Consider the following 115,343-nt stretch of genomic DNA (forward strand, 5'->3'; position numbering starts at 1 on the left):
TGTGGCATTGGCCCACAATCTACTGAAAGTGGCCGGCATCCGCGAGCTACTTTCAGTATTGAATGAGAAAAATACAAGAACAGGTGGCGAAAAACGATTCGTTTTCGCCACCTGTTCTATTTTAGGGACTTATTGGACAGCCCCTTTTCTTTTTATATTCATATCTATTTTTTGCATCGCAAAAGAATATTTTCTTTGATTGTAGGTAGTAAAATGCTGCGATACCAAGGGTTAAGGTGTGATGAGCATCCACTAAGCTTTACTTTATTCAATAGCTGTTTGTTGAAGCAAGTATAGGGACAGTAGTTTATTCGTAAGAAGCATTTTATTGGAATGGTATCTCTCTGTTTTGTCATTTGTCAATGTTCGTTCATTGTGTTACGACTTTGTTCGTTCTATAATGGAGAAAGAATTCACTAAAGGAGCGATGGCAATGATGCCTTTCAGCATATTTGGATTTCGTGCGTTATGGAGTCCTTATTTCTTCGTTACAATTGTTTTACTTACCATTCTTTATTTCCTATTAACGAAAAAATGGAGACATCTTTTCGAAGGCACTGAGCCGGTAACCCGTAAGCAGATGCAATCGTTCGTAGCGTCCATGATCCTTTTATATATCGTCAAAGGGTCGCCGGTAGATTTAATTGGACATATTCTATTCTCTGTCCATATGACGCAAATGGCATTACTGTTATTAGGTGTTGCGCCGTTAATGATCATGGGTATTCCGAATTTTATTTGGAAAAAGGTTTTTAGTGTAAAAATCATTGATAAGGTTGTAAGGCTGCTAACAAAACCGATCATTAGCTTACTAATCTTTACACTTGCATTTTCATTGTATCATTACCCAATGATCTTGGATTACATTAAATTAAGTGCGGTTTTACATGCTATTTTTACAATTACAGTATTTATGGCTGCATTGGTTTTATGGTGGCCGGTAGTGAATACAATGGACGACCATCCGCAATTGCATGGATTGAAAAAGATTGGTTATGTCATTTTGAGTGCTCTTTTAGTGACGCCTGCATGTGCTTTAATCATATTTGTAGATGTCCCTGTATATGAAACCTATAGCAGTGGAGAGGCATGGCTACAAGCGATGGCATTATGTGTGCCTGCCGGTACATTATCAGGTCTGTCCATCTCAGGCCCTGAGTTGTTTACGAATATGCCGACAGTATATGATCAGCAATTGGGCGGAATTATTATGAAGGTTGTGCAAGAATTGATTTACGTTGTAGTCATCGCAAAAATCTTTATTAATTGGTATCGGGAAGAACAATTAAATGCTGATGAAATTACTCAAAAAGATTTGTTAGAGAGACAAAAATTTGAAATGAACCGATGATCAAATTTTAGATTGAAGGGGTATTTATCAATGAGTGTTCCTATATTGCCTACAATAAGTACACTATTCATCGTTTTATCTGCGATACTTGTTGCCATCGGATGGAAACTGATCCGTGAAAAGAAAATAGAGGCTCATAAGAAAACAATGATTGCTGCTGCTTTTTCAGCATTGTTCTTCTTTATTATTTATGTTTCGCGAACAGCTTTTATTGGGAACACATCGTTTGGCGGACCAGAACATTTAAAAATTTATTATACTGTTTTCCTTATTTTCCATATAATATTGGCAACGGTCGGCGCAATTTTAGGTGTTGTGACGCTCTATGCTGGATTGAAAGACAAGCTTGATCGTCATCGAAAAATAGCACCAATGACGAGCATCATTTGGTTTTTCACTGCGATTACAGGTGTTGCTGTCTATTTATTGCTCTACGTGTTTTATAAAGGCGGAGAAACAACTTCCGTCATACGAGCAATTTTAGGCTATTAGTGTTCATTGTTTGTAATGGATAAATTATTGAATACAAAGGGATGAACAGCAAAGTCTGTTCATCCCTTTAATCATATTTTAAAATCCATTTTAATAATGCCTGCTTCACGTGCTGTATTGAACAGGATTACAATTAATGGGCCAATGAAAAAACCTAATACTCCAAATAGCTTTAACCCGATAAACATGCCGATAAGTGTAGGCAAAGGGGACAGACCAATTTGGTTGCCCATTACTTTCGGTTCTACTGTTCGGCGAATAATTAAAAGAATTGCTGCTAAAATGGCTAATTTTGTTCCCATAGCAATGTCGCCGCTAATAAATTGGTAAAGAGACCATGGAGCTAAAATGATGATGGACCCTAAAATTGGTATAACGTCTATAACCCATATGACAAATGACATGATGACTGCGTATTTCGGTGCGATAAACAGCAATCCAACGAAAGAGACAGCTAAAATAATGAAGCTGACTAACAATTGTGCTTTCATGAAACCGAAAAGGACAGAGTTCAATCTCGTCGTCATAAAGCGTACTCTTTCGGCTGTTTTCTCCGTCAAATGTCTATAGGCCATTTTTTTGAGCTCTGGCAGTTCTAACATAAATAAAAATAGTGCAATTAAAAAAACGATTAAACTAACTAAAAAATTTGGAATTTCAGCAGCTAACGATAGTATTTTATTATAATCCAATAGATCAATTAACGATTCTTTCAAGGAATTTAATACGCCATCGATTTCTTTTTTTATCGTTTTTTCAACGTCTTCCGGCATGCCTGATGTGAAATGAAACATTTTACTTTGTATATCAATCCAAACGCCTGATAGCTTGTTTAAATAGTTTGGAGCATCTTTCGTAAATTGGATTAGTTTACCGATCAGTGATGTCGTTATATAGTATATTGAAACCGCCACGACGGCAAGCACAAAAATGAAGACCACAATGACGGAAAGTTTGCGCTTCCATTTGAATTTCGTTTCTGTCAATTTAACAAGAGGTTCAATTAGCATTGCAGTCAATAAAGCTAAAATGATAGGGATGGAAACTGGCAATATGAAGATCAGAATGAATAGAATAATGAGGATGCTAATAAAGATTAAAAAATTCCGTTTTGTAAGCCATCTTGACAAGATAAATTCCTCCAATATTTTCATTAATTTCATTATAACCAAATTAGGAAGAATTGAATAGAAAAACCGGAAAGCGTTTCGCTCTCCGGCCTTCTCCTCTACATGAATCATAGGCAGTAAGGAAATATTTAGCTGCCTACCATTGGTCAATCGTATTTATTGGTTTGAAAGATATGGTTTCAGATCTTCCATGACAGCTTGAAGCGTCTTTTCGCAATCTTTTACAAGGCTTTCTGGGAAGTTTTCATCTTCACCATACTCAACGCCGTGCGGATAATAATGTTTGCCGATTACAGGTTTTTTAAGATGGATAATTGCATCTCGTGCACCTACATCTCCATCCGGAGTGTATCCGAATACACGCAAGTAGTATGTACCATCCTTGATAACGTATTTCTTATCAAATGTTACTCTTTCGTAATCCCATTGTCCGGCAAGTATGAGATCATGTTTTGACATGATTTCTTTTAGCAAAGACAAGTCAGCGACTACTTCTTCAATGCCTGTATTCTCAATATACATAAGACAACGTCCTCCTTCATGTTTCATCCAGTCGTGTGGCTATACTTCCTTATAATAGAACAAATTGAGGATAGTTGCAATGACAACATTGTGTCAACAATTTCGTGATCTTTAGGGTTCGCTATTTAAAAATGGAATATATAGACGAAGTAAGTATAAAAGATGACTTTTTGTCTTTACTTTATGTAAGGTGGATATGTAGATTTAAGAGGGGAAGGTGGTCAGGACATTATGAAAGTATTATGGAAAATCGTTGTCTTAGTAGTGATCCTTCTATTTTTGTTTTATTTGATGGATAGTAGGGTGAAGGAAAATGAGCCGCTTGAATCTCCAGTCAAACAGGGGACAGCAATTCCTTCAGAACTTAAAGACGATTTTCAAACAACAGCTCCTGTGCGGCCTGAAAAAGGACTCTCGACATATGTAGGGAAAAAATCTGAGTCGGTCATTGCAGATTTAGGAGAGCCTGATCGGATTGAGCCTTCCGCTTATGGATACGATTGGTGGCAATATTCAAGTAATGGTTATCTATTAATCGGAGTTCAGGACGGAATAATCAATCAAGTATATAGCTCAAGTGAACATTCTGATATGTCTCCCTTTAAAATAGGACAAAACGTTGAGGAGATTTTCCGCTTTTCAATTATTGAATCGGAAGTGAATGTCCCAATCGGAGAAAATAGTTATTCATTCAGTTTGAATAGTGAAGATATGATGAATCGGATATTAATTAAGTACGAAGATCTATATGCCCAAATATATGTTGATGGCAAAGATCAGATCATTGAGGGCATACGGTTTTTAGACGCTGAAACACTTGTAGTCCATCAGCCGTATGCAATGGAGTATACAGGAGAAATGATTCCTATACAGCAGCCTTCGTCTACATTGCAAATGGAAGTAGATCGAAGTATGGAAAGACAAATTGTTGAGCTGACAAATGAGTATCGCGAACATCATGAAATCAGCAAGCTGCAAACGGATTATTGGCTTACATCAGTTGCACAAAACCATAGTAAAGACATGGCTCTTGAAAACTATTTTTCCCATGAATCACCATCCGCAGGAAATTTGTCTGAGCGATTGAAAGAGGCGAAAATTGAGCATAAGAAAGCGGGGGAAAATATAGCGTCCGAGTATGTCGATGCAATTGAAGCAGTACATGGATGGCTAAATTCCCCGGCTCACCGAGATGTATTATTAGAAGAAAGTTTTACTCATATCGGAACAGGTGCATACGGAAAGTTTTATACACAAGTGCTCATACGTGCCAATAAAGAAGAGCAAAATCAGTTTAATCAAGAAAGTTGAAGATAAAACATCTTTACCTATACGTATTAATGGATTGAATTCTTGTTACTTTTGCGATCTGTTACTGCTGGATAAATCCAAGTACCCTCTTCAAGTGTTGCGATTCCTCTTATATAAAGGGGAATCGCTTTTTGCATCGCATACAAAGCTGCTCTTTTTTGAATGATCGGTCGATCTGTTTCAAGTAGAGGCAGCAGTTCATTGATAGCCATGTCAGATAATTTAGTTGTATTCTCATTTGTTCGGGGGTCTCCCGTCATGACACCAGGAACATCTTTGAAAAACTCAACATGAGAAACCCGCAAAGCGGCACCAAGAGCAATAGCGGTCAAATCGCTGCCTCCTCGACCGATTGTCATCACTTGGCCATTTTCATTAATTCCTTGAAAGCCAGGAATGACAACGCATCCGGTTTGGGACAGTGAATCGGTAATCATTGCTGGATCGATATCGACGATCGTACCGTCTCCGAAATTCCCAGCTGTCCAAATGCCTGCTTGGATACCGTGCAAAACACGATTCGGTACACCCTCTTGCTCCAACTCCGCGGAAATCACAGCGGCTGCAATCAATTCTCCACATGATGCAGCAAGATCGCTCGCTGCTTTTGACGAAGAAAAAGCATCGGTCAATTGTAACAGGCTGTCAGTGGAGTAAGGATCACTGCCCCTCCCAATTGCAGAAACGACAACGATAACATTTTGATGTTCTTTCAAACCGTTTTTAATGTGTTCAATGCATAATTTTCTGCTTTGTTTATCTTTCATGGCCACGCCACCAAATTTTTGAACAATCATCATAACTCCCAACTTTCTTCGTGACGTTCGTTTCATCCTTTTCATACGATAAAGTATGGTTCGCTCTCAATATATTCGCATTTTGTGAAAATTGTTCGGGAAGGAGATGGGGCATCTGTTATTGGCAGAGATCGTTAAAGACTGGCCCTGTACGGTGAATGGGAATATCGGGGTTTCGATCAAAGGGATTACGGAGCACTCTTCGAACGTCAAGGAAGGATATTTATTTGTTGCGAGAAAAGGGAAAAAAGATGATGGTTTATTGCATATACAAGAAGCGCTTGAAAGAGGTGCTGCTGCGATTGTTACAGATCGATATGCGTATTGTGCAGGTCAGCGGGAGGAAGTTCCATTCGTCTTAGTGCCTGATAGTAGAAGGTTTTTATCCTATGCTTGTGCAAAAATGGCAGGCAATCCTTCAAAGCGGTTGACTGTCATTGCAGTGACAGGCACGAATGGCAAGACGACTGTAACGCATTTTATTGGTCAATTATTATTAGCATTAGGAGTGAGAGTAGCAGTTCTCGGCACTACAGGTATTTTCGTTAATGGTGTAAAGTGGAAAATAGATGTGCCAGAAATGACGACATTGCCGCCTGAGTATCTCCATCCTTTATTGAAAAGATGTGAAGATGAGGGAATAACTCATATTGTAATGGAAGCATCTTCATTGGGGCTTTCGACATTACGTTTAGAGCATTGCGACATCGATATTGGAGTGTTTTTAAATTTAGGAATCGATCATTACGAAGAGCATGGTGGGAAATTGGCTTATTTTATGGCAAAGAAAAAATTATCCACCATGGCTGATCAATTAGTCGTCAATATGGACGATAGCAATTGTATAGCGATGGTAAATGATGCAACTGCGGAAATATACTACTTTAATGAGTTTATGGTGGCAAATGAGTGGGTTCCAGATATTCAGTTTTCAGGGGCTGTATTAGGTCGGCATAATAAGATGAATGCGATGGCGGCTATTAGTGTTGTGCGGTTAATGGGCTATTCATTATCCGAATTACTACCTTTCTGTCAAACGCTCGTTTTGCCGGCTGGACGGCTTCAAAGAATGGAAATTGGAGGGATCGCAGTTTATATTGATTATGCTCATACGCCAGACGCTCTTGAAGCTGTGCTTGAAGCATTGCGGACAGAATGGAAAGGAGGGCTGATCACTGTATTTGGATGCGGAGGAGATCGAGATCGGGGGAAAAGGCCGAAAATGGGGCAAATAGCTGGAAAGTATTCTTCATCGGTCATTATTACCTCCGATAACCCACGATCAGAAGATCCTCTTGACATAATGGATGAAATACAATTAGGCATTGATTCGGCCCGTGGAGTACAAATTGAAATGGAACCTGACCGGAAAGAGGCGATTCGGAAGGCGATTTTTCAGGCTCGAGAAGGAGATGTTATTCTAATAGCGGGGAAAGGTCATGAGGAGACGCAGCAAACTGCATTTGGAATTACTTCTTTTTCGGATTATAGAGTTGCAATGGATGCTTTGCTTGACAAAAATAAAATTCAACCAATTGAATGATACAGAATGGGTGCGCACCTTCCGATTTATTTGTTATGATAAGAATGAATGGAGGGAAAGCCCTATGATGATGACGGATGAATGGATATCCATCATTGAGGAAGCGGAAGCGCTCTCCGATATGTTACTTTCTTCGGAAATTGTGGCCGATTATAGAAGGGCGAATCATGCTGTCTATGCCGATAAAGAATTGGCAAACAAAATCTCCGAATTTAATAACATGAAAGAGCGCTATGAGGAAGTACAACGCTTCGGGAGATATCATCCCGATTATAATACAGTTATGAAATCGATCCGACTTCTAAAAAGGGAGATCGATATGATCGAACAAGTGGCCGCATTGCGGTTAGCGGAAAATGATGTGCAAGATTTACTTACGGAAATCAGTGCCATTATTGCCCGTTCCGTTTCGGAATCCGTAAAAGTCCCGAATAGCAATGGTTTCTTCGCAGATTCATCTTGTGGTGGCGGCTGTGGATCCGGGGGCAGCTGTTCTTGTTCTGCTTAAGCGTTATACTTCTATAACGTACAAAAACCGATTGAAGGCATCTCCTTTCAATCGGTTTTCTTTTGGCTATGCATCCCGCAACAATATGTATGCGGGGCGGTATTCAATTTTCTGCTTGATGCTGAATAATCGTTAAGGCTACTGATGGTGTTTCGGAAATAAAACCTGCTGCCCCGGCCTTTAACAGTTTTTCTATTTTGTCTTCCTGATTGACATCCTCATAATAAATTGGAATATTGACGTTATGGAGGAAGTTAATGAATCCTTCCGTATTAAGAGGGAATATCCCCATCTTTTCAGACACATTGAAAACGTCTGCCTTTGGATTGTACAAATGTCCAAACTTGCTTGTAAAAGCGGCATAAGCTTTTTTTACTTCATCGTTCCCGGCACCGATCGCTACTTTGTTTTGTGCGTATAAATTAAAGCGATCCGTCTGCTCATCGAATGTGCTCATGACGATGACACGATCTTGTGTGTTCGTTTCTTCGATCAATCGCCATAATTTGGAAGGCATTAAACTTCCTTCATACGTATCCGGTGAATCTCTCAAGTTTACTGCGATTAACAGCTGAGGGAAAGCGTTGACTAATTCTATCAATGTCAATATCTTTTCCCCTTTTCCACGAAATGGATACTGTCCTTCTTCATCCATATACATGTAGCCCGCGTCCGCTTTTTTTAGCTCATCCAATGTGTAATCTGATATTTTACCCGAGAAATCGGTCGTACGATCCGCCGTTTCATCGTGGAAAATTATAATCTCTTCATCTTTTGTCAATCGTATATCTACTACAAAACCATGCACGCCTAATTCAGCGGATTTTTTGAAAGCTGCCATTGTGTGTTCGGGCGCTCCTTCTGTTCCTCCGCGCTTCGCCAAAATAATTGGCTGGCTAAATTGCAAGGCGGTTTTATCGGGTCGCGGTTTCGGCTTTGCGACAACTTTGGATGCGGCCCATGCGGCAACACCAGCTGCGCCTACCGTAAGAGCCACCTTTGTTTTCCTTCCCATTTCCGGATCCTCCTATTCTATCATTCGTTCGAATCTAACCTCATTATAGGTGAAAAAGATAGCGCTGTCAGCAATGTTCGGTTGCGACTCTTTTCCTACCTATGGTATTGTATGGGGTAGGAAAAGAGGCGAAGAACATGATTGATCGACAAGGGATAATCGTTTATCTCCATCATTTAAAGCAGGCCAAATCATTACGTAAATTTGGGCATGTCCACTATATTTCAAGAAAGATGAAATATGTAGTCCTTTATTGCGATCAGGCAGAAGTGGAAGAAGTGATGCGTAAAATCGAGCGTCTGCCTTCTGTAAAAAAAGTTGTGCCTTCATACCGTCCATTTGTGAAAACGGAATATGAGAATGCTAAGCCGGATAAAGCGAAAGAATACGACTATAAAATCGGTCTGTAAATTATTCAGCGATCATTGCAGCGGAGGGAGCAAATGATTCAGGCGAAGTATGCCGATGATGTATTGATAAAATAATTTAACATCCGCAAACTCTGTTGAGTGTTTCAATGGGATGATAACCGGGTTTGATCCGCAATGAAGAGCGGCTTCTTCAAACAGCCGTCTCCGAGCCGGCACAGCATCCCCTTTTTGTTGGATGCCTTCTCTGCAAATATAAATGGGCATAAATTTACTTTCTCCAGCGGGACGGAAAGCGGCTGCCAATGAGAGGAACTGCCCGCTTTCGTTTTCATGAGTGAAGATGAACGTGCGATGTAAACGCGGTTGATTTGTAGTAATTAGTTCAATTAATTCATAGACGTCTCCATATCCTCCGCCTAATTCAATAAAAGTTTGCTGTAGCATGGATACACTGCCTTTCGTATTTTTAAAAGTTGAATGCGATAACGCAATCATCACGCTTTTTGTTCAATAGAAAGCGTTTGTTATAGGAATCATACCATTGTACATAATAACTATCATCTATCAAAGCGCATCGAGGTGCAGAAAATGAAATTTGCAATAAGGACAATCGTCCTTTTATTAGTAATCAATGTCGTATTAGTATATATGCAATATATCCAAATGGCAGATGCGTGGGATGCTCAGGAGAGTAAGGAGCATGAAGTATATAGCCAAGAGATAGAAGTAATCAATCGAGAACACTCTTTGGTCGTTCGGCATACATTTGAAAATTTAGGCCCGGAGCGGGCAGAAATCATTTGGCCAAAAGATAGTGTGAACCGTAAATGCGATACAGAGAATGATGCTTCCTGTTCAAGGCTGAATGAAAGTTTAATCGCTTTTTCCAAAGGGGAAGAGGAGACTCAATCTATTACATACGAAATCCCGAAAAAAGCAGCGAACAAGGATACGATGTTTTTTCAAGAGCCATTTGCAGCGATTCGGAATGCACTGCCTGAAACGACAACAATGCACTTGACAGATGAAACAAACTCTGGCGGCATTTGGATTAGCGGATTAAATTGGATCGGCACTAAGCAGATGGAAATGATTGAGTACTCATTATACAAGGGAGATGGACAAATAACCGATCTTTATTGGCAAAAAGAAGTATTGCCAATTGCTTATAAAGGCAATGCGTTAACTGTCTATGGACAAAACCTTGACGGAGAAAGTTATGAAGGCATCGACCAACTGCTCACTTCTTTCAACGTCCCGAATTTAACTGTTGTTCAAAGAAATAGAGCAAAGGATTTGCACTCGGATCGATTTGTTATTACAGGACAGCCACCTCAGGAGAATGAAACACCTTTGCTGAAAAAAGCGATCCGTTTCCGCTATACAATACCTGAAAATGAAATACTTACTGGGGAAATCGCTGCTTCCATTCTTAACGGTTCTCCTGTAGGCACTGAAAAAACAAAGAAACTGTTTACCGATTTAACTGCCGGAATGACGGATGAAGAAATGGTCTCGTTACGTGAGTCATTGCAAAGCAAACCGATGGGCGCTCGCTTACATGCCGCAATGTTAGATGAAGCAATCGGTAAAGTAGCTGATATGAACACATCTTTTATCCGCAACAATTTACAAGGGTCATTTCCATTTCTATTTGAAGATCCTCGCCAGATAATTGTCGGCGGAGAGCCGAAAGATAATATTGCTTCCATTCTAAAAGATGGAAAGAAATACTATCCAGCGAAGGAGCTCTTTGCACAATTCGGATATGACGTAACGTCCAATGACAGGTCATTATACGTGCAAAACGACGATGAAATGTATCGGTTTTCATTACGAGACCCATTTTATGTTCATGAAGATAAAAAACATACAGTCACTTCAATGCCTTACGAAAAAATCGGCGGACGCTATTATTTTGAAGAAAATGCTTTAAGGCGCATATTCCATTTAATCGTGCAAGAAAAACAGGATTCGATCGTCATTGAACAAACAGTGATCTAAGGAGTGGGAATTTTTGAGAGTTGTTTCAGGAAGCCGGAAAGGTACACAGTTAAAATCGTTGACAGGCAATTCGACGAGACCTACATCGGATAAAGTGAAAGAATCGATTTTCAATATGATCGGCCCTTATTTCGATGGGGGAGTTGTCGTAGAATTATTTGGCGGTAGCGGCTCCCTCTCAATCGAAGCTTTATCTCGTGGTATGGATACTGCTTATATTTTTGAAAAAAACAATAAGGCATGTGCCATTATTAAAGAAAACATCGAGAAATGCAGATTTACAGAATTTGTACATATTTTTCGGAATGACGCAAAGCATGCCGTGAAAACATTGCAAGCATCGTCCGTTGCGATTGATTTGCTTTTCGTTGATCCGCCATATGCAAAAACGGAATACTACAACTTTGTTATGGAAATGTACGAAGCCGGATTGTTGAATGACAATGCAATCATTGTCTGTGAGCATGATAAGCAATTAACCTTGCCGGAAAGTTATGGACCGTTCATAAAAGAAAAGAACCCAGTTTACGGGAGCAGTGCAATATCCATCTATATGAAATGAGGTTGCAATATGTCTAAAATTGCAGTAGTACCAGGAAGTTTTGATCCAATTACGAATGGCCATCTCGATATTATCGAAAGGGCGGCTAAAGTGTTTACTGAAGTTCGTGTGGCGGTTATGAACAATTCATCCAAGAATCCATTATTTACTGTAGAAGAGCGAATTGAGCTAATCCGAGAGGTGACCGCAAAGTTCGGAAATGTGCAAGTTGAATCATCATCCGGTTTGTTAATGGATTATGCCCATAAAGTAGGTGCGTCAGCTATTGTTCGTGGGCTAAGGGCTGTTTCTGATTTTGAATATGAGATGCAAATCACATCAATGAACCGTATGTTAGACGAGAGCATTGAAACATTTTTCGTCATGACGAACAATCAATATTCTTTTTTAAGTTCAAGCATTGTAAAAGAAGTTGCTCAATACGGAGGAGATATTTCAGCGCTTGTTCCTCCTGTCGTACAGCATGCTTTAAATGACAAATTCAACAAAAAATAAAAAGTAGAAGGCTGTCCGGAAAAGCTGTAATATTCCTGATAGCCTTTTTACATGAACAGATAAAGAATAGCAGGAACGGCGACTACGCTCCATATCCGGCTGAAGACATAAGGCATGAGCGGCGTATTTACGGATTTAGCAATAACAAATACTTGCAAATGAATACTTAATCCGTTCAGAGAGATAATAGAAGCGATAAGATAAGGGAATATCGGGTAATTGTAAAAATGATCCGTTGCCGATTGGACTCCTGAAGTCATTTCGAAAATGGAGAGAACAATTGTTTTTGCGATTCCTAAGTCGACGGTGAATGCAGTTGAAGCAGCGGTTGTTAGTACATTTCCTAAGGATGAAAAAAATATGACAGTCGTAGCTACTAAAATAATGACGCCGGAACTTTCTTTAATTGCTTCTAACAAAGGGGCACTTTTCGTTTTCTTTTCCAAGTCAATGTTTTTTTGATCGCGTTTTCCTTTATTGTTTTTTAATAACAATAGAGTGAGGCAAAAGAATAGCAAGTTTGCAATATGGATGGCGAGTAGCAATTTCCAGCCTGATAACGGATTGTCAAACAATTCAGTACCGACGAATCCTAAGATAAACATAGGCCCGGGAGCATGACAAGCCGCTAATAGAAGGCCGCTTTCCCGGCGAGATAATTCACCGTTTTTCACCATTTCCGTAATGGTAACTGCTCCGACTGGAAAACCGCCGAAAGAGCCCAATACATAGGCTTTTGAATAGCGTTTCCATCTTTTTGCCGTTGGATTCCTTACAGGCATTTTCAATAGCCATTGGGTCAGAATGATATATGGTAGCAAATATGGCAATAACGCATGTAAAAATAAATAGGCACCAGCTTCAGCTCCATCATGTGCAACGCCAGGCTGTAATATGAATAATATGATCATGCCCCAAATAATGATTAAATTGACCATGGAACTTTCACAAGCATGAAGGCTGCTAAGGTATTCATGCATAGACTCCCTTCAACAATTGTTTCGATAACAGGAAAATCCTTTATTACATTTTTTTCTGATGGTACACTATTAAAAAGTGATTAGGTTAATTGTGGAAAAGCACATATTTGGCACATCAATGGTATGCTGCGATCGGTCAATCGATCTTTACGCCTCCGCTTTTCTATTGCCCACTTATATATATGTTCAGACAGTACAGGCTATTAATGGAGGTGTATGAAAATGAAAATGAAAAGGCTTGGACTCATTGTTGCTATGCTTGTCATCGCATCTTTTTTATTTCTTTATCCGCTAAATTACTACATATCAAAACCTGGCGGAGCATACGATTTAGCGCCAATTGTAGAAGTTGTTGGTGGAGATCAAGACGATGAAGGAACATTCAGCTTAATGACGATAGCGATTACAAAAGCAACACCTTTCTCTTATGCGCTATCCAAATTTTCCGATCGGATGAAAGTTTTACCGATCAATAAAGTGCGGAGGGAAGGTGAGAATGAGAAAGAATATAATATCCGTCAATTAAAGATGATGTCCGATTCTCAATTCAACGCGATTACAGTCGCTTTTGAAAAAGCGGGCATTCCAGTAGATGTTCGATATGATGGAGTATTTGTCGTAAGAGTGCTTCCAGAAGGAGCGGCAGATGGAAAGTTGGAAGCGGGCGATAAAATTAGGAAGATAGACGGGTCGCCCCTCAATGAGCAAGGGCAATTCGCTTCACTCATTGCAACCAAAAAAATTGGCGATATCGTTGATTTAACAGTTGAAAGAGAAGGAGACACGATTGAAGTCCCTATTCAATTAGCTGAACTGCCGAACTCAAATGGCAGGCCAGGGTTAGGTATTGAATTTCAGGAAGATCGCGAGTTAAAGACCGACCCGGAAGTGAAATTCCAAACTGCCGAAATCGGAGGTCCTTCTGCGGGACTCATGTTTACGCTTGAAATTATGGATCAGCTTTTAGATGAAGATTTGACGAGAGGCTATAACATAGCTGGTACTGGTGAAATGTTGCCAGACGGAACGGTTGGTCGTATCGGTGGAGCGGATTTCAAAGTGATGGCTGCTGATAAGCAAGGGATTGAAATCTTTTTCGCGCCGGATGATGAATTAACAGATGAAATTAAAAAATTGAATCCAGGCATTATGAGCAACTATGAAGAAGCGGTAAAGGCGGGAGAGAAAATAGGCACGAAGATGAAAATCGTGCCAGTGAAGACAGTGGATGATGCGCTGAATTATTTACGTCAATTGGAAGAAAAATAATTTATTTACCTATGATCGGAGGGGATGAATAGTCCTTTCCGATTTCTATATGACCTTTGTTGTTAGCTGTGCCAATTGCATAAATATCAGAAGCAGTGCAGTCCATTTGAAGAGAAGGGTCTTTTATAGCTGCGACTTTACTAACGACTGGCAAAGAAAAATTCTTTTTTTGCTCATGTAAATAAGAACGCCCTTTTTGGCTCATACCTAAAAGGCGTAAATAAGATGGCATCTCCATTTGCTCTCTCATTTCATATGTGAATCCGTTTAAAATGTGGACCAGCATTCGTTGTATGCGTGTCCACGTATATCGTTTTGATTTTACTGTTGACATGAAATCCTCAAACGTATCGCTTTTTTGTGCAGCCTTAAAAAACAAGTTTTCAATTCCTTCGGTCACATCTGCGATTGAACGCAAACGTTCAGGGCCATCTCTTAGAATGATGAAGCGCAGCTGCGGATAGAAGGTTTGCCAGCTACCAAATGATTTTCCTGTCGTTTGCCAACGCTCCAATAGGTTATTTGTAATGGGGGGGATGAAGCCTGTAACCTTACTTAGTGCTGCTGTTTCAAAAAATGATTTCCGGATGCCAGTTGCGCTTGCGATGCGTTTGCCTTCTTCAGCGTCATCGTGGTAATTGGCTCCCATTCTTTTAATTGTCACAGCTTTCATATTAGAACGAATGTCTTCGGCAGCTTTCATGTAGTGAAAGCCTAAAATATTATTCGGCTTCGATAAATCGGCAAGTTTCACATTCGCTTTTGTATCATTGCTCACAGCTGCATAAGCTTCGTTTAAGGCTTTTGGATAGCTTATGCCTGCAGCTACCGCTTGTTTTACTGCTGCTTCGTATTGTTCTTCGGTTTCTGATAGCAACGTCAGGCTGTTCGTAAATGCATCGATGCTTCCTTCTTCGCTGCCGAAGCAAAATGCATCGCAACCCGCAGCTTGCAGCAATTGGACAGCTCCTTTGGCGAATAAAGGGGCATGAGCTGTCGCAAACCGATAAGGCAATTCAAAAACGATATCGACATTTGAAGACAATGCCATTTGCGCCCTTGCCCATTTATCGACAAATGCAGGTTCTCCCCTTTGCAGGAAATTGCCGCTCATTACGGCGATGACAAGATCGGCTTCGGTTGTAATTTTTGCCTGTTCAGCATGATATACGTGGCCGTTATGTAAAGGGTTATATTCGACAATGATCCCTGTAGCTTTCAATTTCATCACCCCTTCGTTATAATGTAGTTTAATTATAAGTTAGCACCGTTTGGGTGACAAGAAAATATCTTGACATCCCTTTTTAACCATTATATAATCAACAGTGTTGTCTTGAGGTGATGTAGACATGAAATGGTCCATTCATCAATTACAGAAATACAGACAAGGTGCGATGCCGCTTGACGAAGTGGTCGACCTTGCAGCCGTTAAAAAACGGAATCCGGAAATCCGGGATATTCAGCCTGTTCATGTTACTGGCAGTTGTGTCATTGGCTCCAAAAAATTGACTTGTCATTTTCGATTGGAAGGGAAGATGGTATTACCGTGTTCAAGGACATGGGAAGACGTCGATTATCCTTTTGTAATTGAAACCGATGAGCAATTCAGTTGGGACGAGACAATCCTATCGGCGGATGATACGATTCATCCTGTCATTGGGGAAGTCGTAGATCCAACGCCTGTTTTTGAAGAACTTATTCTTTTAGAAGTGCCTTTGCAAGTTTTTAGCGAAAAAGCGAAAGAAATGACTAAGGCAGAAGGTAAGGGCTGGTCCTACACGACTGATGAGGAATATAATGCACAGCAGCAAGAGAAGGGTCAGAAAGTGGATCCGCGGCTTTCAAAGTTAGCGAACTTTTTTGATTCTGACAAGGAATAGGTAATTATAAGGAGGTGCCCCAAATGGCAGTACCAAAAAGAAGAACTTCTAAAACATCAAAAAGACTTCGCCGTACGCATTTTAAATTACAAGTACCTGGTATGACAACTTGTGAAAACTGCGGCGAAATGAAATTGGCACACCGCGTTTGCAAATCTTGCGGTCATTACAAAGGAAAAGACGTTGTAGGCGAATAATCAAGATTCGGCTATAAATGAAGACCACTTAGAGACCATGGCTCTGGTGGTCTTTTTTACATACAATCCGTTGGGGAGGGGTTATTATGGTATATAAAATTGAAATTAAACACCAGATTGCTATTTTCACAATTGATCGGCCAGAAATGAGAAATGCGATTAATAATGAGGTCATGGAAGGCTTAGAGTCATTTTTGGATCAAATCGAACATGACAAAGAAGTTGCGTTTGCTGTCATTACTGGAACAGGGAATAAAGCATTTTGTTCTGGCGGAGATTTATCGGAGTTTCATAGTTTCATGACTGCTCAAGAGGCATTGCCGATGCTAAGTAGGATGACGGGTCTTTTATATCGTATTGCAACGCTTCCAATGCCTGTTATCGCTCTTTTGAACGGGACAGCAGTCGGAGGGGGCTGTGAAATTGCAACAGCTTGTGATTACCGTGTCGTTTCTTCTACCGCTCGTGCAGGTTTCATTCAAGGAACGTTGAATATTACGAGTGGTTGGGGTGGTAGTACACTGCTATTAGAGAAAATGGGCAGACAAGATGTTTTCATGCGATTTTTATCTGAGGCGAAAATATATAATGCTCAAGAGCTTGAGTTGATCGGTTGGGCGACGCACATCTATGAAGGGGATATACAAGACGGGCTGCAGCATTTCCTTGCCGACATGAAGCACATTCATCCATCGGTTCATAGGGCATATAAAAAAGTTGCGATCCGGAGCTATGAAATCACGGATTTAAAAAGCAGAATGATGGAGGAAGCTGAACAATGCGCGATTCTTTGGGAGAGCGAAGCGCATCATCAAGCTGTCGCTTCATTTCTATCTAAAAAAAATAGATAGTACTACAACGACTATTAAAGTAATTCAGATAAATAGTTGAAAACGGTTTCATATATCGTATACACTATAAGTGGGTGGGAGTTCACTTTAAACAGCTTGGGGGTATTGATATGCAAAAAGTCTTGATAGCGAATCGTGGGGAAATCGCTCTCAGAATCATTAGAACTTGCAAACGGCTCGGAGTTGCTACGGTCGCTGTCCATTCGGAAGCTGACAGGCAACTCCCTTTCGTTAAGGAAGCTGACGAAGCGTATGAGATTGGGCCAAGTCCTGTTCAACAATCTTATTTACAAGTCGACAAGATTATTGAAATTGCGAAAAAAACGAATGCGGATGCCATTCATCCGGGGTACGGCTTATTATCTGAGAATGCGGATTTTGCACGTAAAACTACAGATGCAGGAATCGTATTCATCGGACCAGATGCAGACACGATTGAAATGATGGGCGATAAAATTGCATCACGCAAGGCAATGCAGCAGGCAAATGTCCCTGTTGTGCCTGGAACGGATGAAGGTGTAGCATCTCTGGAAGAAGCAATGGCTGCTGCAAAAGACACCGGCTATCCCATTATGTTGAAGGCGAGTGCAGGCGGCGGAGGCATTGGTATGGTTCGCTGTGAAAATGAGCAAGCGCTCAGTCAACAATTTCAAACGGTTAAAAATCGTGCTAAAGCATACTTCGGCGATGATGTCGTATTTCTTGAGAAGTTTATACAAGATGCCCGTCATATCGAGATTCAAATTTTTGGTGATGCGTATGGAAATGTCGTTCATTTATTTGAACGGAACTGTTCAGTCCAAAGAAGAAATCAAAAGGTGATCGAAGAATCTCCATCACCACAGTTGAGTGAAATGACCCGAAACAATATATTTGCAGCTGCGATTGATGCCGCAAAAGCGATAGGCTATAAAAACGCAGGAACAGTCGAATTCATTTTAACGGGAAATGACGATTTTTATTTCCTTGAAATGAATACTAGATTGCAAGTAGAGCATCCAGTGACAGAGAAAGTGACTGGTTTAGATTTAGTGGAATGGCAAATCGAGGTGGCTCGCGGAAAGGAATTGCCTATTAAAGATCAAGAAGCATTAAAGAGTTCAGGACATGCGATTGAATATCGAATTTACGCAGAAAATCCTGAAACATTCATGCCTTCTCCAGGGAAAATTGAAAAAATTACTTGGGAAGAAGGAGATGGTATCCGGATTGACGAAGGATATGAAGAAAGCCAAATGGTAACGCCGTATTATGATCCGATGATTGCTAAGGTAATCATTCATGCGGCTAATCGAGAAGAGGCGCTTCGCAAATCCTCCGAATTTTTTAAAGATGCTTCTATTGACGGATTGCGAACAAATCTTCCATTCTTTAAAGAATTTTTAAACGCCGAAGATTTTATTTCAGGAAAATATAATACAAATGTTGTTTCGGAGTGGTTGGCAGACAAAAAGGAGGAAGTTCAAAATGGGTGAATTGAAAGCTGCAATGGCTGGTACAGTATTTACGGTGAATGTCGCGGTAGGAGAAGAGGTTCAAGCCGGCCAAACGGTAATCGTCCTCGAATCTATGAAGATGGAAATCCCGGTCGAAGCTGAAAGTGCCGGAAAAGTTTCCGCCATAAATGTCCAAGTGGGAGACTTCGTCAATGAAGGAGATGTTTTAGCGGTAATTGAGGCATAAAAAAAGTCTGAATAGTTGCCGATAGATGTTCGATCAGGAGGGGTAGTGTGATGACGAATATGAAAGAGCAAACAAGTTATAATGAGCAATTGGAAAAAAGGGTAAGAGAAATAGAATCTGGAGGACATCCGAAATATCATGAGAAGCTGAAAGAACAGAATAAGTTGTTTGTAAGAGAACGGTTACGGCTGTTATTTGATGATGGCACATATTTTGAAGATGGTAAATTTGCAAATTGTGAAGCGAATGATTTGCCGGCTGACGGTGTTGTCACAGCAATGGGGAAAGTGAACGGCCAAACTGTATGCGTCATGGCGAATGATTCGACTGTCAAAGCGGGGTCGTGGGGAGCCCGGACTGTCGAAAAGATAATTCGAATTCAAGAAGTGGCGGAAAAGAATAAAGTGCCGCTGTTATACCTTGTCGATTCTGCTGGGGCACGTATTACGGATCAGCTTGATATGTTCCCGAATCGGCGTGGTGCGGGCAGGATTTTTCATAATCAAGTGAGGCTATCAGGTTTCATCCCACAAATATGTTTGCTGTTTGGTCCATCGGCGGCAGGTGGGGCGTATATACCTGCATTTTGTGACCTTGTCATAATGGTGGAAGGCAATGCATCTATGTATTTAGGATCTCCGCGAATGGCGGAAAAAGTAATCGGTGAAAAAGTGACATTGGAAGAAATGGGCGGCGCTAAAATGCATTGTTCCGTTAGTGGCTGTGGTGATGTCTTGTGCACGAGTGAGGAACAGGCCATCGAAGAGGCACGCCGTTATCTTGATTTCTTCCCTTCTAATTTTACTGCAATGCCTCCCGTTCGAGGGTCGATTTCTGCGAAAGAAGGCCGTTCATTGGAAGAGATTATCCCTGAAAACCAAAACGCGCCTTTTGATATGTACGAAGCGATTGATGCGATTATTGATGAAAATAGTTTTTTCGAAGTGAAGAAATTGTTTGCCCCTGAAATTATTACAGGGCTTGCACGCATTGATGGCCAGCCAGTCGGCATTATCGCTAACCAGCCCAAAGTAAAGGGTGGTGTATTATTTGTCGATTCTGCAGACAAAGCGGCGAAATTCATAAACCTTTGCGATGCATTTTCGGTTCCGTTGCTTTTCTTAGCTGATGTACCGGGCTTCATGATTGGAACGAAAGTGGAGCGGGACGGCATCATTCGCCATGGAGCTAAGTTAATTATGGCAATGAGTTCTGCGACTGTGCCGAAAATCTCTGTCATAGTACGCAAAGCGTATGGTGCTGGCCTATATGCGATGGCGGGTCCTGCATTCGAGCCAGACGTTTGCATCGCGCTGCCAACCGCTCAAATAGCTGTCATGGGTCCAGAGGCCGCAGTCAATGCTGTTTATTCGAATAAAATCGAAGCAATCGAAGATCCGAAAGAGCGGATAGCCTTCGTACAAGAAAAGCATAAAGAATATAAAGCTGAAATTGATATATATAAGATGGCTTCGGAACTCATCGTTGACGAGATTATCGCGCCATCGGATTTACGCTCTGTCCTATCGGATCGATTCAGATTTTATTCTTCAAAAGATATTCCGTTACCACCTAAAAAACATCCGGTTTATCCTGTATAATTGAATTAAGCAAAATGAGAGGGCTTCCGTTATGGAGGCCCTCAGACTGTAGATAAGTATATTTTCACTTTAGCTACAGGCGTTTTAGGGTTTTCGTTATAAGGAAGGGATGTTCTCAGCTTAGCTTCATAACGCTTGCCATGTAGAAGGCAGCTTAAATTCGTAATGTCGGGAGTTCGTTTATTTCTGCAAAGGGCTTAGAAATACGGCATATTGAACGCTACGTTGTTCGATTTCCAGTATGTGAGCGTTTGTTAAACGAGTTGAGAGTTTCCGCTTTGGAAGCCCTGTTGAAAAGGGGGAAAGAGGATGGATATTGTCATAGCCGGTGCAGGGGCGATCGGCATGCTGATTGGGAGTTATTTATGTGAGGCTGGCATGAAGGTCGGTTTTCTTGTTAGAAAAGAAGAAGCTGCGAGGCAAATTCGTGAAAATGGAATACAGCGCATCGTAAATGGGAAAACGGGGACTTTCAATGTTGAAGCCTTTTCTGACCCGAATAAGTTGCCGTATAATGTTCCTTGGATTGTCGCTGTCAAATATGCGGGCATTAAACCGATTTTGAAATTGCTGATGGAAAAAGAAATGGTGCATCCTATTCTGTTCGTGCAAAATGGCATGGCGCATGTCGAAGATGCAAGAAAAAGCGGTTTGCCTGAATTGTACTTTGCGACTGTTGAACATGGAGCGGAGCGGCTCGATGTGAGGACGTGCTCGCATAACGGAGTTGGGCAGCTGAAAATAGCAGCATCAAAAAATGGTGGTATAGGCTTTGATTTTATGGAACAGGCGGCTTCTCCAAATTTCCCCATTGATTATCACCATAGCGCCGATGAAATTATTTTGCGCAAGACACTGATCAATTGCATGATTAATCCCCTAACTGCTATGTTGCAAGTGAGAAACGGTGAGTTGCTTGAAAATCCACATTGCAAAACTATTTTATTGCAATTGTATGAGGAAATGAACAATGGAATCGCTGAAATGCCGGATATTTTGCCTTTGGAAGATTTGTTGACAGTTTGCGAAAAAACAAGGATGAACCATTCCTCAATGCTTAAAGATCGAATGAATGGCAATGTGATGGAAATTGATACGATCGTCACTCCGATCTTAAGATTAGCGAAAAACAATGGCAAGACGCTTCCGACACTCGCTTTATTAGAGCAAATGCTTCATGCTATAAATGGAAGAGGGTGACGGATTTTGGGCTCTATACTTTCGTTCTTTGCAGGAATTCTCGTACTTTGTCCATTTCTTATTGCACTCGTATTCTTAATTGTCGTGAGGAAGTTCGGAAGAGCGCCTGCTACATATATTGGACGAGCTGCTGACGTGACGACTCCCTTTCTTTTTTTATCGGTATACGCTTTATCCGTGGCCGTTTTTGGACGGGGAACAGGAATATATTTAGCTGGGATTGCAATGTTAATTGGGATGATTTACGCGATATTAGAACGTTTTCGCGTCAAAGAATATAAGATACTACGTTTGCTCCAAAAAACATGGAGGCTTTATTTTCTTTTGCTCACAGCGGCTTATGTCGTATTAATGGCTGCTGGTGTAATTCTGAATGTCATTTCTTATACGAAATAACGTCAATTTTTAAAAGAATAAAGTTAGTAAGCGTATGTTTTCATTCAAGTGAGATTGAATGCTATACTCTGTTCATACAGAAGGAAAAAGGGGCTTGAATGATGGAAATCGAATCAATTGCTTTGAAAGGTAATAAAGTTTTACAGTCATATTTTGAGGATCAGCAATTCATACATACTTTTTTTGATTATGAAAACAATGAAACGTCTTATAAAGAACGGTTGAAAGAACTAAAAATGAGGTCATTTCAACGGGAGAAACTCTCAGCGACTATCCGATCGTTCATGGAACCGTTTGGGATTTCTGAGCAAGCGGAGGTCCATCTCACTGAAATGAAGGAAAACGGTGTTGTTGTTATAGGCGGTCAACAAGCCGGGATTTTGACCGGTCCACTTTATTCCGTCCACAAGGCGATTACAGTTATTTTATTGGCTAAACAGAAAAGAAAAGAATTAGGTGTTCCTGTTATCCCTGTCTTTTGGGTTGCTGGTGAAGACCATGATTTAGCTGAGATTAACCACGTCTATACCGAATTAAATGGAAAAGCGATTAAGCAGCAATACGAAGAAAAATTTGTGTTGAAATGGATGGCTTCTGATGCGGAGTACGATCAACAACAGATGACCACCTATTTGCAAGAGGTGTTTAAAAAATTCGGTGAGACTGAATATACGAAGGACTTATTGCAAGACGTGTTATTTGCTGCGCAACAAGAAAAGACATTCACTCAATTTTTTGTCCGGCTAATGAACGGATTTTTCCAAGAAGAAGGGCTGTTATTCATTGACTCTGCCTATAAGACGCTGCGTCAAATGGAGTCGCCATACTTCCGGCAGATGATCGAAGGTGCTGCTGCGATCTCAAGTTCAATCGTTCAGAAGGAAGAGGAATATTGCAACTTTGGATTTAGTCAACCTCTTTATGCTGAAGAAGCGGCAGCTAATTTATTTTACGTCCATGAAACGGGTAGAGTTCTCTTGTCGATAAAAGACGGAAAGTTTGTCAATGAACAGATAGGCTTCCGAAAGACGGAAAAGGAAATGCTTGAGATTGCACAAAATGAACCGTGGCTGTTAAGTAATAATGTGGCAACACGTCCGATTATGCAAGACTTGATTTTCCCTGTCCTTTCGTTTGTAGGAGGGCCTGGAGAAATCGCTTATTGGGCTTTGCTAAAAGAAGCATTTCATCATTTTGACATAAAAATGCCAATCATTACTCCAAGAATGTCGATTACTCTAATAACTTCCAAAGCAACTCAGGCTTTGTCAGATGTTTCATTGACAGTGGAGGATGTATTGCAAGGGCGAGTGGCGGAAGAGCGAGATCGTTTTATTGAAACATTGAAAAACGAGCGGTTCGATAAGATGGTTCAAAAAATGGAAAAAGATTTAGAAGAACAATATAAAATATTGACGAGTGAAGTGAGCGATGGCTTGCTGCCGATTGTTGAAAAGAATCTTGATTATCATAAAAAACAGTTCGAGTTTTTACGGAATAAGGCAGAAGATGAACTGCTCCGTAAGCATGAAACAGCGCTTCGCAAATATCAGCTTTTAGATGGGCAATTATATGTCGACGGTTCATTGCAAGAACGAATTTACACTCCATACTCATTCATGAATACGTATGGGCCAGATTTAATAAAAAATTTATTGCAACTGCCGTTTGAAATGAATGGCAAGCATCAAATCGTTTATTTATAATTTTGAAAAACACCTTTCCGGATGATCTGGAAAGGTGTTTTTGTGTGTGAAAACACTTTTACGCACAAATCTATGCTATGAGTGCACAAGCTCTATAATATTTAGGATGTATTCGTGCCACGTTTCCTCAGGCCGAGGCATATTTAGACTGCCTTTACTTCAAAAGGCAAAAAGCTCCATTATTTCTAGTCTTCCGAAGTACAAGGTCGTACAAGTTCCGACATTTCCGCTCGACATGAGTATTTAGTCTTCCAACGCCTATCACAGTTAGCCGTCTCCTGCCACTTTTGATACTATTGACATATTTTTATTGTTCATATGAAAATGAGTGGAGGAATGTGGGGGGATGTGGTACATTTAATTTATATAGTGGGGTGAAGAGTATGTTCATGGGTGAATATCAGCATACTGTCGATACTAAAGGCCGTTTGATCGTCCCTTCGAAATTTAGGGAGCATCTTTCGGATGGTTTTGTGCTGACCCGTGGACTAGATCAATGCCTCTTCGGTTACCCTATGGAGGAATGGAAACGGTTGGAGGAGAAGCTGAAGGCGCTCCCAGTTACGAAGAAAGATGCCCGTGCGTTTGCGCGTTTCTTCTTTTCCGGTGCAACTGAAGTAGAGCTGGACAAGCAAGGCCGTGTAAACATTCCATCACAGCTCCTTGATTATGCGAAAGTGGAAAAAGATTGCGTCATCATCGGAGTTTCAAGTCGGATCGAAATATGGTCGAAAACTTCTTGGGATGCGTATTATGATGAATCTGAGCAATCATTCAATGAAATCGCAGAGAATATTATCGACTTTGATTTTTAATTACACTTATTTACTTTTGGAAAGAAGGCGGTTTCAATTTTTCAACATACAACAGTTTTACTGCATGAAGCCGTCGAAGGGCTTGCAATAAAAAAAGATGGTATTTACGTTGATTGCACACTTGGTGGTGCGGGGCATAGCTTGGAAATTGTGAAACAATTGTCTTCCGACGGCAGGCTAATTTGTTTCGATCAAGATATGACTGCCATCCATGCTGCAAAGGAAACATTAAAAGAACATTTATCAAAAGTGACGTTCATCCATTCGAATTTCAGAAATTTAAAAGGTGAGCTTGAACGAATTGGCATTTCATCAGTCGATGGCATCCTTTATGATTTGGGTGTATCTTCGCCACAACTTGATACTGCGGAGAGAGGATTCAGCTATCACCAGGACGCAAGGTTAGATATGCGAATGGATATGGATGCTCCATTATCGGCATTTGAAGTAGTCAATGAATGGTCATATGAAGATTTGGTTCGAATTTTCTTCCGCTACGGAGAAGAGAAATTCTCAAAAAGCATAGCGAGGAGAATCGAAGAAGCACGTAAGGCATCTCCGATTGAAACAACAGGGGAGCTTGTGGAACTCATTAAGGAAGGTATACCAGCAGCTGCTCGGCGCACAGGTGGGCATCCTGCTAAAAGAGTGTTCCAAGCGATCAGGATTGCTGTGAATGATGAATTGGGTGCGGCAGAGGAATCGATAGAAGATGCCTTGACGCTGCTTAACCCAAAAGGGCGCATTTGTGTTATTACGTTCCACTCATTAGAGGACAGACTTTGCAAAACGATTTTTAAGGAAGCGTCATCATTGCCTGAATTACCTCCCAATTTGCCTGTCATTCCTCCGGAGTTGGAGCCGACGATGAAACTTGTGACAAGAAAGCCGATTATGCCTAGTGAAGAAGAAATTGAACAGAATAAGAGATCGAGATCCGCAAAACTAAGAATTGCAGAGAAAAGATAAAAGGGGGAAGTTGTTAGATGGCATTGGAACAAAGAAAGTTTCAGACAGATACTATTCATGATATTGAAACACCTGTTAGTCCGAAAACAACCGAGAAACATTCGCCGAATCGTCGAACCCGGAAAATCTTTTCCACAGGGGAAAAATTCTTGTTCGCGCTATTTGCAACGGCCCTTGTTGTTTTTTCGACGATGATTTTGCATACGCAGGCACAAATTAATGATACCAATAAGGAAGTGCAGCTCCTTACAAACAAAATTGATGAGACTGAAAAACAGAATACGGAACTGTCCATCCAAGTGAGCGAAAAATCTACATACGAAGTGATCTGGAATAAAGCGAAGGAGCTCGGCTTGAATCTTAACGAGAAAAACGTAAAGGTCGTGCCTGGACGATGAAAAAGAAGTTTCGATTTCAATGGGGAGCCTTTCTGATGTTCATTTTTTTCGGAGGGCTCTTTTTTCTTTTGTTTGGAAGATTATTGAGCATTCAAATTACTGGTCAAGCGGAAGGACGTCAAATGGCTGCAATGGCGGAGGCAAGATATGCGAAGGAAGCAGTATTGAGAGCCGACCGGGGAAAGATCGTTGACCGTGATGGTGAGCTGATCGCTTCGGATACATTGAGCTATCGATTGATCGCTATTTTGAGTGAAAAGGCGACTGAAAAAGGCGCCAAAGAGCCAAGGCATGTTGTAGACTTCGAGAAAGCAGCGGATTTGCTTAGCCGATATATTCCAATGGAAAAAGAAGAAATGATCCGAATACAGCAATCTGCATTAGAGCGGAAGCCAGATACTTACCAAATCGAGTTCGGAAAAGCAGGCAGGGATATTAGCTATGAAACGATGGAAGCGATCAAGAAAGCTGCTAAGGAAGAAGGAGTTACGGGTATCCAGTTCATTGAGGATAAGAAACGATTTTATCCGAATGGAGATTTCGCCTCTTATCTTATCGGTTTTGCGATGAGGGAGGAAGACGAAAATGGAAATGTTAAAACGGTCGGTAAAATGGGGTTGGAAAAAACCTATAATGAAGAACTGACAGGAACAAATGGAAAAGTAGATTACAAGACAGATAGATGGGGATTTGTCCTTCCGAAAACGGAAAAGAATATTGTCGCTGCAAAAGACGGGTTAACGATCCAGCTGACAATCGACAAAGCGATTCAAAACTTTGTTGAAGATGCAATGAATGTAGTGAATGAAAAGTATTCCCCTAAAAAGATGCTAGTCATAGTAGCGAACCCTAAAACAGGCGAAATTTATGCGATGAGCCAACGGCCTTCATTCCATCCAGGAACACGGGAAGGTCTGACCGAAAACTGGTTGAACGATGCCGTCGAAAATACAATTGAACCTGGATCAACGATGAAAATGTTCACTTTGGCTGCCGCTATTGAGGAAGGAAAATGGGATCCGTTAGCTGAATATCAATCCGGACAATATACGATTTATGACCGGGTTATCCGGGATGTAAATAAAACTGGGTGGGGACGTATCAGCTTTTTGGAAGGATTCCAACTCTCTTCCAATGTATCTATGGCCTATTTATTAGAACGTATGGGAGATCGTACGTTTATCGAGTATTTGAAAGGATTTGGATTCGGTGAAAGAGTGGGCATCGATCTTCCTCATGAAGCGCCCGGTATTATTTTGGATGTAAACCCAAGTGAAAGGCTGACAACATCCTATGGACAAGGTTCTACCGTAACTCCTGTGCAAATGATACAAGCTGCAACTGCAATTGCCAATGATGGAAAGATGATGAAGCCATATGTGATCGATAAAATTATCGATCCGAATACTGATGAAGTGATTGAGGACCATCAACCAGAAGAAAGAAAGTCGCCGATATCAGCAGAAACGGCTAAAGAAGTCCGCAAAATTCTTGAATCTACCGTTACATCTGAAAGGGGTACGGGAAGGAAGTTTGCGTTATCCGGCTATTCAGTCGGAGGGAAGACTGGTACTGCAGAAATTCCAAAGCCTTCAGGCGGTGGATATTTGTCAGGCGATGGAAATTATCTTTACTCATTTTTAGGGATGGCACCTATTGAAGATCCGCAATTGTTGACCTATGTTATTGTTCAACAGCCGAAGCTGAAATTAGGGCAGTATGGTTCGGATCCTGTCGCGGAATTGTATACATCTATTATGGAAAGTAGTTTGAAATACTTAAATATCGCCCCAGAAAACGCTGGTGAAGTTACTACCGTTACATTACCGGACTTTACAGGAAAGGATTCCGGAGAGGCAATGTCGGAGCTCATGGAAATGGGATATGATCCAGTTCTTATTGGGGAAGGAGGAAATATCGACCATCAGTATCCTCAAAAAGGAATTAAGCTCAATAAAGGAGCTGTTGTATTTTTAGAAACTAAAGGCGATACAGTCCTTCCAAATTTTTCCGGGTGGTCGAAAAAAATGGCGATATCATTTAAAATGTTATCAGGTCTTGATATTCGATTGAACGGAGACGGCTTTGTTACCGAACAAAGTTTATCGGCAGGTACCATTGTTAATCCTTCAGAGCCTATCGTGCTTCAGCTTCAAGTCCCGTCGGAACGCTATAAAGTGATGGAAGAGGATGAAAATGAGGAAGAAGAAGAGGCGATAATCGGAGGATGACGAATAGCGAGCCTTTTGTATTCATAGGTTGGTAGAAAAACGAAAGGTGTGGACTGCTGCGTAACTATGTAAATTTGCAATCCAAAAAGAGATTGCGTGCAGTATTCGTTATTTTCCTCATATGCATTTTGGCAGTCGTTGGAAAGCTCTTTCATGTTCAAATTATTAAGCATGAATGGCTGAAAGCGCGTGCAGAAGAGAACTGGGATAGGGAAATTCCTTTCGGTGCTGTTCGTGGAGAGATACATGACAGAAACGGAAATTTGATTGTTGGGAATCGCTTGGCTCCCACTCTATATTATATGCCTTCGCAAAATAAAGAGCCCGAAAAGGTAGCCGCCGCCCTTTCTCCAATTTTAGGTGTTGAGCAGGAGAAACTGTTAGAGAAAATGAGCAAGAAAGGGTATATGGTAAAGTTGGCGCCCGAGGGGAAAAATATTTCGAAAGAGCAAGCGGATGAAATAACGAAGCTGCAAATCGAAGGATTGTATACTGGCGTAGATTTTATGAGGAATTATCCGCAAGGTGAACTATTATCAAGGCTTATCGGATTTACGGGATACGACAATCAAGGATTGGCAGGGATCGAATATGCTTATGATGAAATCCTTAAAGGAACCGGCGATAAAATTAGATTATATACCGATGCGAAGACGATTCCGTTGCCTCATGTCGATGACGGTTTCCAATCAGGTGAAAATGGGTCGACTGTTGAACTGACAATCGATATTGAAATGCAAAAAATAATGGAGCGCGAGCTATCACAGGCGATGGAAAAATATGATGCAACGCAAGCGCTTGGCATTATCATGAATCCAAAAACGGGAGAAATTCTCTCGCTTGCGTCGATGCCAACATTTCATCCAGCGGATTATCAAAGCATTGATTCTAAAGTGTATAATCGCAATTTGCCGGTTTGGATGACATTTGAGCCAGGATCCACATTTAAAATTGTAACATTAGCAGCAGGTTTAGAGGAAAAAGTAATTGATTTGCATAATGATTATTTTAATGATCCCGGCTACGCAATGGTTGCCAATGCTCGGCTTCGTTGCTGGAAAAGGGAAGGACATGGCCATCAATCATTTCTTGAGGTTGTAGAGAATTCCTGTAACCCAGGATTTATTGAAATCGGACAAAGATTAGGTGCTGAGAGGCTGGACGATTATATCCGAAAATTTGGTTTTGGCGAATCAACTGGATCGGGAATTGCTGGAGAAGCAAAAGGTATTTTATTTTCAAAAGAAGCATTCGGCCCTGTTGAACAGGCTACAACTTCTTTTGGCCAAGGTATTTCTGTAACACCGATACAGCAAGTGCAAGCTGTTGCAGCAGCCATTAATGGAGGATATTTATTTAGACCGTATATTGTGAAGGAAATAAAGAATGATAAGGGTGAAACGATCCAATCCTTCGAACCTGAAATGCGGCGACGCGTCGTAAGTGAAGAGACTTCTTCGCAAGTGAGGGAAGCACTGGAATCCGTCGTCGCAAACGGGTCGGGAAGAAATGCTTTCAATGATGGTCTACGTGTAGGAGGGAAAACGGGAACTGCTCAAAAAGTTGTGGACGGTACATATAAGGATGGGGACTATATTGTTTCGTTTATTGGATTTGCTCCGGCAGACGACCCAGAATTGTTAGTATACGTCGCAGTAGATAGTCCGAAAAATTCGATCCAATTTGGTGGAGTTATCGCAGCTCCGATCGTTGGCAGAATCATTGAAGAGATTGCTCCTTTGGCAGGTATTACGAAAAGAGAAGGACAAATTGAAAAAGAATATAGATGGGGAGATCCGATCACTCATCGAGTGCCGGATTTGACAGGAATGACGAAAGGGATGGTGGCAAGGCAGCTCCATACGTACCGGATTGAATGGCACGGTGAAGGAGATGTCATTAAGTATCAAATGCCTGCACCAGATACGGTTATCAGTGTAGACGATGTCATACACGTCTATACGGAAGAGGGAGAGAATCAATGATGGGCAAACAGCTGTGAATTTCAAGTTTGTCCTTTGATAGAACTTATAGATTAAAAAGGTATGGAATCCGTGCGGATAGAAATCTTGACACAACGATACCGAGCGCAATTGATCTAAAAGTTTCAGAACAGTTAAGGAGAACATAATATGACACTCGGAACGACAACGACGGCTATTATCGTCGCATTTATAGTAACAGTAGTTTTAGGGTTTTTCATTATCCCCCTACTAAGAAAAATGAAATTTGGGCAAAGCATCCGCGAGGAAGGCCCTGAGTCGCATCAGAAGAAAGCAGGCACCCCTACAATGGGGGGCCTCATCTTCTTGAGCTCTATAATCCTTACGATGCTTTCTCTTTCTTACATATTCGAAGATGTATTAACAACACAAACGATTGTTTTACTGATCGTTTTAGCAGGCTTCGGCATAATTGGCTTTTTAGATGATTTCATAATTGTCGTCATGAAAAGAAATCTTGGATTGACTTCGATTCAAAAGCTGATTGGGCAAATTATTATAGCTATTATCGCCTTTTTCTTATTGAAAATGGGACCGTTTGATACAACTGTACAAATACCATTCACAGACTTTGCGATTGATTTAGGTGTTTTCTATGTAGCCTTTTTAATTTTTTGGTTAGTTGGATTTTCAAATGCAGTTAATTTATCAGATGGATTGGATGGTCTTGTCGGAGGTACATCTACGATAGCCTTTGCTGCATTCGGAGTTTATGGGCTTATTTATGAGCAATATGATATTGCGATGTTCGCGTTTGTTGTGTCGGGTGCATTGTTAGGATTCTTATGCTTCAATTTAAAACCAGCAAAAGTCTTTATGGGAGATACAGGTTCGCTTGCTCTTGGCGGGACGCTTGCCATGCTATCTGTATTGGTAAAGCAGGAGTTGCTGTTACTTATCATCGGTGTTGTTTTCGTTATCGAAACTTTGTCAGTCATCATTCAAGTAATCAGCTTCAAATTGACTGGAAAAAGGGTTTTCAAAATGAGCCCGATTCATCACCATTTTGAATTGTCGGGATGGTCAGAATGGAAAATCGTCATTGTTTTTTGGGGGATTGCATTATTGGCCGCTATCGTCCCTGTATTATTGGAGGTGATGTAAATGAAGGAGCTCACAGAGTTTGCAGGAAAAAATGTATTAGTGTTAGGTTTGGCAAAAAGCGGTTATGCTGCTGCTAATTTACTTTCTTCTATGGGGGCAAATGTAGTCGTTAATGATGCATCACCAGAAGAAGGAAACGAAGAAGCAGCACTTTTGAAGGAAAGGGGAATCCCGGTCATCTGTGGGGGTCATCCGAACGATATTTTGGATCGGGGATTTGAACTTGTTGTAAAAAATCCTGGCATTCCTTATCATAACGAAGTAGTGAAAAACGCTATTTTGAAAAAAATTCCTGTGTGGACAGAAGTGGAGTTGGCTTCAAGAATTAGCGAAGCGCCAATCATTGCGATTACCGGTTCAAATGGCAAGACAACGACAACGACTCTATTATTTCACATGCTGAATATCGGAGGAAAAAAACCGCTTATTGCCGGAAATATAGGAACTGTCGCTTGTACTGTTGCTGAAAAAGCGGAACCTGATCAATTAATTGTAATGGAAGTTTCTTCATTCCAGCTTGCTGGAACTGAACAGTTCAGGCCGAAGATTGCGATTTGGACAAATTTATATGATGCACATTTAGATTATCATGGAACTTCGGAGTCCTATGCATTGTCTAAAGCAAACGTGACGATGAACCAAACTGCAGAGGACTTTTTCATCTACAATGCAGACCAGCCAGAAATAGAGCAGTATGCAGAACAAACTGCAGCACAGAAAATTCCGTTTTCTTTGAAGGGCAGAACTGCATATGGGATTTCTGCTGATGACCATATGATTTATTGGCAAGGGGAACCTTTCGTTTCTCGTTCAATTATCAAATTAGTCGGAGCGCATAATTTAGAAAATGTATTAGCTGCGACAGCTGCCGCCATTTTGGTCGATTGCGATAAGACGGCGATTGAAAACGTGCTTGGTTCATTTACAAGCGTTCGCCATCGTATGCAGTTTGTGAAAGAATTGAAGCGTAGATCATTTTACAATGATTCAAAAGCTACCAATACGCTTGCTACGAAAAGTGCGCTTTCTTCTTTTCAGACACCTGTGCTTTTAATCGCTGGAGGATTGGATAGAGGACATTCTTTTGAAGAATTGGCACCCTATATGGAGCATGTGAAAGCTGTTATTGCGATAGGAGAAACAGCGGAGCGCTTTGCTGAATTTGCACACAGTTGTGGAATAGATGATGTCACTCAAGTGCAAACGATGGGAGATGCGGTCGCAGTCGCTTATGAAAAATCGGAAGAAGGGGATACGATCCTCCTTTCTCCTGCTTGTGCAAGCTGGGATCAGTATAAAAGCTTTGAACAACGTGGAGATGCTTTTATTGATGAAGTAATGAAATTGTGAAATAGGATTATTAAACATCAAACGGAAGGATGCATTCACTGGAACAGAAATTGAAGGGGGCTTTTATTATTTCGGCAGTGGCGCTGTCATTAGTCGGATTGATATTTGTCCATTCCGCTGGTTCTTATTGGGGGCAAGTGCATTACGCTGATTCATCTCCCTTTATTGTTAAGCAAGGCGTTTACATGGCAATCTCGATTTTGATAGCGTTTATGATGATGAAAAGTCCATTAACTTCACATCCGACCTTTTGGACCGTTTTTTATTACATAACGATTGTCTTGCTTATAGCGGTCATGATTCCGGGCATCGGTGCTGTACGGAATGGATCGCAAAGTTGGATTGCGTTAGGTCCCTTTAGCATACAACCGGCCGAATTTGTGAAAGTTGCTTTGATCGGAAAACTTTCATGCGTGATGAAGCAAGCGAAAGGCAAGAAAGTTTTCAAGCTGAGTCATTTTGTGCTCATATTATTGCCTGCTGCGCTAATCATGCTTCAGCCCGATCTTGGCTCGGCGGTCATTATGATTGTTTCTGCTTTTGTCGTCTTATTTCTTGCAGGATATCCTTTAACTTTCTTTTCGCTTATAGGATTTGCTGGCATTGGGGCATTCGTTGCGCTAATTGCTGCAGCACCTTATCGATTAGATCGCATTAAGTCATACATCGATCCATGGAGTGATCCATTGGGCGCGGGTTTCCAAGGTATCCAGTCATTGTTTGCGATTGCGCCGGGCGGCTTGTTTGGGCATGGTTATGGAAATAGCCGACAAAAATATTTATATTTGCCGGAACCACAAAACGATTTCATCTTTTCGATCATTGCGGAGGAGACCGGATTTATCGGTGCGACAGTAGTTTTGCTGCTATTTTCAGCTTTGTTAGTTTCGGCTTTTGGCATTGCAATACGTACAAAAGAATTTCGGTCATTTTTAATGACTGCAGGTATGGCATCCATTATCATTTTTCAAACGTTCCTAAATGTTGGTGTCGTGTCCGGCCTACTGCCCGTTACGGGCGTAACTTTGCCGTTCATAAGCTATGGAGGATCTTCCTTGCTGACGACTTGGATGGCAACTGGGACGATACTGCATTTCGCATTTCATAAAAAGACTACGTGAAAGTTAACAGGAGGGCATACCATGGACAAAGTGATAGATATTGAAGACCGAATTCCGTCCATGCGAGAAAAACGGAGAAGGAAAACAAATAAGAAGTTTTTGTTCGTGTTATTCATCTTCGGGTTAGCCCTTCTGCTACTTTTGTATTTTCAGTCACCCCTTAGTAAGGTGAAGGATATACACATAAGAGGGGCAACCCTTTATGACCAGCAGTTCTATCTGGAGGAAAGCGGAATTGGTGAAAACAGTCCTTTCTGGGGATTCGACGCTCAAGAAGTTGAAGAAAAATTGTCAGCGATAGCAGGAGTCGATGAGGTAAAGGTCACTAGAAAATGGATGCGTGATGTCGAGATCAACATTTCGGAATGGAAGATGGTTGCCTACATTGAAGATGGTGATGATTTCGGATTGCTTTTAGAGAACGGTGAAATGTTTCCCGATTCGATTCAAAACCCGAATGTACCAATTTTGAACAAGGTGGATGACGAGGAAGTAAGAAAGCGGATTACATCCCAATTGTTAAAAATGGATGCAGAGGTTTTCCAATTGATTTCGGAAATCATTTATACGGGTTCTGAAGATGACGCAGATACGATTACTGCATATATGGATGATGGATATGAAGTGCATGCTGTCATTCCAACGTTTGCGGAAAAGATGGCTTACTATCCCGAGATTACCTCTCAATTAGATGAATATGAGAAAGGGATTATCGATATGGAAGTAGGCACATTTTTTACCCCGTTTAGCGAATTATACGGTAAAAAAGAGGAAAGTGATATGGATGTTGAAGAAGATGAACAATGATCAAAACAAGAGCAGACATATTTTATATGCTTTCGTTTTTTTAGTCGCAGGTTTCATTTTCGCTTTTTCTTACCGAACGTTAGGGGTAGATCGCGATGCATCACTACCTGAAGGATTCCAAAAAGAGGAACAGTATCGTGGCGATTTAATCGAGCAAAAAGAAAGAAATAAGGAATTGGCAGACGAAATTCTTGCCAAACAAGAAGAAATACGTGAGGCTGAAAAGTCTTTTTCAACGATGGAAGAGGATCATTCAATATTAGTAAGCGAAGCAAAAGATTTACGGCTCCTTTTGGGCATTGTTCCTGCGGTTGGACAAGGGGTACGAGTGACGCTCTCAGATGCGGATTATAATCCGACAGAGCAGAATCCCAATGACTATATTGTTCACGAAAGCCATGTTTTGCGGGTTGTTAATGAATTAAAAATTTCTGGAGCACAAGGAATATCGATCAATGGACAAAGAATATCCGAAAACTCTTACATCAAATGTACCGGCCCTGTCATAAAAATTGACGGGAGAACATTTCCAGCGCCTTTTGTAATAGAAGCGATCGGAGAATCAAATGTATTAGCAGAATCGTTGAAGTTAAAAGGCGGAGTGATGGACGAGCTCGAGCATGATAATATTATTGTTTCTTTGGAACAGTTGAAAGAAGTCAAAATGCCTGCATTGCGTGAAGAGACGTAATGTGGAGCTTCAAGCAGCACTCTCCATCTGAAAAAAGTATCCAAGAAGAAATAAGGAGGAGGAAGGATGAAACAATCGATAAGTTATAAATTTACAATCGTCCTCCTCATTATCGGTTTTATGGTCGCTGTCCAATACAATTCGATGAAACAACCTGAAATCCGGGATACAAGAGATATTTGGGCAATAAGGCAAGAGTTGGCTGAGGAAAAGAAACTCCATTCGGAATTGCTTTCAGAAATTAGGGAGTTAGATCGTACATTATCGACCTACCAATCAATGAATGAGCAAAATACAGGAAAAGCACTGTCAGAAACAGTGGACAAGCTTAGGCAAAGGGCAGGCATTACCGATAGAACTGGTCCAGGAATTGTCATCGATGTGAAGCCTTCTCCTGAAAGTATTGCTTATGGTATTCCGATTACAAGTATTGCACCGGATTTGCTCACCCGTTTCGTCAATGAAGTGAACCGCTTCAAAGGCATTGATATGGAAATCGATGGAAAAAGATATTCTATATTGAGTTCAATCCGTGAAATTAACGGTTGGACAACAGTAAACGGCTTAAACGTGTCCACACCCCCTTTTAAGATAAAAATCGTCTCATCAACCATTTCAGAAAGTGAGAAGCTTTATAATTATTTATTAGCTTCTTCAATACACGATGATTTTTATCTTGATAACTTAATTTTAGATATTAGCAAACCTGTCAAAGATGTTGTGATCCATGGAATGGCTGAAAAGTATGAGAATCTATATTTGGAAGAGCTGCCGAAAGGGGAATGACAATGTGGTTGCCTTTGTTAGGCCTATTAATAGGCGTATCATTAGGACTGTTATCCGATATTCAAATTCCGCAAATGTATAGCAGCTACTTATCCATTGCGGTGTTGGCTGCCTTAGATACTCTTTTTGGCGGCATTCGGGCACATTTACAGCAAGTGTATGATGATAAAGTGTTCATTTCGGGATTTTTCTTCAATATAGCATTAGCCGCAGGTCTTTCATTTTTAGGAGTCAATCTTGGCGTTGATTTATACTTAGCTGCTGTCTTTGCATTTGGCGTTCGGTTGTTCCAAAATATAGCACTCATTCGAAGGACGCTTTTAATGAAATGGACAGAGCGGAAGAAAAGTTCCTAATATCCTCATGATTTACCTGTAAAAAGGTGAAAAGTATTTGCTAATTAAGATTAAATTTCCCGATTGAAAGGAATTGAGCGATAGATGGCGAAAATATTTAGACAACGGGACGATAATACAATAGAATGTATGATAAGGGCTGAAATAGGAGGTGCCAAAATTGAGTCAATCTACAATTTACGTTTCACTTGATATAGGATCTTCGTCAGTCAAAGTATTAATCGGCGAAGTGGATGGCGGGTCCCTCCATGTCATCGGGGTCGGTAACGTTCAATCGGCAGGCATCCGCAAAGGAACGATCATCGACATCGATGCGACTGTCCAGTCCATTCGTAAAGCGGTTGATCAGGCTGAACGGATGACAGGTATGCAAATCCGGGAGGTCATTTTAGGAATACCTGCTAACGGAGTGCATTTGCAAGATGTCAAAGGCGTTGTAGCGGTAAACTCGGAGAACAGGGAAATAACAGACGATGATTTGGATCGTGTCATAAAATCAGCGCAAGTGATGTCTGTTCCGCCTGAAAAGGAAATTGTGAACATCATTCCAAAACAATTTATCGTTGACGATTATGATGAAATTAAAGACCCACGCGGCATGATCGGAGTCCGTTTAGAAATGGACGGCACTTTGATTACTACATCAAAGACTTTGGTTCATAATATCTTGCGCTGTGTAGAGCGTGCAGGACTCGTCATTAGGGAAATATATTTGCAACCTTTGGCGGCCGGCACTTTCGCTTTAACAGAAGATGAGATGAACCATGGAACGGCATTCATCGATATTGGCGGAGGTTCTACGACGATTGCCGTATTTGGCGATAACCGGTTCATTTCCACATCGGTTATTCCTGTTGGTGGCGATCACATTACGAAAGATTTATCGATCATATTGAAAACACCTACTGAACAGGCAAGAAAGATTAAACATCAGTATGGACATGCTTTTTACGATGATGCATCGGATGATGAGTTATTTGAAGTTCCTGTCATTGGTGCTGATTCTAAAGACCAATATAGCCAAAGATACATATCGGAAATTATCGGCGTCCGATTAGAAGAATTATTCGACCTCGTATTGGAAGAGTTGTACCATATGGGTATTCGGGATTTGCCGGGAGGAGTAGTTTTAACAGGTGGTACAACGAAGTTAGAAGGAATCTTGCAATTATCCCGCTATGTATTGAAAACAAGAGTTCGAATTCATACTCCGGAATATATTGGAGTGCGCGAACCGATGTATTCTACTGCGGTTGGCCTCATTCGTTATGCTAATATGGAAGATACGTATTTTGGTATTGATACAGAATCACAAACTGCGAGTCTTCCGGATGAATTGGAGTATTCTCCCTCTGTGAAAAAGAAAGCTCCCCTTAGGGATAAGGAGAAGAAACCGAACTTCATGAGCAGGACTAAGCGATTCTTTGATGGTTTTTTTGAATGACACAAATTGAAAATGGTCTGACAGGGATTAGGAGGAGAGAAAATGCTGGATTTTGATACGAATATTGATTCACTCGCAGTCATTAAGGTGATTGGGGTTGGTGGTGGAGGAAATAACGCGGTCAACAGAATGATTGAGCATGGCGTGCAAGGTGTAGAATTCATTGCAGTGAACACGGATGCCCAAGCCCTTAATTTATCCAATGCAGAAGTGAAATTACAGATCGGTGCAAAGTTGACTCGTGGATTAGGTGCAGGTGCAAATCCGGAAGTCGGTAAAAAAGCTGCCGAAGAAAGTAAAGAGCAAATCGAAGAGGCTTTGCGTGGCGCGGACATGGTCTTCGTTACAGCAGGAATGGGAGGCGGCACGGGTACTGGTGCAGCACCTGTAATTGCACAAGTTGCAAAGGACTTAGGTGCATTGACTGTAGGTGTCGTAACTCGTCCATTCACGTTTGAAGGCCGGAAACGCTCAACACAAGCAATCGGCGGCATTGCAGCAATGAAAGAATCTGTAGATACGTTAATTGTTATTCCGAATGATAAGCTGTTAGAAATTGTTGATAAAAATACGCCGATGCTTGAAGCGTTCAGGGAAGCGGACAATGTACTTCGACAAGGGGTACAAGGTATTTCCGACTTGATCGCAGTTCCAGGACTCATTAACTTGGACTTTGCAGACGTCAAGACAATTATGTCCAATAAAGGATCAGCTCTTATGGGGATCGGTATGTCGACGGGCGAAAACCGAGCGTCAGAAGCTGCGAAGAAGGCGATTTCCAGTCCGTTGCTTGAAACGTCGATTGATGGGGCTAAAGGTGTTCTTATGAATATTACGGGCGGCTCCAACTTAAGCCTTTTCGAAGTACAAGAAGCTGCGGATATTGTAGCTTCTGCATCGGATGAAGAGGTAAATATGATTTTCGGATCCGTCATTAACGATGATTTGAAAGACGAAATTTTAGTAACAGTAATTGCAACTGGGTTTAGTGAGGAGCAATTGAGCCAAGGGAAAACAACGAAAGCTTCCAATTTTGGTTCAATTCGTCAAAGAGAACCTCAACAATCTGCACCGCAAACACATACGCGCAGAGAGGAAACTCCACAGTTCCAGCAACCGGAACCGACTCGGCAGCAGAACAATCAACAAGAAGACGCATTGGACATTCCGACATTTTTGCGGAATCGCCAAAGACGATAAGCTGCTGAACGTTGAATATATACTATTGAGTGTTAAGCCTTTAGGCAAGTCCATTACGGACAAGCTTGAAGGCTTTTTACTTTTCACGGTATTTTCTGTCGAATTTTTTATGAAAATAAATCTTCATTCCGACAAACATTTCATTGGCCAAGTGTTATTCTGTTGGTCAAGGAGGGCGGCCTGATGTATGGGGAAATTATCGTGGGCATTAATATGGTTTTCAATTTTGCAATCCTATTGTTCGCCAATAAGATTTGTCATGCACAGGCTTCCCGCGGACGATTATTGTTCGCTTCTTTTGTAGGTGCGTTACCGGTCACTTTGTTCTCATCGTCATTTATTATTTTGTTTTTTACTTTTATCGGGATGACTGGTATTGCTTTCGGAAAAACAATTGAGACGTGGAAGAAAACTTCAGTTATCGTATTGATCGGTGCTATGTTTGCTGGAGGGCTTTTAACGTTCTTTATAAATAAAGTGACGTTTCAAGACGACCTATTCTCTGTTTTCATTTATGCATCCATTGCGTATGTGTCCTTATTATTTTTGAAGGTCAAATGGCTTGATGTAAGAAAAGCCCGCCATCTTTCCTCGTATCGTGTATCTACAACCCTGTCGATTTGGCAACAGGAATTTGCTGTAGAGGGTTTTATTGATACAGGGAATAGCTGCACTGAGCCTCTTACTGGATATCCAGTACATTTCGTATCTTATCGGGTAGTTGAACCGTATATGCCAGAAGAACTCAAAGGACCGTTACAAGCATTCGATCCGAAAGGCATTCCTGATTTGCGAAGTTTTCCGGAAACATCTCAAAAACAATTGAGGCTAGTCAAGCTTCAAACTGTATCTGGGTCATCCTGGGTAGTCGGCTTTAAGTTTGATTGTTGGAAAATCGACAGTGGCGATAAACTGCAATCGGGCTATATCGTCTTGACAGAGCAAGATCGGCGCTATCCTGAAGGAGCAGAAGCGATTTTACACGTATCCGCATTGGAATCACTAAAGAATGAGGGAGGAACGGTTCATGTGGCATAGTTTAAAAAAGTGGTTTGCAGTCGTAAAAAGTTTCTTCAAGAAAGGAGGAACGTATTATATAGGAGGACATGAGTCGCTTCCACGGCCGTTATCGAGAGATGAAGAGGCAAAAGCGATTCGTGCTTTCATGGAAGGTGATATGGATGCAAGAGACACGCTAATTGAAAAAAATCTTAGATTAGTCGTCTATATCGCCCGCCGTTTTGATAATACAAATACACATATTGAGGATTTGATCAGTATAGGGACAATCGGGCTTATAAAAGCCATTGAGACTTTTAAAAGCGATAAAAATATTAAATTGGCTACATATGCCTCCCGTTGTATCGAAAATGAAATATTAATGCATTTGCGTAAAACGAATCGCACGAAGTCTGAGATTTCTTTCGACGAACCCTTGAATTCTGATGCTGACGGAAATGAATTATTGCTTTCAGATATATTGGGCACAGATGAGCATATTATTATTGATGATGTAGAGAAAAAACTGGAAAGGCAACATATGATTGAAGCGATTAGCACATTGGATGAGCGTGAACGATATATTATGGAATGTCGATTTGGCTTGACTGGACAGATCGAAATGACTCAAAAGGAAGTAGCGGAACTATTGGGCATTTCACAATCCTATATTTCTCGATTAGAGAAGAAAATTATTTCTGATTTACGTGATCGTCTCAATCACCCGATTGCCTGATGGTTGAAATTGGCGAATCGTTTTCCCGCATATTCTTAAAACGCATGGACAGACTATTTCCTACAGTCATCTACAGAATGCGGAGGAAAAGCGAATGATACGTACAAGAGTAGAAATATGCGGTATCGATACGTCCAATTTGCCATTACTGTCGAATGAAGTGATGAGGGAAACGTTTATCCGGCTTCAAAATGGTGACGAATCGGCAAGGGAAGAGTTAGTCATCGGGAACTTGCGATTGGTCCTAAGTCTTGTTCAAAGGTTTACTTATCGGGGGGAACAAGCGGACGACCTTTTTCAAGTAGGATGTATTGGTCTCTTAAAATCAATCGATAATTTCGATTTGAAGCATAATGTGCGTTTTTCCACTTATGCGGTGCCAATGATCATTGGGGAAATTAAAAGGCATTTACGAGACCACCATGCAATTAGAGTGTCCAGATCTTTGAGGGATATAGCTTATAAAGCGATCCGCGCTAAGGAACAATTTGTCAATGAACATCAGAAGGAACCAAAAATATCGGATTTGGCCGAAGTGACGGGCATTCCGGAAGATGATATATTATTTGCCCTTGACGCCATCCAAGATCCGATGTCACTCCACGAGCCAATGAATGGGGAAGGCGGAGATCCTGTCTATATAATGGATCAACTGCAAGATACGAGGGTTTCGGAAGAACGCTGGCTCACATATGTCTCCGTAAAAGACACTGTATCTAAAATGACAGATCGCCAACAATTAATTTTGTCAAAACGTTTTTATTTAGGACAGACACAAACGGAAATCGCTAAGGAATTAGGGATCTCGCAAGCGCAGATTTCAAGGCTTGAAAAAAATGCGATTCAAATTGTTCGTGAAAATATGGAAAAGAAATGATGACGTGCACCCGCGCAATGCATAAAATATGCATTGCGTTTTTTTCGTCAGTTTCGCATATCTTAAAGTAGGATTTGCAAGTTATTACTGAATGCTAAAGAATTGATCATAACAAGCGGAAAGGGGAAATGAGATGAGATTTTCGGAGTTTCAAAAAAAAGAAGTAATTGAAGTAAAAAAAGGTTCTTTTTTAGGGTACGTTCAAGATGCCTCTGTAGACATTAAAAATGGAAAGTTAGAAAGTATACATGTTGGTGGGGCGGAGAGATCCTTTTTTATGGATTCAAAAGTGAAAGATATGAAGCAAATTAAATACCATGAAGTGCTGACAATAGGAAAAGATATTGTATTAGTGGGAAAGAAGTCCGATAATTAAAGACTTCTAATTGATAAGTGATCCATCACTTGATACAATAAAGCAAAGTATAATTATGAAACTGCAATTTTGCGGACCTGTTATACCGAACAGGCTTTGTGGACAAATGCGAAGCTATGTTTTCAAATGGTTTTTGGCGATTTGCACTTTCAATGTCAAAGCGGGAAGCGACAGGTAATGCGGTTTCTCAATTTTATATAATATGAAAAGTAGTGATGGTATTGGATACGATTCAACAACGTATAAGTCTAATTGAAGAACATATTCATGCCGCTTGTGAACGAGCTGGCCGGAAACGAGAAGATCTGAGCATAGTAGCTGTAACGAAACAAGTTTCTGCGAAGAGAACAAAAGAAGCGATAAATGCAGGGATTAAGAATGTAGGCGAAAACCGTCCGGATGGCCTACTTTCAAAGCGATCGGAAATCCGCGATGACAATGTAAAATGGCATTTTATCGGCAACGTTCAAAGTAGAAAAGTAAAAGACATTATAAATGAAATTGACGTTTTACATTCTTTAGACAGAATGAGCATTGCAAAAGAAATACAAAAACGAGCAGAGAAAATCGTACAATGCTTTGTGCAAGTAAATGTTTCTGGTGAAGAATCGAAATCCGGCCTTCATCCAGATGAACTGCTGTCATTCATTGAAGAATTGTCGAATTACGATAAAATCCGTGTCATTGGTTTAATGACAATGGCTCCATTTACGAAAGATGAGGATTTGATCCGTAATGTCTTTCGGTCATTGCGTAAATTGCGTGATGAAATCTCCTCTAAGCAATTTGGCCATGCTCCATGTACGCAATTATCGATGGGTATGTCTAATGATTATGTGATTGCAATTGAAGAAGGTGCCACTCATGTTAGAATCGGAACGGCATTAGTCGGGACAGAGAGCGAGGGAGACGTATGAGCATGAAAAAACGATTCGAAAAATGGTTTTATTTAGATGAAGAAGAGGAAGCTGCAACAACAGAGCAGCCTGCAGCTCAGCAGCAAGCAGTTCAAGAGAACCCGAAGAAAGCGGCTGTGCGTAAACAGCAGCCGATTGTGGAAACGCAGCAAAAACCAAATGTCGTTAGCTTGCAAAGCATTCAAAAATCGTCAAAAGTTGTTCTTTTCGAACCTCGAGTATATGCGGAAGCACAAGACATCTCGGAGCATTTGCTCAATAAACGTGCGGTGGTCGTCAATTTGCAACGGATTGAAAGAGACCAAGGCATTCGAATTATCGACTTTTTAAGCGGAACGGTGTACGCACTTAGCGGCGACATCCAGAGGATCGGAACGGACATTTTCCTATGTGTACCAGAAAATGTTGAGGTGGCCGGCTCCATCTCGGATTACTTTGAAAGATAGAACATAGGATGAGGTGTACTTTAAAAGATGATAGCTATTCTTAATATGGTGTACAATATTTTAGTTCAGGTCCTTGACATTTATTCCATACTGTTAATCATTTATATTTTAATGTCGTGGGTTCCTGCATCGAGGGAAACAAAATTCGGCCAGCTTTTAGGGAAAATCGCCGAACCATACTTAGGGTTCTTCAGAAAGTTCATTCCTCCTTTAGGAATGATTGATCTTTCGCCGATCGTTGCAATATTTGTTCTGCAATATTTGATCAGAAGAGGGATTTATGAAGTATATAAATTAATTTATATCTCACTTATGTGAGATTTTTTTCTATCAATTGAATGGCATTTTGAATTGGAGAGACAGCATGATGGAAGCAATACTGCAGCATTTCAGAAAAGAAGAACAGCCTTTCATCGAGATGGCGGCCAGCTATGTGCGAGAGGTGGAGGATTCGTATACTCCCAAGCTAACAGGCTTTTTAGATCCGCGACAGCAGTTTATTATCGAATCAATTGTTAGAAGCGCGAGGCTTTCTATAGCAGGCTCAGGTGCATTTGCTGATGCTGAACGTAAAAGGATGTTAATTTATCCTGATTACTTTGTGCCGGAACCAGAAGACTTCCAAACGAAGGTTTTCTCTGTAAATTATCCATCAAAATTCATGACGTTAAAACATAAAGATGTTTTAGGCTCACTCATGTCGCTCGGGATAGACAGGTCTAAGTTCGGAGATATTAGGCTACAAGACGATGTAGTGCAATTCGCGGCAGCAGAGGAAATGAAAGATTATTTGCGTGCAAACTTCACTTCGATCGGCAAGTCGAATGTGCGCATTGAAGAAGTGCATTCCGTCGATCGATTGATCGAATGTGGTGATGTATATGTTGAAGAGCTACATATTGTTAGTTCGCTTCGATTGGATGCAGTTGTTGCATCAGCTGTCAATTGTTCTCGTCAAAAAGCGGCATCATATATTCAAAATGAAAAAGTGAAAGTGAATCATGCGGTTCGTACGCAGACATCTTTTGAGTTAAATGAACTGGACATGCTTTCCGTTAGGGGGGGCGGACGGTTTAAAATCGTTTCGATCGAAGGGAGGACAAAAAAAGACAAGATTCGGCTCATGATAGGAAAACTGTCATGATTTTTCTGATAATCAGTTGAAAACTGCTGTTTTCTTTCAGCGTGGCATGTATAATGGAATTGGATAAAGGAAGGGAGAGAAACATTCGATGGCATTGTCACCACTTGATATACATAATAAAGAATTCAGCCGCGGATTCCGGGGTTATGATGAAGACGAAGTGAATGAGTTTTTGGAACAGATCATGAAGGATTATGAAAACGTCCTTGAAGAAAACAAGGCTTTGAAAAATAACCTGAAGGAAACAAAAGAGAAAATTTCCCATTTCAATTCAATTGAAGAGACATTGCAAAAGTCGATTCTTATTGCACAAGAAGCAGCGGAAGATGTCCGTCGCAATTCTGTACAAGAGTCAAAACTAATTATAAAAGAAGCCGAAAAAAATGCAGACCGTATCGTCAATGAGGCGTTGACGCGTGCAAGAAAAATTGCGATGGAAATTGAAGACTTGAAAAAACAATCGAAAGTTTTTAGAAACAGATTTCGGATGCTCATCGAAGCTCAACTTGATATGATTCGGACTGATGATTGGGAAGAGCTGCTTGAATACGAACCGGATACAGAACAATTGGAAGCAGTGGCAGATCTTGAATAAGCGTGCTTGACTTTTCATTTTCGACGCGCATATAATAATGATCATATAACATAAAACAGGCATTGAAAGAGAGAGTACTCTTCAATTCACGTATAGCGAGCCGGGGATGGTGAAAGCCCGGTCATTGGATTGCTGACGAAAATCACTCTGGAGCTGGATTGCCAAAAGCAATCCCGGAAACACCCCGTTATGGTGTTCGAGAGGCAACGAATATGTTTTTTGTTGCAACTAGGGTGGTAACGCGAGTAATAATCCTCGTCCCTTTTTTGGGGGCGGGGATTTTTTATTTGTCTATTGAAGTCGTTTTTCAATGATCCCGTTGAGTGCTTAACAAGTTGTACTGAAATAAAAGGAGGAAAAGACTATGGATTACAAAGATACGTTGCTTATGCCGAAAACGGATTTTCCGATGCGCGGCAATTTGCCGAACAAGGAACCTGAAATGCAAGCAAAATGGGATGAAATGGATATTTATGCAAAGGTACAAGAGCGGACAAAAGGACGTCCATTTTTCGTTTTGCATGACGGACCACCGTACGCAAATGGAGATCTTCATATGGGCCATGCGTTAAATAAAGTGCTGAAAGATATGATTGTCCGCTATAAATCGATGTCGGGCTTTCATGCGCCGTATGTTCCAGGCTGGGATACACATGGTTTGCCAATCGAGCAGGCACTTGTCAATAAAGGGGTAAACCGTAAAGAATTGACGGTAGCTGAGTTCCGTAAAATGTGTGAAGAATACGCCTATGGGCAAATCGATAATCAACGCGCGGCATTTAAGCGGATCGGCGTGCGCGGAGATTGGGAAAATCCTTATATCACTTTGAAACCGGAATTCGAGTCAAGACAAATTCAAGTGTTTGGCGAGATGGCGAAAAAGGGGTACATCTATAAAGGATTAAAGCCGGTATACTGGTCTCCGTCAAGTGAATCCGCATTGGCAGAAGCGGAAATTGAATATAAAGATAAAAAGTCCCCATCCATCTATGTAGCATTTCCAATTAAAGACGGCTTAGGAGTCGTAGAAGAAGATGTAAGGATCATCATTTGGACGACAACGCCGTGGACGATTCCTGCTAACCTTGGCATTTCTGTTCATCCGGAATTCACATATGCGATTGTTGAAGTCGATGGCCAAAAATTCTTATTAGCAAAAGATTTATTGGAACACGTCGCGAATGAAATTGGTTGGGATGACTACAAAGTGATCCGCGAGTTAAAAGGGGCAGAATTGGAACGCGTTATCGCAAAACATCCACTATACGACCGTGATTCACTCGTCATGTTAGGAGAGCACGTCACAGCGGAAGCTGGAACAGGCTGCGTCCATACAGCGCCTGGCCATGGGGAAGACGACTTTTACGTGTCGAAGCAATATGGCATCGATGCATTATCGCCGATCAATGATCGCGGTGTCATGACGGATGAAGCACCGATGTTTGAAGGTTTATTCTACGAAGATGCGAATAAAGAAGTAACGAAAAAGTTGGAAGAAGAAGGCGCATTGCTGAAGCTTTCATTCATCACTCACTCCTATCCGCATGACTGGCGCACGAAAAAGCCTGTTATTTTCCGTGCGACTGCTCAATGGTTCGCTTCTATCGAGTCGTTCAGAACAGAACTGCTTGAAGCGATCCGGAACACGAAGTTCACTCCATCATGGGGCGAAACACGATTGTACAATATGGTTCGCGACCGCGGCGACTGGTGCATTTCCCGTCAACGTGTTTGGGGCGTTCCGATTCCGGTCTTTTATGCTGAAAATGGAGAAGCGATTATCACTGATGAAACAATCGCACATGTTGCGCAATTGTTCCGTGAACACGGATCAAATATTTGGTTTGAACGAGATGCCAAAGATCTTTTACCTGAAGGTTTTGAACATGAAGGAAGCCCGAATGGAGTCTTTACGAAAGAGACAGACATTATGGACGTCTGGTTCGACTCCGGTTCGACTCATCAAGGCGTATTAGTGGAGCGGGATGACCTGAATTATCCTGCTGATCTTTACTTGGAAGGGTCTGACCAATATCGCGGCTGGTTCAACTCTTCTATTACAACAAGTGTTGCAATTAATGGAATTGCACCGTATAAAGGATTGCTAAGCCACGGATTTACATTGGACGGAGAAGGACGCAAGATGAGTAAGTCGTTAGGGAACGTCATTCTTCCTTCTAAAATCATGAACCAATTGGGTGCAGACATTTTGCGGCTATGGGTATCATCTGTCGACTATACTGCGGATGTCCGCGTGTCTGATTCGAATTTCAAACAAGTTTCCGAAGTGTACCGCAAAATCCGGAACACGCTTCGTTTCTTGCACGGCAATGTTGCTGATTTTAACCCGGAAACAGATCGTGTTGCATTCGAAGATCTTCGTCCGATCGATCAATATGTTTTCATTAAATTACAAGATTTAATCAAAGATGTACGTTCAGCATATGACCACTATCAGTTCTCTGATGTGTACCATGCTGTCAATACGTTCTGTACTGGTGATTTAAGTTCGTTCTATCTTGATATTGCGAAAGATGTTGTTTATATTGAAGGAGCGGATCACCCACATCGCCGTGCAATGCAGACAGTTATGTATGATTCGTTAATGGCATTACTTAAATTATTGACGCCGATCCTACCGCATACGACGGACGAATTATGGGGCTATTTGGAGAACGTTGAAGAAGAGAGTATTCAATTGACGGATATGCCTGATCCGGTCGAGCTGGGCGATACAAAATCGCTTCGTGAACGTTTTGGCACGTTAATGCTTATTCGAGATGATGTATTGAAAGCGTTAGAAGAAGCGCGTAATGCGAAAGTAATTGGCAAGTCATTAGAGGCGAAAGTGACCGTCGCTCTTCCAGAGCAACTAAAAGATGTTTTTGCTTCAGACGATGTTGACTATGCACAATTCTTCATCGTTTCCAAATTCGAAGAAGGAAAAGAAAGCGACTTGCCAGAAGACGCATTGAAGTTAGATACGGTAAGCGTTGCAGTTGAAAAAGCTGATGGCGAAAAATGCGACCGTTGCTGGACAATTTCCGAAACAGTCGGTTCCAGTGAAACACATCCGACACTTTGCAGCCGCTGTGCAGACGTTGTAGAAAAATACTATTCATAATACCGTTAAGGTTGTTCATCCATTGGTGAATTCCATGGGTGAACAGCTTTTTTATTTCCCCCTCAAGTTATCAATCATAATCTGCTTCGATTTGTGGTAAAATGAAACAGATATTGTCGGACGGGGGTTTTTGGATTGTTCATTTATTATGGTTTGGCATTACTATTAATTTTATTAGATCAATTAACGAAATGGCTCGTTGTTCATAATATGAACTTAGGCGAAAGAATACCGATTGTAGATCCTTATTTGGCCCTTTTATCGCATCGAAACAAAGGTGCTGCCTGGGGGATGCTTGAAGGGCAAATGTGGCTTTTCTACGTAGTGACGGTGCTTGTCGTTGCTGGAATCATTTATTTCTTCCATAAGGAAGCGAAAGGAAGCCCGTTATTAGGTGTTAGTCTCATGTTTTTGTTAGGGGGAGCGATCGGCAATTTTATCGATCGGTTGTTTAGAAAAGAAGTTGTCGATTTTATTGACGTACTCATCCCAGTTGTCGATTATGATTTCCCGATCTTTAATGTGGCTGATGCCGCATTGACAGTTGGAGTCGCGCTTATTATTATCCATGTCGTGTTAGATGAAAAAAAGAAGAAGAAAAAGGTGGCATAATGGAACCGTTTGAAATAGAAATCAACGAAGACCTGCAAAACTCTCGAATTGACAAGGTTTTGTCGACGGTCAATCCGGATTGGTCTCGCACTCAAATTCAGCAATGGGTAAAAGACGGCGCAGTTCTTGTTAATGATAAAGCCGTCAAGCAAAACTATAAAGTGAAAAAGGACGATCAAATAGTTGTCAATGTTCCTGAAGCTGAAGAATTGGATGTCATAGCTGAAGATCTTCAATTAGATATTGTTTATGAAGATTCTGATGTCATCGTCGTCAATAAACCTCGCGGCATGGTCGTCCATCCGGCACCAGGTCATTTGACTGGCACATTGGTGAATGGACTCATGCATCATTGTAATGACTTATCGGGCATTAATGGCGTCTTGCGTCCAGGCATCGTCCATCGAATTGACAAAGACACGTCTGGGTTGTTGATGGTTGCTAAAAATGACCAAGCCCATGTCTCATTAGTCGATCAATTAGTCGATAAATCGGTAACCCGTGTTTATACTGCAATTGTTCATGGCCATATACCACATGACCAAGGGACAATTGACGCTCCGATCGGCAGGGATCAAAAAGACCGTCAAAGCATGGCGGTTGTCGATAACGGAAAACATGCAGTCACCCACTTTAATGTATTGGAACGGTTTGGAGATTTTACATTAGTCGAGTGCAGGTTGGAAACAGGCCGGACACATCAGATACGTGTCCATATGAAATATATCGGCCATCCATTGGCGGGTGATCCAAAATATGGACCGAAGAAAACGATCGACTTTGGCGGACAGCTTTTACATGCTGGCACAATTGGCTTCATTCACCCAAAAACAGGGGATTATATGGAGTTCACAGCGCCTTTGCCTCATGATTATTTGCAAGTGCTGGAGAGATTGCGCACAAATAAATGATTGACATATGAATTTAACGCCTATATAATAGGCAAAGAATCAAATAGCGATACCTTTAAAGTCAGTCCAGAGAGGCTGGGAAGGTTGCACGGAATGTACAGTAGAATTGCTGCGCGCAATTTACCTGTATGCTTTTTTCTGCACGTATACCCTCCCGCCGAATGGCAGGAGGTTTTTTTGCGTCCTGCTACGGTGAAACGGAGTGCATAGTCCGAAAAACCTTGCAAAAAATATTAATAGATGTATAAGGAGGCAATCATAATGGCTGAAAAAGCTAATATTTTGGACGAGCAGGCGATTTCGAGAGCGATCACTCGCATTGCCCATGAAATCATTGAACGGAACAAAGGAATCGATGACTGTATTTTAGTCGGTATAAAAACGCGAGGAGCAGTAATCGCAAAAAGACTGTCCCAAAAAATCGAACAAATCGAAGGAAAACCGATTTTAATGGGTGAATTAGATATTACTCTCTATCGTGACGATTTACAAATTCGTCATGAAAACCAAGAGCCATTCGTTCACCAAGTAGATATTCGACATGATGTAAAAGAGAAAAAAGTTATCTTAGTAGATGATGTTTTATACACCGGAAGAACTGTTCGGGCAGCAATGGATGCAGTCATGGATTTAGGAAGACCAGCTTCTATCCAGTTGGCAGTATTAGTTGATAGAGGGCATAGAGAGCTGCCGATCAGACCCGATTTTGTCGGCAAAAATATCCCGACGTCAAGCGAAGAAAAAGTAGTGGTAAACGTCGTAGAACAAGACGGCGATGATAGCGTAAAAATACACGAAAAATAATAACACCTATCGGGGGTACATGGGAAATGAACAATAAAGTATTGGATGTACATGAAAAACCGGCATTTCCAAGATGGGTGGCACTGAGCTTACAGCATATGTTCGCAATGTTCGGGGCGACAATATTAGTACCTACATTGGTTGGATTGAGCCCGGCAATCGCTTTGTTAACGAGCGGACTGGCAACAATCGTATTCGTAGCGGTTACAAGATTTAAAGTTCCGGCATACCTTGGCTCCTCATTCGCATTCATAGCGCCGATTCAAGTGGCGACCGCAACTGGCGGCATCGGAAGCGCAATGATTGGAAGCATGTTCGTAGCTCTCGTATATGCACTCGTTTCCTTGCTGATTTTCACAACGGGATCAAATTGGATCATGAAATTACTCCCGCCTGTAGTAGTCGGACCGGTCATCATGGTGATTGGACTTGCAGTCGCGCCGACGGCTGTAAACATGGCGAGTACGGTTTCAGTAGGCGGCGAAGACGTGTACAATTTGCTGCACTTCTCCGCAGCGATTGTCACATTGGCAGCAGCGATTATTTGTATTATGTTTTTCAGGGGAGTCGTCAGTCTAATGCCGGTTCTGATCGGAATTATTGTCGGTTACATTTACTCTGCCTTCATAGGGATTATCGATTTCTCACCTGTAAAGGAAGCGGATTGGATTCAAATGCCGGCGTTCCTCATTCCCGTTATCGATTACGATTTTGTTATCACACCGACATTATTGGCAATTATGGTGCCGATCTCAATCGTTACAATATCAGAGCATATCGGACATCAGTTAGTTTTAGGGAAAGTTGTTGAGAAGGATTTCATTAAAGATCCGGGACTAAACCGTTCGTTGTTAGGAGACGGATTAGGTACTTTAATTAGCGGACTGTTAGGAGGTCCTCCGAAAACGACATATGGAGAAAATATCGGAGTAATGGCGATTACTAGAGTCTATAGTGTTTACGTCATAATCGGTGCGGCCGTATTCGCGATCGCGTTTGCTTTCATAGGCAAACTAATGGCGGTCATCGAGACGATTCCACAAGCAGTTTTAGGCGGCATTTCAATTTTACTGTTCGGAATCATTGCTTCATCAGGATTGCGGATGTTAGTTGACCATAAAGTGGATTTTGGCAACCAACGCAATTTGATTATCGCGTCGGTCATCCTTGTTATCGGAATTGGCGGAGCAGTGATCCATATAAGTGAAACCTTCCAAGTTGGCGGCATGGCACTCGCGGCAATTGTAGGTGTGCTGTTGAATCTGTTGCTGCCAGGGAGGACAGACGAGACATTATCAGACGCAACTGAATAGAAAAACCTTTTAATATTGTACAGAGATGCAAGGAAAGGTTCGTTCGGCAAATAGCCATCTATGACGATGGTTTACTTTGTCATACATAACGGGCCTTTCCGATGAGGAAAAGGCCCGTTATTTTTTAGGAGGAGACCCGGCAGCATGAAAAATCTCTTATCAATGAAACAAATAACTGAAAAAGAGATTACTGAGATTTTAGACCTTACCTCTCAGTTTAAAAAAGATGGCATTCAAAAGCTTTCACAAAATATAGCGGTAAGCAATTTGTTCTTCGAGCCTAGTACAAGAACAAAAACAAGTTTTGAAATGGCGGAGCGTAAATTAGGCTTGGAGGTCATTCCGTTTGAAGCCGGTTTCTCAAGTACATTAAAAGGAGAAACGCTATATGACACGATTAAAACTCTTGAAGCAATCGGTCTTGATGCGGTCGTCATCCGGCATCCGGAAGACGGTTATTATGAACAGCTATGTGATCGAACCTCGCTCTCTATTATCAACGCTGGTGATGGATCTGGGCAGCATCCAACACAATCATTATTAGACTTATTTACCATTCGGGAAGAGTTTGGCACTTTCCAAGGTTTGAATGTTCTAATCGCAGGAGATGTCGATCATAGCCGAGTAGCACGTTCGAATGCAGAAGCGTTGAACAAGTTAGGTGCAAATGTCAAGTTTCTTTGTCCACCTGAATGGGCGGGAGAATTCGAAGCTATATCCAATTGGGATGATGTAGTCGAAGAGAGTGATGTCGTCATGCTTCTAAGAGTACAGCATGAACGGCATGATTCGAAAGCAACTTACACGAGTGAACGTTATCACGAGTTATACGGGCTAACGATTGAACGAGAAGCGAAAATGAAAAAGGATGCGATCATCATGCATCCGGCTCCGGTGAACCGGGGGGTTGAAATTGCGGATTCATTGATCGAATGTAACCGTTCAAGGATTTTTAAACAAGTGGAAAACGGAGTTTACATACGAGCGGCAGTGCTTTACACAATTTTGAACGGGAGGCTATAACATGGATAAATTGATAAAAGAAGTTCAAATGTTGAATGAAGCAGGTGAATTGATCACTGCTGATGTCCGGATAGTGGATGGAAAGATCGCTGAAATTGGCATAGGTTTAGAGAGTGACATAAAGGAAGTGATTGAAGGGGAAGGTCTCTTTTTATCACCGGGTTTTATTGATGTGCATGTTCATTTACGGGAGCCGGGCGGTGAGCATAAGGAAACGATTGAAACTGGTACACTGTCAGCTGCGAAAGGCGGCTATACAACAATTTGTGCTATGCCGAATACCCGACCAGTACCGGATACGAAAGAAAATTTGGCACGTATTAATGAATTATTTGAAAAAAATGCCCATATCCGCGTACTACCATATGCATCGATCACGATCAGGGAGGCTGGAAAGGAAAGGACGAACTTATCGGAGTTAAAAGAACAGGGCGCATTCGCATTTACAGATGACGGAGTCGGAGTACAATCCGCGGGTATGATGTTCGAAGCAATGAAAGATGCTGCGGAGATCGATATGCCGATCGTTGCCCATTGCGAGGATAATACACTGATCTATGGCGGAGTTATGCATGATGGGAAGCGAAACAAAGAGCTTTGTTTGCCAGGCATCCCTTCCATCGCGGAATCTGTTCATATTGCCCGCGATATTTTACTGGCAGAGGCTGCAGGTGCTCATTATCACGTATGTCATGTAAGCACGAAAGAATCTGTTCGGGTCATTCGAGATGCGAAAAAAGCAGGCATCCATGTGACGGCTGAAGTGAGTCCACATCATTTGATATTAAGCGAGGAGGATATCCCAAGGAATGATGCTGATTGGAAAATGAACCCTCCGCTGCGTTCGGTAGAAGATCGAGAGGCATTGAGAGAAGGACTGGCAGACGGGACAATCGATTTTATCGCAACAGATCACGCTCCGCATACAGCAGAAGAAAAGGCGGCGGGTTTTGAAAAAGCACCATTTGGCATCACTGGATTTGAAACAGCATTTCCTCTTCTCTACACAAGCTTTGTAAAAGAAGGGAAATGGACGCTGAAACAGTTGATCGATTGGATGACGATCAAGCCTGCTGAAGTATTCGGCTTGCCTTACGGAAAAATAGAAGTTGGAGCACAGGCTGATTTAACGCTTATCGATTTGAAGTTAGAACGCGAAATCGATCGGAAAACGTTCGTTTCGAAAGGAAAAAATACGCCATTTGACGGAGCGGTATGTGTCGGATGGCCGGTTATTACAATTTACGGCGGCAATATCGTCTGGGAGGATGGTCAACTATGAAAAGATATCTTGTATTGGAAGACGGAACGATATTTGAAGGGAAAGCATTTGGTTCTGAACGGGCATCGTTAGGAGAGACGGTTTTCACGACAGGGATGACCGGGTATCAGGAAACAATTTCAAACCCTTCTGGCTTCGGTCAAATCGTTGTTATGACATATCCTTTGATTGGCAATTATGGCATTAACCGAGATGACTACGAGTCAATCGAGCTATCCATTAACGGTATTGTAGTCCGGGAAGCGAGCGAAGAACCGTCTAATTTTCGCAGTGCGATGACTTTAAGCGAGCTATTGAAATTGAAAGGAATACCAGGCATTGAAGGAATTGATACACGTAAGTTGGCTAGGATTCTACGGGAAAAGGGCCCGTTGAAAGGGAAGCTGACAGCGGCAGGTGAAGATTTGTCTGTAGAACACACTCTTATGGAGTTAAAAGAATACGAATTACCTATAGACCAAGTGGCACTTGTCTCTACTAAAAAGCCTTATCCAAGTCCAGGTCGCGGAAAACGTGTAGTCGTTATTGACTATGGGTTGAAGCACGGGCTTCTACGTGAATTAAACAAACGTGACTATGACGTGATCGTTGTTCCTTACAATACTTCAACTGAAGAAATTTTATCATTAGTGCCGGATGGCATTTTGCTGTCGAATGGGCCGGGCAACCCTGAACACGTGGAAGGGGCAGCTGAAACTATTCGTGAATTAATCGGCAAAGTTCCGCTTTTTGGGATCGGGTTAGGGCATCAATTACTTGCGCTGTCATTCGGCGCGAAGGTGAAAAAAATGCGCATCGGGCATAATGGAGGAAATTATCCGGTAAAAGACTTGCAAACTGGCCGCACCGAGCTCACTTCCCAAAGCCATGGCTTTGCTCTAGATGAAGAGTCATTGGAAGGAACAGGGCTTGAAGTGACACATAGAGCGTTGAATGATCACTCTATCGAAGGAATACGAAGCAAGCAATATGCGGCATTTTCGGTGCAATTCCATCCAGAAGCATCCCCTGGACCGACAGATGCCAATCACTTATTCGACCGTTTTGCACAACTAATGAACGCAAATGGAGAGGAGCATACAAATGCCTAAAAGACAAGACATCGAAACCATTTTAGTAATCGGCTCTGGGCCGATTGTCATCGGGCAAGCTGCCGAATTCGACTATGCAGGGACACAAGCATGCCTTTCATTGAAAGAGGAAGGATATCGCGTTATTCTCATCAATTCAAACCCTGCAACAATTATGACCGATACAGAAATTGCAGACAAAGTATATATCGAACCAATCACGTTAGAATTCGTCAGCCGCATTATAAGAAAAGAACGTCCAGACGCGCTTCTCCCGACTTTAGGAGGGCAAACCGGACTGAATATGGCAATCGAATTGCAGGAATCAGGCATTTTAGACGAATTGGGCATTGAAATTTTAGGAACAAAATTAGATGCAATCCATCAAGCAGAAGACCGTGATTTGTTCAGATCGTTAATGAATGAATTGAACGAACCTGTGCCGGAAAGTGACATCATTCATAATTTGGATGAAGCGAAAGCGTTCGTTGAACAAATCGGCTACCCGGTTATCGTTCGTCCCGCTTTCACATTAGGAGGAACGGGCGGAGGGATTTGCTATGATGAACGCGACCTTGAAGAAATCGTTGCGAGTGGATTGAAATATAGCCCAGTTACACAATGTTTGCTTGAAAAATCAATAGCCGGTTACAAAGAAATTGAATATGAAGTAATGCGCGACTCTGCTGATAATGCTATCGTCGTTTGCAATATGGAGAACGTAGATGCAGTTGGCATCCATACTGGAGACTCGATCGTTACTGCGCCATGCCAAACATTAACGGATCGGGAGCATCAAATGCTTCGAAATGTATCGTTGAAAATTATTCGTGCCTTGAAAATCGAGGGAGGATGCAACGTTCAATTGGCACTTGATCCACATAGCTTCAAATATTACATCATTGAGGTAAATCCACGTGTCAGCCGTTCTTCCGCTTTGGCATCTAAGGCGACAGGCTACCCGATTGCGAAGTTAGCAGCAAAAATTGCCGTCGGATTGACATTGGATGAAATGATGAATCCAGTTACTGGAACGACGTACGCTTGCTTTGAACCGACGATCGACTATGTCGTCACAAAAATTCCGCGTTGGCCTTTCGATAAATTCGAGTCTGCGAAACGGAACTTAGGAACGCAAATGAAAGCAACAGGAGAAGTAATGGCGATCGGCCGCACTTTCGAAGAATCAATTTTAAAAGCTGTTCGTTCATTGGAAACTGGCCAGTTTGGACTGTCGCTAAAACATGCAGAGAATTTGGCCGATGATTGGATCGAAAAACGGATAAAGCGCGCAGGAGATGAGAGGCTGTTTTTCATCGGAGAAGCCTTGCGACGAGGAGTCTCCATTCAAACAATTCACGAATGGAGTCAAATTGATCTATTTTTCCTTCGCAAATTTGAGAAAATCGTTCAATTCGAAGCAATATTAAAGAAGCATCCATTCGATGCAGAAAAACTTTATGAGGCGAAACGAATGGGCTTCGCTGATGTGACGATTGCCCAACTGTGGGATGCGAATGAAAGTGAAATTTACGAATTCCGCAAAGAAAATGGCATAATACCGGTATATAAAAAGGTCGATACATGTGCGGGCGAATATGATTCCGAAACACCATATTTTTATGGAACCTATGAAGAAGAAAATGAATCGTTGAAAACAGATAAGAAAAGCGTCGTAGTTTTAGGCTCAGGCCCAATTCGTATCGGCCAGGGCGTTGAGTTCGACTATGCGACCGTCCACTCAGTATGGGCGATTCAACAGGCTGGCTATGAAGCAATCATCATAAATAACAACCCTGAAACAGTATCAACCGACTTCTCTATTTCCGATAAACTATATTTCGAGCCGCTTACGTTGGAAGATGTAATGCATATTATCGACTTGGAGCAGCCGGAAGGCGTCATCGTTCAATTTGGCGGACAAACAGCGATCAACTTGGCTGCGGGATTAAAAGAGCGTGGAGTCAAAATTTTAGGAACAACACTTGAAGATATTGATCGGGCGGAAAATCGGGATAAGTTCGAGCGTGCATTGCATGAAATCGGCATTCCACAGCCTTTAGGTAAAACGGCGGTTTCAGTGCCCGAAGCAGTTGCCATTGCAAATGAAATCGGCTATCCGGTTTTAGTGAGACCATCCTATGTATTAGGTGGAAGAGCGATGGAAATCGTCTACCGTGAAGAAGAGCTTCTTCATTACATGGAAAATGCAGTAGAAGCAAGCCCAGAGCATCCCGTATTAATCGACCGATACTTAACAGGTACAGAAATCGAAGTTGATGGCATTTGTGACGGTGAAAATGTGCTCATCCCTGGCATTATGGAGCATATCGAACGTGCGGGCGTTCACTCAGGCGACTCAATCGCAGTATATCCTCCGCAAAATCTGTCCGCTTCGATGGTCGAAACGATTGTCGATTATACGAAGCGACTGGCGTTAGGCTTGCGCATAAAAGGCTTGCTCAACATTCAGTTTGTCATTTCAGAAGGTCAAGTGTATGTCATTGAAGTAAACCCTCGTTCAAGCCGTACGGTACCGTTCATGAGTAAAATTACGAACTTGCCGATGGCGAATATCGCTACGAAAGCTATATTAGGGCAATCAATCATTGAGCAAGGCTATGAAACAGGTTTGGCGGAAGCACCAGCTGGTGTTTACGTTAAAGTGCCGGTCTTCTCATTCGCGAAATTACGAAGAGTCGATATAACGTTAGGGCCTGAAATGAAATCGACAGGTGAAGTTATGGGGAAAGATATCACTCTTGAGAAAGCCTTGTACAAAGGGCTTGTCGCTGCAGGAACGGAAATAAAGGAATATGGCTCTGTGCTCATGACGGTTTCCGATAAAGACAAGGAAGAAATCGTCGGTCTCGCAAAACGTTTTACGAATATCGGTTACCGTATTTTAGCGACGGAAGGCACCGCTAAAGTTTTAGAGGAAGCTTCGATACAAGTGAAAACGGTTGGGAAAATCGGTTCACACGGCCCGACTTTGATTGATGTCATTCAAAAAGGGGATGCTCAGCTCGTCATTAACACGTTGACGAAAGGTAAACAGCCTGAAAGGGACGGTTTCAGGATTCGACGTGAATCTGTCGAAAATGGCATTCCATGCTTAACATCAGTCGACACTGCGGATGCAATGTTGCGCGTCATTGAATCCATGACATTCCAAACGGAAGAAATGCCGAAACAGCAGGTGATCCACTCATGATGAAAGATCGTATGATCGTGCAATCACAGAGGAAGCTATCGGATAAGATTTATGAGATGAAATTGAAAGGCGACTTGGTCGGGGAAATTACGTCCCCCGGCCAATTTGTCCACATTCGAGTGACGGATTCCTTTGAACCTTTATTAAGACGCCCAATTTCAATCGCTGCATATGATCAAGCAGAAAAACAAATGACGATCATCTATCGGGCTGAAGGCCGGGGGACAACGATTCTTTCTGAAAAACGGGCGGGCGATGAGATGGATGTATTAGGGCCGTTAGGGAACGGTTTTCCTGTTACAGAAACGGCTTCTGGAGAAACAGCTGTTTTAATCGGAGGAGGAATCGGCGTCCCGCCACTTTATGAGCTATCGAAACAACTAAATAAAAAAGGCGTTCGATGCATCCACATCTTAGGATTTCAGTCGTCTGAGGCGGTGTTCTACGAAAAGGAATTTTCACTCTTAGGTGAGACGTATATTGCAACTGTTGATGGCTCTCAAGGAACGACGGGATTCGTTACAGATGTAATGGGTCAGATCGAAGAGGAGTTTGCAACTTATTATAGCTGCGGACCAATGCCGATGTTAAAAGCTGTGCAAGCTACCTACTCGGGCAAGAAGGGATTTCTATCTTTTGAACAGCGGATGGGCTGCGGAATTGGAGCTTGTTTTGCATGCGTTTGTGAAACTTCAGACAATGTTAGTAAGCCTTACGTAAAAGTTTGCTCAGATGGACCTGTATTTGAAGCGGGGGTTGTATCAATATGAATCGTTTATCAGTAGATCTGCCTGGATTGCAGTTAAAAAATCCAATTATGCCAGCATCGGGATGCTTTGGATTTGGGAAGGAATATGGAATGCTCTATGATCTTTCCATATTAGGAGCCATTATGATTAAGGCGACTACACTTGAAACAAGGTTCGGCAATCCGACTCCACGCGTTGCGGAAACAGCATCGGGCATGCTCAATGCGATTGGTTTGCAAAATCCCGGTTTGGATGGTGTTATGAAAGAAGAGCTGCCTTGGCTGGAACAATTCGATGTGCCGATCATCGCAAATGTGGCAGGAACGGAAACGGCCGATTATGTGGAAGTCGCGAAAACGATTTCAACTGCTCCAAATGTAAAAGCATTAGAATTAAATATTTCTTGCCCAAATGTCAAATGCGGAGGGATTACTTTTGGTACTGATCCTGAGCAAGCATACGAATTAACTGCGGCAGTCAAAGCGGTTTCAACAGTGCCGGTATATGTGAAACTATCCCCTAACGTAACGGATATAAAAGAGATTGCAAAAGCAGTTGAAGCGGCAGGAGCTGACGGCATTACGATGATTAATACATTAGTTGGCATGCGGCTTGACAGGAAGACCGGCCGTCCGATCATTGCTAATGTGACAGGGGGGCTATCCGGTCCTGCGATTAAACCTGTAGCAATCCGAATGGTATACGAAGTGAGTCAAGTTGTTGAAATTCCGATTATTGGAATGGGAGGGGTATCCGAAACGGATGATGTGATTGATTTCCTTTCTTCAGGCGCAAGTGCTGTTGCAGTTGGCACAGCAAATTTCGTGGATCCTTTCATTTGCCCGACGATTATTGAAGAGCTTCCCGTAAAATTAGATGAATTAGGTGTTGAGCATATATCAGAGATCGTAGGAAGGAGCCACCGATTATGAAAACATCCCCGATTATTGCCTTAGATTTTGATTCATCGCAAAAAGTATTCGATTTTCTGAGCTTATTTGAAGGCGATATGAATGTAAAAGTCGGCATGCAGCTTTATTACAAAGAAGGTCCTGCAATTGTCCATCAGTTGAAAGAGGCAGGATTTGATGTGTTTTTGGATTTAAAGCTTCATGATATTCCGAACACTGTAAAATCCGCAATGGAAGTTTTGGCGAAGTTAGGCGTTGACCTTGTCAATGTCCATGCGGCGGGCGGTAAATCGATGATGGAAGCGGCTCTTGAAGGATTGGACAAAGGTACGCCCGCAGGAAATAGACGCCCATCCATTATCGGAGTTACACAGCTCACTTCTACAGATGAAAAACAGATGAGGGAAGAGCAGCTAATAGACACATCACTTCGCGAATCGGTTCTGCACTATGCGAAACTTACACAAGCATCCGGTTTGGATGGTGTTGTCTGCTCCGTTCATGAAGCTTCCTTGATTAGCGAAGAATGCGGCGTAAACTTTTTAAAAGTGACACCGGGCATTCGACTTCCGGAAAGCGGAAAGCATGATCAAATTAGAATCGCTACTCCTGAAGAAGCGAGACGACAAGGATCCACACATATCGTAGTAGGCAGAGCAATTACAAACGCGGCAGACCCTCGCGCAGCTTATGAGACAATACACTCAAAATGGAAAGGGATGGATGGAGAATGAATAAAAAGGAAATTGCAAATGTTTTATTGAATGTTGGAGCTGTGCAATTAAGTCCGGAAGACCTTTTCACTTGGGCATCAGGCATCCAATCTCCAATTTATTGCGATAATCGGTTGACGATGTCAGATCCAAAGGGCCGCAAACAAATAGCGGAAGGGCTTGCCGATTTGATCAAAAAACATTTTCCTGAAACGACGCTTATTGCTGGTACAGCGACAGCGAGCATTCCACATGCAGCATGGGTTGCGGATCGATTAGACTTGCCGATGATCTATATACGTTCAAAAGCGAAAGGGCATGGCCGGAGCAGGCAGATTGAAGGGAAAGTGTCCTCAATGGATAAAGCAGTCATTATCGAGGATTTGATCTCAACGGGGGGCAGCAGTTTGAATGCTGTTGAAGCGCTTCGTGCTGAAGGGGTAGAAGTATTAGGTGTCGTTTCGATTTTTACATACGAATTAGAAACCGCAAATAAGGCTTTTGCAGACGCAGGCTTGCCTTATTATAGTTTAACGGACTTTGGAGCATTGGTAGAAATGGCAAAGGAGAACGGATCAATCGGAGAGAATTCGATTGCTGATCTACTTGAATGGCATAATAAATTGAAAGCCGGTCTATTGGCTTGAAATGATAACAAACATGCAGAATCGAATGGTAGTTCTGCATGTTTTTTCGTTCACTTTGCGATCACCTGTCAATCTTCGAAAAATCGATACAGATCGAAACATTCCCTATTGGATGATATAATGAGAAACAGAAATTAAATGGGCTGGTGAGACAAAAGTGAAAAAAACAGCATCGTTTCTTTTTGCATCTGTTTTGTTTGCGAATTTGTTTTTTGGAAATTTACACGTTTTCGCCGACGCGGATCGTGCAAAAAGGGAAATTGTCCAAACAGAAGTGAAGTTTACGGATATTGACCAAACATATTGGGCTAAAAATGAAATCATGCAGCTCGTAGAAAATGGTTTGATGGATGGTTACCGTGATTTGCAATTCAGGCCAGCAGCACCGATAACTGTTGGGGAAGCAGCTAAGGTGTTTTATTTGGCGTTAAGTTTGCCGAAAGCAAGCAACGAAATTTCATTTGATGATATTGATGACGAGGATGAACAATTAAAGAATGCTGTTCGCGCTACAATCGCAGAAGGTATATTCGCCGCTAAGTCTGATCGGGTTTTTGGAGCAGATGAGCCACTTACGATAGCGAAAATGTCATCAGCGCTTAGTAAAGCCTTCAATGTCCACTTAACAAAAGAGGATCTTGTAAATATTGGTCCTTTATACAAGGATATTTTGGCTCCGGCAAAGTTAAGTAAATTGCCGACATCTGTTCAAGTTTTTGTTGAAGATCAACTGCCTGTCGATCGTGCAACTTTTGCGTTCATAGTACATCAAATATTAATGGAAAATGGCACGCTTGACAGTTTCAAGAATTATATACTATCGGACGCTGACTATTCAACAACATTCAAGCCGGTTGAAGCGACAGTTCATTTACTGAAGGTTTCCTTTGATGAGCATCCAATTTACTTGAGATCTACAGATCAAATTGTATTTGATCATCATGAACGGATTGATTATGGATTTTCACGAGATAATATTTACACATATTCGGTCGGCGAGAAAGGGGCTGCTATTGAATTAACGGTACGCTCTTTCGATAATGGAGATTATTTCTTGTTTTCCAAGCTTGAAAATCCTTCCGCAAGTGAACTGCAAGTAGACGTGCTGCAAAAAGAAAACTTTGTAGATTCATACGCGTTTTACCGATTTGATCGAAATCAAATTAAAAGAAATAGTGATGATGTGTTCAATGCAGATAGGACATCCTATCCAACAGGCGTTTTACGTTTCATTAATGAGGACGGAACCGTACAGGAAAGGATGGTCGGCCAAGCGTACAGATCACGTCAATTGTCTATGGACTATGACCATGGCGGGCGCAGCCAAATGCGTGAACTGCTGAAAGAGGAGGAAGCTTTATCATTTACAAAGATCGGGTCCACTTTTATGTCTGTTCATACGCTGCTTTCGAATGGCAATGATATTGTTGATCAATGGTATTTGAACTCGGAAAACTTGCTATTTGAAAATGACGATCATCGAGAGAATTGGATGTTGGAAAGCGCCAAATATTATAAGAAGCGTAACAGCTGGTATACAGCTTTAGGCCCATTTAATAAAATGGCGACAACGACAGAGCCGTTGCCGGAAAACGGTCAAGGGTATGGCCGAAATCTATTGTTATTAAAAGAAGATCGGGCTATGGAGCTATATCACCAGCAGCAGGATAGATATTTTGAAAACTTGATTTATAATAGCTTTGTTAATTTGCAAAATTTCCGAGGTGACAAGCCTTATTGGGAAACGGAAGTGACGAGCACCTATTTAAAAGATTTATACGGCATTACTGCACCATTTATCGATACGAGATTCAATGAGCAGATCGCACTATTTTATTACCGAAGCGGTGATGTATTCGGCATTGAGGATTATCAAGAGCCTTTGCGTAATTATGCCGACTTGTTAGCTTCTCAAAAAGAGGAAGGGCATGTCATTGTCGTAGGAGAGGATGCTTACTATATTTCCGATTATTTTCCGATCATACAAGATGTTCCAACCCATGCTTCCATGAACCATGTGCTTGGTGGCATGAATATTTTGCTTATGGCTTACAATGAGTTCGATGATGAGAAGTATTTGGAAACGGCACGCTCCATCCAAAAAGCGATCGCTATTCAAAAAGAAGAATGGCTGCGTAATAATAACGATATTTGGTACCGCATATCACCGGATCTTGACTTTAAAGGCGATGATTATAAGCATTTGACATTAGAGGACTTAATCAACTCATATAAGCTTTGGTCGGATATCGATAAAACTTTCTTACCGGTGTTAGAGGAAATGATCGAGTCGAAGGCTGCTTATTTATCCGATGAACAATTGGGATATACGACAAAGATAAAAAAAGGCTTGGAGGAGATCGGCCTACTTAAGTATTTGCCAGAAGGAGAGGAACGAACAGACGCGCTATAACTATAAAAACTGGTGAAGAAACTTATAAACGTTTCTTCACCAGTTTATTTTTTCGTTTATTTTCTTAATTTCCTTACAACGTCTTCATCGGGTGTAACAAACAATGTTTTTTGCTCGAAGTAAATGACGAATCCAGGTTTCGCACCGTTCGGCTTTTTTACGTGACGTATTTCGGTGTAGTCGACAGGAACAGAAGCGGATCCTCTCGCTTTGCTGAAGTAGGCTGAAAGAATAGCTGCTTCTTCAATCGTTTGTTTATCGGGATTTGCTTGATGGATGACTACGTGAGAGCCTGGGATGTCTTTCGTATGAAGCCATATATGATCCCGTGCAGCTGTTTTAAAAGTGACATAATCATTTTGTTTATTATTTTTTCCTACTGAAATTGGAATACCAGTAGAAGAAACGTACGCTTCTGGGGAAGGTTTTTTTGGCTTTTTCTTCTTCTTGCCCTTCCGAACGCGCATGAATCCTAATTCTGAAAGCTCATCCCTTATTTCATCTATATCTTCTGGGGATGCTTGCATCACTTGTTGTTTTACCATTTCAAAATACTGAATATCATCTGCTGCTTTTTCCAATTGTTCCGCAATCATGACTAATGCATTTTTCGCTTTTGTATAGCGGGAGTAATAGCGTTGTGCATTTTCTATGGGAGATTTTCGCGGATCAAGAGGGATGGTCACTGTAGATCCTTCTTCATAATAATTGTCGACTGTCGCTTCTAAGTCGCCTTTTTTAATGGCATAACTATTTGCTGTTAACAATTCACCATAGAGCTGGAAAGTGTCTAATTTACTTGCAGCTTTCCGTTCTTTCTCCAACTTTTCCGTCTTTAACTTCAATTTTGCAATTTCATTATCAAGCCAGCGCTCAAGGTCGGCAGCTTGCGATTTGACTCGTTCGCGTTCCGCTTTGGCAAAATATACCTTATCCAATAATTCTCCTAATGTATTAAAAGTCGCGAGCACGCGGTCAGCATATGTTAACTCTGCTGCTGAAAACAGTTCTTTTTTGCCAGATTGAGACATATTCGGTAAACGATCTCCGCCTTTAAAAGCTAATAGAAATTTTTTAAATACATCATATGCTTTTTCGTTAGGATGATTTTGTAAACGGTATAGCAGTTCTTCTCCATGTATTGGGGAAAAACCTGATAGCCGTTTTACGATGTCCTTGGCAGTAGTAAAATAAGGTAACAGCCTATTAAATTCTTGCTCATTCAACCTAAAAGGGTCGGTTTTATCTTGCGGAGGGGCAGGTATATAGGGCTGTCCCGGCAAAATTGTTCTATAACTGTTTATGGAAGGGGGCAAATGTTTCATACTATCGATAATTAAGTTTCGATCTGGATCAATTAAAAGCAAGTTGCTATGGCGCCCCATTATTTCGACGATCAATCTTCGGTTCATGTCGTCTCCGATTTCGTTTTTTGCCAGAATGTCAAATGAGATGATTCGATCATTGCCTTCTTGCCGGATTGACTGAATCGTCCCGCCTTCAAGATGCTTCCGTAAAACCATGCAGAACATCGGCGGCTCGGACGGATTCGGTATCGTCTCTTCAGTAAGCTGTACACGTGAATAGGAAGGATGGGTAGAAATAAGGAGTTTGCCATTCGTTCCCCCTGCGCGCACAACTATGACGATTTCTTGCGTATTTGGCTGGTGGATTTTTGAGATGCGTCCATTCTCAAGAAGCTGCAGCTCTTCCACCATTGCTGCTGTAAATAACCCGTCAAATGCCATGATAATTCCTCTTTCAATCGTTTTGTTCCATTTTATCATTCTATGGAGCAGTTATGTTATAATATGAGTGATTATCTGCTAAAATAATTGGAAACTTGATATTACATAAGAAGAGGGATTACATGCACAAACAACGAGGCCTTTTAATTGTTTTGTCCGGGCCGTCTGGAGTCGGCAAAGGAACAGTTAGAAAAGAACTTTTTCAGCAGCCTGACACTAATTATGAATATTCGATTTCAATGACGACAAGAAGTCCACGGACTGGCGAACAAGACGGCATCGATTATTTTTTCAAATCCCGTCAGGAATTTGAAAAGCTGATCGAAGAAGGAAAGCTATTGGAATACGCAGAGTACGTCGGAAATTACTATGGCACTCCGCTTGATTATGTCAATCAAACACTGGATGCAGGCAGGGACGTTTTCCTGGAAATTGAAGTTGTTGGCGCTGCACAAGTCCGGGAAAAAGTGCCTGATGGACTGTTCATTTTCTTGGCACCGCCAAGTCTTTCGGAATTGCAGACGCGATTGGTCGGCCGCGGTACTGAAGAAGCTGACGTTATTGCGGACAGGGTGTTAAAAGCACGGGAAGAGCTTGAAATGATGAATTTATATGATTATGTTGTTGAAAACGATGAAGTATCCAAAGCGTGTGACCGCATTAATGCGATCGTAACGGCGGAGCATTGCCGCCGTGAACGTGTTGAAAAACGCTATTTACTCATGTTGGAAGGGGAATAATTCAAATGTTATATCCATCTGTAGACTCATTAAAAAGCAAAATTGATTCGAAGTACACACTCGTCACACTAGCAGCAAAACGTGCACGAGAAATGCAAGAAACGAAAAACAATCTTCTATCGTCTTACACATCTCACAAAAATGTCGGAAAGGCATTGGAAGAAGTGGCAGCTGGCGTTTTGACGAAACAAGATCAAGATGAATCAATTATTTATGAAGATGAAATTTAATGACTGCCTTTGAAATAAGCGAATAGAGAAACAAATGATACTCCCTTAGAAGCAGATTTTCTTAGGGAGTTTGTCATTTTGGAAAGGATGATACTGTTGTTGAACAAAAAAATATTGCTCTGCGTTACAGGTGGAATTGCAGTTTACAAAGCTGTGGCGCTTGTTAGCAAGTTAACTCAGGCAGGGGCGGAAGTAAAAGTAATCATGACTTCATCTGCGAAGGAATTCGTGACACCGCTTACTTTTCAAGTGATGTCTCGAAACGATGTCTTTTTTGATACATTCGATGAAAAAGATTCTAAAGTCATTGCCCATATTGACTTAGCCGACTGGGCCGACCTCGTAATCGTTGCTCCGGCAACTGCCAATGTCATCGGCAAAATGGCGAATGGGTTAGCGGATGATATGGTAACGACAACGTTGCTGGCGACGACGGCGGAAGTGTGGATCGCTCCTGCAATGAATGTCCATATGTACGACAATGAAGCAGTGAAACGAAATATTCAAACGTTATCGGAAGATGGATTCCGTTTCATAGAACCATCAGAAGGTTATTTAGCTTGTGGATATGTCGGCAAAGGCCGATTGGAAGAGCCTGAAAAAATTGTTGAATTGGTGAGAAAGCGATTTGCGCATGAACAGCAATCATTACCGCTCAAAGGAAAGAAGGTTGTCGTTACTGCGGGGCCGACTAGGGAGAGAATCGACCCGGTCAGATATATTTCGAACTTTTCAAGTGGCAAGATGGGCTATTCAATGGCAAAAGCGGCAGCAGCATTGGGCGCTTATACCGTATTAATATCTGGTCCAGTAGAATTGGACAAGCCTGAAGGCGTACAGTTGATCAAAGTGGAAAGCGCTGCTGAGATGTTGGATGCGGTCTTATCTGAGTATGAAGATGCTTCAATCGTCATTAAATCTGCCGCTGTGGCAGATTACCGTCCGAAAGAACAGCATGCACAAAAAATGAAGAAACGGGAAGGCGATTCATCCATTGAGTTAGAGCGAACGACGGACATTTTGAAAACATTAGGTGAGATGAAAAAAAATCAAGTATTAGTCGGTTTTGCCGCGGAAACGAATGATGCAGTAGGATATGGTCAATCCAAGTTGAAAAACAAAAACTTAGATTATATTATCGTCAACGACGTAACAGATCCGAACGGCGGGTTTGGCAATGACAAGAATGTTGTTACGCTACTTTCGAAAAATGGCACGATACAACCGTTTGAACCGATGGAAAAAAATAAGCTATCTTTATTGCTCCTTGAAACAATTATGAATGAGGAAAGTGAACATAAATGATTGCTGAAGTCATTGTTGATGTATCAGCCTATCCAATTGATCGCCCATTTGACTACACGGTGCCAAACAGCATGCAATCAGTTGTGGAATGTGGATCAAGAGTTAAGGTGCCTTTCGGTCCAAGGAAGGTTTTAGGCTATATTACCGGCTTGAAGGATGAAAGTGATATCGATGAAAGGAAGTTAAAGCCGATTCATGAATTGATTGACCTTGAACCAATTCTTTCCGAGGAATTGCTCTCACTTTCCAAATGGTTGGCGAAAGAAACACTTTCTTATGAAGTCGATGCTTTGCAAGTAATGCTACCGGCAGCGATGCGGGCAAAATATGAAAAAATCGTCACTGTCATTCATCCGGAGAGAATTGATAACGGTTCATTTGCTACCTTTATTGGCAGTCGGCGACAAATCCCGTTGAAACAAGTGATGGACTCTGGCGGAGGGGCATTTGCTTCTCTACTAAAGAAATATGCTGCTGAAGGAATTGTAACCGTCGACACAACCATTACACAGAAGACAAAAGTGAAGAAAGTTCGCATGATTACAATTGCAGAATTGCAAACATTAGAGGAAGTTTCGAAATCGATTCATGCCAATGCCAAGAAGCAAGCAGAATTGATTGCTTATATGTTTGAACATGCAGGAGAGTCTGTAGAGGCGGCAAAGTTATTAAACGAATCCGCCGTTCAAAATCCTGTTTTAAAAGCGCTTATTGAGAAAGGCGCTGCTGTCGAAACATATGTGGAAGCTTACCGTGAACCGGATGAAATCCGGCTAAAAGACTCGCCGATCCCGATCGAATTGACGGACGAGCAGGCAATCGCCCTTCGCAAAATTACAGACGCTTCAGATGAAGAAAGTCCTGAAACATTTCTTTTACACGGAGTCACTGGTAGTGGCAAAACAGAAATTTATTTGCGTGCGATCAAACATGTGCTTGATAAAGGAAAAGAAGCGATTGTCTTAGTGCCAGAAATTTCATTGACGCCTCAAATGACGGTAAGGTTCAAGGAGCGATTTGGAGACTTAGTTGCAGTGATGCATAGCGGCTTGTCTGCTGGAGAGAAGTACGATGAATGGAGAAAAATTCATCGCGGTGAAGTAAAAGTCGTGGTCGGTGCAAGATCTGCAATATTCGCTCCTTTTACTAATGTAGGTTTAATCGTTTTGGACGAAGAACATGAATCTACGTATAAGCAAGAAGATACACCGCGCTATCACGCAAGGGATGTGGCAATTTGGCGCGCTCATTATGCACATTGCCCCGTTATATTAGGGAGTGCAACTCCTTCTCTTGAATCGTATGCAAGAGCTTCAAAAGGCGTATATACATTGTTGACGTTAACAAAAAGAGCGAAGCAGCAAGCGATGCCTACAGTAAATATTGTTGATATGAGAGAAGAATTAAAAGAAGGAAACAGGTCGATGTTTTCCGTCCAGTTGGCAGAAGCAATCCGAGAAAGACTTGAAAAAAAAGAGCAAACCGTCCTTTTTCTAAATAAACGAGGATTCTCCTCTTTTGTCCTGTGCCGTGATTGTGGAACTGTCGTTCAATGCCCGAATTGCGACATCTCATTAACATACCATAGATCAAACGAACAATTGAAATGCCATTATTGCGGACACGAAGAACCAGTCCCTCTCACATGCCCCGAATGCAATAGCGAGCATATCCGTTTTTTTGGAACTGGCACGCAAAAGGCAGAAGAGGAAATTGCTAAGCTTTTTCCAGAAGCGAGAGTACTTAGGATGGATGTCGATACGACAAGGCAAAAGGGATCCCATGAAAGGCTGCTCCGCCAATTCAGCGAAGGGCAGGCAGATATTTTGCTCGGTACGCAAATGATCGCTAAAGGATTGGATTTTCCGAATATCACTTTAGTTGGAGTATTAGCGGCAGATACAACTTTGCATCTTGCCGATTTCAGGGCAGCTGAAAAGACATTTCAACTGATGACGCAAGTGAGCGGCCGCGCTGGGCGCCACGATTTATTAGGAGAAGTGTTTATTCAAACGTACACTCCAGAACATTATGCGATTTATTTAGCCAAGACACAGCAGTACGAACCATTTTACCAATTGGAGATGGCAGCGAGGAAACAGTATGGTTACCCGCCTTTTTATTATATAACGCTTATTCAATTTTCCCATGAAGACTTATTGAAGGTGGCAGACTATGCGGATAAAGGGACAAGGTTTTTGAAAGAAAATCTTTCGAAAGAGACATTTATCATCGGCCCTGCCGCCGCTGCGATAAGTCGTGTGAACAATAGATATCGTTACCAATGTTTGATAAAATACAAAAAAGAGCCGAAGCTAACTGACACGCTTCAACAGCTCATTAAAATTTACCGGACGAGCTGGATGAAGGAAGGGCTGCTCATGACTGTTGATGTAGATCCTTCCCATATTTTTTAGGTGCATTTAGTGGCCTGACAAACATAGACATTTTGCAACAGAGAAAAGAGGAATTGACTTGGCTATACTTGAAATTGTAAAAAATCCTTCTCCTTTATTGACGCAGAAATGCAAAGAAGTAAAAGTTTTTGATGAAAAGCTATGTAAATTATTGGATGATATGTATGAAACGATGGTCGCTGCAGATGGCGTTGGTATTGCAGCCCCGCAGGTTGGTGAACTGCTTCGGGTTGCTATCGTAGATTTAGGTGAGGGTGATGACGTAATTGAAATGGTCAACCCTGTTGTCACCGCGATTGGAGGATCGGAAATCGATATTGAAGGATGCCTTAGCTTTCCAGGATTGTATGGGGAAGTGGAAAGACCATATTTTGTAAGAGTAGAAGCTCAGGAGCGCGATGGGTCTTTATATGAATTAGAAGCCGAAGATTATGAGGCACGTGCGATTTTACATGAGATTGACCATTTAGATGGCGTTCTGTTTGATTCGAAAATCCGCCGTATCGTCGACCCATCAGAATTGGAGCCTGCAGAGGATGAAGAGGAAGGGGGAGAAATGATATGAATCAAATTGTTTTCATGGGAACCCCTGATTTTTCAGTTCCTGTCTTGACGATGCTGCATAATGAAGGGTATAACGTGGTTGCAGTTGTCACTCAACCTGACCGTCCGGTAGGAAGAAAACGAGTATTAACACCGACACCGGTCAAAGAAGAGGCTTTGCGTCTAAATATACCTGTTTTACAGCCTGAGAAATTGAAAGGCTCGGAAGAAATGGCTCAAATTATTGAGATGAAGCCAGACTTGATCGTCACTGCTGCTTATGGACAAATATTGCCGAAAGAATTATTGGACGCTCCTGAATTAGGTTGCATCAATGTCCATGCCTCATTGCTTCCAAAATACCGCGGCGGAGCGCCGATCCATCAAGCGATTATTGATGGAGAGGCTGAAACCGGCGTGACTATCATGTATATGGTGCCAAAATTAGATGCGGGAGATATTATTTCACAAGTAGTCGTTCCGATTACGGAAGAGGATCATACGGGTTCTATGTTCGAAAAATTATCCGCAGCGGGCACTGAACTTCTAAAGGAAACATTGCCATCCATTTTCGAAAAGACGAATAAAAGGATTCCTCAAGATGAGTCTATCGTATCGTTTGCTGGAAATATTACACGTGAGCAAGAACGAATCGATTGGAATAAAGAAGGGCAAGCGATTTTCAACCAAATTCGTGGATTGTACCCGTGGCCGGGCGCATATTCTGTCTTTCAAGGGGAGAACGTGAAAATTTGGCAAGCACATAAGGTCGATGATGCAACGGATGCGGAGCCTGGAACGATCGTTTCACTCGCAAAGGACAAGATAATCGTCAAAACAGCCGATTCTACTGCAATCGCCATCACGGAACTTCAGCCAGCTGGAAAAAAGCGAATGGCTGCAAATGTTTTCTTGAATGGAGTGGGGGCGAAATGGCGTGAAGGAGAACGTTTCGAATGACACGTATGAAAAAGAAACCTTGGAATGGCAACGTAAGAGACGCGGCTTTGTCAATTCTTTTAGAGATAAATGAAAACCAAGCGTACAGCAACTTATTATTGAACCGTACCATTCAAAAATACGGACTGCCTGCAAATGATCGCGGATTGTTGACGGAGTTGACGTACGGTACATTACAGCATCGTTTAACATTGGATTATTATTTGGAGCCGTTCGTCCGTGGAAAATTAGATCCATGGGTGCGAGAATTACTAAGACTTTCCTTATATCAAATCGTTTATTTATCTAAAATTCCTTCTCATGCAGTTGTCCATGAGGCGGTCGAGATTGCAAAGAGAAGAGGGCATTCCGGAATTGCTTCGACAGTGAATGGCATTTTAAGATCAGTCCTTCGCCAAGGAGTACGGTCTGTCGATGAAATTATAGACGACGCAGAAAGAATTTCCATTGAAACGAGCCACCCTAAATGGCTGATTGATCGGTGGATTAAGCAATATGGCATGGAAGAAACAATTCAAATGGCACATGAAAATAATAACCCACCACGAATGACGGCTAGGGTTAATCGTTTAAAAGCGACAGTGGATGACGTTATCGAAGAGCTTACGGCAGAAGGGTTTACTGTTCATAAAAGCGAAATTGTTCCAGAATGCATTCAATCGACTGCTGGAAATGTTGTCAATTCAGAAGCGTTTCGGCAAGGGCGATTAACGATACAAGATGAAAGCTCGATGTTGCCAGTCATTGCGTTAAATGCCAAACCAGGCATGAATGTCTTAGATATGTGTGCTGCACCAGGCGGCAAGACGACATTTATCGCTGAGCGTATAGGTGATGAAGGGGAAATCCATGCACATGACCTTCATGATCATAAAATTTCTTTGATTAAAGACAATGCAGAACGTTTAGGGCTACAATCAATCATCGTGAAAAGCGGAGATAGCCGTAAGTTGGATGAATTATATCCTCCGAATTCCTTTGACCGGATACTTTTGGACGCCCCTTGCAGTGGTTTGGGAGTAATCCGCCGCAAGCCTGAGATCAAATATACAAAAACAGAGCAAGATCTGAAAAACCTCTCATCCATTCAATTGGAACTGCTTGACACTGCTTATCGACTCATTAAAAATGACGGCATAATCGTCTACAGCACTTGTACGATCGAATATGCAGAAAATGAAGGTGTAGTGAAGACGTTCATTGAAAAGCACCCGGACATGGAGTTGCTTCCAGTAGAGGAAGGTGACCTGAAGGATCAATTGCCTATAAAAGCGAATCCATTGCAAATTATGCCGCATCATTTCGGAAACGATGGGTTTTTCATTGCTGCATTGCGAAAAAAGAAAGGCATATGATAGATAGAAACGAAAAGGGGGGGACAAGCGTTGCAAATTGAGGTGCTGACAGATATAGGGCGAAAGAGAACGGTCAATGAGGACAGTGCAGCGGTCTATACGCGTCCGAACGGGCCAATCTTAGCCGTTATAGCCGATGGGATGGGTGGCCATCGGGGAGGAGATTATGCAAGCTCGACAGCAGTACGCATGCTTGGTGAGGAATTCACGAACGTGAAAGGGGAAACTGTCCAGACGAAAGAAGATTGGGAAGAATGGCTGTATGAGTCCGTTATCCATGTAAACTTGACGCTTTTCGAGACGGCACAAAATGATGAAGAGTTCAAAGGCATGGGCACAACGATAGACGCCGCTTTAATGCTTGGAAATGAACTGATCGTTTTGCATATAGGTGACAGCCGTGTTTATACGGTTGACAAAGAACAGATCATTCAAATTACAAAAGATCATTCCTTCGTCAACGCCCTATTAGACTCCGGAGAAATTACGGAAGAAGAGGCTGCAAGCCATCCTCAAAGAAATTGGATTATGCGAGCTTTAGGTTCGGAAAAGACAATTAGGCCGGATCTTCATAAGTTTGAATTGAAAAAAGGCATGTATTTATTAATTTGCACAGATGGACTAACGAATAAATTGGATAATGAAATGATCAAGGAAGTAATCTTGGCTGAAGATGGTTTGAAAAGCAAGGCAGCCAAACTGATTCACATGGCGAATGAGCTTGGCGGAGAAGATAATATTTCCGTTATCTTGGCTGGGCCTGCAGATACGGAGGTGAGTGAATTTTGATCGGAAAAAGGATCGATGGCCGCTATGAGATTATTCGAGGCATCGGAGAAGGCGGTATGTCCAAAGTTTACCTTGCCCATGACGTCATTTTGGATCGTGATGTAGCGATTAAAGTATTGGATTATGATTTCGCCAATGAAGAAGATTTAAAGCGCAGATTCCAGCGAGAAGCTCTTTCTGCTACAAGCTTGACACATCCGCATATTGTCAATATTTTTGATGTTGGTGAAGACGAGGAACTACATTATTTAGTAATGGAATATATTGAAGGACAAACATTGAAAAAGTACATCCAGACGAATGGTCCAATACCTGTCGTCCAGGCTGCAAAAATTATGAGGCAATTGGTGTCAGCAATTGCAAATGCCCATCATAATGGAATTATCCACCGAGACGTAAAACCGCAAAATATATTGATGGATCACGAAGGGAACGTAAAAATTACGGACTTTGGTATTGCAATGGCATTAAGTGCTACCGCCCATACTAAAACAAATTCTGTAATCGGAACGGTTCATTACTTATCTCCTGAACAAGCACGAGGAGGCATGGCTACAAAAAAATCGGATATTTATTCATTGGGGATCGTTTTTTATGAGCTATTAACTGGAGAATTGCCGTTTTCTGCGGAAACTGCTGTAGCCATTGCATTAAAGCATTTACAGGAGGAAACGCCATCCGTCCGATTGAAATATCCGGAAATACCTCAAAGTGTTGAAAACGTCATTTTAAAGGCGACTGCGAAAAATGCAGCAGACAGATATCAATCCGCGGATGAAATGTACGATGATTTATTGACTGTATTATCTCCCGAAAGAGCCCATGAAGAAAAATTTACGATTCAGTACGATGATGATAGAACGAGAATAATTCCTGCGATTACAGAACCGATTGAAAGCACTTCAAGTGCGGATACTACTAAGATTATGGATCCTATATTGCCGAAACCGGAAGAAGAGAGCAAAAAAGGAAAGAAAGATAAAAAAACAAAAAAGAAGCGGAAAAAATGGCCAATTATCGTAGGCGTCTTTGCCTTTCTGTTAGTTGCTATTCTTCTCATGGCACTGTTGCCTTCATTATTAGGCCCTAAACAAGCGATTGTACCGGATGTTATTGGCATGGATGAAGCCGAAGCAGTTGATCTTCTTGAAGAAAGAGATTTTGAAGTAGAGAAAGTCGAAGAACCTTCCGATGAGTACGAAGCTGGAAAAGTATTTAGGACAAGTCCAGAAGCTGATAAAAAACGGGACAAAGGCTCGGTCGTCACCTACTATGTCAGCACAGGAAAAGAAAAAATGGTATTGGATAATTATACGGACCGTGACTTTGATACAACCGCAGCTACTTTAGCAAGATACTTCAAGTCAATTGATTCCAAAGGTGTGTATTCGGATAAACCGAAAGGAACTATTTTGGAACAAGATCCAGAGGAAGGCTCAGAAGTAATACCCGAAGAAACGGATTTACTGTTCACAATCAGTATTGGAAAAGAAATGAAAACACTTGCCAATTTGTCGAATTATACGAAGAGCCAAGTGGACGCTTATGCAAAGTCATCTGGATTCGACATAAGAAGTGCTGGGGAAGAATACCACGATTCGGTGCCTGCAGGCAATGTAATCCGACAAAGCCCGTCTCCAAATTCAGAAATTGAAAAAGGATCGACAGTGGAGGTCGTATTTTCAAAGGGCAAAGAGAAAAAGCCGACGAAGATGGTCGTGAAGACGATTGATATTTTGTATGAACCGGAACCGGTTATCGATGATGAAGGCTGGACGAGCTATGAACCGCAAACCATTCGGATTTATATTCAAGATAAGAACCATTCAATGACGGATCCTGTTGAGGAATTCACGATTACTGAAAATACAGTGAAACGGATTACGATCGAGTTGGAAGAAGGCCAGCGCGGCGGTTATCGAATCATGAGAGATTCAACCGTATATAAAGAAGATACCTTCAACTATGAAGATGGCGATTAAGAAAGAGGGATTGGATGCCGGAAGGACAAATTAGAAAAGCGCTTAGCGGGTTTTATTATGTAAAACAGGATGGGGCATGGATTCCGTGTAAAGGAAGAGGAGTGTTTAGAAAGCGCGGTATCTCTCCTCTTGTCGGCGATTATGTAACGTATACCAGGGATGGTGATAATGATGCAACCATTACGGAAGTACATGTCAGGAAAAACGAATTAGTTAGACCGCCGATTGCTAATATCGATCAGGCACTATTAGTTTTCTCTTTAGTGGAACCAGATTTCAGTGCACATCTATTAGATAGATTCATTGCTGTTATCGAGTCGGTCGGTATTCGTCCGATTATCTGCCTGACGAAAATTGATCTTGCTGAAGAGGAAGATTTGCATCGATCTGATCGAATGATGAGCTACTATCAAAAAATTGGCTATGATGTTATAAAGACGTTCGTAGATGACTCATCTTTGTCTGAACAGCTGAAACCATTTCTTGCTGGTAAAACAACTGTGTTAGCTGGTCAATCAGGCGTTGGCAAATCAACTTTGTTAAACACGCTCATTCCTGAACTAAGCTTGAAAACTGGAGAAATTTCAGAAGCATTAGGGAGGGGACGCCATACGACGAGGCATGTTGAATTAATTGAAGTAGGAGACGGCCTTGTCGCGGATACGCCGGGATTTAGCTCTCTTGATTTCGATCATGTAGAGAAAGAGGAGCTGCGAGACACTTTCATTGAAATGGCCGAAACAGCACATGAATGCAAGTTTAGAGGATGCCTTCATTTGAAAGAACCGGGATGTGCCGTGAAGGAGAAAGTGGAAACAGGTGAAATTCTTCCTCACCGCTATGAACATTATGTTCAGTTTTTGAAAGAAATTATTGACCGAAAGCCGAGGTATCCGAAAAATGATTAAAATTGCACCATCTATCCTGTCTGCAGATTTTGCAAAATTGGCGGATGAAGTGAAAGAAGTCGAAGCAGCTGGAGCTGATTGGATTCATATTGACGTAATGGATGGCCATTTTGTGCCAAATATTACATTAGGGCCTGTTGTAGTAGAAGCTTTACGTCCTGTGACGGAATTGCCGTTGGACGTACATTTAATGATCGAAAATCCAGATGCCTATATTGAACAATTTGCTAAAGCGGGTGCAGATTATATTACTGTACATGTTGAGGCTTGCAAGCATTTGCATAGAACAATTCAATTGATTCGTTCATATGGCGTAAAGCCTGGCGTTGTGTTAAATCCGCATACACCAGTTGAAATGATCTATCATGTGTTGGAAGACATAGACTTAGTTCTGTTTATGACAGTTAATCCAGGCTTTGGCGGACAAAAATTCATTCATCAAGTATTGCCGAAAGTGAAGCAACTGTCAGAACATCTTAAAGAAAACGGCTTGTCGATTGATATTGAAATCGATGGTGGTGTAAATGAAGAAACGATCAAGCCTTGCGTAGAAGCGGGCGCTAACGTATTCGTTGCAGGCTCTGCAATTTATAATGCAAAGGATCGAAAAGAAGCTTTACAGAATATAAAAAAATCCGGGGAAAGCGTGTTGGCATAATGTTGGCAAAGACTGTATTAGTTTGTGCGGGAGGACCGCCAGAAGAAATTCCCGATTTGATAGAGTATATCAATGATGAAACGGTCTTTATCGGTGCAGATCGCGGAGCGCTGCATTTATTGAACCAATCAATCATTCCGCATGAAGCAGTCGGTGATTTTGATTCGGTAAGTGAAGAAGAACTGCGAATTATAAATATTGCAGTCAATCAGATGAGTGCTTATCAGGCCGAGAAAGATGAAACGGATACAGAACTTGCGATTAAACAAGCTATAACGTATGAACCTGATGAAATTATTCTTACAGGTGTTTCTGCGGGGAGATTCGATCATATGCAGTCTGCGCTCCATTTAATGTACAGAATGCAATCGACGCATGGACGCATCCGGTTTCGAATCATTAACCGATTCAATGAGCTCTCATTTTTGTTTCCAGGAGTGCATAGAATAAAAAAGAAAGTGCAATTTCCGTACATTTCGTTTTTCCCTTTCGGAGAAGATGTTACGAACTTAACGTTGACGGGTTTCAAATATGAGACAGTTAATGCATTGATGAAGAACGGGGCGACGATGTTTACAAGCAATGAACCAATTGCAGAAGTTTGTACTATCTCATTTCGCAAAGGCATATGCTTAATGGTAAGGAGTTCAGATTCCTGAAAGGAGCGGGGAATTGCGAGTCTATACATTTACGATGCCGAAGTTTCTCAGTAGTTTTGTGCGCAAGTGCATGGTTGTTTTCCAAAAGGACGGGAAGCCTAAAAGCAGCCAAGCAGCTGTCAGTCAGCGGAACCGCAAAAGAAAAAAAGATAAAACGTCAGGCTGATCAACGTCAGCCTGACGTTTTGCTTTTATAAAAATAAAAGCCTTACCTGTCCGCTGGTTGAAACTGGACAGGCAAGGTTTATTCAATACGCCATATACATTCGGACGGTCGGTGGTTTTGCGCAACGGGCGTCCTAAATGAACGCCCAACAGGAAGTTATACGCGTTGTACTTTACCTGATTTAAGCGCTCTTGCAGATACCCATACACGTTTCGGTTTACCGTTAACAAGAATACGGACTTTTTGGAGGTTCGCACCCCAAGTACGTCTGTTAGCATTCATTGCGTGTGAACGGGCATTCCCGGAACGTGCTTTACGACCCGTAATAACACATTGTTTAGCCATTTTATGACCTCCTCGCTATTGTTGATTAAGCGATTCACTTTATCATTCGCATACCATAATACTTTATCACACGAGTTTAGGTGTTGCAACCTTTTTCGAATGCCTTTCAAGTATTTATCCTTTACAATGAAACATCGATTTAAGGCACTTCCGCTTTTCTATTGTCCAGTCTTCAGGTGGCAGCTGCTCGGGTCGCTTCGGTCATAAGGATAAAGGCAGAAAGCGCCTTTACCTTACGGCCTCCAGCGCCTGTCGCAGCTAAGCGCCACCTTCCGCTTTTCCTTTTCCAGACTGCAGTGCCCTGCGCCTATCGAACTTCAAAGCTGAAACGTAAGACAAAGAGCGTCTTTCGTTTCAGCTTCTCCAGTTCGTACGGCGCAAACCGGGCACTTCCGCTTTTCTATTGTCCAGTCTCCAGGTGGCAGCTGCTCGGGTCGCTTCGGTCATAAGGATAAAGGCAGAAAGCGCCTTTACCTTACGGCCTCCAGCGCCTGTCGCAGCTAAGCGCCACCTTCCGCTTTTCCTTTTCCAGACTGCAGTGCCCTGCGCCTATCGAACTTCAAAGCTGAAACGTAAGACAAAGAGCGTCTTTCGTTTCAGCTTCTCCAGTTCGTACGGCGCAAACCGGGCACTTCCGCTTTTCTATTGTCCAGTCTCCAGGTGGCAGCTGCTCGGGTCGCTTCGGTCATAAGGATAAAGGCAGAAAGCGCCTTTACCTTACGGCCTCCAGCGCCTGTCGCAGCTAAGCGCCACCTTCCGCTTTTCCTTTTCCAGTCTCCAGTGCCCTGCTCCTATCGAACTTCAAAGTGGAAACGTAAGACAAAGAGCGTCTTTCGTTTCAGCTTCTCCAGTTCGTACGGCGCAAAACGGTCACTTCCGCTTTTCTATTGTCCAGTCTCCAGGTGGCAGCTGCTCGGGTCGCTTCGGTCATAAGGATAAAGGCAGAAAGCGCCTTTACCTTACGGCCTCCAGCGCCTGTCGCAGCTAAGCGCCACCTTCCGCTTTTCTATTATCATTGTGTATAGTACAATGAGGGGAGTGAACAAGGATGCAGGAGGGGAAGCAATATGTCAATCGAAATGAAAAACGATTACGGTAAAATAGATATTACGAATGATGTGATTGCCCAAGTGGTCGGAGAAGCTGCGATCGAATGCTATGGTGTTGTAGGCATGGCATCGAGACATCAAATTCGTGACGGTCTGACTGAAATTCTTCGTAAAGAGAATTATGGCAAAGGTGTCATCGTTCGCAATATTGGAGATGAAACACATATTGATATGTATGTGATTGTCGGCTACGGTACGAAAATATCCGAAGTTGCTTACCAAGTGCAATCCAAAGTGATGTACACATTGAAAAAGACATTATCGTTAACGGTGGATTCAGTGAATATATTTGTTCAAGGGGTTCGGGTGACGAATTGATTGAAGGAGGAAAACTTTTCAATGAATGCTATTGATGGTTTGAAATTTGCGGACATGGTGAGAATGGGTGCACATCATTTGCACCAAAATGCAGACTATGTCGATTCATTAAACGTGTTTCCAGTACCCGATGGTGATACAGGAACAAATATGAACCTGTCCATGACTTCTGGCGCGAAAGAGACGGAGGCGCATGCTCAGCCGCATTTGGGTAAAACAGCGCAAGCTCTTTCAAAAGGATTGCTCATGGGAGCTCGCGGGAATTCAGGGGTCATCTTATCCCAATTATTCCGTGGCTTCGGAAAAGCGGTCGAAAACGAAGCCGAATTAAACAGCAGAAAATTTGCTGCTGCTTTGCAATATGGAGTTGAAACAGCATATAAGGCTGTTATGAAACCTGTTGAAGGAACGATTTTAACAGTTGCCAAAGACGCTTCTAAAGCAGGTGTAGAAAAAGCGGGACAAACTGATGATGTCATTGCAGTGATGGAAGCTGTTGTGAAAGAATCGATCGCTTCTTTAAAAAGAACACCGGATTTATTGCCGGTATTGAAAGAAGTAGGTGTCGTCGATAGCGGTGGTCAAGGCCTCGTTTATGTATATGAAGGCTTTTTAGCATGTTTAAAAGGGGAAGCGCTTCCTGAACGTTCATCTGTAGAGTCGATGGATGAACTCGTAAACGCTGAGCATCACCGCGGTGTTCAAGGATTTATGAATACGGAAGATATTGTATTCGGCTACTGCACAGAGTTCATGGTGAAGTTTGAAGACGAAAAAGTGAAAAAGCACCCGTTTGATGAAAGTGCTTTCCGCGAGGACTTAAGCAAATTAGGAGATTCGTTGCTAGTCATTTCGGATGATGAAATAGCTAAAGTACATATTCATACCGAACAGCCTGGAGAAGCATTGAATTATGGGCAGAAATTCGGCTCGCTCATAAATATGAAAATTGAAAATATGCGTGAACAGCATATTGCAATCGTCGGTGAAGATCATCATACTAAACCTTCAGTTGATAAAAAGGACAAGCATCCATATGCAGTCGTCACAGTAGCAATGGGGCCCGGAGTGGCAGATCTGCTAAGGAGTATAGGAGCATCTGTCGTTATTGAAGGCGGACAGACGATGAACCCATCAACAGAAGATATTGTAAAGGCGATTCAGGATGTAGAAGCTGAAAAAGTCATTATCCTTCCAAATAATAAAAATATTGTAATGGCTGCAAACCAAGCGGCTGAAGTTTTGGATATCGATGCGGCAGTCGTTCCTACAAAATCGATACCAGAAGGTTTGGCAGCAATATTAGCTTTCAATCCGGAAGCGACTGTAGAAGAAAACAGCCGTGTTATGTCTGAAGCTTCATCTCAAGTGAAGACAGGTCAAATCACTTATTCAATTAGAGATACATCTATCGATGGAATCGATATTCAGAAGGGCGACTTTATGGGGCTTTCGGGCAGCAAAATTATCGTATCCAACCCTTCGCTCGACGACGTCATGAAAACGTTGATCGATTCGCTAATAGATGAAGATGATGAAATAATTACAATCATTTATGGCGAAGATGTAAGTGAAGAACAAGCTGAAGCAATGGCAAATTACATTGAACAACAGCATGATCATATGGAAGTTGAGCTATACAACGGCAAACAACCACTATATCCTTTCATCCTATCGGTTGAATAAAAAACACGTCCTTTGAGACGTGTCAGACTGTAGACAAAGTATCTTTTTACTTTGTCTACAGTCCTTTTAAGGTTTGAGTCATGAGATAGGTGTTTGCCTATCTTGGCTTGAAAACGCTTGTCGAGGAAGGCAACCTCAGAACGCCATGTCCTAGAGGTGCCTTAATTTCTGCTAAGAGCGCAGAAATACGGCAAATCGAACCCTTCGCCGTTCGATTTGCAACGGTTGCATGACTCGCTTCATGTGAGCCCGCGCGAAGCGAAGACCCGAATAGAACTTAGGTTCATGAGGGGACGCGCGAAGGACAGGCAACCTAATTATACGTAATCGTAAAGGTGCCTTAATCTCTGCAAAGAACGCAGAAATTAAGGCAAATCGAACCCTCCGCTGTTCGATTCGCAGTATGCGAACGTTTGCCAACAAGCTGACACGTCCTTTGAGACGTGTTTTTTTATATTTCTATATGGACAGAGCTCGAGTCTTGCTTCGGAAAGAATGCATACTAAAAGAATAGCTTATCGAATCCTAATAGAGTTAATAGCCTATGAACAAATGTTTGTTTTTTGTTTTTTGTTTTTCATAGGGATGTATTGTAAAATAGACTAAGATATGAATTTGTATTTTATTGTTGAAATAGATAGGGAAAAGGGGGCAATGGCTTTGAAATTCAGATCGGTTTTTGAAATTATCGGTCCTGTTATGATCGGTCCATCTTCATCTCATACTGCTGGCGCAGCAAGGATTGGACTTGTTGCAAGAGACTTGTTCGGCAGGCAGCCTAAATGGGCGAAAATCCACCTTTATGGATCCTTTGCGGAAACTTATAAAGGACACGGGACAGACGTTGCGATCATAGGCGGACTGTTAGGATACGATACTTTTGATGAACGGATAAAGACGGCTTTCGAAGATGCGTCCGCCGCTGGAATGACGTTCGAATTTATACCAGAGGAAGAGGAAATGGACCATCCGAATACAGCTCGCATTCTAATCGGGGATGAAGAGGGCGATATGGAGCTTGTCGGCATTTCAATCGGTGGAGGAACGATGGAGGTCGTTGAATTGAACGGATTTCCGCTTCGGCTTTCTGGCCATTTCCCCGCATTGCTTGTCGTTCATAATGACCGGGCTGGCGTCATAGCGAACGTATCCAACGCAATAGCCGCTCAAGGGATGAATATTGCCCATATGGAAGTAGGCAGGAAAGAAAAAGGAAAAATGGCGCTGATGGTCATTGAGGTTGACCAAGTGCTGAATGATGAATTGATTAATGAACTGCAATCATTGCCTAATGTTACGCAAGTATCTACGTTGGCAAAATAAGGAGGAATCCGACAGATGGATGTTTTATTCAGCACTGTAAAAGAGCTTGTAGAGCTTGCTGAAACTCAAAGTAAACCGATTTCAGAAATAATGATTGAGCAAGAGATGCTCATAACAAAAAGAACGCGAGAAGAAATTGTTGCTCAAATGGAAAACAATTTGACAGTGATGGAAAATGCAGTTGAACAAGGATTGAAAGGTGTTAAATCGACGTCTGGCCTTACTGGTGGAGACGCTGTTCTTTTGCAAAAATATATAGAGTCCGGTAAATCGCTTTCGGGGGATCTCATTTTGGATGCGGTGAGCAAGGCTGTTGCAACGAATGAAGTGAATGCTGCTATGGGGATGATTTGCGCGACACCTACGGCAGGAGCTGCAGGTATCGTCCCTGGTACGCTTTTTGCAGTAAAGAATAAATTAAACCCGACACGTGAGCAAATGGTCAATTACTTATTTACATCAGGAGCTTTCGGTTTTGTCGTTGCGAATAACGCATCGATTTCCGGCGCTGCAGGCGGATGCCAAGCTGAAACTGGTTCGGCTGCTTCCATGGCGGCTGCAGCAATTGTGGAAATGGCAGGAGGAACTCCCCAGCAAAGTGCCGAAGCCTTTTCGATCGTTATGAAAAATATGTTAGGGCTTGTTTGTGATCCTGTTGCAGGGCTTGTTGAAGTGCCGTGTGTGAAAAGGAATGCGATGGGTGCGGCAAAAGCATTAGTCGGTGCAGATATGGCGCTTGCGGGCGTAGTCAGCAAAATTCCTACAGATGAAGTGATCGAAGCGATGCATCGTATAGGACAGCGGATGCCGGTTGAACTGCGAGAAACAGCAAAGGGTGGACTGGCTGCTACGCCGACAGGAAAGGCGCTCGAAGCTGAGATTTTCGGAAAGGATCGGGCGGTTCGTGACACGATCAATTCATGATCCGGTAACTGCATTAAAAGGAGTAGGTAAAGCTGCATCCGAACAGTTTCAAAAATTAGGCATTGAAACGATTAAAGATTTGATTTACACATTTCCTTATCGCCATGAGGATTTCAGGTTGAAGAATCTTTCAGAAACACCGCATGAAGAAAGAGTGACGATTGAAGGAAGGGTCGAAAGCGAGCCTTCCGTCCTTTTTTTAGGGAGAAACCGTTCAAGGCTGCAAATTCGACTTCTCGCTGGCAACCATCTTGTAAAAGCTGTGTTTTTTAATCAACATTATTTGAAGGACAGGCTGTCAATTGGAATGATCATTACAGTTACCGGAAAATGGGACAAAGGTCGGCAAGTTATTAATGTAAGCAGCTTCAATGAAGGGCCGAAAGTCAATCAGGCAGATTTTGAACCGATCTATAGCCTGAAAGGGGTCATGCATCAAAAAACGTTTAGGCGCCATATGAGAACGGCTTTGGATGTCGGGCTCGACCAATTTGAAGATACGTTGCCTGCCGTAATAAGAGATGCATACAAACTGCCTGCTATTGCTGAAGCTTTGGAAATGATCCATTTTCCGAATACTCCAAGCGATGTGAAGCATGCGAGAAGACGATTCGTCTACGAAGAATTATTGGCTTTTCAATTGAAGATGGTTGCATTGAAAAAGAATAGAAAAAAAGCGGAAAAAGGCTTGGAAATTCATTATGATTTAGATAAGTTAAAGTCATTCATTTCTACGCTTCCATTTGAACTGACAAATGCGCAAAAGAGAGTAGTTAATGAATTATGTGCTGAAATGAAAAGCCCGGTTCGGATGAATCGGCTCTTGCAAGGGGATGTTGGCTCTGGGAAAACAGTCGTCGCTGCCACTGCTTTATATGCTGCCATTACAGGCGGTTTTCAAGGGGCGCTTATGGCACCTACCGAAATATTGGCGGAGCAGCATGCTAATGCAATATCCGAGTGGCTCACTCCCTTTGGTGTAAGCGTCGCCTTTTTATCTGGATCGACGAAAGGGAAAGCGAGAAAAATTCTTTTAGAGCAACTTCGTTTAGGGGAAATTGATTTGCTAATCGGTACGCATGCTTTAATTCAGCCTGACGTCAGCTTTCAAAATCTTGGCCTCGTCATTACAGATGAGCAGCATCGATTTGGAGTTGAGCAGCGTCGTATTTTAAGGGAAAAAGGCATGAATCCCGATGTGCTATTCATGACGGCTACGCCAATTCCCCGGACATTGGCGATAACAGCATTCGGTGAGATGGATATTTCTATATTGGATGAAATGCCTGCTGGACGAAAAAAAGTTGAAACCTATTGGCTGAAGGAAGACTCTTTGTTGCCAGTTTTGAAAAGGATGGAAAAAGAATTGGCGGCTGGGCGTCAAGCGTATGTCATTTGCCCGCTCATCGAGGAATCAGATAAATTGGATGTTCAAAATGCTGTAGACGTCCACGCACAGCTAACATCTCATTTTAATGGACGCTATTCTGTCGGTTTAATGCATGGTCGATTGCACTCTGATGAAAAAGATCGAATTATGCGAGATTTCAGCGATGGCAAAATCGATTGTCTCGTTTCCACAACAGTAGTTGAAGTAGGGGTGAACGTACCAAATGCAACGTTCATGCTTATCTATGATGCAACGCGTTTCGGTTTAGCGCAGCTACATCAGCTAAGGGGGCGCGTCGGAAGGGGAGCGGATCAATCGTACTGTATTTTATTGGCTGACCCGAAAAACGAGGAAGGCAAGGAACGGATGCAGTCAATGACCGAAACGAACGATGGCTTCGTCTTGGCGGAAAAGGATCTTGAATTGAGAGGATCAGGAGACTTTTTTGGCAAGAAGCAAAGCGGTCTTCCAGAGTTTCAAATGGCTGATTTAGTCCATGATTACAAGGCTCTTGATACAGCAAGAAAAGATGCCGAACGATTGTTGGAATCGGATCAATTCTGGACAGACCCAGAATATCATTACTTAGTGAAGATTCTTGAACAATCAGGTGCACTTAGCCAGGATCGTATAGATTAAAAGCATCAAAACCTCGTAGAATCGAGGAGTTGATGCTTTTTATATTATTAATAATGATTCCCTTTCTTAATATTGCTGGTAGAAATTCGAAATGAATTATGATAATATACTGGTATTAGTACCAAGTGCTAATCCGGAAGGGTGAAACAATTGAGAATTCCAAAAAAGGATCGGCAACAGCAGCTTGGCCAGTTGCTTGAAGAAAATCCTTTTCTAACAGATGAAGAATTGGCTAAGCACTTTAATGTCAGTGTTCAGACGATTAGACTGGATCGATTGGAATGCGGGATCCCTGAGTTGCGGGAGCGCTTGAAATCGGTTGCTTCGAAAACGATCGAAGCAGAGGTGAAATCGCTTCAGTCCGATGAAGTGATTGGAGAGATTGTTGATATTGAGCTTGATGAACGCGCCATATCTATTTTCGATGTGACGGAAGATCATGTATTTCAACGGAATGGGATTGCTCGAGGACATCATTTATTCGCACAAGCGAATTCTTTAGCCGTAGCAGTGTTAGATGATGATTTGGCATTGACTGTTACATCCACACTCCATTTTGTGAAGCCTGTAAGGGCCGGCGATCGGGTAATTGCCCGTGCAACTGTGAACAAAGATCGCTCTACAGATAAAAGGACTTATGTTGAAGTCATTTCAACTGTAGAAAATGAAAAAGTATTCTCGGGAGATTTCCAGATGTACCGGAATACAGAAGGACAAGGCAGGAGGAGTAGAAAATGATAATCGCATTGGATGGTATGGGCGGAGATCATGCACCGAGAGAGATCATCGAAGGTGCGATAGAGAGTCTATCGGAATTTAATGATTTACATATACATATTTATGGAAATGAAGAAATTATGAAGCCTTATCTTACAAGACATGAAAGGCTTACTGTCGTTCATTGCACAGAAAAAATTGAACCGGATGATGAGCCTGTACGGGCAATCCGCAAAAAGAAAGATGCTTCGATGGTACGCATGGCGCAAGCTGTTAAAGACGGTGATGCAGATGCTTGTGTCTCTGCTGGCAACACAGGGGCTCTTATGGCAGCTGGGCTCTTTGTCGTTGGACGCATTAAAGGAATCGACAGGCCGGCTTTGTCGCCGACGTTACCTACAATAGGAGGACAAGGCTTCGTATTTTTAGACGTCGGAGCGAATGCGGATGCTAAACCGGCTCATTTGCAGCAATATGCCATTATGGGAAGTATTTACGCTGAGAAAGTACGGGGCATTGAAAAGCCGCGGGTAGGATTATTGAATATCGGAACCGAAGAAGGCAAAGGGAATGAACTGACTAAGTCAGCGTATGAACTGCTTTCATCAGCACCGATCAATTTCATAGGTAATGTTGAATCGAGAGAGCTTTTAAATGGTGTGGCAGATGTTATCGTTACAGATGGTTTCACCGGAAATATGGTGTTGAAAACAATTGAAGGAACGGCATCCGGATTCTTCTCAATGTTGAAGGAAGTTTATGGGGCTTCATTTAAAAATAAACTATCCGCTGCTTTGGTTAAAGATGGTTTGCGTGGATTGAAACGCAAGATGGACTATACGGAATATGGAGGCGCAGGTCTTTTTGGCCTCAATTCTCCAGTCATTAAGGCGCATGGATCTTCAAATGCCAATGCAATTTTGAATGCCATTAGGCAGGCGCGGACGATGGTTGAGTATGACGTATGCGGAACAATTCGAGAGACTGTGGGGGATGGAGAATGACAAAAATTGCTTTTTTATTTCCTGGACAAGGATCACAAACGGTTGGAATGGGAGTAGAACTATCAAAAAATGAAGAAAGCAGTGCATTTTTCAAGGAGGCAGATGAAGCGCTATCCTTTCAATTGAGCGACTTGATGGAAAATGGGCCGCAAGAAAAATTAACATTGACTTACAATGCCCAACCCGCACTCTTAACAGTAGGTGCTATGATTGCGGATAGACTAAAAGCTGAAGGTATTCAGCCTAATTATACTGCAGGTCATAGCTTAGGCGAATACACAGCACTTGTTGCTGCAGGCGTACTGTCATTTAAAGATGGTGTCTCTGTTGTTCATAAGCGTGGCCTGTATATGAATGATGCTGTGCCTGCAGGAGAAGGTGCAATGGCAGCAATCTTAGGCATGGATGGCGATCAGCTAAAAGCAGTAACCGATGCGATTTCAGAGTCTGGAGGTGTCGTCCAGCCGGCCAATTTAAACTGTCCTGGGCAAATCGTTATTTCGGGCACGAAAGATGGCGTTGAAAAAGCTTGTGTTCAATTGAAAGAGGCGGGTGCCAAACGAGCAATACCTTTAGATGTCAGTGGGCCATTCCACTCTTCTCTCATGAAGCCTGCTGCGGAAAAATTATCTGCTGCTTTAGATGAAATCGATATGAAAGAAGCGGCTGTTCCTGTAATTGCGAACGTCAACGCTGAAGCTGTAGTAAATCCAGAGAAGATCAAAGAATTGTTAGTTGAACAATTGTATTCACCAGTTTTGTGGGAGGACTCAGTTAGAACGTTATTGGATTTAGGTGTGACACATTTCATTGAGTGCGGTCCAGGTAAAGTGTTATCGGGACTTGTGAAGAAAATTGACAGAAGTGCAACGATTTTCCCTGTCTATGACGAGAACACATTGGCAGCGGTCATTGAAGCCTCGAAAGGGTGGTTATAATGGGTAGATTTGAAGGTAAATCGGCGATTGTAACGGGTGCATCCCGAGGCATCGGTCGTGAGATTGCTATTTTGTTAGGAAAAGAAGGAGCGAAAGTTGCTGTTAATTACAGCGGAAGCAAAGAAAAGGCAGAAGAAGTCGTTGAATTGATCAAACAATCCGGTGGGGAAGCTTTTGCAATTCAAGCGAATGTTTCCGATGCGGAACAAGTGAAACAAATGATCGATGAGACATTGAAATCATTTGGTTCAATTGATATGCTCGTAAATAATGCGGGAATTACACGTGATAATTTGTTGATGCGCATGAAGGAAGACGAATGGGACGATGTCATGAACATCAATTTAAAAGGCGTATTCCTTTGTACAAAAGCTGTAACGCGCCAAATGATGAAACAACGCGCTGGGAAGATTGTCAACCTTGCTTCTATTGTTGGCGTCACCGGCAATCCGGGACAGGCGAATTATGTCGCTGCAAAAGCTGGTGTAATCGGTTTGACGAAGACGACCGCAAAAGAGCTTGCGACGAGAAATATTACCGTAAATGCGGTAGCTCCGGGTTTCATTACAACTGATATGACCGATGCTCTTCCTGAAGATATAAAAGAGCAAATGTTAGGTTCCATTCCATTAGGCAAATTAGGATCAGCCGAAGATGTCGCTGGAGCAGTAGCTTTCCTCTTGTCAGATGATGCGAATTATATAACCGGTCAAACGATTCATGTAGATGGTGGCATGGTGATGTAATTTTTCCGCATTTCTATTGTCCAGCTTCGGCGGCCAGGTGCTTGGGTCATAAGCCAGCACAGCTATGCGGCAAAAAACGCCGCTTCGCCGTTCTGTCTTACGCCTGTCGCACCTAAGCGGGCCGCCTACGCATTTCTATTGTCCAGTTTCGGGTGGCAGCCTCTCGGGTTGCTTCGGTCTTGAAGCATAAGGCGAAAAGCGCCTTATGTTCAAGCCCTCCAGCACCTGTCGAGGCTTACCGCCACCCTCCACATTTCATTGAGAGGAGGTGACTATGTTGTCAGTACTTGAACGTGTAACGAAAGTTGTTGTCGACCGTCTTGGTGTCGATGAAAGCGAAGTGAAACCTGAAGCTTCTTTCCGCGATGATCTTGGCGCAGACTCTTTGGATGTTGTTGAGCTTGTTATGGAATTGGAAGATGAGTTCGATATGGAAATTTCCGATGACGATGCTGAGAAAATCGGCACTGTTGGCGATGCAGTGAAATATATCGAAGAAAAAACGAACTAATGAAATTCTTATGAAATTCCCGTTGAGATGCTTTCAACCTGTCCATTCATTGATCAGGTTTGAAAGTATCTCTTTTCGGTTTTGCAAGTATCGCATGAACGATGTAAAATGAGAAGAACTATGGATTGAAAGGCAGAGTCGGCTATGAAAAATAAATGGCATTATAAAAATAGAAATTTCACACCAACATTACCCGTAGATATTCGCAATAAATTTGAACAGCTGCAAGCAGATTTGGACATTCGCTTTGAAAACAGCTCCCTTTTGTACAATGCATTTACCCATTCGTCTTTTGTCAATGAACATCGCAGAAAAAATTTTACTGACAATGAGCGGCTTGAATTTTTAGGGGATGCCGTTTTGGAGTTAGGTGTATCCCGTTATCTTTATGCAGCTGAGCCGAATATGAGCGAAGGTGAGTTGACAAAACTACGCGCTGCGATCGTATGTGAGCCTTCATTAGTCAAGTTTTCAAATGAGCTCAAGTTCGGAGAATATATTTTACTTGGCAAAGGAGAAGAACAAACAGGTGGAAGAATGCGTCCAGCGCTCTTGGCAGACGTGTTTGAAGCATTCATCGGAGCGTTGTTTTTAGATCAAGGGATGGAACCAGTTACAAAGTTCCTTGAAAAAGTTGTTTTCCCGAAAATCGGGGCCGGTACTTTTTCGCATGTGATGGATTATAAAAGCCGCTTGCAAGAAATCGTCCAGCAGGCGAATGAAGGCCATCTTAGCTATGAGATTGTCGAAGAGAAAGGTCCTGCGCATGCGAAAAAGTTTGTCACCGTCGTCCGGTTGGATAATAGGGAGCTTGGAATGGGAATTGGAAGATCGAAAAAAGAAGCAGAACAGGAAGCGGCTCGTCAGGCAATCCAGTTAATAGCGGATGATCGGGCCGAAGGGGAGAACTGATTGTGTTTCTAAAAAGAGTCGAGATTGTGGGGTTCAAATCATTTGCAGAACGGATTGGCATCGATTTTGTACCGGGGGTCACAGCAATCGTCGGTCCTAATGGGAGCGGCAAAAGCAATATTACAGATGCAATCCGGTGGGTGTTAGGCGAGCAATCCGCCAAGTCTTTGCGTGGAGCGAAGATGGAAGATGTCATCTTTGCAGGAAGCGATTCACGTAAACCGTTAAACTTTGCAGAAGTGTCGCTTATTCTTGACAATACAAATGGCTTGTTCCCTCTAGACTATACTGAGATCAGTGTCAGCCGACGAGTATTCCGTTCTGGTGAAAGTGTCTATTTACTGAATGGACAGCAGTGTCGCCTAAAAGACATTAACGATGTATTTATGGATTCAGGTGTTGGGAAAGAAGCTTTTTCAATCATTTCCCAAGGACGGGTCGATGAGATTTTGAATAGCCGTCCGGAAGATCGAAGAAGTATTTTTGACGAAGCAGCAGGCGTTTTGAAGTACAAAACGAGAAAGCGGAAAGCCGAACATAAGCTATTTGAGACGCAAGATAACCTAGACCGTGTTTTGGACATTTTAAAAGAGCTTGATAACCGTATTGAACCTCTCCGGCAAAATGCTGAAGCGGCTGAAAGGCATCAATATCTTTCAAGGGAAATTCGGGATGTGGATGTCCAATTATTGAATTTCGATGGTTCGAAATTAAGAGAAGAAATGCTTTTAAAAGCAGAGCAAATTGAATTGCGTCAATCTGAACAAGAACAAATGGAAAAGAAAATTTTGTTAACGGAGCAACAAGTAAATGCTACGAAAACGGAATTGAACAAGATTGATGAACAAATAAACCATTATCAGAAACAGCTTATCGAAATGAGCGCTGAAACTGAAAAATGGGAAGGGCGGCGCTTGCTTTCATTAGAAAAACGGAAAAATAGCGAGCAGCAAATAAACCGAATTGAAAATGAGCTATCGGCAGCGAAAAAAGAGAAAGAAGCATTATCCTTAAAATTAGAAAGCGCAGAAGCAATCGTAGCGACTACAACTTCAGAATTAGAAAAGCTACAAACAGAAATGAACGAGATTTCACAAATTTTAAAGCGCTCGGTAAAAGAGACCGAAGTGGAAATTGAAGAATTGAAGTCTAATTATATTGAACAGCTCAATGAAGAAGCGACATTACGCAGTGAGTTAAGGCATGTAGAGGAGCGGCTTGAAGGCGAAAAAACGTCTTCTGATCGTATTACTGAACAAACCGCTGTCCTTCAAAAGAAATTGTTGGAGCTGAACGCAGAACGTGAAGAACAGTTATCTGTCTTATCCGGATTGAAAAAGCGGAAGGAAGAGGTAGAGCTATCCTATCGAGAAGCGGATCGCCTGTATAATGAATCAGAGAAAGAATTGTCAGGACAGCAGCAAATGATGCATCAAGCATTGAATAAGCAGTCGGAAATGCAAGGAAGATTGCGTGCATTACAAAGCATGGAAGCGGATTTTTCTGGATTCTATTCAGGTGTCAAAGCGATATTAGTAGCTAAAAAAGAAGGAAGATTAGCAGGCATCGATGGAGCTGTAGCTGAATTGATCCATGTTGATGACCAATATATGAAAGCGGTTGAGACTGCTTTAGGCGGCGCAATGCAGCATATTATTACGCAAACGGAAAAAGAGGCGAGAAATGCAATTGCCTATTTAAAACAGCGGAATGCGGGCAGGGCTACTTTTTTGCCCCGTGATGTTATGAAATCGAGAACAATTCCGTATGCAACGATCCAAATTGCCGAAAGTCATCCAGAATTTGTCGGTACAGCAGATCGACTTGTGCAAACCGATTCCGAATTTAGAATTATAGCGGAAAATCTATTAGGAAATTCAATTGTTGCTAAAACGCTTGCAGGTGCTTCAGCAATTGCCAAATCGATCGGTTATCGCTACCGTGTCGTTACGCTTGATGGCGACGTCGTCAATGCGGGAGGTTCATTGACAGGAGGAGGGGCTAAAGGTCAATCATCCGTCTTTTCAAGAAAAGCTGAGTTGGAGACATTAACGAGCCAAGTGGAACGCATGGCTTCCTCGATAGAAATTGGGCATCGAAAAATTAGCGACTCTAAAATGGCTGTCGCAAAACATATGCACGAGAAAGATACGTATCGAAGCACCTTGGAAAGCTTACAAGTAGAAATGTCCACGATCGATGTGCGAATTCGTGAGTTAAATGTAGAAATTAGAACTGTTGAATCCGAAATTTCTGTAGCGGAAAACGGGCGAGCTGGTGCGCTGCATGTTGGTACAGAGTTGAACGACAGAAAAGAAAAACTGCTTCGTAGACATGGGGAAGTTAAAAAATCCCTTGTATCCATCCAAGCTGAAGTAGATACGCTTGAACGGTTAGCGGCGGATCGTCGGAATGAAGAGGCTGCGCTGCAAAATAAGCAGTCAGAACTGCGAGAGAAAACTGCGGTATTAAGGGAACAGAATGGACATCAGCTATCTACCATCCATGAGTTGAAGCAGTCTCTAACATTGACAGAACAAAAAATAAGCTCTTTGTTAGATGAGCAAGCACTTTATTCGGAAGATGAGATGGGTATTGATTTATCTCCAGAAGAAATAAATGCACGCATTGAAGAAGCTTCGAAAAGAAAGAAGGATATGGAAATTTCCTTAAACGAACAAAAAGGTAAAAGGGGAGAACTATCAGCATCCTTGGATCAATCCGAAAAAACATTATCGGATTTGCGTGCTGAATCTTCCAAGGCAGTCGGTTCTTTAAACGAGCTGCGTGTTGCTTTTTCTCGACTGGAAGTGAAGTATGAATCAATCACAAACCGTTTATTGGATGAATATGGATTGTATCCTGATTTTGATTCGGTTGAACAATTTGACGTGGAAGCGGCCCGAGTTAAGGTGGATTCACTAAAGGCGGAGTTGGAACAAATTGGACCAGTCAATCCGGGCTCGATTCAAGAATATAAAGATGTATCAGAGCGTCATGCTTTTCTAACTGAACAGCGGAATGATTTGATCGATGCGAAAAATACACTTAATGAAGCGATGGATGAAATGGATCGCGAGATGGAAATGCGGTTCAGTACGACATTCAATGCTGTTAAAAATAGATTCCACCTCGTTTTCAAAGAAATGTTTGGTGGCGGGGATGCAGATTTGATCCTAACACAGCCTGATAATCTACTTGAAACAGGTGTTGAAATTGTCGCAAGGCCACCTGGGAAGAAACTGCAAAACCTAAGTCTATTATCTGGTGGAGAACGTGCATTAACAGCAATCACTTTACTGTTTTCCATTATTGAAGTTAGACCTGTTCCGTTTTGCATATTGGATGAAGTAGAAGCTGCACTCGATGAGGCAAATGTCATCCGCTATAGTAGATATTTGAAAAAGTTCTCTGAGAGGACGCAATTCATTGTCATAACGCATCGAAAAGGCACGATGGAAGGAGCAGACGTCCTCTACGGCATAACAATGCAGGAATCAGGTGTATCAAAGCTTATATCCGTCAAACTATCCGAAATGCCCGCAGAAGTAATGAGTTGAAACAAAAGCGCAGGCAGCCTGCTAATCCCCGACAAGCGCTGGAGATTTTGAACTGGAAGACGTTTTTTGTCTTCCAATTCAAAATTGAAGCGACCTCGAGGGGATGGCTGCTGGAGCCTGGATGAAACAAAAGCGCAGGCAGCCGGATTCTATAGAATGAAAAGCCATATCGTTATGGATGTCGATGTATCGATGCAGATTCATTGGAAAAGTAAAAGGAGAGATTGAAATGTCTTTTTTTAAAAAGTTAAAAGAGAAAATTACTGGAACAAATGAGGCGGTATCGGAAAAATTCAAGGAAGGTTTGGCGAAAACTCGTGATTCCTTTACATCTAAAGTGAATGACTTAGTCGCTCGTTTCCGTGAAGTGGACGAAGAATTTTTCGAGGAATTGGAAGAGCTTCTATTGCAAGCTGACGTTGGTGTTGAAACGGTAATGGAGTTAATCGACCAATTAAAGTTTGAAGTTCAAAGGAAAAATATTAAAGATACTGCCGGCATTCAATCCGTCATTTCCGAAAAGCTCGTAGAAATTTATAGAGCTGGCGAGGAATTAGATACTGAATTGAATATGCAAGATGATTTGACAGTAATTTTAATGGTTGGTGTCAATGGAGTCGGCAAGACGACGACAATCGGCAAATTGGCGGCTCGTTTCAAAAGTGAAGGAAAAACAGTTATGTTAGCAGCAGGCGATACGTTCAGAGCGGGAGCAATCGACCAGCTTGTTGTATGGGGTGAACGGGTAGGCGTAGAAGTGATCAGGCAGTCGGAAGGATCTGATCCGGCCGCAGTAATGTATGATGCGATCCGTGCGGCAAAAAATAGAAATGTCGATGTTTTAATCTGTGATACTGCTGGCAGATTGCAAAATAAAGTAAATTTAATGAATGAGCTTGAAAAAGTGCATCGTGTCATCGGAAAAGAAATTGAAGGCGCTCCACACGAGGTGCTATTGGCATTGGATGCAACAACTGGTCAAAACGCGTTAATCCAAGCAGAAACGTTTAAAGAAGCGACGAACGTAACTGGAATTGTATTGACGAAATTAGACGGAACAGCGAAGGGCGGCATCGTACTTGCAATCCGCAATAAATTGAATATCCCAGTTAAATTTGTCGGTCTTGGTGAAGGAATGGATGATTTACAGCCGTTCGATCCAGAAAAATATGTTTACGGATTGTTTGCAGAAGGCTTGGAATTGGAAATGAAGGAAGAGGAATGATGCTTCTTTTAACATCTTTGCGGTTCTAATAAAGACAAGTAAAATTACTTGACACTTAATGTGCGGCATTATAAGATGACATGGGGAGGCGAGGTTATGATGCTTGAAAAAACGACGCGCATAAACTTCCTCTATGACTTTTATCAGACGCTGTTGACTGACAAGCAAAGAATATATATGCAGTTGTACTACTTGGATGACCTGTCCCTCGGAGAAATTGCTGAGGAATATGGCGTTTCAAGACAAGCTGTCTATGACAATGTCCGGAGAACAGAAGCGATGTTAGAAGATTATGAAGCGAAATTGAAACTCTTTTCGAAATTTCAAAAAAGGGTGGAAATCGTTGAGCAGCTCGAACAAATTGTAACTGGCGATGACGATCAATCCAAAGAAGTGCGGGCATTGCTTACCGCATTAAAAGATCATGAGTAGGGGGGGTCTATGCATGGCATTTGAAGGTTTAGCCCAGCGCCTGCAAGGGACGCTTCAAAAAATTACGGGCAAAGGAAAAATTAGCGAAGCAGATGTAAAAGAGATGATGCGTGAAGTCCGTTTTGCGCTGATCGAAGCGGACGTCAACTTGAAAGTTGTAAAAGAATTCGTCAAAACCGTTAGTGAGCGCGCTGTCGGGCAAGATGTCATGAAAAGCTTGACGCCTGGCCAGCAAGTGGTCAAAATTGTCCAAGATGAATTGACGAACTTAATGGGCGGAGAGCAAAATCCGATACAGTTTGCGAGAAAGTCACCTACCGTCATTATGATGGTAGGTCTTCAGGGGGCCGGTAAAACGACGACGACAGGAAAGTTAGCAACAGTGCTGCGTAAACGGCATAATAAAAAACCGCTATTAGTTGCTGCGGACGTCTATCGACCAGCTGCTATTCAGCAATTGCAAACTCTTGGCAAACAACTTACGATGCCGGTATTTTCACTCGGTACGGATGTTTCGCCTGTCGAAATCACCCGTCAAGCGCTATCAGAAGCTGAAAAGGAACATCATGATGTTGTCATCATTGATACGGCTGGCCGTTTGCATGTCGATGAAGAGTTAATGCAAGAACTGAAAGACATTAGGGAATTGAGCAAACCGGATGAAGTTTTCCTTGTAGTTGATGCGATGACCGGCCAAGATGCTGTCAATGTTGCTAAGTCTTTTGATGATGCAATCGGCATTACAGGAGTCGTTTTGACGAAGCTCGACGGGGATACTCGAGGCGGGGCTGCATTGTCCATCCGTTCTGTAACGCAAAAACCGATTAAATTTGTCGGTATGGGCGAGAAAATGGATGCCTTGGAACCGTTCCACCCTGAACGTATGGCTTCAAGGATTTTAGGTATGGGCGACGTTATGTCTCTCATTGAAAAAGCGCAGGCGAATGTTGATGAGGAGAAGGCGAAGGAACTTGAAAAGAAATTCCGCACGCAAACCTTCACATTGGATGACTTTTTGGATCAACTGCAGCAAGTGAAAAAAATGGGTCCGCTTGATGAATTATTGAAAATGATGCCTGGTTTCAATAAAATCAAAGGTCTTGAAAATGCTCAAGTCGATGAAAGTCAAATGGGCCGGGTAGAAGCGGTCATTTATTCTATGACGATTGAAGAGCGCACAACACCTGAAATCATTAATGCGAATCGTAAAAAAAGGATTGCCAAAGGTTCAGGCACATCGATTCAAGAAGTGAACAGGCTTTTAAAGCAATTTGATGAAATGAAGAAAATGGTTAAGCAAATGACCAATATGCAAACAAAAGGGAAAAAGAAAATGAAAATGCCAGGCTTCGATTCATTTTTCAAATAAGCAGCGTACGCTTTTATTTATCCCTAGTTGAATTTTGAATAGCAAATCGGCTTATAGCGATGAAAGGTAAAGTGAAATTGGCCATTTTCTATGGCGAATTCATTTTATAGTAGGTGTTAAGAAAAAACACTTTACAAACATAAGAAACCTTGATAATATACTATCTTGTGTGAAACTATTCGGAGGTGCAAGTAAAAATGTCAGTAAAAATTCGTCTTAAACGTATGGGAGCAAAGAAAACTCCTTTTTATCGTATTGTTGTAGCAGATTCACGTTCACCACGTGATGGCCGTCAAATCGAAACAGTAGGTACGTATAACCCACTTACAAAACCTGCAGAAGTGAAAATCGATGAAGAATTGGCTCTTAAATGGCTTCAAAATGGTGCGAAACCATCTGATACAGTTCGTAACCTGTTCTCAGAGCAAGGCATCATGGAGAAATTCCATAACGCAAAATACGGTAAGTAAGTTGAACCAATCGGGCATTCAAAGACATAACGGATGCTCGATTGATTGCAAATGAACGCATGTTATACGTAAAGTCTTACTGCCCGTAGATACGGGATAATCAGGAGGGGTGTACATGAGGCAGCTGATCGAAACGATTGTAAAACCATTAGTCGATCATCCGGAAGATGTTCGGGTCGATAAAGATGAACAAAATCATCGTATCACTTACAAACTTTCCGTCAATCCTGTAGATATGGGGAAAGTGATCGGAAAACAAGGGCGTGTAGCAAAAGCGATTCGCACCATTGTTTATTCAGCGGCAGGCAGTCACCACGGCAAAAGAGTTTACTTAGATATAGTCGATTGAAAGGGAGGGCCCACCTAAGTCCTTCCTTTTTTGTTTACATGTGTGGAACAATCCTATATTCTGCTTAGAAAGGATGGTGTGCAATATGCAATGGTTCAATGTAGGAAAGATTGTAAATACGCACGGTATCCGGGGGGAAGTCCGGGTGATTTCGAGGACTGACTTTCCAGAAGAAAGATACGCGGTGGGCAATGAATTGACGCTCTTTCTCCCGGATGGGAAAAAGCCGATCCGTTTAATTGTTGCAAGTCATCGTAAGCATAAAAACTTTGACTTGCTTACATTCGAAGGACACCCGAATATTAATGATGTTGAAAAATATAGAGATGGCATATTGAAAGTGTCTGAAGAGCAATTGGGCGAGTTGGAAGAAGGGGAATTTTATTACTACGAAATTATCGGCTGTGAGGTTTATACAGAAGCGGGCGAATTGATTGGGAAAGTGACTGAAATTCTTGAAACAGGGTCGAACGACGTTTGGACAGTTACACCTCAAACGGGAAAGCCGCATTATATACCGTATATTGATGACGTCGTAAAGGCAATTGATATTGAAAATAAAAAAATTGTCATCGATCCGTTGGAAGGGCTTCTTTCATGATGAAAATTGACGTACTATCCCTATTCCCGGAAATGTTTGAAGGTGTGTTGCATTCTTCCATTATGAAAAAAGCACAGGAAAACGATGCGGTCTCCTTTCATGTCGTGGATTTCCGGGAGTACTCCGGGAATAAGCATAAGAAAGTAGATGATTATCCGTATGGCGGCGGTGCGGGAATGGTTCTAAAACCAGAACCGCTTTTTGCGGCAGTTGAAGATTTGACGAAAGGGACGGAGAAAAAGCCTCGTATTTTACTTATGTGTCCCCAAGGGGAACGCTTCGACCAGAAAAAAGCGGAAGAGCTCTCAGGTGAGGACCATATCGTTTTCCTATGTGGCCATTATGAAGGGTATGACGAGAGAATCCGCGAATACTTAGTTACCGACGAACTCTCAATCGGCGATTTTGTATTGACAGGTGGAGAGATTGCCGCAATGGCGATGATCGACAGCATTGTCCGGTTATTACCGAATGTATTAGGAAATTCAGATTCTCCCGTGTTAGATTCATTTTCGACAGGGCTTTTAGAGCATCCGCAATATACGAGGCCGGCGGATTTCAATGGGATGAAAGTTCCGGATGTACTTTTATCGGGGAACCATGCCGAAATTGAAAAATGGCGACAGGAGCAATCTTTACTTCGTACATTTCATCGGCGCAAAGACTTGTTAGACGTTGCACCTTTAACTGATCATCAGAAAAGGTTGTTGGAGCAGTTGAAAGCAGAAAAAAATTAACAGATTATCTTGCGAAGGCTTGTCGTTTATGGTATGATCTACTATGTGCTTCTATGGAGTACATATGACTGATGTTCCGCTGCAAAGGCAAGAGATGCAAGAGCATCTGTGGAGAAGGAGAGAAAATCATGCAAAACATTATTGCAGAAATTACAAAAGATCAGCTTCGTACTGATCATCCAGATTTCCGTCCTGGGGACACTGTCCGCTTGCACGTGAAAATCATCGAGGGTACACGTGAGCGTATCCAAATTTTCGAAGGTGTCGTCATTAAACGTCGTGGAGGCGGAATCAGTGAAACATTCACAGTCCGTAAAATCTCTAACGGTGTAGGCGTTGAACGTACATTCCCTGTACACACACCAAAAATCGCTAAAATCGAAGTGACACGCCGTGGTAAAGTACGCCGTGCGAAATTGTACTACCTTCGCAGCCTACGCGGAAAAGCCGCTCGTATCAAAGAAATCCGATAATATCCAAACAGCGGGGAGCAATCCTCGCTGTTTGTCTTTTTACTGAATCCGATTATACATAAAAATGGGGGCCTATTTTTGGTCTCCTTTCTTTTTGCCTCAAATATGAATAGACTGTACAATAGGGATAGTAGTTTGGCGGGAGGCTTCAGTGAATGGACGAAAAAAAGAAAAAGAATGAAACTTATGAATGGATTAAAGCTTTATTGATCGCGTTTGGGCTTGCTGCGGTCATTCGCATCTTTTTATTTACTCCGATCGTCGTCGATGGCATTTCAATGATGCCGACATTAGAACATGGAGATAAGATGATTGTCAATAAGATCGGTTATACGTTAGGTAAGCCTGAACGGTTTGATATCGTTGTGTTCCATGCTCCAGAACAGAAGGATTATATTAAACGGGTGATCGGGCTTCCGGGCGATACAGTCGAATATAAAGATGATGTTTTGTATATTAACGGTAAGCCATACGACGAACCGTATTTGGAACAATATAAGAAAACCGTGAACGATGGCCCTTTGACTGAAGACTTCGTGTTAGAGGATAAAATAGACAGTGATACAGTGCCGGAAGGACATGTATTCGTCATGGGCGATAATCGACGAAAAAGTAAAGACTCAAGACATATCGGAGCAGTAGCGATCGATGAAATTATCGGTAGTACAAAATTCGTGTTTTGGCCGATTAAAGACTTCGGTATTGTCAAGTAAAGAAAGGACGGGATAGTGATGACTATCCAATGGTTTCCAGGCCATATGGCCAAAGCGAGACGTGAAGTGACTGAGCAACTGAAATTAGTTGACATCGTTTTTGAATTGATTGATGCCAGGCTCCCTTTATCGTCGCGCAATCCGATGATTGATGAAGTAATACAACAAAAACCGAGACTGCTAATATTAAATAAAATGGATTTAGCAGATAGTAAAGAAACAGAACGATGGATTCATTACTTTGAAAAAGAGGGCATTCCTGCAGTTGCCATCAATTCGTTTGAAGGAAAAGGGCTTGCAGCAGTAACGAAAGCAGCGAAGGAAATCCTAACACCTAAAATAGAAAGAATGAAAAAGCGAGGCATTCGCCCTGGAGCGATTCGGGCAATGATTGTCGGCATACCAAATGTCGGGAAGTCAACGCTCATTAACCGGTTGGCAAAGAAAAATATCGCTAAAACAGGAAATAAGCCAGGTGTAACGAAGGCGCAACAGTGGATTAAATTTGGGAAAGAATTAGAACTGTTGGATACACCGGGAATTTTATGGCCGAAATTTGAAGATCAGGCGGTCGGATACAAATTGGCTTTAACTGGTGCAATAAAAGACACGGTCGTCAACATGGAAAATTTGTCTGTTTACGGCCTGCGTTTCTTAGAAAAACATTATCCAGAAAGGCTTTTAGAAAGATATGGCATTCGTGAAATTGGCGAGGACATTTTGTCGGTTTTCAATAAAATCGGTGAAGATCGTAAAGCGTACACCCAAGGAGGAGAGATTGACTACGACAAAGTCGCGGAGTTGATCATCCAAGATATCCGCAATGAGCACCTTGGCAAATTAACATTTGATTTTACAAACGAAATAGAAGAACAGGTCGATGGGGTCGTGGAATAATCCATGACAATCGGCCTTTTCTATTTATGAAAAGGCAAAATCTCCATAATCTGACCGATATAAAGTGTAACGTGATAGTACTTACATATTAAAAATAGATCATACATAGGTGATGGCAGTGAAAACAGTGAAAGAAATATCGAATGCATTAAAAAAAACATTGGAAATGATGCCATGGATAGAAGAGTTGGCAGCTGATGAAAGAGCGGGTGTTCAGACTGCACTAAAGAGGTGGCACCGCGAGAATGAAAAAAGAAAGCGAAAATTAATTGCTTATGAAGAAAAGAAATCGTTTGATAAGCAATTTAAACGCTTTGCAGGAGATTTGGTTGCGGGAATTGATGAGGCAGGAAGAGGACCGTTGGCAGGACCGGTTGTATGTGCGGCGGTTATATTACCTGAAGATGCACAGGAACTTATCGGTTTAGACGATTCTAAAAAAATATCGAAAAGTGAAAGAGAACGTTATGCAGCTATTATTCGTGACATAGCGGTCAGCTACGCGGTACATATTCAATCGGCACGGCGCATAGATGAACTCAACATTTACGCTGCGACGAGGGAGTCGATGGAAAGAACTGTTGAACAGCTGCCAATAAAACCAGACATTGTCATAGCGGATGCGATGCAATTAACTGTTAGCTGTCCATCCGAAGCGATTATTAAAGGAGATGCACAAAGCTTGGCAATTGCTGCTGCATCGATTTTAGCGAAAACAACCCGTGATCATTTAATGGACGAGTTGGATAATGAATATCCAATGTACAAGTTTAAAAACAATGCGGGCTACGGAACAGCGGATCACCTTGAAGCGTTATACATGCACGGCCCTTGTGAACATCATAGGAAAACGTTCGAACCGATCAAATCTATGCTGAAAAGGAGGGAGGCCGATGAGCCATCCTTTAATTCCGAATTTGACAACTATCCAATCAACAAATAGCAGTTCATCTCCGCTCGTATTGCGGGAAGGGCAAATGTTCCATGGTCAAATTAAGCAGCTATTCCCAGGCCAGATGGCAGAAGTGCAAATTGGCGGACAGCGATTGATTGCCAAATTAGAAGTGCCGATGAAAGCGGGTGATTCTTATTACTTTCAAGTAAAGTCAACAGAACCCGAACTACAACTGAAAATGATTTCAGGACCACTCCGGACAGATGAAAGTTTATCACGGCAGCTGTCATCCTTATTGGAATCAATGCAATTGCCAAAGACATCGGAAATGCAAAGTTTATTAAACTACGTCTTAAAGCAGAAACTGCCAATTTCGCGAGACAATTTATTAGAAGCAGAGAAATTGCTGAAAACAGTTCCAGCTGCACTTCGCAACGAAGCATTGTCAGCGATACACAAGTTATTGGACATGAGATTGCCATTGACGATCAACCACTTCAACTCTTTAATTGGTGTTGAGACGAGGGAAGGCTTGCATCATCTCATTGCGGCTTTATCTAAAGCGCTAAATAATGAGAATGCTTTGTCAGAACAAGCGAAATCGCATCTTTCTTCCCTCCTGAATGGGATGGGGAAACAAACTGATCAAGCAGTTGAACGTTCGATTATTGCAAATGCGTTAAACAAGTTGTTAGAAACTTCTGTGGGAAGAGAAGAGCGATTTGCAGTTTTGCAGTTGCTTAAGCAGGCAGGCGTATTGCCAATAAGAACATCGCTTGCAAACTTGCCGTCAGTTATTCATGAAATGATGGGAGACATACCAACACAGCGCGATAAACAATCGAATGAACAGCAACTCCCCTCTCGAAACAACGCTTTGCTAAGAAATATATTTGAAAACGCTTCGCCGACTGTGCACAAAGTGATTCAAGATTGGGCGGCGTTCAATGGAAAAGCCAATATTGCTGAGCAGGCAGCCCGTATTTTAGCTTCGATCCGACAAACGATTGAAAATGCCAATGATATTCCGGCTAAGCAAAAAACAGAATTACTAAATGCACTTCATAAGCTCTCAAATGCCTCGACAGCCTCTTTAAAGGAGAGTCCGGAAGTTAGGCAAATCAGTGTGCTTATAGCTAAGTTAAGTGCAGTAGATGCAGTTTTGAAGCCATTCCAATCATCTGTCTTCCTTTCGGAAAGACAAACGCAGGATCACTTGCATTTTTTAACCAGAGAAGCTGCAGACCAAGCTGCATCGATTCGGCAATTGGCCCAACAGTCTTCATCACCAATCGTAAAAGACATCATGCAAAGTGCTCAAGCTGCTGTAGATACTGCGATTGATGGCAAAATTATAAGAGAAGCTATGCGATCAATTATTACTTCTATGGGCTTCAACTATGAAGCGTCATTAGCTGGAAAAGAAGCGGATTTTGATCGATTGTCTGCGGCCTTAAAACCTCAGTTAATCCTTCTTTCGCAAGATCAGTCGGTTTCACCGCAGTTAAGGGAAGTTGCCGAACAGCTACTCTTTCGGATGAATGGACCGATGATGCAATCTGGAGAAGTCGGTCATAACCAGCAAATTGTCATGCAATTGCCGTTAGAATTTTTAGGGAAACGGATTGACGCTACATTGCAATGGAATGGCCGAATGAAAGAAGATGGAAAAATCGATGCAGATTATGCAAGAATATTATTCTATTTAGATCTTCAATCACTTGAGAAGACAATTGTCGATATGGTAGTGCAAAACCGGATCATCTCTATCACAGTTTTTAATGCGGATGAATCGATTAAACAGATTGGAATGCCGATCGTAGAAAGGCTTAAAAAAGGACTGTCAGAAATTGATTATCAATTTTCGGGCATCTTTTTCAAGAATTTTGAGGAGCATGGAAAAAAAGCGAGTGAACGTTCCAATAAAAGGATTCCCGAACGTGAAGGGGTTGATTTTCGCATATGATCGAAAGAAAAAATGTCAGAAAAGAGGCAGTAGCGCTATCATATGATCCAACTTCCGGGGAATCTCCGAAAGTAATCGCAAAAGGAAAAGGGAAAATTGCTGAAAATATATTAAAGAAAGCAGAAGAACACGATGTACCCATTCAGGAAGACCCAACTTTGGTAGAATTATTAGGGCAGCTGAATATTGACGAAACGATACCAGAGCAGCTATACCAAGCTGTAGCTGAAGTATTCGCATTTATTTACCAAGTGGACCGCGAGCATAGATTAAGAAAAAATAAAGAGAAACATGACGAAGTTTGACATTTTTTATAGGATTCTCGACATACAAATGTGGACATAATTTGACATCTTTACTACAATAGATACGGCAGTAAATTATGAGCTACAAGTTCGATTGGAGGATGTAAGATGAATATCCATGAATATCAAGGAAAACAGCTGCTTAGAGAATATGGCGTTGCTGTTTCAAACGGTCGGGTCGCATTCTCTCCCGACGAAGCTGTAAGTGCAGCAAAAGAGCTCGGAACAGACGTAATTGTCGTTAAAGCGCAAATCCACGCGGGTGGCCGCGGGAAAGCTGGCGGCGTCAAAATCGCAAAAAATCTTGACGAAGTCCGCGAATATGCAAAAGAGCTTCTTGGCAAAACACTTGTTACCCACCAAACAGGTCCGGAAGGAAAAGAAGTAAAACGTCTTCTTATCGAAGAAGGGTCAGATATTAAAAAAGAATACTATATTGGCCTTGTTGTAGACCGTGCGACAGATCGCGTAACTTTAATGGGATCAGAAGAAGGCGGAATGGACATCGAAGAAGTTGCGGAAAAAACGCCTGAAAAGATTTTCAAAGAAGTAATCGATCCAGTAGTCGGTTTGACTGGCTTCCAAGCGCGACGCATGGCATTCAACATGAACATCCCGTCACATCTTGTAAACAAAGCGGCGAAATTCATGACTGGTCTTTACCAAGTGTTCTCTGAAAAAGACGCTTCAATCGTAGAAATCAACCCGTTGGTCGTTACAGGTGACGATAATGTTTTAGCGCTTGATGCGAAATTCAATTTTGATGATAATGCATTGTATCGCCATAAAGACATTGTCGAATTACGCGATTACGATGAAGAAGATCCAAAGGAAATCGAAGCGTCCAAGTATGACCTGAGCTATATCTCTCTTGATGGAAATATCGGCTGCATGGTCAATGGTGCTGGACTTGCGATGGCTACGATGGATACAATCAACTACTACGGCGGATCACCGGCCAACTTCCTTGACGTTGGGGGCGGCGCTACAGCTGAGAAAGTTACAGAAGCGTTCAAAATCATCCTTTCCGATGAACATGTAAAAGGCATTTTTGTAAATATTTTCGGTGGAATTATGAAATGTGACGTAATCGCAGAAGGTGTTATTGCAGCTGCGAAAGAAGTAGGCCTTGAAGTTCCACTTGTTGTCCGTTTGGAAGGAACAAACGTAGACAGAGGTAAAGCGCTATTGAACGAATCCGGTTTAAATATCATCGCTGCTGACACAATGGCGGACGGTGCACAAAAGATTGTTGAACTCGTAGGCTAAGAAAGGCAGGGACAAACGATGTCAATTTATATTAATAAAGATACAAAAGTGATTGTACAAGGTATTACAGGCTCAACAGCACTTTTCCATACAAAGCAAATGCTTGAATACGGCACAAAAATTGTCGGCGGTGTTACACCTGGAAAAGGTGGTACTGAAGTTGAAGGAGTACCTGTTTTCAATACAGTCGAGGAAGCTGTAAAAGCTACAGGAGCAAACGTTTCTGTCATCTATGTGCCAGCTCCGTTTGCAGCAGATGCTATTATGGAAGCTGTAGATGCTGAATTGGATATGACAATCTGTATTACAGAGCATATTCCTGTTCTTGATATGATTAAAGTGAAGCGTTATATGGAAGGCAAAAAGACTCGACTTGTCGGTCCGAACTGCCCAGGCGTCATTACAGCTGATGAATGTAAAATTGGTATTATGCCAGGATATATTCATACGAAAGGCCATGTAGGCGTTGTTTCACGTTCTGGAACTTTAACTTATGAAGCAACACACCAATTGAGCCAAGCTGGAATCGGCCAAACGACAGCTGTCGGAATCGGCGGAGACCCTGTAAATGGTACAAACTTCATTGATGTTCTTAAAGAATTCAATGAAGACCCTGAAACGTACGCGGTCGTCATGATCGGTGAAATCGGTGGTACTGCAGAAGAGGAAGCAGCTGAATGGGTGAAAGCGAACATGACAAAACCTGTTGTTGGCTTCATCGGTGGACAAACTGCACCTCCAGGAAAACGTATGGGCCATGCGGGTGCGATCATTTCAGGCGGGAAAGGTACAGCTTCTGAAAAAATCAAAGCTATGAACGCTGCAGGCATTGAAGTAGCAGATACACCTTCCGTAATCGGCGAAACACTTATTAAAGTGTTGAAAGAAAAAGGCTTATACGAAAAATGTAAAACACATTAATTAATAGGATCATTTTTTACAAAATGACCGTGTCGATAAAGATGCAGCATGTTCATGTTGCATCTTTATTCACATTGATAGGAGGCTGAAAATGAACTATACAAACTTCGACAGGAAGTTAATGGCATTGCACTATGCTCATCCTGTACCATACAATCGTTTAAAAAAATTGGTGGATGCAGACCCCCGGCTCGACCAACTTTTTGCATACAATCCGTTCCAGTTGTCGGAGCTATTAAATATTTCCTTTCAACAAGCAAAACTACTGCATGAAAAACTTTCGAAATGTGCAAACACCCCCTTTGCACAATTGTACGAACAACAACTGATTATCCCTCTACCTTACTCTCACTCAAACTATCCAGAAGCGTTGCGAAAACTTATTGATCCCCCAGCTGTTTTATATATAAAGGGCGACATTTCATTGCTGCAAATAAGGACGAAAATCGCGATTATTGGTTCGCGTAAAGCGACTGATTATTCAAGGAAAGCAATGTCATACATTGTTCCGCCGCTCGTTCAAAATGGCATTGCCATCGTATCCGGGCTTGCGAAAGGAGCTGATACGATGGCGCATGAAGCAGCGCTTTTATATGGAGGGAAAACGATTGCCATCTTAGGTCATGGATTTTTTCATTTATACCCGAAAGAAAACGAAAAGATAGCGAAAACATTATCTAAAGAGCATTTGCTTCTCACAGAATATCCGCCTTATCTATCACCTGCCCGTTGGACATTTCCGATGCGCAATCGGCTCATTAGCGGTTTCTCAGATGCTGTCATCATAACAGAATCGGAAGAAAAGAGCGGCACAATGAGCACAGTTGAGCATGCACTCGATCACGGAAAGGATATATACGCCGTTCCGGGACCGATTACATCGTCTTTGTCCTTTGGTCCGAATAAGTTGATCGAAGAAGGGGCAAAGCCGATTTGGAATGGGTTTCAACTGTTTGAGCATACGTTGTAGAATGATGCCGAAAAACCTCCTTATGTTGAAAAGGTTGATTTTAATTCAAATCTGTTATACATTTTGCAACAGATATTCTTTTGAGTTCGAGTTCACAAGTAGCGTGATAAAAATAAGGCGCATTGTGAATAAATAGGGAACCTCTATGAGGAGGAACAAAGTTAATGGCAGATTATTTAGTAATAGTGGAATCGCCTGCAAAAGCGAAAACAATTGAGCGCTACTTAGGAAAAAAGTATAAAGTGCGTGCCTCCATCGGGCATTTGCGTGACCTTCCAAGAAGCCAGATGGGCGTGGATACGGAAAATAATTATGAACCGAAGTACATTACCATCCGAGGAAAAGGACCAATATTGCAAGAGTTGAAGAAAGAAGCTAAAAAGGCTAAAAAAATCTTTTTAGCGGCTGACCCCGATAGAGAAGGAGAAGCGATTGCTTGGCATTTGGCTAATCAGCTATCCATCGACATCGAATCAGATTGCCGAGTCGTGTTCAATGAAATTACGAAGGATGCTATTAAGGAGTCGTTCAAGCATCCAAGACCGATTGATATGAACCGGGTCGATGCCCAACAAGCGAGAAGGATATTGGACCGGCTTGTCGGCTACAATATAAGCCCGATTTTATGGAAAAAAGTAAAGAAAGGTTTATCTGCCGGCCGGGTCCAATCAGTCGCATTACGGCTCATCATCGATCGGGAAAATGAAATTAAAGTGTTTGTGCCTGAGGAGTATTGGAGTATAACGGGCCAGTTTACAAAGGATGGCAAAAAGTTTGAAGCGTCTTATTATGGCGATGCGAAAAAAAAGCTCAAACTTGAAAACAAAAAACAAGTCGATGAAGTATTGTCTAAAATGGCAGGAGACCAATTCGAAATTGTAAACCTCGTCAAGAAAGAAAGAAAACGGAATCCTGCACCCCCATTTACAACTTCGTCTTTGCAACAAGAAGCTGCACGTAAGTTGAATTTCCGTGCAAGAAAGACGATGATGCTTGCGCAACAACTCTATGAAGGGATTAATATCGGCAAAGAAGGAATTGTCGGTTTAATCACCTATATGCGTACCGATTCAACGAGAATTTCAGAAGGTGCAAAGGAAGAAGCGATGTCGTTCATCGGCACAATGTATGGCAAGGAATTCATTGCCACATCAAAAGTGAAAGCGAAGGAATCTTCAAATACACAGGATGCCCATGAGGCAGTGAGACCGACTTCAGTAATGAGGCCTCCAGAATCAATGAAACCGTATTTATCGAGAGATCAGCTCCGATTATACAAATTGATCTGGGAAAGGTTTGTTGCGAGTCAAATGGCGCCTGCTATTTTGGATACAGTCACTGCTGATTTGATGAGTGGCGAAGTGAGATTCAGAGCAACAGGTTCCGAAGTGAAATTCCCTGGTTTCATGAAAGTGTATATTGAGGGAGAGGACGATAAGGAAGAGGAGAAAGAAGGCATTTTACCTCCGCTTGAGCAAGGGGAGAAGGTAACGAGCAGTCAAATTGATCCGAAACAGCATTTTACTCAGCCACCTCCACGTTATTCTGAAGCCCGGCTCGTTAAAACTTTGGAAGAGTTAGGGATTGGCAGACCATCCACATATGCTCCGACATTGGATACAATACAAAAGCGGGGATATGTAACTTTGGATGCAAAGCGATTTGTACCTACTGAATTAGGTGAAATTGTCCATCAGGCAGTTAACCAATACTTCCCTGACATCATTAATATCGAATTTACAGCTGAAATGGAAAAGAACTTAGACGAAGTAGAAGAGGGCAATATCGGATGGGTTCAAGTCATTGATGAGTTTTATAAGGAATTTGAAAAAGATGTTAAAGTTGCAGATGAAGAAATGGAGAAAATTGAAATAAAAGATGAACCTGCTGGTGAAGATTGTGAAATTTGCGGTTCACCAATGGTGTTTAAAATGGGTCGATACGGCAAGTTTATGGCTTGTTCGAATTTTCCTGATTGCAGAAATACGAAAGCGATCGTAAAACCGATCGGTGTCACTTGTCCACTCTGTAAAGAAGGTCAAGTAGTCGAGCGGAAAAGTAAAACAAAAAGGATTTTCTACGGCTGTGACCGGTACCCAGAATGTGAATATGTATCTTGGGATAAGCCGATTAGCAGGCCTTGCCCAAAATGTCAAAGCACATTAGTTGAAAAAAGGCTTAAAAAAGGTGTACAAATTCAATGTACAGAATGTGATTATAAAGAAGATGCACAAGAATAACGATAAGAAAAGAGAGTGAAGGTATGGCAGCAATCGTCAATGTCATTGGTGCTGGGCTTGCGGGCAGTGAGGCAGCGTGGCAAATTGCGTCCCGTGGAGTAAAGGTACGCCTTTACGAAATGAGACCGGTGAAACAGACTCCTGCACACCATACGGATAAATTTGCGGAACTAGTCTGCAGCAACTCTTTGCGTGCAAATAATATTACGAATGCGGTAGGGGTCTTAAAAGAAGAGATGAGAAGACTTGATTCTCTTATAATTGCTGCAGCAGACAAATGCGCAGTCCCTGCTGGCGGTGCTTTGGCGGTCGACAGGCATGAGTTCGCGGGAAATGTAACAGACAAAATCCGCAATCATCCATTAATCGAAGTGATCAATGAAGAAGTGACGGACTTAGACGCAATGTTGGAAGGGATTACAATAATTGCGACTGGCCCATTGACTTCACCGGCACTTGCAGAAAAAATCCTGAAGCTCACTGGTGAAGAGTATTTGTATTTCTATGATGCAGCTGCACCGATAATAGAAAAAGAATCTATTGATATGGATAAGGTTTATTTGAAATCCCGCTATGATAAAGGTGAAGCAGCATATTTAAACTGTCCGATGGATGAAGAGGAGTTCAGCAGGTTCTATGAGGCGCTTCTCGCCGCTGAAGTAGCACCGTTGAAGGACTTCGAAAAAGAATTGTACTTCGAGGCGTGCATGCCTGTTGAAGTTATGGCTAAACGCGGTGAGAAAACATTGTTGTTCGGTCCAATGAAGCCAGTCGGATTGGAAGATCCGAAAACAGGTAAACGTCCTAAAGCCGTTGTGCAACTACGTCAAGACGACGCGGCGGGCACTTTGTATAATATCGTCGGTTTTCAAACGCACATGAAGTGGGGAGCGCAAAAGGAAGTTCTTCGACTCATACCCGGCCTTGAAAATGTTGAAATTGTCCGGTATGGAGTCATGCATAGAAATACGTTTATTAACTCTCCACGCGTTTTGGATTCAACTTATCAATTGAAATCTGTCAACAACCTATTCTTTGCAGGACAAATGACAGGTGTAGAAGGCTATGTAGAATCCGCAGGTTCAGGTTTAATCGCAGGCATGAATGCGGCACAATTGGCGTTAGGCAAAGAACCGATCCGACTTCCTGCCGAAACGGCTTTAGGCAGTATGGCGAGATACATTACAGAAGCAGACTCAAATAATTTTCAGCCGATGAACATTAATTTTGGGCTATTCCCGGATTTAGGGGAACGCATTAAATCGAAAGTAGAACGAGCAGAAAAGCATGCTGATCGTGCACTTCGAGTGATCGATCAGTTCAGGTCTACCGTTTTTCATTGAAATGAAAAGGCTGTCCGCACTGACAAATTTGTCAAGGACAGCCTTTTATGCTGCTATTATTGAACAAATTGTGTCTTTTAATAGATCTTATTGAGATAGATGTCAGACATCACAAGACAATTATGTTGATGTTAAGCTGTTTCTTGATGTATAGTAATTCGTGGATGACTTTTGAATTACTTAATTAGTTGCCTTATTCAATCATTATGGATTATTTTTTAGGAAATGAAAAAATAACCACTATTCAAACGCGTTGTAATTTTGTTATAATTGAAAAAGTGATTCATGTTGGGGGTGAAGCACTTGAAAGGCAATATGAATTCGGAGTTACTTCGGGAATACATAACTTATATCCAACTTGAGAAGAACTATTCATCCCACACTGTCATGGAATATAGTAAGGACATCGATGAATTTTTTTCTTTCATGGAGGCGGAAGGGATTTCCGATGTGAACGACGTAGAATACATCGAAGCGAGGCTGTATATAACAAAGCTATATGATCAAGGTCTTTCAAGAACGACGATTTCAAGGAAGATATCATCAATTCGTTCGTTTTTTAAATTTTGCAATGCGAAGTTTGACGTGAACGATCAAGCGTTCCGATTGCTGCATCATCCAAAGAAGGAAGAGCGACTTCCGGCTTTTTTTTATGAGGAAGAACTAAATTTACTGTTTGACTCATGTAAAGGTGAAGACCCTAAATCTTTGCGGAACATCGCTCTTTTGGAATGTCTTTATGCAACTGGGATAAGGGTCGGCGAACTCATTTCCATAAAAGTCAGCGATGTGGATTTGTCCTTAGGCATTGTCCGGGTGATGGGAAAAGGCAGAAAAGAGCGCTATATTCCTTTTGGAAGTTTTGCACAAACTTCTTTGGAAGCTTTTTTATCAAAAAGCCGTCCTATTTTAATGAAGGGAAAAAAACATCAAACATTGTTCACGAATTTAAGGGGAGATCCTATCACTGCATCCGGTGTCCGCTATATATTAAATTCGATGATGGAAGACGCGGCAATTCACGGGAAAATTTACCCCCATATGATCCGGCATACATTTGCTACACATCTGTTGTCCAACGGAGCAGATATGAGAGCAGTGCAGGAGCTGTTAGGTCATAGTCATTTATCTTCGACACAAGTATATACGCATATTACGAAAGAGCATTTGCGCAAGACTTATATGAATACGCATCCGCGAGCATAGGAGGTTGAGCTGATGGAATTTCATGCAACTACAATATTTGCCATCCGGCATAATGGAGTTTGTGCGATGTCGGGTGATGGTCAAGTAACAATGGGTGAATCTGTCGTCATGAAGCATACGGCCAAAAAAGTGCGCAGATTATTTGGCGGTAAAATCTTAGCGGGTTTTGCCGGCTCGGTAGCTGATGCGTTCACACTCTTTGAGTTGTTCGAAGGGAAATTGGGCGAGTTCCACGGGAATTTGGAGCGTGCTGCGGTCGAATTGGCCAAAGAATGGCGCGGAGATCGCATTTTACGGAAGTTAGAAGCTTTGCTATTAGTTGCCGATGAAAATCGTTTATTGCTCGTGTCAGGGACAGGTGAAGTGATTGAACCTGACGATGGCATTTTAGCGATTGGTTCTGGAGGCAACTATGCATTGGCGGCAGGCCGCGCATTAAAGAAATATAGCGGAGATTCGTTAAACGCCGAAGAAATTGCCCGTGCAGCTCTTGAAATAGCTGCTGAGATTTGTGTTTACACAAATGAAAATATCATTGTGGAGGTGTTAGGATGAATAAAAAGCCTCAACTTACTCCACGTGAATTTACGGCGTATCTTGACCGTTACATTGTAGGTCAAACTGCAGCTAAGCGGGCAGTTGCCGTAGCGATGAGAAATCGGTATAGACGCAGTTTGCTTACTGCAGAGGAAAGAAACGAAATCATTCCCAAAAATATTTTGATGATTGGACCGACAGGAGTAGGTAAAACTGAAATTGCAAGAAGGATTGCGAAATTGGTTAACGCTCCTTTCGTAAAAGTAGAAGCGACGAAGTTCACCGAGGTCGGATATGTAGGAAGAGATGTCGAGTCGATGGTCAGGGATTTGACTGAGGCCGGCGTTCGGATCGTCCGTGAAGAAATGCGTGAATCGGTTAAGGAACAAGCGCAAAAGCATGCGCAAGAACGCTTAATTGAGCTGCTGGTCCCAAAGAAAAAAGGAAAAGGGAATATGCAAAATCCTTTTGAAATGCTATTCGGTCAAAAAGCCGAAGAGGATTCTGAAAAAGATTCTGCAGAGGCAGTGGAGTTGAGCAGGAAACGTTCTGAAGTGAAGGCGCAACTTGAAGCGGGAAATTTGGAAGAGCGTATTATTTCGGTAGAAATTGCAGCTCAGCAGCCTTCCATGTTTGATGCATTGCAAGGTTCGGGAATGGAACAGATGGGTGCAAGTATGCAGGATGCATTATCGTCTTTTATGCCGAAAAAAATGGTCAATCGCAAGATGACAGTGAAAGAAGCGAGAAAGGTTTTGGAAGCAGAAGAGGCTGACAAACTGATCGATCACGAGGAAATTGCGAGAAGGGCAGTTGAGTTAACCGAACAGTCGGGTATCATTTTTATTGATGAAATGGACAAAATTGTGAGCAAAGGAAATAGTGGTGGTTCATCGGTCGATGTATCGAGGGAGGGTGTCCAGCGAGACATTTTACCGATCGTAGAGGGTTCGACTGTTACGACAAAATATGGTGCTGTAAAGACGGATTACATTTTGTTTATCGCGGCAGGCGCATTCCATATGTCTAAACCATCCGACATCATTCCAGAGCTGCAAGGCCGTTTCCCGATTCGTGTCGAGCTCGGAAAGCTGACAAAAGATGATTTTGTGCGTATATTGAAAGAGCCTGATTTTTCACTTATCACCCAATATGAAAAACTGCTGGCGACTGAGGATGTTGCCATCGAATTTGCGGATGATGCGATCGACAGAATAGCGGAAATCGCATTTGAGGTAAACGACAATACAGAAAACATAGGTGCGCGAAGATTGCACACAATATTAGAGAAGTTGTTAGAGGAGCTTTCCTACGAAGCAGCGGAAATAGGTCCTGCAACGATTAAAATCACCGTAGCCTATGTCGATGAAAAGTTGAAGGATATTGTAAAAAACAAAGATTTGTCACATTTTATCCTTTAACGAGGTCGTTTTAGTTTATTTAATGATTAAAAAGCTTTAGAATATTCTTAAACCCTGTTTCACATAATTTAAGGAGGAAATTTAAATGGCACTATTAGCAAAAACAAGACAAATTAATGCAATGTTACAAGAATCAGCAGGAAAACCGGTAAACTTTAAAGAAATGGCTGAAAAACTTAGCTCGGTTATCGAATGTAATGCATTCATCGTAAGCCGTAAAGGAAAATTGTTAGGATTAGAAATTCATCAGCAAATTGAAAATGAACGTATGAAAAAAATGTTTGAAGACCGTAAATTCCCTGAAGAATATACGAATAAATTGTTTGAAGTGAACGAAACATCTTCCAACTTAGATGTGAACAGTGATTACACTGTATTCCCTGAAGAAGAACTTGAATTGTTCAAAG

The 115,343-nt window shown here is 42.0% G+C and carries 114 protein-coding genes and 1 other annotated feature (1 of these 115 running past the window's edge); of the genes, 105 read left to right on the plus strand and 9 right to left on the minus strand.

From position 1 onward, the window contains the following. The 3 genes from ACFQ38_RS02650 to ACFQ38_RS02660 form a co-directional block, all read left to right on the plus strand. A partial coding sequence (locus ACFQ38_RS02650; RefSeq protein ID WP_381479732.1) for a hypothetical protein occupies positions 1-199 on the plus strand: 199 nt, incomplete at its 5' end. Positions 200-433: 234 nt separating this feature from the next. Continuing rightward, the gene (ctaG, locus tag ACFQ38_RS02655; RefSeq protein WP_381479733.1) at positions 434-1,351 is read left to right on the plus strand and encodes a cytochrome c oxidase assembly factor CtaG; all 918 of its coding nucleotides are present in this window, start codon (positions 434-436) and stop codon (positions 1,349-1,351) included. Between the two features lie 30 nt (positions 1,352-1,381). Beyond that, positions 1,382-1,843, plus strand: coding sequence for a DUF420 domain-containing protein (locus ACFQ38_RS02660; protein ID WP_336825678.1), 462 nt, complete (start codon positions 1,382-1,384; stop codon positions 1,841-1,843). 71 nt (positions 1,844-1,914) lie between these two features. Here the strand turns inward: ACFQ38_RS02660 and ytvI are convergent, their stop codons facing one another. Both ytvI and ACFQ38_RS02670 read right to left on the minus strand, forming a co-directional pair. Then, positions 1,915-2,973 (minus strand): sporulation integral membrane protein YtvI, encoded by a 1,059-nt coding sequence (ytvI, locus tag ACFQ38_RS02665; RefSeq protein WP_381479734.1) that lies wholly within the window; start codon positions 2,971-2,973, stop codon positions 1,915-1,917. Positions 2,974-3,129: 156 nt separating this feature from the next. Next, positions 3,130-3,495 carry a YugN family protein gene (locus ACFQ38_RS02670; protein ID WP_336823003.1) on the minus strand — a complete coding sequence of 122 codons (366 nt, stop codon included), beginning with the start codon at positions 3,493-3,495 and terminating at the stop codon, positions 3,130-3,132. A 231-nt stretch (positions 3,496-3,726) separates the two neighbouring features. On the opposite strand from ACFQ38_RS02670, the gene ACFQ38_RS02675 reads away from it, so the two are divergent. Next, the gene (locus ACFQ38_RS02675; protein ID WP_336823004.1) at positions 3,727-4,806 is read left to right on the plus strand and encodes a CAP domain-containing protein; all 1,080 of its coding nucleotides are present in this window, start codon (positions 3,727-3,729) and stop codon (positions 4,804-4,806) included. Positions 4,807-4,832: 26 nt separating this feature from the next. Here ACFQ38_RS02675 and ACFQ38_RS02680 read toward each other — a convergent pair whose 3' ends face one another. Then, positions 4,833-5,648, minus strand: a complete 816-nt coding sequence (locus ACFQ38_RS02680; protein ID WP_336823005.1) for an amino acid kinase family protein — start codon at positions 5,646-5,648, stop codon at positions 4,833-4,835. 76 nt (positions 5,649-5,724) lie between these two features. Here ACFQ38_RS02680 and ACFQ38_RS02685 point away from each other — a divergent pair, with 76 nt between their 5' ends. Continuing rightward, positions 5,725-7,146 (plus strand): UDP-N-acetylmuramoyl-L-alanyl-D-glutamate--2,6-diaminopimelate ligase, encoded by a 1,422-nt coding sequence (locus ACFQ38_RS02685; RefSeq protein ID WP_381479735.1) that lies wholly within the window; start codon positions 5,725-5,727, stop codon positions 7,144-7,146. A gap of 64 nt (positions 7,147-7,210) precedes the next feature. After that, complete coding sequence (locus ACFQ38_RS02690; RefSeq protein ID WP_336823083.1) at positions 7,211-7,654, plus strand: YlbF family regulator; 444 nt, start codon at positions 7,211-7,213, stop codon at positions 7,652-7,654. Between the two features lie 103 nt (positions 7,655-7,757). On the opposite strand, the gene ACFQ38_RS02695 is transcribed toward ACFQ38_RS02690, so the two are convergent. Then, on the minus strand, positions 7,758-8,669 hold the full coding sequence (locus ACFQ38_RS02695) for a glycerophosphodiester phosphodiesterase family protein (protein ID WP_381479736.1): 912 nt from the start codon (positions 8,667-8,669) through the stop codon (positions 7,758-7,760). A gap of 137 nt (positions 8,670-8,806) precedes the next feature. Here ACFQ38_RS02695 and ACFQ38_RS02700 point away from each other — a divergent pair, with 137 nt between their 5' ends. Further along, on the plus strand, positions 8,807-9,079 hold the full coding sequence (locus ACFQ38_RS02700; RefSeq protein ID WP_336823008.1) for a YlbG family protein: 273 nt from the start codon (positions 8,807-8,809) through the stop codon (positions 9,077-9,079). 12 nt (positions 9,080-9,091) lie between these two features. Here the strand turns inward: ACFQ38_RS02700 and ACFQ38_RS02705 are convergent, their stop codons facing one another. Further along, positions 9,092-9,484 carry a DUF7147 family protein gene (locus ACFQ38_RS02705; RefSeq protein WP_336823009.1) on the minus strand — a complete coding sequence of 131 codons (393 nt, stop codon included), beginning with the start codon at positions 9,482-9,484 and terminating at the stop codon, positions 9,092-9,094. Positions 9,485-9,628: 144 nt separating this feature from the next. Between ACFQ38_RS02705 and ACFQ38_RS02710 the strand changes: the two genes are divergently transcribed. The 3 genes from ACFQ38_RS02710 to coaD are packed head-to-tail and all read left to right on the plus strand — an operon-like array spanning position 9,629 to position 12,101. Next, the gene (locus ACFQ38_RS02710; RefSeq protein ID WP_381479737.1) at positions 9,629-11,044 is read left to right on the plus strand and encodes a hypothetical protein; all 1,416 of its coding nucleotides are present in this window, start codon (positions 9,629-9,631) and stop codon (positions 11,042-11,044) included. A 13-nt stretch (positions 11,045-11,057) separates the two neighbouring features. Next, positions 11,058-11,606 carry a 16S rRNA (guanine(966)-N(2))-methyltransferase RsmD gene (gene rsmD / locus ACFQ38_RS02715; protein WP_336823011.1) on the plus strand — a complete coding sequence of 183 codons (549 nt, stop codon included), beginning with the start codon at positions 11,058-11,060 and terminating at the stop codon, positions 11,604-11,606. 9 nt (positions 11,607-11,615) lie between these two features. Then, positions 11,616-12,101, plus strand: a complete 486-nt coding sequence (gene coaD / locus ACFQ38_RS02720; RefSeq protein WP_336823012.1) for a pantetheine-phosphate adenylyltransferase — start codon at positions 11,616-11,618, stop codon at positions 12,099-12,101. 47 nt (positions 12,102-12,148) lie between these two features. On the opposite strand, the gene ACFQ38_RS02725 is transcribed toward coaD, so the two are convergent. Next, entirely contained in the window at positions 12,149-13,081 is a 933-nt protein-coding gene (locus ACFQ38_RS02725; protein ID WP_336823013.1) for a hypothetical protein, read from the minus strand. 222 nt (positions 13,082-13,303) lie between these two features. Here ACFQ38_RS02725 and ACFQ38_RS02730 point away from each other — a divergent pair, with 222 nt between their 5' ends. Next, positions 13,304-14,350, plus strand: coding sequence for a SepM family pheromone-processing serine protease (locus tag ACFQ38_RS02730; protein WP_381479738.1), 1,047 nt, complete (start codon positions 13,304-13,306; stop codon positions 14,348-14,350). 1 nt (position 14,351) lies between these two features. Here the strand turns inward: ACFQ38_RS02730 and ACFQ38_RS02735 are convergent, their stop codons facing one another. Beyond that, complete coding sequence (locus ACFQ38_RS02735; protein WP_381479739.1) at positions 14,352-15,578, minus strand: nucleotidyltransferase; 1,227 nt, start codon at positions 15,576-15,578, stop codon at positions 14,352-14,354. 121 nt (positions 15,579-15,699) lie between these two features. On the opposite strand from ACFQ38_RS02735, the gene ACFQ38_RS02740 reads away from it, so the two are divergent. The 46 genes from ACFQ38_RS02740 (at position 15,700) to ACFQ38_RS02965 (ending at position 64,015) form a co-directional block, all read left to right on the plus strand. Next, positions 15,700-16,230 (plus strand): YceD family protein, encoded by a 531-nt coding sequence (locus ACFQ38_RS02740; RefSeq protein ID WP_381479740.1) that lies wholly within the window; start codon positions 15,700-15,702, stop codon positions 16,228-16,230. Positions 16,231-16,253: 23 nt separating this feature from the next. Next, a complete protein-coding gene (rpmF, locus tag ACFQ38_RS02745; protein ID WP_336823017.1) occupies positions 16,254-16,427 on the plus strand; it encodes a 50S ribosomal protein L32 in 174 nt (57 codons plus the stop codon). A gap of 86 nt (positions 16,428-16,513) precedes the next feature. Then, positions 16,514-17,278 carry an enoyl-CoA hydratase/isomerase family protein gene (locus tag ACFQ38_RS02750; RefSeq protein ID WP_336823018.1) on the plus strand — a complete coding sequence of 255 codons (765 nt, stop codon included), beginning with the start codon at positions 16,514-16,516 and terminating at the stop codon, positions 17,276-17,278. 110 nt (positions 17,279-17,388) lie between these two features. After that, a complete protein-coding gene (locus ACFQ38_RS02755) occupies positions 17,389-18,753 on the plus strand; it encodes an acetyl-CoA carboxylase biotin carboxylase subunit (protein WP_381479741.1) in 1,365 nt (454 codons plus the stop codon). Continuing rightward, positions 18,746-18,961, plus strand: coding sequence for an acetyl-CoA carboxylase biotin carboxyl carrier protein subunit (locus ACFQ38_RS02760; RefSeq protein WP_336823020.1), 216 nt, complete (start codon positions 18,746-18,748; stop codon positions 18,959-18,961). Before ACFQ38_RS02755 ends, ACFQ38_RS02760 begins: the two co-directional genes overlap by 8 nt. Positions 18,962-19,020: 59 nt before the next feature. After that, positions 19,021-20,562: an acyl-CoA carboxylase subunit beta gene (locus tag ACFQ38_RS02765; RefSeq protein WP_336823084.1), complete on the plus strand. Its 1,542-nt coding sequence runs from the start codon at positions 19,021-19,023 to the stop codon at positions 20,560-20,562. 309 nt (positions 20,563-20,871) lie between these two features. Then, entirely contained in the window at positions 20,872-21,762 is an 891-nt protein-coding gene (locus ACFQ38_RS02770) for a ketopantoate reductase family protein (RefSeq protein ID WP_336823021.1), read from the plus strand. Between the two features lie 6 nt (positions 21,763-21,768). Further along, positions 21,769-22,158: a DUF3397 family protein gene (locus ACFQ38_RS02775; RefSeq protein WP_336823022.1), complete on the plus strand. Its 390-nt coding sequence runs from the start codon at positions 21,769-21,771 to the stop codon at positions 22,156-22,158. A 101-nt stretch (positions 22,159-22,259) separates the two neighbouring features. Further along, positions 22,260-23,864: a bacillithiol biosynthesis cysteine-adding enzyme BshC gene (gene bshC, locus ACFQ38_RS02780; RefSeq protein ID WP_381479742.1), complete on the plus strand. Its 1,605-nt coding sequence runs from the start codon at positions 22,260-22,262 to the stop codon at positions 23,862-23,864. A 383-nt stretch (positions 23,865-24,247) separates the two neighbouring features. Next, positions 24,248-24,679, plus strand: a complete 432-nt coding sequence (gene mraZ / locus ACFQ38_RS02785) for a division/cell wall cluster transcriptional repressor MraZ (RefSeq protein WP_336823024.1) — start codon at positions 24,248-24,250, stop codon at positions 24,677-24,679. Positions 24,680-24,715: 36 nt separating this feature from the next. Beyond that, the gene (gene rsmH / locus ACFQ38_RS02790) at positions 24,716-25,648 is read left to right on the plus strand and encodes a 16S rRNA (cytosine(1402)-N(4))-methyltransferase RsmH (RefSeq protein ID WP_381479818.1); all 933 of its coding nucleotides are present in this window, start codon (positions 24,716-24,718) and stop codon (positions 25,646-25,648) included. Between the two features lie 17 nt (positions 25,649-25,665). Further along, complete coding sequence (gene ftsL / locus ACFQ38_RS02795) at positions 25,666-26,046, plus strand: cell division protein FtsL (protein WP_336823025.1); 381 nt, start codon at positions 25,666-25,668, stop codon at positions 26,044-26,046. Positions 26,047-26,081: 35 nt separating this feature from the next. Next, a complete protein-coding gene (locus ACFQ38_RS02800) occupies positions 26,082-28,277 on the plus strand; it encodes a penicillin-binding protein (RefSeq protein WP_381479743.1) in 2,196 nt (731 codons plus the stop codon). A gap of 92 nt (positions 28,278-28,369) precedes the next feature. Further along, the gene (locus ACFQ38_RS02805; RefSeq protein WP_381479745.1) at positions 28,370-30,262 is read left to right on the plus strand and encodes a penicillin-binding transpeptidase domain-containing protein; all 1,893 of its coding nucleotides are present in this window, start codon (positions 28,370-28,372) and stop codon (positions 30,260-30,262) included. A 147-nt stretch (positions 30,263-30,409) separates the two neighbouring features. Beyond that, the gene (gene mraY / locus ACFQ38_RS02810) at positions 30,410-31,384 is read left to right on the plus strand and encodes a phospho-N-acetylmuramoyl-pentapeptide-transferase (protein ID WP_336823028.1); all 975 of its coding nucleotides are present in this window, start codon (positions 30,410-30,412) and stop codon (positions 31,382-31,384) included. Beyond that, positions 31,385-32,734, plus strand: coding sequence for a UDP-N-acetylmuramoyl-L-alanine--D-glutamate ligase (murD, locus tag ACFQ38_RS02815; RefSeq protein WP_381479746.1), 1,350 nt, complete (start codon positions 31,385-31,387; stop codon positions 32,732-32,734). A 29-nt stretch (positions 32,735-32,763) separates the two neighbouring features. Next, positions 32,764-33,855 carry a putative lipid II flippase FtsW gene (gene ftsW, locus ACFQ38_RS02820; RefSeq protein WP_381479747.1) on the plus strand — a complete coding sequence of 364 codons (1,092 nt, stop codon included), beginning with the start codon at positions 32,764-32,766 and terminating at the stop codon, positions 33,853-33,855. Positions 33,856-33,876: 21 nt separating this feature from the next. Then, positions 33,877-34,662, plus strand: a complete 786-nt coding sequence (locus ACFQ38_RS02825; RefSeq protein ID WP_381479748.1) for a cell division protein FtsQ/DivIB — start codon at positions 33,877-33,879, stop codon at positions 34,660-34,662. Continuing rightward, positions 34,652-35,353 carry a DUF881 domain-containing protein gene (locus tag ACFQ38_RS02830; RefSeq protein ID WP_336823032.1) on the plus strand — a complete coding sequence of 234 codons (702 nt, stop codon included), beginning with the start codon at positions 34,652-34,654 and terminating at the stop codon, positions 35,351-35,353. The genes ACFQ38_RS02825 and ACFQ38_RS02830 overlap by 11 nt, the downstream gene beginning before the upstream one ends. A gap of 66 nt (positions 35,354-35,419) precedes the next feature. Beyond that, entirely contained in the window at positions 35,420-36,139 is a 720-nt protein-coding gene (locus ACFQ38_RS02835) for a DUF881 domain-containing protein (protein ID WP_336823033.1), read from the plus strand. A 2-nt stretch (positions 36,140-36,141) separates the two neighbouring features. Further along, positions 36,142-36,495: a small basic family protein gene (locus tag ACFQ38_RS02840; RefSeq protein WP_336823034.1), complete on the plus strand. Its 354-nt coding sequence runs from the start codon at positions 36,142-36,144 to the stop codon at positions 36,493-36,495. A 160-nt stretch (positions 36,496-36,655) separates the two neighbouring features. Continuing rightward, entirely contained in the window at positions 36,656-37,939 is a 1,284-nt protein-coding gene (ftsA, locus tag ACFQ38_RS02845) for a cell division protein FtsA (protein ID WP_336823035.1), read from the plus strand. Between the two features lie 42 nt (positions 37,940-37,981). Beyond that, positions 37,982-39,139, plus strand: coding sequence for a cell division protein FtsZ (ftsZ, locus tag ACFQ38_RS02850; protein WP_336823036.1), 1,158 nt, complete (start codon positions 37,982-37,984; stop codon positions 39,137-39,139). Between the two features lie 183 nt (positions 39,140-39,322). Further along, positions 39,323-40,177: a sigma-E processing peptidase SpoIIGA gene (locus tag ACFQ38_RS02855; RefSeq protein WP_336823037.1), complete on the plus strand. Its 855-nt coding sequence runs from the start codon at positions 39,323-39,325 to the stop codon at positions 40,175-40,177. Continuing rightward, a complete protein-coding gene (gene sigE / locus ACFQ38_RS02860; protein WP_336823038.1) occupies positions 40,167-40,874 on the plus strand; it encodes an RNA polymerase sporulation sigma factor SigE in 708 nt (235 codons plus the stop codon). The genes ACFQ38_RS02855 and sigE overlap by 11 nt, the downstream gene beginning before the upstream one ends. A gap of 94 nt (positions 40,875-40,968) precedes the next feature. Further along, positions 40,969-41,751: an RNA polymerase sporulation sigma factor SigG gene (sigG, locus tag ACFQ38_RS02865; protein WP_336823039.1), complete on the plus strand. Its 783-nt coding sequence runs from the start codon at positions 40,969-40,971 to the stop codon at positions 41,749-41,751. Between the two features lie 133 nt (positions 41,752-41,884). After that, positions 41,885-42,127 (plus strand): PRC-barrel domain-containing protein, encoded by a 243-nt coding sequence (locus tag ACFQ38_RS02870; RefSeq protein WP_336823040.1) that lies wholly within the window; start codon positions 41,885-41,887, stop codon positions 42,125-42,127. Between the two features lie 215 nt (positions 42,128-42,342). Next, the gene (locus ACFQ38_RS02875; protein ID WP_336823041.1) at positions 42,343-43,044 is read left to right on the plus strand and encodes a YggS family pyridoxal phosphate-dependent enzyme; all 702 of its coding nucleotides are present in this window, start codon (positions 42,343-42,345) and stop codon (positions 43,042-43,044) included. Next, positions 43,041-43,490, plus strand: a complete 450-nt coding sequence (locus ACFQ38_RS02880) for a cell division protein SepF (RefSeq protein ID WP_336823042.1) — start codon at positions 43,041-43,043, stop codon at positions 43,488-43,490. Before ACFQ38_RS02875 ends, ACFQ38_RS02880 begins: the two co-directional genes overlap by 4 nt. 27 nt (positions 43,491-43,517) lie before the next feature. Continuing rightward, positions 43,518-43,808 carry a YggT family protein gene (locus tag ACFQ38_RS02885; protein ID WP_381479749.1) on the plus strand — a complete coding sequence of 97 codons (291 nt, stop codon included), beginning with the start codon at positions 43,518-43,520 and terminating at the stop codon, positions 43,806-43,808. A gap of 49 nt (positions 43,809-43,857) precedes the next feature. Continuing rightward, on the plus strand, positions 43,858-44,634 hold the full coding sequence (locus ACFQ38_RS02890; protein WP_336823086.1) for a YlmH family RNA-binding protein: 777 nt from the start codon (positions 43,858-43,860) through the stop codon (positions 44,632-44,634). Positions 44,635-44,722: 88 nt separating this feature from the next. Further along, positions 44,723-45,229, plus strand: coding sequence for a DivIVA domain-containing protein (locus ACFQ38_RS02895; RefSeq protein WP_381479751.1), 507 nt, complete (start codon positions 44,723-44,725; stop codon positions 45,227-45,229). 53 nt (positions 45,230-45,282) lie between these two features. Further along, positions 45,283-45,495: a binding site (T-box leader), on the plus strand. A gap of 98 nt (positions 45,496-45,593) precedes the next feature. Continuing rightward, entirely contained in the window at positions 45,594-48,353 is a 2,760-nt protein-coding gene (ileS, locus tag ACFQ38_RS02900) for an isoleucine--tRNA ligase (protein WP_336823045.1), read from the plus strand. Positions 48,354-48,488: 135 nt separating this feature from the next. Then, positions 48,489-48,965, plus strand: a complete 477-nt coding sequence (lspA, locus tag ACFQ38_RS02905; protein WP_336823046.1) for a signal peptidase II — start codon at positions 48,489-48,491, stop codon at positions 48,963-48,965. Beyond that, positions 48,965-49,876: an RluA family pseudouridine synthase gene (locus tag ACFQ38_RS02910; protein WP_336823047.1), complete on the plus strand. Its 912-nt coding sequence runs from the start codon at positions 48,965-48,967 to the stop codon at positions 49,874-49,876. The genes lspA and ACFQ38_RS02910 overlap by 1 nt, the downstream gene beginning before the upstream one ends. A 261-nt stretch (positions 49,877-50,137) precedes the next feature. Next, entirely contained in the window at positions 50,138-50,680 is a 543-nt protein-coding gene (gene pyrR / locus ACFQ38_RS02915) for a bifunctional pyr operon transcriptional regulator/uracil phosphoribosyltransferase PyrR (protein ID WP_336823048.1), read from the plus strand. 26 nt (positions 50,681-50,706) lie between these two features. Continuing rightward, a complete protein-coding gene (locus ACFQ38_RS02920; RefSeq protein WP_381479752.1) occupies positions 50,707-51,993 on the plus strand; it encodes a uracil-xanthine permease family protein in 1,287 nt (428 codons plus the stop codon). Positions 51,994-52,137: 144 nt separating this feature from the next. Next, positions 52,138-53,016 (plus strand): aspartate carbamoyltransferase catalytic subunit, encoded by an 879-nt coding sequence (locus tag ACFQ38_RS02925; protein WP_381479753.1) that lies wholly within the window; start codon positions 52,138-52,140, stop codon positions 53,014-53,016. A 1-nt stretch (position 53,017) separates the two neighbouring features. Then, positions 53,018-54,298 (plus strand): dihydroorotase, encoded by a 1,281-nt coding sequence (locus ACFQ38_RS02930; protein WP_381479754.1) that lies wholly within the window; start codon positions 53,018-53,020, stop codon positions 54,296-54,298. Next, positions 54,295-55,389 (plus strand): carbamoyl phosphate synthase small subunit, encoded by a 1,095-nt coding sequence (locus ACFQ38_RS02935; RefSeq protein ID WP_336823052.1) that lies wholly within the window; start codon positions 54,295-54,297, stop codon positions 55,387-55,389. The genes ACFQ38_RS02930 and ACFQ38_RS02935 overlap by 4 nt, the downstream gene beginning before the upstream one ends. Next, on the plus strand, positions 55,382-58,582 hold the full coding sequence (carB, locus tag ACFQ38_RS02940; RefSeq protein ID WP_336823053.1) for a carbamoyl-phosphate synthase large subunit: 3,201 nt from the start codon (positions 55,382-55,384) through the stop codon (positions 58,580-58,582). The genes ACFQ38_RS02935 and carB overlap by 8 nt, the downstream gene beginning before the upstream one ends. Continuing rightward, positions 58,579-59,352, plus strand: coding sequence for a dihydroorotate dehydrogenase electron transfer subunit (locus ACFQ38_RS02945; protein WP_336823054.1), 774 nt, complete (start codon positions 58,579-58,581; stop codon positions 59,350-59,352). Before carB ends, ACFQ38_RS02945 begins: the two co-directional genes overlap by 4 nt. Then, a complete protein-coding gene (locus ACFQ38_RS02950) occupies positions 59,349-60,263 on the plus strand; it encodes a dihydroorotate dehydrogenase (protein WP_381479755.1) in 915 nt (304 codons plus the stop codon). Before ACFQ38_RS02945 ends, ACFQ38_RS02950 begins: the two co-directional genes overlap by 4 nt. Further along, a complete protein-coding gene (pyrF, locus tag ACFQ38_RS02955) occupies positions 60,260-60,976 on the plus strand; it encodes an orotidine-5'-phosphate decarboxylase (RefSeq protein WP_381479756.1) in 717 nt (238 codons plus the stop codon). Before ACFQ38_RS02950 ends, pyrF begins: the two co-directional genes overlap by 4 nt. Further along, on the plus strand, positions 60,973-61,602 hold the full coding sequence (gene pyrE / locus ACFQ38_RS02960; protein ID WP_381479757.1) for an orotate phosphoribosyltransferase: 630 nt from the start codon (positions 60,973-60,975) through the stop codon (positions 61,600-61,602). The genes pyrF and pyrE overlap by 4 nt, the downstream gene beginning before the upstream one ends. 157 nt (positions 61,603-61,759) lie before the next feature. Further along, positions 61,760-64,015, plus strand: coding sequence for an S-layer homology domain-containing protein (locus tag ACFQ38_RS02965; RefSeq protein ID WP_381479758.1), 2,256 nt, complete (start codon positions 61,760-61,762; stop codon positions 64,013-64,015). A 56-nt stretch (positions 64,016-64,071) separates the two neighbouring features. On the opposite strand, the gene ACFQ38_RS02970 is transcribed toward ACFQ38_RS02965, so the two are convergent. Next, positions 64,072-65,763: an Rqc2 family fibronectin-binding protein gene (locus ACFQ38_RS02970; RefSeq protein WP_336823059.1), complete on the minus strand. Its 1,692-nt coding sequence runs from the start codon at positions 65,761-65,763 to the stop codon at positions 64,072-64,074. A gap of 122 nt (positions 65,764-65,885) precedes the next feature. Here ACFQ38_RS02970 and gmk point away from each other — a divergent pair, with 122 nt between their 5' ends. From gmk to spoVM, 13 genes are all read left to right on the plus strand, one after another. Continuing rightward, positions 65,886-66,503: a guanylate kinase gene (gene gmk, locus ACFQ38_RS02975; RefSeq protein WP_336823060.1), complete on the plus strand. Its 618-nt coding sequence runs from the start codon at positions 65,886-65,888 to the stop codon at positions 66,501-66,503. 5 nt (positions 66,504-66,508) lie between these two features. Beyond that, a complete protein-coding gene (gene rpoZ / locus ACFQ38_RS02980) occupies positions 66,509-66,733 on the plus strand; it encodes a DNA-directed RNA polymerase subunit omega (protein ID WP_336823061.1) in 225 nt (74 codons plus the stop codon). Positions 66,734-66,826: 93 nt separating this feature from the next. Next, a complete protein-coding gene (coaBC, locus tag ACFQ38_RS02985) occupies positions 66,827-68,038 on the plus strand; it encodes a bifunctional phosphopantothenoylcysteine decarboxylase/phosphopantothenate--cysteine ligase CoaBC (protein WP_336823087.1) in 1,212 nt (403 codons plus the stop codon). Next, a complete protein-coding gene (priA, locus tag ACFQ38_RS02990) occupies positions 68,035-70,455 on the plus strand; it encodes a primosomal protein N' (RefSeq protein ID WP_336823062.1) in 2,421 nt (806 codons plus the stop codon). The genes coaBC and priA overlap by 4 nt, the downstream gene beginning before the upstream one ends. 58 nt (positions 70,456-70,513) lie before the next feature. Continuing rightward, positions 70,514-71,020 (plus strand): peptide deformylase, encoded by a 507-nt coding sequence (gene def / locus ACFQ38_RS02995; RefSeq protein ID WP_381479759.1) that lies wholly within the window; start codon positions 70,514-70,516, stop codon positions 71,018-71,020. Continuing rightward, the gene (gene fmt, locus ACFQ38_RS03000; RefSeq protein ID WP_336823064.1) at positions 71,017-71,958 is read left to right on the plus strand and encodes a methionyl-tRNA formyltransferase; all 942 of its coding nucleotides are present in this window, start codon (positions 71,017-71,019) and stop codon (positions 71,956-71,958) included. The genes def and fmt overlap by 4 nt, the downstream gene beginning before the upstream one ends. Next, on the plus strand, positions 71,955-73,313 hold the full coding sequence (rsmB, locus tag ACFQ38_RS03005) for a 16S rRNA (cytosine(967)-C(5))-methyltransferase RsmB (protein WP_381479760.1): 1,359 nt from the start codon (positions 71,955-71,957) through the stop codon (positions 73,311-73,313). The genes fmt and rsmB overlap by 4 nt, the downstream gene beginning before the upstream one ends. A gap of 30 nt (positions 73,314-73,343) precedes the next feature. Next, positions 73,344-74,102 (plus strand): Stp1/IreP family PP2C-type Ser/Thr phosphatase, encoded by a 759-nt coding sequence (locus ACFQ38_RS03010; protein WP_336823065.1) that lies wholly within the window; start codon positions 73,344-73,346, stop codon positions 74,100-74,102. Then, positions 74,096-76,084: a Stk1 family PASTA domain-containing Ser/Thr kinase gene (gene pknB, locus ACFQ38_RS03015; RefSeq protein ID WP_336823089.1), complete on the plus strand. Its 1,989-nt coding sequence runs from the start codon at positions 74,096-74,098 to the stop codon at positions 76,082-76,084. The genes ACFQ38_RS03010 and pknB overlap by 7 nt, the downstream gene beginning before the upstream one ends. A gap of 14 nt (positions 76,085-76,098) precedes the next feature. Further along, on the plus strand, positions 76,099-76,992 hold the full coding sequence (gene rsgA / locus ACFQ38_RS03020; protein WP_336823066.1) for a ribosome small subunit-dependent GTPase A: 894 nt from the start codon (positions 76,099-76,101) through the stop codon (positions 76,990-76,992). Further along, positions 76,985-77,650 (plus strand): ribulose-phosphate 3-epimerase, encoded by a 666-nt coding sequence (gene rpe, locus ACFQ38_RS03025; RefSeq protein WP_336823067.1) that lies wholly within the window; start codon positions 76,985-76,987, stop codon positions 77,648-77,650. Before rsgA ends, rpe begins: the two co-directional genes overlap by 8 nt. Beyond that, positions 77,650-78,309 (plus strand): thiamine diphosphokinase, encoded by a 660-nt coding sequence (locus ACFQ38_RS03030; RefSeq protein ID WP_381479761.1) that lies wholly within the window; start codon positions 77,650-77,652, stop codon positions 78,307-78,309. Before rpe ends, ACFQ38_RS03030 begins: the two co-directional genes overlap by 1 nt. 13 nt (positions 78,310-78,322) lie before the next feature. Then, a complete protein-coding gene (gene spoVM, locus ACFQ38_RS03035) occupies positions 78,323-78,475 on the plus strand; it encodes a stage V sporulation protein SpoVM (RefSeq protein ID WP_336823069.1) in 153 nt (50 codons plus the stop codon). 156 nt (positions 78,476-78,631) lie between these two features. Here spoVM and rpmB read toward each other — a convergent pair whose 3' ends face one another. Beyond that, positions 78,632-78,820 carry a 50S ribosomal protein L28 gene (rpmB, locus tag ACFQ38_RS03040; RefSeq protein WP_336823070.1) on the minus strand — a complete coding sequence of 63 codons (189 nt, stop codon included), beginning with the start codon at positions 78,818-78,820 and terminating at the stop codon, positions 78,632-78,634. 1,067 nt (positions 78,821-79,887) lie between these two features. Between rpmB and ACFQ38_RS03045 the strand changes: the two genes are divergently transcribed. From ACFQ38_RS03045 to codY, 35 genes are all read left to right on the plus strand, one after another. Continuing rightward, positions 79,888-80,247 (plus strand): Asp23/Gls24 family envelope stress response protein, encoded by a 360-nt coding sequence (locus tag ACFQ38_RS03045; RefSeq protein ID WP_336823071.1) that lies wholly within the window; start codon positions 79,888-79,890, stop codon positions 80,245-80,247. A gap of 21 nt (positions 80,248-80,268) precedes the next feature. After that, positions 80,269-81,933, plus strand: coding sequence for a DAK2 domain-containing protein (locus tag ACFQ38_RS03050; RefSeq protein ID WP_381479763.1), 1,665 nt, complete (start codon positions 80,269-80,271; stop codon positions 81,931-81,933). 660 nt (positions 81,934-82,593) lie between these two features. Beyond that, positions 82,594-83,256, plus strand: coding sequence for an L-serine ammonia-lyase, iron-sulfur-dependent subunit beta (gene sdaAB, locus ACFQ38_RS03055; protein WP_336823073.1), 663 nt, complete (start codon positions 82,594-82,596; stop codon positions 83,254-83,256). 15 nt (positions 83,257-83,271) lie between these two features. After that, positions 83,272-84,180 (plus strand): L-serine ammonia-lyase, iron-sulfur-dependent, subunit alpha, encoded by a 909-nt coding sequence (gene sdaAA, locus ACFQ38_RS03060; RefSeq protein ID WP_336823074.1) that lies wholly within the window; start codon positions 83,272-83,274, stop codon positions 84,178-84,180. Further along, positions 84,161-86,209 (plus strand): ATP-dependent DNA helicase RecG, encoded by a 2,049-nt coding sequence (gene recG / locus ACFQ38_RS03065; RefSeq protein WP_336823075.1) that lies wholly within the window; start codon positions 84,161-84,163, stop codon positions 86,207-86,209. The genes sdaAA and recG overlap by 20 nt, the downstream gene beginning before the upstream one ends. 150 nt (positions 86,210-86,359) lie before the next feature. Continuing rightward, the gene (gene fapR / locus ACFQ38_RS03070; RefSeq protein ID WP_336823076.1) at positions 86,360-86,947 is read left to right on the plus strand and encodes a transcription factor FapR; all 588 of its coding nucleotides are present in this window, start codon (positions 86,360-86,362) and stop codon (positions 86,945-86,947) included. Further along, entirely contained in the window at positions 86,944-87,930 is a 987-nt protein-coding gene (gene plsX / locus ACFQ38_RS03075; protein ID WP_381479766.1) for a phosphate acyltransferase PlsX, read from the plus strand. Before fapR ends, plsX begins: the two co-directional genes overlap by 4 nt. Then, positions 87,927-88,868 carry an ACP S-malonyltransferase gene (gene fabD / locus ACFQ38_RS03080; protein ID WP_381479767.1) on the plus strand — a complete coding sequence of 314 codons (942 nt, stop codon included), beginning with the start codon at positions 87,927-87,929 and terminating at the stop codon, positions 88,866-88,868. The genes plsX and fabD overlap by 4 nt, the downstream gene beginning before the upstream one ends. Then, complete coding sequence (gene fabG, locus ACFQ38_RS03085) at positions 88,868-89,614, plus strand: 3-oxoacyl-[acyl-carrier-protein] reductase (protein ID WP_336823079.1); 747 nt, start codon at positions 88,868-88,870, stop codon at positions 89,612-89,614. Before fabD ends, fabG begins: the two co-directional genes overlap by 1 nt. A gap of 274 nt (positions 89,615-89,888) precedes the next feature. Next, the gene (locus ACFQ38_RS03090) at positions 89,889-90,125 is read left to right on the plus strand and encodes an acyl carrier protein (protein ID WP_336823080.1); all 237 of its coding nucleotides are present in this window, start codon (positions 89,889-89,891) and stop codon (positions 90,123-90,125) included. A 144-nt stretch (positions 90,126-90,269) separates the two neighbouring features. Next, complete coding sequence (gene rnc / locus ACFQ38_RS03095) at positions 90,270-91,037, plus strand: ribonuclease III (protein ID WP_336823081.1); 768 nt, start codon at positions 90,270-90,272, stop codon at positions 91,035-91,037. Between the two features lie 2 nt (positions 91,038-91,039). Further along, complete coding sequence (gene smc, locus ACFQ38_RS03100; RefSeq protein ID WP_381479768.1) at positions 91,040-94,597, plus strand: chromosome segregation protein SMC; 3,558 nt, start codon at positions 91,040-91,042, stop codon at positions 94,595-94,597. A 66-nt stretch (positions 94,598-94,663) separates the two neighbouring features. Then, positions 94,664-94,825 carry a hypothetical protein gene (locus ACFQ38_RS03105; RefSeq protein WP_381479769.1) on the plus strand — a complete coding sequence of 54 codons (162 nt, stop codon included), beginning with the start codon at positions 94,664-94,666 and terminating at the stop codon, positions 94,823-94,825. Between the two features lies 1 nt (position 94,826). Then, on the plus strand, positions 94,827-95,822 hold the full coding sequence (gene ftsY, locus ACFQ38_RS03110; RefSeq protein WP_381479770.1) for a signal recognition particle-docking protein FtsY: 996 nt from the start codon (positions 94,827-94,829) through the stop codon (positions 95,820-95,822). Between the two features lie 96 nt (positions 95,823-95,918). Continuing rightward, positions 95,919-96,254: a putative DNA-binding protein gene (locus tag ACFQ38_RS03115; RefSeq protein ID WP_336822446.1), complete on the plus strand. Its 336-nt coding sequence runs from the start codon at positions 95,919-95,921 to the stop codon at positions 96,252-96,254. A gap of 13 nt (positions 96,255-96,267) precedes the next feature. Beyond that, positions 96,268-97,623, plus strand: a complete 1,356-nt coding sequence (ffh, locus tag ACFQ38_RS03120; RefSeq protein ID WP_336822447.1) for a signal recognition particle protein — start codon at positions 96,268-96,270, stop codon at positions 97,621-97,623. A 197-nt stretch (positions 97,624-97,820) separates the two neighbouring features. Continuing rightward, positions 97,821-98,093: a 30S ribosomal protein S16 gene (gene rpsP, locus ACFQ38_RS03125; protein ID WP_060209070.1), complete on the plus strand. Its 273-nt coding sequence runs from the start codon at positions 97,821-97,823 to the stop codon at positions 98,091-98,093. Between the two features lie 115 nt (positions 98,094-98,208). After that, the gene (locus ACFQ38_RS03130) at positions 98,209-98,442 is read left to right on the plus strand and encodes a KH domain-containing protein (RefSeq protein ID WP_336822448.1); all 234 of its coding nucleotides are present in this window, start codon (positions 98,209-98,211) and stop codon (positions 98,440-98,442) included. An 85-nt stretch (positions 98,443-98,527) separates the two neighbouring features. Next, positions 98,528-99,043, plus strand: coding sequence for a ribosome maturation factor RimM (gene rimM, locus ACFQ38_RS03135; RefSeq protein ID WP_336822449.1), 516 nt, complete (start codon positions 98,528-98,530; stop codon positions 99,041-99,043). Then, on the plus strand, positions 99,043-99,780 hold the full coding sequence (trmD, locus tag ACFQ38_RS03140) for a tRNA (guanosine(37)-N1)-methyltransferase TrmD (RefSeq protein WP_336822574.1): 738 nt from the start codon (positions 99,043-99,045) through the stop codon (positions 99,778-99,780). Before rimM ends, trmD begins: the two co-directional genes overlap by 1 nt. A gap of 128 nt (positions 99,781-99,908) precedes the next feature. After that, positions 99,909-100,253 carry a 50S ribosomal protein L19 gene (rplS, locus tag ACFQ38_RS03145; protein ID WP_336822450.1) on the plus strand — a complete coding sequence of 115 codons (345 nt, stop codon included), beginning with the start codon at positions 99,909-99,911 and terminating at the stop codon, positions 100,251-100,253. Positions 100,254-100,408: 155 nt separating this feature from the next. Then, the gene (lepB, locus tag ACFQ38_RS03150; protein ID WP_336822451.1) at positions 100,409-100,966 is read left to right on the plus strand and encodes a signal peptidase I; all 558 of its coding nucleotides are present in this window, start codon (positions 100,409-100,411) and stop codon (positions 100,964-100,966) included. 18 nt (positions 100,967-100,984) lie between these two features. Further along, positions 100,985-101,863 carry a ribosome biogenesis GTPase YlqF gene (ylqF, locus tag ACFQ38_RS03155; protein ID WP_336822452.1) on the plus strand — a complete coding sequence of 293 codons (879 nt, stop codon included), beginning with the start codon at positions 100,985-100,987 and terminating at the stop codon, positions 101,861-101,863. A gap of 112 nt (positions 101,864-101,975) precedes the next feature. Continuing rightward, entirely contained in the window at positions 101,976-102,806 is an 831-nt protein-coding gene (locus tag ACFQ38_RS03160; protein ID WP_381479771.1) for a ribonuclease HII, read from the plus strand. After that, positions 102,757-104,724, plus strand: a complete 1,968-nt coding sequence (locus ACFQ38_RS03165; RefSeq protein ID WP_381479772.1) for a hypothetical protein — start codon at positions 102,757-102,759, stop codon at positions 104,722-104,724. The genes ACFQ38_RS03160 and ACFQ38_RS03165 overlap by 50 nt, the downstream gene beginning before the upstream one ends. Further along, positions 104,721-105,029 carry an EscU/YscU/HrcU family type III secretion system export apparatus switch protein gene (locus tag ACFQ38_RS03170; RefSeq protein ID WP_336822455.1) on the plus strand — a complete coding sequence of 103 codons (309 nt, stop codon included), beginning with the start codon at positions 104,721-104,723 and terminating at the stop codon, positions 105,027-105,029. The genes ACFQ38_RS03165 and ACFQ38_RS03170 overlap by 4 nt, the downstream gene beginning before the upstream one ends. A 108-nt stretch (positions 105,030-105,137) precedes the next feature. After that, positions 105,138-106,298, plus strand: a complete 1,161-nt coding sequence (sucC, locus tag ACFQ38_RS03175; protein WP_336822456.1) for an ADP-forming succinate--CoA ligase subunit beta — start codon at positions 105,138-105,140, stop codon at positions 106,296-106,298. Between the two features lie 18 nt (positions 106,299-106,316). Continuing rightward, on the plus strand, positions 106,317-107,219 hold the full coding sequence (sucD, locus tag ACFQ38_RS03180) for a succinate--CoA ligase subunit alpha (protein ID WP_336822457.1): 903 nt from the start codon (positions 106,317-106,319) through the stop codon (positions 107,217-107,219). A 91-nt stretch (positions 107,220-107,310) separates the two neighbouring features. After that, positions 107,311-108,189: a DNA-processing protein DprA gene (gene dprA, locus ACFQ38_RS03185; RefSeq protein WP_336822458.1), complete on the plus strand. Its 879-nt coding sequence runs from the start codon at positions 107,311-107,313 to the stop codon at positions 108,187-108,189. A 164-nt stretch (positions 108,190-108,353) separates the two neighbouring features. Then, positions 108,354-110,429: a type I DNA topoisomerase gene (gene topA / locus ACFQ38_RS03190; protein WP_336822459.1), complete on the plus strand. Its 2,076-nt coding sequence runs from the start codon at positions 108,354-108,356 to the stop codon at positions 110,427-110,429. A gap of 23 nt (positions 110,430-110,452) precedes the next feature. Continuing rightward, the gene (gene trmFO / locus ACFQ38_RS03195; protein WP_381479774.1) at positions 110,453-111,772 is read left to right on the plus strand and encodes an FADH(2)-oxidizing methylenetetrahydrofolate--tRNA-(uracil(54)-C(5))-methyltransferase TrmFO; all 1,320 of its coding nucleotides are present in this window, start codon (positions 110,453-110,455) and stop codon (positions 111,770-111,772) included. 315 nt (positions 111,773-112,087) lie between these two features. Beyond that, positions 112,088-112,978 (plus strand): tyrosine recombinase XerC, encoded by an 891-nt coding sequence (xerC, locus tag ACFQ38_RS03200; protein WP_336822575.1) that lies wholly within the window; start codon positions 112,088-112,090, stop codon positions 112,976-112,978. A 9-nt stretch (positions 112,979-112,987) separates the two neighbouring features. After that, positions 112,988-113,533, plus strand: coding sequence for an ATP-dependent protease subunit HslV (hslV, locus tag ACFQ38_RS03205; protein ID WP_381479819.1), 546 nt, complete (start codon positions 112,988-112,990; stop codon positions 113,531-113,533). Then, positions 113,530-114,936: an ATP-dependent protease ATPase subunit HslU gene (hslU, locus tag ACFQ38_RS03210; protein ID WP_336822461.1), complete on the plus strand. Its 1,407-nt coding sequence runs from the start codon at positions 113,530-113,532 to the stop codon at positions 114,934-114,936. Before hslV ends, hslU begins: the two co-directional genes overlap by 4 nt. Before the next feature lie 85 nt (positions 114,937-115,021). Then, positions 115,022-115,343, plus strand: the 5' end (the start) of a protein-coding gene (gene codY / locus ACFQ38_RS03215) for a GTP-sensing pleiotropic transcriptional regulator CodY (protein WP_336822462.1). It continues 455 nt past the right edge of the window; 322 of the gene's 777 nt are visible here — the first part of the coding sequence; it begins with the start codon at positions 115,022-115,024; its stop codon lies off the right edge, out of view.

Origin of the sequence: Sporosarcina contaminans (genome assembly GCF_042679045.1) — a bacterium.
Classification (GTDB): Bacteria; Bacillota; Bacilli; order Bacillales_A; family Planococcaceae; genus Sporosarcina; species Sporosarcina contaminans.

Coding starts and splice junctions, on each gene's coding strand:
- ctaG (WP_381479733.1), top strand. CDS start 434: ATGATGCCTTTCAGCATATTTGGATTTCGTGCGTTATGGAGTCCTTAT.
- ACFQ38_RS02660 (WP_336825678.1), top strand. CDS start 1,382: ATGAGTGTTCCTATATTGCCTACAATAAGTACACTATTCATCGTTTTA.
- ACFQ38_RS02670 (WP_336823003.1), bottom strand. CDS start 3,495: ATGTATATTGAGAATACAGGCATTGAAGAAGTAGTCGCTGACTTGTCT.
- ACFQ38_RS02675 (WP_336823004.1), top strand. CDS start 3,727: ATGAAAGTATTATGGAAAATCGTTGTCTTAGTAGTGATCCTTCTATTT.
- ACFQ38_RS02680 (WP_336823005.1), bottom strand. CDS start 5,648: ATGAAAAGGATGAAACGAACGTCACGAAGAAAGTTGGGAGTTATGATG.
- ACFQ38_RS02690 (WP_336823083.1), top strand. CDS start 7,211: ATGATGATGACGGATGAATGGATATCCATCATTGAGGAAGCGGAAGCG.
- ACFQ38_RS02695 (WP_381479736.1), bottom strand. CDS start 8,669: ATGGGAAGGAAAACAAAGGTGGCTCTTACGGTAGGCGCAGCTGGTGTT.
- ACFQ38_RS02700 (WP_336823008.1), top strand. CDS start 8,807: ATGATTGATCGACAAGGGATAATCGTTTATCTCCATCATTTAAAGCAG.
- ACFQ38_RS02705 (WP_336823009.1), bottom strand. CDS start 9,484: ATGCTACAGCAAACTTTTATTGAATTAGGCGGAGGATATGGAGACGTC.
- ACFQ38_RS02710 (WP_381479737.1), top strand. CDS start 9,629: ATGAAATTTGCAATAAGGACAATCGTCCTTTTATTAGTAATCAATGTC.
- coaD (WP_336823012.1), top strand. CDS start 11,616: ATGTCTAAAATTGCAGTAGTACCAGGAAGTTTTGATCCAATTACGAAT.
- ACFQ38_RS02725 (WP_336823013.1), bottom strand. CDS start 13,081: ATGCATGAATACCTTAGCAGCCTTCATGCTTGTGAAAGTTCCATGGTC.
- ACFQ38_RS02730 (WP_381479738.1), top strand. CDS start 13,304: ATGAAAATGAAAAGGCTTGGACTCATTGTTGCTATGCTTGTCATCGCA.
- ACFQ38_RS02735 (WP_381479739.1), bottom strand. CDS start 15,578: ATGAAATTGAAAGCTACAGGGATCATTGTCGAATATAACCCTTTACAT.
- ACFQ38_RS02740 (WP_381479740.1), top strand. CDS start 15,700: ATGAAATGGTCCATTCATCAATTACAGAAATACAGACAAGGTGCGATG.
- rpmF (WP_336823017.1), top strand. CDS start 16,254: ATGGCAGTACCAAAAAGAAGAACTTCTAAAACATCAAAAAGACTTCGC.
- ACFQ38_RS02750 (WP_336823018.1), top strand. CDS start 16,514: ATGGTATATAAAATTGAAATTAAACACCAGATTGCTATTTTCACAATT.
- ACFQ38_RS02755 (WP_381479741.1), top strand. CDS start 17,389: ATGCAAAAAGTCTTGATAGCGAATCGTGGGGAAATCGCTCTCAGAATC.
- ACFQ38_RS02760 (WP_336823020.1), top strand. CDS start 18,746: ATGGGTGAATTGAAAGCTGCAATGGCTGGTACAGTATTTACGGTGAAT.
- ACFQ38_RS02765 (WP_336823084.1), top strand. CDS start 19,021: ATGAAAGAGCAAACAAGTTATAATGAGCAATTGGAAAAAAGGGTAAGA.
- ACFQ38_RS02770 (WP_336823021.1), top strand. CDS start 20,872: ATGGATATTGTCATAGCCGGTGCAGGGGCGATCGGCATGCTGATTGGG.
- bshC (WP_381479742.1), top strand. CDS start 22,260: ATGGAAATCGAATCAATTGCTTTGAAAGGTAATAAAGTTTTACAGTCA.
- mraZ (WP_336823024.1), top strand. CDS start 24,248: ATGTTCATGGGTGAATATCAGCATACTGTCGATACTAAAGGCCGTTTG.
- ftsL (WP_336823025.1), top strand. CDS start 25,666: ATGGCATTGGAACAAAGAAAGTTTCAGACAGATACTATTCATGATATT.
- ACFQ38_RS02800 (WP_381479743.1), top strand. CDS start 26,082: ATGTTCATTTTTTTCGGAGGGCTCTTTTTTCTTTTGTTTGGAAGATTA.
- mraY (WP_336823028.1), top strand. CDS start 30,410: ATGACACTCGGAACGACAACGACGGCTATTATCGTCGCATTTATAGTA.
- murD (WP_381479746.1), top strand. CDS start 31,385: ATGAAGGAGCTCACAGAGTTTGCAGGAAAAAATGTATTAGTGTTAGGT.
- ftsW (WP_381479747.1), top strand. CDS start 32,764: ATGCATTCACTGGAACAGAAATTGAAGGGGGCTTTTATTATTTCGGCA.
- ACFQ38_RS02825 (WP_381479748.1), top strand. CDS start 33,877: ATGGACAAAGTGATAGATATTGAAGACCGAATTCCGTCCATGCGAGAA.
- ACFQ38_RS02830 (WP_336823032.1), top strand. CDS start 34,652: ATGAACAATGATCAAAACAAGAGCAGACATATTTTATATGCTTTCGTT.
- ACFQ38_RS02835 (WP_336823033.1), top strand. CDS start 35,420: ATGAAACAATCGATAAGTTATAAATTTACAATCGTCCTCCTCATTATC.
- ACFQ38_RS02840 (WP_336823034.1), top strand. CDS start 36,142: ATGTGGTTGCCTTTGTTAGGCCTATTAATAGGCGTATCATTAGGACTG.
- ftsZ (WP_336823036.1), top strand. CDS start 37,982: ATGCTGGATTTTGATACGAATATTGATTCACTCGCAGTCATTAAGGTG.
- ACFQ38_RS02855 (WP_336823037.1), top strand. CDS start 39,323: ATGTATGGGGAAATTATCGTGGGCATTAATATGGTTTTCAATTTTGCA.
- sigE (WP_336823038.1), top strand. CDS start 40,167: ATGTGGCATAGTTTAAAAAAGTGGTTTGCAGTCGTAAAAAGTTTCTTC.
- sigG (WP_336823039.1), top strand. CDS start 40,969: ATGATACGTACAAGAGTAGAAATATGCGGTATCGATACGTCCAATTTG.
- ACFQ38_RS02870 (WP_336823040.1), top strand. CDS start 41,885: ATGAGATTTTCGGAGTTTCAAAAAAAAGAAGTAATTGAAGTAAAAAAA.
- ACFQ38_RS02875 (WP_336823041.1), top strand. CDS start 42,343: ATGGTATTGGATACGATTCAACAACGTATAAGTCTAATTGAAGAACAT.
- ACFQ38_RS02880 (WP_336823042.1), top strand. CDS start 43,041: ATGAGCATGAAAAAACGATTCGAAAAATGGTTTTATTTAGATGAAGAA.
- ACFQ38_RS02885 (WP_381479749.1), top strand. CDS start 43,518: ATGATAGCTATTCTTAATATGGTGTACAATATTTTAGTTCAGGTCCTT.
- ACFQ38_RS02890 (WP_336823086.1), top strand. CDS start 43,858: ATGGAAGCAATACTGCAGCATTTCAGAAAAGAAGAACAGCCTTTCATC.
- ACFQ38_RS02895 (WP_381479751.1), top strand. CDS start 44,723: ATGGCATTGTCACCACTTGATATACATAATAAAGAATTCAGCCGCGGA.
- ileS (WP_336823045.1), top strand. CDS start 45,594: ATGGATTACAAAGATACGTTGCTTATGCCGAAAACGGATTTTCCGATG.
- ACFQ38_RS02910 (WP_336823047.1), top strand. CDS start 48,965: ATGGAACCGTTTGAAATAGAAATCAACGAAGACCTGCAAAACTCTCGA.
- pyrR (WP_336823048.1), top strand. CDS start 50,138: ATGGCTGAAAAAGCTAATATTTTGGACGAGCAGGCGATTTCGAGAGCG.
- ACFQ38_RS02920 (WP_381479752.1), top strand. CDS start 50,707: ATGAACAATAAAGTATTGGATGTACATGAAAAACCGGCATTTCCAAGA.
- ACFQ38_RS02925 (WP_381479753.1), top strand. CDS start 52,138: ATGAAAAATCTCTTATCAATGAAACAAATAACTGAAAAAGAGATTACT.
- ACFQ38_RS02930 (WP_381479754.1), top strand. CDS start 53,018: ATGGATAAATTGATAAAAGAAGTTCAAATGTTGAATGAAGCAGGTGAA.
- ACFQ38_RS02935 (WP_336823052.1), top strand. CDS start 54,295: ATGAAAAGATATCTTGTATTGGAAGACGGAACGATATTTGAAGGGAAA.
- carB (WP_336823053.1), top strand. CDS start 55,382: ATGCCTAAAAGACAAGACATCGAAACCATTTTAGTAATCGGCTCTGGG.
- ACFQ38_RS02945 (WP_336823054.1), top strand. CDS start 58,579: ATGATGAAAGATCGTATGATCGTGCAATCACAGAGGAAGCTATCGGAT.
- ACFQ38_RS02950 (WP_381479755.1), top strand. CDS start 59,349: ATGAATCGTTTATCAGTAGATCTGCCTGGATTGCAGTTAAAAAATCCA.
- pyrF (WP_381479756.1), top strand. CDS start 60,260: ATGAAAACATCCCCGATTATTGCCTTAGATTTTGATTCATCGCAAAAA.
- pyrE (WP_381479757.1), top strand. CDS start 60,973: ATGAATAAAAAGGAAATTGCAAATGTTTTATTGAATGTTGGAGCTGTG.
- ACFQ38_RS02970 (WP_336823059.1), bottom strand. CDS start 65,763: ATGGCATTTGACGGGTTATTTACAGCAGCAATGGTGGAAGAGCTGCAG.
- gmk (WP_336823060.1), top strand. CDS start 65,886: ATGCACAAACAACGAGGCCTTTTAATTGTTTTGTCCGGGCCGTCTGGA.
- rpoZ (WP_336823061.1), top strand. CDS start 66,509: ATGTTATATCCATCTGTAGACTCATTAAAAAGCAAAATTGATTCGAAG.
- priA (WP_336823062.1), top strand. CDS start 68,035: ATGATTGCTGAAGTCATTGTTGATGTATCAGCCTATCCAATTGATCGC.
- fmt (WP_336823064.1), top strand. CDS start 71,017: ATGAATCAAATTGTTTTCATGGGAACCCCTGATTTTTCAGTTCCTGTC.
- rsmB (WP_381479760.1), top strand. CDS start 71,955: ATGACACGTATGAAAAAGAAACCTTGGAATGGCAACGTAAGAGACGCG.
- rsgA (WP_336823066.1), top strand. CDS start 76,099: ATGCCGGAAGGACAAATTAGAAAAGCGCTTAGCGGGTTTTATTATGTA.
- rpe (WP_336823067.1), top strand. CDS start 76,985: ATGATTAAAATTGCACCATCTATCCTGTCTGCAGATTTTGCAAAATTG.
- ACFQ38_RS03030 (WP_381479761.1), top strand. CDS start 77,650: ATGTTGGCAAAGACTGTATTAGTTTGTGCGGGAGGACCGCCAGAAGAA.
- rpmB (WP_336823070.1), bottom strand. CDS start 78,820: ATGGCTAAACAATGTGTTATTACGGGTCGTAAAGCACGTTCCGGGAAT.
- ACFQ38_RS03045 (WP_336823071.1), top strand. CDS start 79,888: ATGTCAATCGAAATGAAAAACGATTACGGTAAAATAGATATTACGAAT.
- ACFQ38_RS03050 (WP_381479763.1), top strand. CDS start 80,269: ATGAATGCTATTGATGGTTTGAAATTTGCGGACATGGTGAGAATGGGT.
- sdaAA (WP_336823074.1), top strand. CDS start 83,272: ATGGATGTTTTATTCAGCACTGTAAAAGAGCTTGTAGAGCTTGCTGAA.
- plsX (WP_381479766.1), top strand. CDS start 86,944: ATGATAATCGCATTGGATGGTATGGGCGGAGATCATGCACCGAGAGAG.
- fabD (WP_381479767.1), top strand. CDS start 87,927: ATGACAAAAATTGCTTTTTTATTTCCTGGACAAGGATCACAAACGGTT.
- fabG (WP_336823079.1), top strand. CDS start 88,868: ATGGGTAGATTTGAAGGTAAATCGGCGATTGTAACGGGTGCATCCCGA.
- ACFQ38_RS03090 (WP_336823080.1), top strand. CDS start 89,889: ATGTTGTCAGTACTTGAACGTGTAACGAAAGTTGTTGTCGACCGTCTT.
- rnc (WP_336823081.1), top strand. CDS start 90,270: ATGAAAAATAAATGGCATTATAAAAATAGAAATTTCACACCAACATTA.
- ftsY (WP_381479770.1), top strand. CDS start 94,827: ATGTCTTTTTTTAAAAAGTTAAAAGAGAAAATTACTGGAACAAATGAG.
- ACFQ38_RS03115 (WP_336822446.1), top strand. CDS start 95,919: ATGATGCTTGAAAAAACGACGCGCATAAACTTCCTCTATGACTTTTAT.
- ffh (WP_336822447.1), top strand. CDS start 96,268: ATGGCATTTGAAGGTTTAGCCCAGCGCCTGCAAGGGACGCTTCAAAAA.
- rpsP (WP_060209070.1), top strand. CDS start 97,821: ATGTCAGTAAAAATTCGTCTTAAACGTATGGGAGCAAAGAAAACTCCT.
- ACFQ38_RS03130 (WP_336822448.1), top strand. CDS start 98,209: ATGAGGCAGCTGATCGAAACGATTGTAAAACCATTAGTCGATCATCCG.
- rimM (WP_336822449.1), top strand. CDS start 98,528: ATGCAATGGTTCAATGTAGGAAAGATTGTAAATACGCACGGTATCCGG.
- trmD (WP_336822574.1), top strand. CDS start 99,043: ATGAAAATTGACGTACTATCCCTATTCCCGGAAATGTTTGAAGGTGTG.
- rplS (WP_336822450.1), top strand. CDS start 99,909: ATGCAAAACATTATTGCAGAAATTACAAAAGATCAGCTTCGTACTGAT.
- lepB (WP_336822451.1), top strand. CDS start 100,409: ATGGACGAAAAAAAGAAAAAGAATGAAACTTATGAATGGATTAAAGCT.
- ylqF (WP_336822452.1), top strand. CDS start 100,985: ATGACTATCCAATGGTTTCCAGGCCATATGGCCAAAGCGAGACGTGAA.
- ACFQ38_RS03160 (WP_381479771.1), top strand. CDS start 101,976: ATGGCAGTGAAAACAGTGAAAGAAATATCGAATGCATTAAAAAAAACA.
- ACFQ38_RS03165 (WP_381479772.1), top strand. CDS start 102,757: ATGAGCCATCCTTTAATTCCGAATTTGACAACTATCCAATCAACAAAT.
- ACFQ38_RS03170 (WP_336822455.1), top strand. CDS start 104,721: ATGATCGAAAGAAAAAATGTCAGAAAAGAGGCAGTAGCGCTATCATAT.
- sucC (WP_336822456.1), top strand. CDS start 105,138: ATGAATATCCATGAATATCAAGGAAAACAGCTGCTTAGAGAATATGGC.
- sucD (WP_336822457.1), top strand. CDS start 106,317: ATGTCAATTTATATTAATAAAGATACAAAAGTGATTGTACAAGGTATT.
- dprA (WP_336822458.1), top strand. CDS start 107,311: ATGAACTATACAAACTTCGACAGGAAGTTAATGGCATTGCACTATGCT.
- topA (WP_336822459.1), top strand. CDS start 108,354: ATGGCAGATTATTTAGTAATAGTGGAATCGCCTGCAAAAGCGAAAACA.
- trmFO (WP_381479774.1), top strand. CDS start 110,453: ATGGCAGCAATCGTCAATGTCATTGGTGCTGGGCTTGCGGGCAGTGAG.
- xerC (WP_336822575.1), top strand. CDS start 112,088: ATGAATTCGGAGTTACTTCGGGAATACATAACTTATATCCAACTTGAG.
- hslU (WP_336822461.1), top strand. CDS start 113,530: ATGAATAAAAAGCCTCAACTTACTCCACGTGAATTTACGGCGTATCTT.